Raw genomic sequence first — 99,147 nt, forward strand, 5'->3', positions numbered from 1 at the left:
GCGGAGATGGGATGCGCTGGATGGCCCGCTCGGTCATAGCGGCTCGACGCCCCATGTGAACTGGCTGGCGGAGAAAGAGCGGATCAAACAGTTGTGCTGGTGGGATGAGGCCGCCGAGAGAGTGGGACTGCCGGCACATGGGCAGGTGTTTCATATGCATCCGATTGGGTTGGTTGGGTGTTTTTCGGAAAAACCACCACTAATTGATGTCGATGCATTTATCGCAATTTACTCTCGGGAGCACGTAGCATTTGCGCCAAACACTCCACCACTTTCAACTCTTTCAAAAGATAATCTCCGGAATATTATTTTAGAGATAAATAGGTGCTATAAAGAAAACTACGATAAGGCTAACCTCCTCGAGATTGCCTACATGCTTGCGACAGTTAGGCATGAGGCGAATCAGTTTAATGATGGAGAGTATTTCAGTTCAAGGCCGGAGTTTGGGTCTTTGTCGTATTTTAATAAATATGATCCAGTTTTGGCGGATTCTTCAGATGCTAGGGAGAACGCAAGATTTAATGGGAATACTCAAGAGGGGGATGGGTATAAATATAGAGGTCGGGGATGTGTTCACTTAACTTGGAAGAATAATTATTTGAAGGCTTCAAGGCGGTTCTCTATTGATTTTATTTCGAATCCTGATCTTGCTTCTGAGTATAGGTATTCTGTTCCAATCATGATATGGGGGATGACAGAGGGGGTTTTTACAGGGAGGAAATTATCTGATTATATAAATTCTGGAGGGGTGGATTATCTTCATGCAAGAAAGATCATTAACGGTATGGATAAAAGTTCATTGATCGCGGGCTATGCACTTAGGTTTGAAAGTATTCTGAAGGTATCTTCTGTTTTGGTGATGGATTTTTAGTTTATGAGGCTCTTCATATTGATGGTCGCTGTGTTTATGGCTGTACTTGGGGGGAGGGTGGCTGCTGAAGAAGTAAGACGAGGAAGTGAGCCTGGTAGTATTGTCTATTCGGGAAAAGCCTATTTAGATGTTGTTGGGAGTAAAGATGGTTTTTATCGGCGACTAACAAGTATTAACGGAACGCCCGCATTATTCTCGGGTGGAAGAGATTTGCTTTACTTTTCATTGAAACTTTCAGGTGGGATGCTGTTAGTTGATTGTGCTTATATTGAATCACGCAATGAGTATAACGGTGTGAGAGTTTCTGCTGGTGTCTGCGGGCTTGAGCGTCCTTTGGATTCAGAATATAACGATATAATTTATGAGTACTCTGATCGATGGATGGGGGGTGTGTTTTCATTTGGTACGGATCGAGTGATTAAAGATAAAAAGCCAACTAGCTTTTTGCTGGGTGAGATAGGAGGTGTGAGTGTCTATAACAGATACTCTACGGTGGGGGATTTAGAAAGCGCCACTCCTGAAACTTATGTGAAGAGTGATGGCGGTTGTTATAGCTTTGGAAAGGCTGAAGTGTTCTTGATTTTTATGAAGGGGGATGAGTTAAGCCCTCATTATCTCGATGTTCGTCTGTCTGCCGATCCTATTGAGCTTAAAAGGCTAAAGGAGAATGACTTGATGAAATTGGCGGTAGGGAAGTGCATGTAATAAAGGTTATCCGAAGAAGGTGATGACTTATACCTATGCAGGTATTGAATGGGGGCAGTCTTGATCTAAATTTAATGGTTGATTATGTAGATGTCATTGGCTGGTTGGTTAGTGGTGGAGGAAATGGTCTGTCCGAGAGGCGTAGCTACGTTAGTGAGCCGAAGAGGATCATGGATTATGAGTCAGGCAGTCCGGATAAAAGAAGCTAGGGGTTCGCAAGTTATTTCTTTATTAGTTTTGATTGTGCTTGCTTTGTATTGGCAGGGAGGTATGGCTGGGAGTGCTCCTGCGGCAGAAAAATCTTCAGCCGACTCAGGAGTACGAGGGGCGTCTAATGGTTCAGTCGATGAGTTGGATCTAGAGAAGTATTTGAGCGACGACGGCTATGTAGCCTTTGATGTAGATATTGATGGTGACGGAGTTCTCGATAAGGTAATTAGCAGTGCACCAAACTCAGGAAATGAGTTGATTTTTTTTAAGCAAGGGCCGAAGGGGCCAAAAAAGGTTCTGACTACGATAAATCTAACAGAGGATGGTGGCCGAGTTCTCGATAGAGTGAGTCAAGAGTTTCCTGTTCCTCCGTCAAAGGATTTAATGTCCATTAGAACTTATTTTTCGAAGGAGGATAATTCAGCGATTTACTATATTTCATTTTTGAGCGGCAGGTGGATGTTGACTCGCGCTATATATGAGGTTTCCGATTGGAGAGAGAGTTCGGCTAAAGCTTATTTGTGTGAGGTTGCGCAGAATATTTCAATGCGGTCGCTGCTCATGGATGGGGTAAGAGTTAAGCAAGCACCTGAACATCCTGCCAAAAGTCGTGCATGTAAAGAGAAATCTGCCGCGCAAGATAGTGGGGTGCAATAACCCTCAATGAGCAGATGTGTGTATGTCAATTTCCATTCGTGAATAAAATTATATTGGGCAGGGTTGTGGATGTAGAAGGGGAAAAGACTGGATGTGCTCTTGAAAGATGAATTTTTAGGGGTGATAAAAGACAGTGACATGGTGCTGGCTCAAAGTGGAGGCTATGAGAAGGAATGAGTCGGACAATTCTAATGCTGTAACTCCCGGTTATGCGGATTGCAATCGGCTAGTGAGGTCGTGTTTGACTGAGCGGCCTTTAAGGAAATTCCGAAAATTATCCGAAATATTCTGCGCTATGGCAGAAAGGTTAGGAAAATAGGCGCCTCTATTTTGCGCTTTCTGATCGCTTTTTACGTCACGCCATAAATGGCCAGGGACAATTTTCAGTGAAGAAATAAGTCTCTCTTGTTCTGGGCGGTTGCCAGTTCTTATCAGGATGAAAAGATGAAAGGCATTATCCGAATCGGCGATAAAACCACCGGCGGCGGCACTGTGCTGTCCGGCTCGGAAACGATGAAATTTCACGGTATCGGTGCGGCCCGGCTGGGTGATCCGGTGAGTTGTGCGAAGCCGGGACACGGTCGCACGGTGATCGCCGAAGGTCATCCGACGTTCAAGGACCACGGCATTCCGGTGGCGTTTCATGGTCACCGTTGCGCTTGCGGTTGTGTGCTGCTGACCTCGCTGCCGGAGGCGGGCGCGAGCTAGCCATGGTGGTCAGACTGGACAACATTCCCCTACCCGCGCAGGAGCTGGACCCGCCGAGGGTCTGGCTGTGGATTCTGCTGCTGCCGGTGTCGTTGCTGCTGGGCCTGGGCTTGACCTTGTGGCTGGGTCGCGACGCATTGGCCCAGTCGTCGGTGCGCTTCTGGCTGCTGGCACTTGGGGCGCCATTCCTACTCTGGTGCGTGCTGGGCTTTGTGCGGGCACTGCTGTACCTCACTGAGCAGAGTGTGGCCGATGGCTGGAATGCCGCGCGCGAGGCGGAGCTGGTGCAGAAGATGCGCCAGGGGCGGCGTTCGCAGCAGGTGTTGGCGGTCAGTCTGCATACCGCGTTGCGTGACCCGGAAGCGCAGGACGGCTGGGCGCAGTTGCTTGCCTTGCAGGGCGATAGGGCAGCGCTGCGCTCGCAGACGTCGGGGGAGCGCTCGGCGCGGCAAAGCCGTTTGCCGCGCCAGAGCAATGAAGAGCAGCCCGAACAGTTGTTGCTGCGGGTGCTGTCGGCGCTGCTGGCGGACCTGGCGACGCCATTGGCGGCGCTACCGGCGGACAGGCCACTGGCGCTGTTGCTGGAGATGCACAGTTCTCTGTGCGAACCCACGCTGCAGCGGGTTTGGCAGCAAGCCTGGCAGGCCTCGGGTATTCGTCAGACGGCAACGCTCGTCGAGGGGCGCGGGCTATCCGTCATGGATCGGTGGCTGGATCAGCGCATCGATGAGCAGGCGCTGTTGCTGGTGGTGGCGCTGCAACTCGCCCCCGCTGACGCGCGCGGGACCGCTGAAGCGGCGGTGGGCCTGCTGTTCGGCAACCGCCTGACGCAAAGCACACTGGCACCGCTGGCTTATCTGCACCGACCCGAGCCGGCAGCGGGCGCTGAGGATGTGCTCTATGCCACACGCCAGGCCCTGGATTGGGTGCCGCTGGAGGCGGTGTCGATCGGCCGTGCGTGGATGGTGGGTGGTGACGCCGAGCGTGCCAAGGCGATCACGACGGCCGTGAATGAAATACCGCTGCTGGTGACGCACCAGCAAAACCTGCATGACCTGGACAGCTGCCTGGGCCGGCCGGGCGGGGCGGCGCCGTGGGTGGGCATTGCCGCCGCGGTGGAGTCGATCCGCGACAAGGCGGAGCCGCAGTTGATCTTCAGTGGGGATAGCGCCGCCGCGTGGCTGTGGTGCTCGGTGGCCATGCCGGTGGCGCCTTCTTCGAATAGGGATATCTGATGCACAGTCGTCGTTCGATGTGGTTGTGGGTTCTGCTCGGCCTGGTGCTGCTGCTCGGGGCGGGTATCTGCCTGTGGGTCTGGTGGCGACCGACCTCGTTGGGCATTCGGCCGGGTAGCGCGGAGCAAGACGCCTGGTGGCTGGTGACGGCGGGTCTGATGTTCGCGGCGCTGGCTCTGCTGGGTGGCTATCAATTGTTGGGCAGCCGGTCGGGGCTCTCGTCCTATCGGCGGCAGCGCGGCGACGATCAGGCCAAGCCTGTGCCTTCCTCCAGTGCGCAAGACAAGGAGGGCTCTTCTATAACTGCCAAGCTGCACCATCACCTGCGCGAGCACTACGGCTACTTCTGGCGCCGCAAGGTGCGCGTGTTGCTGCTGGTGGGCGAGAGCGAGCAGATCGAGGCGCTGGCGCCGGGCCTGGTCGAGGCGCAATGGCTGGAGGGGCAGGGTGCACTGTTGCTGTGCGGCGGCAGTGTGCGGGGCGAGTTGAGTCAGCCGCTGATCGCGCAGTGGCGCGGGCTGAGCCGCCGGCCGCTGGATGGCATCGTCTGGGCGCTGAGCCGGGAGCAGAGCGCCGACGTCGCGTCGATGCGTGCGGGCGTGCGTCACTTGCAGCGCCTGGCCCGGGCGCTGGGGTGGCTGGCGCCGCTACACCTGTGGCAGGTCTGCGCCAGCGAATGGCCGCAGACCAGGCGACCCACGCAAGCGGTGGGCTGCCTATTGCCGTCGCCCGTCACGGCGGCGCAGTTGGAGGGCTCCCTGGGCCGCTTGCTGGAGCCCTTGCGCCGGCAAGGCCTGGCGCAGATAGAAGCCGAGCGCGGCCATGACTTCCTGCTGCGCCTGTCCCGCGACCTGCAGGCCGAGGGCATCGCGCGCTGGCGCCAGGCGCTCACGCCGTTGCTGGGCGAGTTCGTCCGTGGCCTGCCGTTGCGCGGTCTCTGGTTCAGCCTGCCGTTGCCCGCCGGGCAGGGCGGCGCGGCGCACGATTGGCAGGCGGACCCGGCCTGGCATGGCGTACTGGATGCCCCGTCGGCCGATGGCCGCCGCCTGGGCTGGAGTTTCTCCCGCGTTGGCTATGCGCTGCTGCTGGGGCTGGCGGCCTTGTGGGGAGCGGGGTTGCTGCTGTCGTTCGTCAGCAACCGTGCGCAGATCGCCCAGGTGCAGAGCGCGCTGACGGTCCTGCAGCAGCCGGGCGAGGGGGATAGCCAACTGCGCGCGCTGCACGAACTGGTGCGCGAACTGGGGCGCCTGGATTACCGCGCCGAACACGGCGTGCCCTGGTACCAGCGCTTTGCCTTGAACACCAACGACGCCCTGCTGGGCGCGCTCTGGCCGCGCTATATCCAGGCCAACCAGCGGCTGCTGCGCGACCCGGCGGCGGCCAAGTTGCGCGAACGACTGCGTGCCCTGGTGAACCTGCCCGCGGACAGCCCCGAGCGCGCCGAGCAGGCCCGCAGCGGTTACGACCAGCTCAAGGCCTACCTGATGATGGCGCGTCCGGAGAAAACCGACGCCGCCTTCCTGGCCAATACCCTGGGCCGCGCCGAGCCGCTGCGCGAGGGATTCTCGCCGGGCCTCTGGCAAGGCCTGTCGCCGAGTCTCTGGCAGTTCTACGCGGAGCACCTGGCGACGCATCCGGAGTGGCGCATCGAGTTCGACCCGACGCTGGTCGCCCAGGCGCGGCAGGTGCTGCTCGGCGAGCTTGGCCAGCGCAATGCCGAGTCCAGCCTGTACCAGAAGGTGCTGGAGGCGGCGGCCAACAACTACCCGGCGTTGGGCCTGCAACAGATGGTCGGCGACACCGATGCCCTGGCGCTGTTCTCCAGCGGCGAGACGGTCGCCGGCGTGTTCACCCGCCAGGCCTGGGAAGGCCAGGTGCGCCAGGCCATCGACGAGATCGCCGAGGCGCGGCGCGAGGAGATCGACTGGGTGCTCAGCGACAACCATAGCGACATCGCCGACGAGCTGACCCCGGAGGTCCTCAGGCAACGCCTGGTCGAGCGCTACTTTCAGGACTACGGCAGCGCCTGGCTGGGTTTCCTCAACAGCCTGCGCTGGCGCCAGGCTGCCAGCCTGGCCGAGGTGATCGACCAGTTGACCCTGATGAGCGACATCCGCCAGTCGCCGTTGATTGCCCTGATGAACACCCTGGCCTACCAGGGCCAGGCCGGCGCCCGTAGCCAGGCGCTGAGCGACTCGCTGATGAAATCCGCACAGAAGCTGGTGGCCCAGGACAAGGCCCCGGCGATCGACCAGCGGGCGAGTGGCCCGAGCAGCCCCCTGGATGCCACCTTCGGCCCGTTGCTGGCCTTGCTCGGCAAGGGCGCCGAGGCGACGGCGGGCAATGATGGCCTGAGCCTGCAAGCCTTCCTCACTCGCGTGACGCGCGTGCGCCTGAAGCTGCAACAGGTGAGCAACGCCGCGGACCCGCAGGAAATGACCCAGGCCCTGGCGCAAACGGTGTTCCAGGGCAAGAGCGTCGATCTCACCGACACCCAGTCATACGGCAGTCTGATCGCCGCCAGCCTGGGCGCGGAATGGGGCGGGGTGGGCCAGACCCTGTTCGTGCAGCCGCTGGACCAGGCCTGGCAAAAGGTCCTGCAACCCTCGGCGGCGAGCCTCAACAGCCAGTGGCAGCGGGCGATCGTCAGCAACTGGGACAGCGCCTTCGCCGGCCGCTACCCCTTCGCCACTACCGCCAGCGATGCCTCGTTGCCGATGCTGGGGCAGATGATCCGTGCCGACTCCGGGCGCATCGAGCAATTCCTGCAACGCCAGTTGGGAGGCGTGCTGCGCAAGGAAGGCAACCGCTGGGTGGCGGACGCCAGCCACAGCCAGGGCCTGCGCTTCAACCCGGAATTCCTGGCTGCGATCAACCAGCTCAGCCAATTGGCCGATGTGCTCTACACCGATGGCGGCATGGGCCTGAGCTTCGAGTTGCAGGCCAAGCCGGTGCGCGACGTGGTGCAAACCACCTTCGTGCTCAACGGCGAGAAACAGCAGTACTTCAATCAGGTGGAAAGCTGGCAACGCTTCGCTTGGCCGGGGCGCAGCGACCATCCGGGCGCCAGCCTGAGCTGGACCAGCATCAAGGCCGGCGAGCGGCTGTTCGGCGACTACGAAGGCACCTGGGGTCTGATCCGCCTGCTTGAGCAGGCGCAAATCACCCCGCTGGACGACGGCGATACCCGCTACCGCATGGTACTGAAGGCGCCCGACGGCTTGAACCTGACCTGGCACCTGCGCACCGAACTGGGTGCCGGGCCGCTGGCGCTGCTCAAGCTGCGTGGCTTCAGGCTGCCCGCGCAGATATTCCTCGACGAGGGCAGACAAGCGATGCCATTTGCACAGAGCGAGGGCATGCAATGAGCTTGCCCGCGTTGATCGCCAATTGCCTGGGCAACCGCGATGCCCTGTCCCTCGCCCGCGAGCAGGCGCTGCGCTGGCAGGCCTGGCTGAAGCCCATCAGCGCCGACTCGCCGGCAGGCGCGGACCCCGGTTACGACGACGACTTCCAGCGCCTGCGCGAGGAGGTCAACAAGCTGTCCGGCGCGGACGCCGAGCGGGTCGTGCAACTGGCGGAAAAGCTCCTCACCCAGACCTGCAAGGACTTGCGCGTGGGCACCTACTACCTGTGGGCGCGTTTGCAGAAGGACGGTGAAGCCGGCTTGGCCGACGGGCTGAACCTGCTGGCCGCGCTGGTCGAGCGTTTCGCCGGACAGGTGCTGCCGGCGCGTGCCAATAGCCGGCGAATGGCGCTGGAATGGCTGGCCAGCGGCAAGGTGCTGGACAGCCTGTCGCTGTACCCGGAGGTGGTGAAGGGCGAGGCCGAACGCACGGTGGCGGCGCTGGCCTGGCTGGAGCATGGCTTGAGCGCCTGGCCGGCGGATCAGCGTCCGGCGCTGGGGGCGCTGTATGCCGCGCTGTCCAGCCGGCTGGCGCAGTCCGGCGGAGTGGATGCGCTGGTGCCGCAGCACAGCGCCAGTCACGAGCCGCATGCCCAGTCGGCCGTGCCCGCGGCCGCGGCGATCAAGTCCGGGCGCGATCTACTGGACAGCGGCAGGGCCCTGGCCGCTTATCTGCGCGAGCAGCCCCAGGGCTGGCTGGCGGCTCACCGGCTGATGAAGAGCCTGCGCTGGGACACCGTGCATCAGGCACCGCCCCAGGAGGCCAGCGGCAACACCCGCCTGGCGCCGCCGCGCGGCGACTATCGGGTGCAGCTCAAGCGGCTGTACCTGCAACAGAGCTGGAGCGAGTTGCTCGACCAGGTCGAGCGGGTGTACGCCGAGGGCGTGAATCATTTCTGGCTGGATCTGCAGTGGTACCTGTACCAGGCGCTGAGCAAGCGCCCCGCGCCACAGGATGCCTGGGCCGATATCGTCAAGCGCGACCTGGGCATGTTCCTCGATCGCCTGCCCGGCCTGGAGGCGCTGTGCTGGAGCGACGGCAGCGCGTTCGCCGACGAGACCACGCGCGAGTGGATCGCCCAGCACGTCAGCGGCAACCGCCCCATGCAATGGCTGCCCGCGCAGACGCCCGCGCCGGCGGTGGAGGACGCCGACATCCTCGCGCTGGAGAGCGAAGCCCTGGCGCAGGCCGACAGCGACGGCGTGGAAGCGGCGCTGGGCTGGTTGGCGATGCGTCCCGACGTGCGCAGCGGGCGGCAGCGCTGGCTGCTGCGCCTGCTGATGGCGCGCGTGGCCGAGCAATACGGCAAGAGCGATCTGGCCATGCACCTGCTGGGCGAGCTGGACGCCCTGGCGCAGCGCCAGGTCCTGGCCGAGTGGGAGCCCGAGTTGAGCTTCGAGGTCAAGGCCCGCCTGCTCAAACTGCTGCGCCTGAAAGCCCAGCGCAACGATGCGGACAAAACGACCCTGGCCCGGCGCATGGAAGCGCTGCTGGCCAGCCTGGTGGCCATCGACCCGGTACGCGCCGCAGTGCTCTGCGGCTGAGCCTCATTCATCAGGATGCTTTCTGTGACCATGGACAATCTGACCCTGCGTTATTTCGATGCCGAGATGCGTTACCTGCGCGAGGCCGGCAAGGAGTTCGCCGAAGCCTTTCCCGACCGTGCGGCGCAGCTCAACCTGGACAAACCGGGGGCGCGCGACCCCTATGTGGAAAGGCTGTTCGAGGGCTTCGCTTTCCTCATGGGGCGCTTGCGCGAAAAGCTCGACGATGACCTGCCGGAGCTGACCGAGGGGCTGGTGAGCCTGCTCTGGCCGCACTACTTGCGGACCATTCCATCGCTGTCGGTCATCGAGCTGGTGCCCGACCTCGCGCAGATGAAACGCAGCGAACCGATCGGCGCGGGCTTCGAGGTGCTGTCGCAGCCCATCGGCCCCTCGCGCACCCGCTGCCGCTACACCACCACGCAGGACCTGATGCTGCGGCCGCTCGCCCTGGACTCGTTGCGCCGCGTCCATGAGCCGGACGGTCGCTCGGTGTTGCGTTTGCGCTTCGCCTGCGGCCCGTTGACCGACTGGAGCGAGATCGACCTCAGTCGCATACCGCTGTACCTGAATGCCGACGCGGCGTTGGCCAGTGCGCTCCATCAGGCGCTGACCCTGCAGGCGCAGGCGCTCTACGTGCGCCTGCCGGGGCAGCCGGAGCGGCAGCCGCTGGACGGCTATTTCGCGCCCAAGGGCTTCGCCGACGAGGATCGCCTGTGGCCAAAGGGCGACAGCGCCTTCAGCGGCTATCAGTTGCTGCTGGAGTACTTCAGCTTCCGCGAGAAGTTCATGTTCGTGACCCTGTGCGGGCTGGAGCAACTGAGCATGGCCCCGGGCACGCCCTGGTTCGAACTGGACGTGGTGCTTCGCGAGCAGTGGCCCCCCGAGTTCGAACCGAGCAGCGAGCACCTGCGCCTGCATGCAGTGCCGGTGATCAACCTGTTCCCGCTGGAGGCCGACCCGCTGACCCTGGCGCCCCTGCAAACCGACTACCTGCTGCGCCCCATGCGCCTGCAGGACGGTCATACCGAAATCTATTCGGTGGACCGGGTCACCGCCTCGAAGAATGCCGAGCGGCAGGAGTATGTGCCGTTCACCAGCTTCCGTCACAAGGGCGGCATGCTGCGCGACGAGGCGCCCGAGCGCTATTTCCACACGCGCCTGAAGCGCGGCGCCAACGGCCTGCACGATACCTGGCTGATCCTCGGCGGCGAGGGCTTCGACAAGGATCGGCTGCAGGCCAGCGAAAGCCTGTCGCTGCGCCTGACCGGCACCAACGGACAGCTACCGCGCAAGGCGCTGCAAAGCACCCTGCTGGATACCCTGGTGCAATCCACCCAGGCAGGGTTGCGGGTACGCAACCTGTGCGCGCCGACCTTGCCCTGCTATCCGCCGAACCGTGACCGTTTCCACTGGCGGGTGCTCAGCCACCTGGGGTCGAACTTCCTGCCGATGCTGGATAACGCCGAGGTGCTGCGCGGCACTTTGGCGCTGTACGACTGGACCGGCAGCGAGCTGAACCGCCGTCGCCAGGCGGCGATCGTCGACGTCAGCCATCACCTGATCCAGCGCTTCGAGAAAGGCTTCCTGCTGCGCGGGGTGGATATCGAAGTCACCCTGGACGCCAACGGTTTCTCCGGCGAGGGCGACATCAGCCTGTTCGGCGAGATGCTCAACCGCTTCTTCGCCCTGTACGCCGACATCCACCTGTTCAACCAGCTCACGCTGATCCTGCAACCCTCTGGTAAGTGCCTGCGATGGAACGAGAACCACAGTCAGCGTATTCCCGGCTGAAGGCCAGCGGGTTGCTGGAGGCGCTGCGCGAGCGGGTCTCCGAAGCCAATCTGTACCGCTTCTGCCAGTTGCTGGAGCAGGCCCTGCCGAATCATCCGCCGTTGGGCAGCACCTCGCGCCCGGCGGACGATCCGGTGCGTTTCCGGCCCGATCCGGGCATGGGCTTTCCCGCCGGCGAGTTGAAGTCCATCGAAACCGACGAGGAGCAGCCGCACCGTCCGGCCTCGGTACGCACCCGCCTGCTCGGCTTGTATGGGGTCGACTCGCCGTTGCCGACCGCGTATCTGGACGATATCGCCCAGCGCCGCGAAGGCCACGAAGCGCTGGAAGCCTTCCTCGACATCTTCAACCACCGGATCTTCACCCAGTTCTATCGCATCTGGCGCAAGTACTCGTACCCCGCCTCCTTCGAGGCGGGTGGCGCCGATGCGACCTCGCAATGCCTGCTGGGGCTGATCGGCCTGGGCATTCCCGGCACCGCCGAGCAGGTCGCCACGCCGGTGTCGCGCTTTCTCGCGCTGCTCGGCGTGATGCGCCTGCCGACCCGCAATGCCGAAGGCATCGTCGCCCTGGTCAAGCTGCTGGCACCCAATACCCAGGCCCGGGTGACTCCCCACTGGCCGCAGACGATTCCACTGGCGCAGCCGGCCAGGCTGTCGACGCGCCAGCCGGTGAGTCTGTCCCAGGGCACGCCGCTGGGCGGCGTCGGCCGTGACGCCAACAGCCAACTGCGGCTGGCGCTGTTCAGCGAAGACGCCGAGGAGGCGCGTGGCTGGTTGCCGGGCGGCCAACTGCACACGGACCTGCTGGTGCTGCTGCGGGTGTACCTGGGCTGGCGTTGCACCGCCAAGCTGCAATTGTCGTTGCCGATACGCAGCCTGCCGCCGCCGATTCTGGGGCAGGCGCCGGTGCTACTGGGCATGACCGGCCTGCTCGGGCTGGGGGGGGCGACCTGGCAGGCCGCGGAGCAGGCCACCGTCACGATCAACCTGGGCCGCTACCAAGGCCTGAAGAACAACCCAAGGGACAGGGAGATACACGATGTCGCGTACCGTTTTTAAGTCACTGGCGCTGGCAGCGCTCGGCGCCTGGCTCGGCGGCTGCGGGCTGACCCAGACGGTGACGGACGCCAGCACCTCCACCGCCAAGGCGATTTTCTACAAGCAGGTGAAGACCCTGCACCTGGACTTCAGCGGCCGCGCGGCGATGAACACCGATGCGACGGACATGAGCGCGCTATCCGTGCCGACGCTGGTGCGCGTCTATCAGTTGCGCGATGGCAAGGCGCTGGAAAAGGCCACCTACGAAGCGTTGCTGGGCGATGGCAATGCTGTGCTGGGCGCCGACCTGCTCGACGAGCGAGCCGTGGTGGTCAAGCCGGGCGAGGGCGCGCAACTGAATGTGCCGATGGACAAGGCCGCGCAGTTCGTCGCGGTGGTCGCCTTGTTCCGCCAGCCGGATACCCAGAAGAACAACTGGCGCCTGCTGCTCGGCCGCGATGACCTGGACCCGGACCGGGCGCGGGTGATCGAGCTGGGCGACAACCAACTGACCCTGCGGCCCCTGGCGAAGGAGTGAGCGATGGCCGAGCCGAATGCCTCGCTCTACGAAATGCTCTTGCAGAATTTCGCCGGCGAACTGGACCTGTATCGAGTCCGCGATGAAGACCAGCTCATCCTCTCGGTGCTGGATAACCTGCAGCGCATCCTCAACAGCCGGGCCGGCACCCTCGGCCATCTGCCGGACTACGGCTTGCCGGACATGGGCCAGATTCTCCAGGGCTTGCCCGCCACCGCGCATGGGTTGATGAGCACCCTGAGCGAGACGCTCCTGAAGTACGAACCGCGCTTGGCCACGGTGAGCATCGACCTGTTGCCGCAGCGTCAGCCGGGCCATCTGGAGTACGCCCTCGATGTGCAGTTGCACGGCGGTGAACGGGCGACTTTCGGTACCACCCTGGCGCCTGAGGGGAAGGTGCTGGTGCGTCATTTGAAACGGCAGAACTACCTGTCGATGTCGTGAAATCCGTGGCTGGTGGGCTTCTGAATGACAGTGCTGTCTGAAATGGAATTTCGCCTGGGAGGCGATCCGCGCGGTCTGGACGCCTTTGCCGCGCTACGCGATGAAATGACCAAACTGAGCCACCCGGCGCGTCCCGACGTGGATTGGCTCAAGGTCGAGCAGCTGTGTATGGCATTGCTGCAGAACAACGGGGTGGAGCTACAGACAGCGGCCTGCTTCGCTCTGCTGCGTACTCAGCGCTGCGGCTTGCCTGGCATGGTCGAAGGGGTGGCGCTGATCGAGGCCCTGGTCGATGAGTGGGCACGCCTGTGGCCGCCCATGACGTCCGTGCGAGTGGACATCCTGGCCTGGCTGTTCGGCCAATTGCAGCCGCGGCTGCGCGGCCTGGAGTTGACCGCGAAGGATCTGCCGACGGCTATCCAGTTGGACGCTGGACTGGCCCGCTTGAGCGAACGGCTGGAGCACCAGCTTCAAGCCCCTGTGCTGTCGCTGCACGCCCTGCGGCAGCAGGTCGACGCTTTGCTCAAGCGCCTGGAGCGAAGTGCCCCTCCCGGCGAGGCATCGCCGCGCAGTGCCTCGTGCAAGGTGAAGGTGACGCCTGGGATATCCGCGGTGGCGGAAGAGGATAGCCTCGCAGCCGTGACGTCGGTGGCGAACCGCAACGCACAGCAGCGCCGTATCGCCTGGTGGCTATTGGCGCTGGCCGGCGCCATTGCCTTGAGCGGCCTGATCGGAGGGCGTCGCTGGATCCAGGGCAACGCGGCCAGCGACCCGGGGCAACCGGCGCCGGCCGCCTCGCCAGCGGCGAAAATCCCCGCTCCGGTGCGCCTGGATAGCCTGCTGCTGTTCAACCTGGGCAGCGCCGAACTCAAGCCGGGCTCGACCAAGGTGCTGGTCAACGCGCTGGTCGGCATCAAGGCCCAGCCCGGCTGGCTGATCGTCATCGCCGGCCATACCGATGCCACGGGAAACGCCGAGCAGAACCTTCAGTTATCCCTCGCCCGAGCCGCCGCGGTGCGCGACTGGATGCAACGCATGGGCGATATTCCCGACAGTTGTTTCGCCGTCCAGGGCTTCGGCGCCAGCCAGCCGATCGCCAGCAACGACACCGAGGCCGGGCGCGCGGCCAACCGCCGCGTCGATATCCGCCTGGTGCCGGAACTGGGGGCCTGTACGCCGCACGCTTACTGAGCGAAGCCTGCGGCGACGCGGTTGTGTTTCTCAACGCTCGGGGGCTTCTGGGGCCGCTCTGCCCCCGCATGAACGAGCCAACCGGGGCTCGGATCGCTTGCGCGTCTTGCCAGGGCCGGCAGGGCGAGCATCGAGCCGGCGACACCTGGCTGAAACACAACATCAATCTGGCTGACATCTCGGCGTGGCAATGTGTCGAGCGTGCGCCTGCCTGGTCGGAAATCACGGCGTCGATGGTGGATTTCCGGCTTTTCCAGAGGCGGCGACGCACCGGATTCGGACGCTGCGCGCATTGGAAAATGCTTGATGCGGCGTTGTGTCGCAGGGTGCGCGGGGCGATTTCCCAAGTATCCAGTGCAACCTTGATTGAGGTCATTTCCAGGTTGGCACGGAGGTGTTTCGGGCTGCTCTCGAAGGCCCTGAGCGCAGCGCTGAAGGCCTTGCCGATCCTGGCTCCAGAGGCTGTCCGCAAGGTCAGATGGATGACCCCCGACGGGGCGGCGGATTGCGTGTCCGAGACGCGCAGGCTGGTCGTTTTTTGAGCGGGCCGGGCGGGGACTCTTAACTCTACAGAGATAATGTCTTGTTAAAAATGAGACCGCAGGGCCTTGCCAGCCTTTTCTGAAATGTCTTGTAATATCGCCCGCCTACTCATGGCCCCATACCGCCGCGGTTCCAGCGTTGCAGAACCACGGCAGAGTGCCGACCGCAAGCCGGCGCCTGATAACAACGAGGGGACTGACTGTGGTGGGTTTCTGCTCCATCAACGAGTAGGGCAATCCGCTCGTGAACACGGTGTCGTGCACGGTCTGGTTCCTGGGAACCGGCAGGGCAGGTCGCCAACACGCTGAATAACACGGAACGAATCAGCACACGGATCGGTTTCGCTACGCGAAAGCCGGGCTGGGTTCCTTTTGCCTTGTTTTCTTGCAGCGCCGATTCGCTACCCCATGGATCCACTAAGACGTCGCACTCTGGAAGTCGCGGCGGGCTGTTCGTCGAGCATGAACCCTGCGTGGGGAAATCTCATGGGCGGTGTAGCTATGTTCATCCATTAAGGCCGCAAGATGAAAATAGACCAGTACTCTGGATACCTGAAGAGATTGTCATTGCTGCCGCTGCTCACTCTGGGTGGCTGCAACATGACCCTGTTCGACCCGAAAGGGCAGATCGGTGCCGACGAGAAGTCGCTGATCATCACCGCGACGCTGCTGATGCTGCTCGTTGTGATCCCAGTGATCATCATGACCCTGGCGTTCGCCTGGAAGTACCGCGCTTCGAACACCAAAGCCACTTACATGCCCAACTGGGCACACTCCACGCGCATCGAGCTGGTGGTGTGGCTGATCCCTTGCCTGATCATCGCCGTCCTCGGCTGGATCACCTGGGAAAGCACGCACAAGCTGGACCCCTATCGCCCGCTGGATTCCGACGTCAAGCCGGTGACCATCCAGGCCGTCTCGCTGGATTGGAAATGGCTGTTCATCTACCCGGAGCAGGGCATCGCTACCGTCAACGAGATCGCCTTCCCGAAAGGCACTCCGGTGAACTTCCAGATCACCTCCGACTCGGTGATGAACTCGTTCTTCATCCCGCAGCTGGGTAGCCAGGTTTACGCCATGGCCGGGATGCAGACCAAGCTGCACCTGATCGCCAACGAAGAAGGCGTGTTCGACGGCATCTCCGCCAACTACAGCGGCGGCGGCTTCTCCGGCATGAAGTTCAAGGCCATCGCCACCACCGAGCAGGGCTTCCAGGACTGGGTCGCCAAGGTCAAGGCCGCGCCCGGCACGCTGCAGCTGGACAGCTATCCCGAGCTGGTCAAGCCGAGCGAAGACGTTCCGGCGAGCTACTTCTCCTCGGTTAGCCCGGACCTGTTCATGCACATCCTCACCAAGTACGAGCGCGCTGGCCACGAAATGGCCGCAGCCGAAGGCGAGCAGGCCAAGGCCGGGCACGTCGAGGGTGAGCATGAAGCGACCGCCATGGCCGGTCACGACATGCAGGACATGAAAGACATGCACACGAAGCCGAGTATCCAGGAGTAATCGCAGATGTTCGGGAAACTGACTCTCGAGGCCGTGCCATTCCACGTGCCTATCGTCATGATCACACTGTCGGTCGTCGCCCTGCTGGGCCTCGGCGTCGTCGGTGCGATCACCTACTACCGCAAGTGGACCTACCTGTGGACCGAGTGGTTGACCTCCATCGACCACAAGAAAATCGGCGTGATGTACATCATCGTCGCCCTGATCATGCTCATGCGCGGCTTCGCCGACGCCATCATGATGCGCGGCCAGCTGGCCCTGGCCGAAGGGGCCAACCACGGCTACCTGCCGCCTGAGCACTACGACCAGATCTTCACCGCTCACGGCGTGATCATGATCATCTTCATGGCCATGCCCTTCATGACCGGTCTGATGAACCTGGCCGTACCGCTGCAGATCGGTGCCCGTGACGTGGCCTTCCCGTTCCTGAACTCCCTCAGCTTCTGGCTGCTGGTGGTCAGTGCGATGCTGGTCAACGTGTCCCTGGGCCTGGGCGAGTTCGCCCGTACCGGTTGGGTCGCCTATCCGCCGCTGTCCGAGCTGGCCTACAGCCCAGGCGTCGGGGTGGACTACTACATCTGGGCGCTACAGATATCCGGCATGGGCACATTGCTCACGGGTATCAACTTCCTGGTCACCGTGTTCAAGATGCGTACTCCGGGCATGAAGCTGATGCACATGCCGATCTTCACCTGGACTTGCACCTTCGCCAACATCCTGATCGTCGCGTCCTTCCCGATCCTGACCGCGGCCCTGGGCCTGCTGTCGCTGGACCGCTACCTGGACATGCACTTCTTCACCAACGAGCTCGGCGGCAACGCCATGATGTACATCAACCTCTTCTGGGCCTGGGGCCATCCTGAGGTGTACATCCTGATCCTGCCGGCCTTCGGTATCTTCTCCGAAGTCACCGCGACCTTCGCCGGCAAGCGCATGTTCGGCTACACCTCGATGGTCTGGGCCAGCGCAGCGATCACCTTCCTCGGCTTCACCGTTTGGCTGCACCACTTCTTCACCATGGGTTCGGGCGGCGACGTCAACGGCTTCTTCGGCGTTGCGACCATGCTGATCTCCATCCCCACCGGTGTGAAGCTGTTCAACTGGATGTTCACCATCTTCCGTGGTCGCCTGCGCTTCAGCACGCCGATCCTCTGGACCCTGGGCTTCATGGTGACCTTCAGCATCGGCGGTATGACCGGCGTTCTGCTGGCTATCCCGGGCGCTGACTTCCTGCTGCACAACAGCCTGTTCCTGATCGCCCACTTCCACAACACCATCATCGGTGGCGCGGTGTTCGGCTATCTGGCTGGCTTCGCCTTCTGGTTCCCGAAAGCCTTCGGCTTCAAGCTCGACGAGAAGTGGGGCAAGCGTTCCTTCTGGTTCTGGCTGGTCGGCTTCTACGTCGCCTTCATGCCGCTGTACATCCTCGGCTTCATGGGCATGACCCGTCGCCTGAACCACTACGACAACCCGCTGTGGACGCCGTACCTGGTGGTGGCGTTCTTCGGCGCCGTGCTGATCTTCCTCGGCATCGCCTGCACCGTCATCCAGCTGCTGGTTTCCATCAAGAACCGCAAGCAACTGGCCGACGTCACCGGCGACCCGTGGGGCGGCCGTACCCTGGAGTGGTCCACTTCCTCGCCGCCGCCGTACTACAACTTCGCCGAACTGCCTGTGGTGCGTGATATCGACGCCTTCCACGACATGAAGGAAAGCGGCAAGGCCTACCAGGCTCCGGCGAAGTACAAGCCGATCCACATGCCGAAGAACACCGCGGCCGGCTTCTCCATCGCGCTGTTCGCCTTCATCTTCGGTTTCGCTGCCATCTGGCACATCTGGTGGATGGTGGGCGTCGGCTTCGTCGGCATGATCGCTTCCTTCATCGTGCGCAGCTATGTCACCGACGTGGACTACTACGTCCAGCCGGACGAGATCGAGCGCATCGAGAACCGTCATTTCCAGCAACTCGCCAAACAGGTCTAAGCCATGTCTTCGGCAGTATTGAGCAAACACTCGGTCCATGCCCACGAGGTGGGTCACGACCACGATCATGATCACGACCACGATGCGGGCGGGAACACGGTATTCGGCTTCTGGCTGTACCTGATGACCGACTGCATCCTGTTCTCCTGCGTCTTCGCCACCTACGCGATGCTGGTTCACCACACCGCGGGCGGCCCGAGCGGGAAGGACATTTTCGAGCTGCCCTATGTGGCCGTCGAAACCGCGATCCTGCTGATCTCCAGCTGCACCTACGGCCTGGCGATGCTCGCCGCGCACAAGGGCGCCAAGGGCAAGGCGATCGCCTGGCTCGGGATTACCTTCCTCTGCGGCGCCGCGTTCATCGGTATGGAAGTCAATGAATTCCATCACCTGATCGCCGAGGGCTCCGGCCCGAGCCGTAGCGCCTTCCTGTCGTCCTTCTTCACCCTGGTCGGCATGCACGGTCTGCACGTCAGTGCCGGCCTGCTGTGGATGCTGGTGCTGATGGCGCAGATCGCCACCCGTGGCCTGACCGCGCAGAACAACACCCGGATGATGTGCCTGAGCCTGTTCTGGCACTTCCTCGACATCGTCTGGATCTGCGTATTCACCGTCGTCTACCTGATGGGGGCCCTGTAATGAGCGCTGCACACGACAATGCCGGGGCCGGACACGGCAGCCTCGGTTCCTACGCGATCGGTTTCGTGCTGTCGGTGATCCTGACCGCGATTCCCTTCTTCATGGTCATGAACGGCAGCTTCTCGCGGTCGGCGACCATCCTCACCATGGTCGTCCTCGGCCTGGTGCAGGTGGTGGTCCACCTCGTGTGCTTCCTGCACATGAACATGTCGTCGGAAGGTCGCTGGAACGTGATGGCATTCATCTTCACCGCCATCATCATCCTGCTGGTGGTGGGTCTGTCGCTGTGGATCATCTTCAGCGCCGACGCTCTGATGATGCCGATGCACTGAGGCCGTTGACGTGAAGCTGAAGCGTTACCTTCTGATCGCCAAACCGGGGATCATCTTCGGCAACCTGATCGCCGTGGCGGGGGGGTTCTTCCTCGCCGCCCGCGGCAGCGTCGATCCGATGCTGCTGCTGGCGACGGTGATCGGCCTGTCTCTGGTAGTGGCCAGCGGGTGCGTGCTGAACAACTGCATCGACCGTGACATCGACCGCCACATGGAGCGCACCCGCGGGCGCGTTCTGGTCACCGGGCAAATCTCGCTGAAGGCCGCGCTGGCCCACGGCGTGGTCCTCGGCGTCGCCGGCTTCGGCCTGCTGTGGTGGAAGACCAACGTCCAGGCGACGCTGCTGGCCGCCTTCGGCTTCATCGTCTACGTCGGCTTCTACAGCCTCTGGCTGAAGCGCAGTTCGGTGTACGGCACCCTGGTCGGCAGCCTCTCCGGGGCCATGCCGCCGGTGGTGGGGTATTGCGCGGCGAGTGGCCATTTCGACATGGGCGCGGCCGTGCTGCTGCTGATCTTCTGCCTGTGGCAGATGCCGCACTCCTATGCGATCGCCATCTTCCGCCTGGCCGACTACCAGGCCGCGGGCATCCCGGTCTGGCCGGTGGCCCGTGGCATCGAAGCGACCAAGCGGCAGATCCTCTACTACGTGCTGGCCTTCGGTGCCGCCACCCTGCTGCTGACCCTGACCGGCTTCGCCGGTTACGGTTACCTGGTGGTGGCCCTGGCGGTCAGCGCCTGGTGGGCGTTCATCGCGGTCTCCGGCTTCCGCGCCGAGGATGATCGTCTCTGGGCCCGCAAGCTGTTCGCCTTCTCCATCGTGGCGATCAGCATGCTCAGCCTGATGATGTCGATCGACTTCCGCACGCTGCCTGGCCATGCGCTGATGGGCCTGCTGTAACGGCTCGACGGCAACGAAAAAGCCGCCCCTCGGGGCGGCTTTTTCATGCCTGCGATTCCAGGCGATCGCGCCGGGTGAACGAGCGCTGGCGGTCATCCAGCGTTCGCCGGGGACGCCACGGCGCGCATGACGCCTCCGGCGTCATGCGCCCTGCAGGGCCTCAGTGCAGCTTCAGGCGCGGTTCGGTGCTGCGTCCGATGCGGTCGCCGAGCATCATCAGGGCCGTGCGGGTCACGCCGTAGAGCGCCATCTGGTGCATGCGGTACAGCGAGATGTAGAACATCCGCGCCAGCCAGCCCTCCAGTTTGACGCTGCCCATCAGGTTGCCCATGAGGTTGCCCACCGCGCTGAAGCGCGACAGCGAAATCAGCGAGCCGTAGTCGGTGTAGCGGTACGCCGGCAGTGCCTTGCCTTCCAGGCGTGCGACCAGCCCCTTGGCCAGCAGCGAGGCCTGCTGGTGCGCAGCCTGGGCGCGCGGCGGCACGCTGCGCTCGCTGCCGTCGCCGAGCGGGCAGGCCGCGCAATCGCCGAAGGCGAAGATGCTGTCGTCGCGGGTGGTCTGCAGGGTCGGGCGCACCACCAGTTGGTTGATGCGGTTGCTCTCCAGGCCATCGAGGTCCTTGAGCAGGCTGGGCGCGCGGATGCCGGCGGCCCAGACCTTGAGGCTGGCGGGGATGAACTCGCCATTGGCGGTCTTCAGCCCCTCGGCGCTGACCTCGCTGACCGGCGCGCCGATGAGCACGCGCACGCCGAGTTTCTCCAGGGTGCGATGCACCGGCTGGCTGATGCGTTCCGGCAGCGCCGGCAGCACGCGCGGCCCGGCTTCGATCAGGGTGATGCGCATGTTCTGCGGCTGGATGCTGTTCAGGCCATAGGCGGCCAGTTCGTGAGCGGCATGGTGCAGTTCGGCCGACAGTTCGACGCCCGTGGCGCCGGCACCGACGATGGCCACGCTGATCTGGTCGTCGTCCTGGCGGTTGGCATGGGCGCGCAGGTAGTGATTGAGCAGTTGGCGGTGGAAGCGTTCGGCCTGCTCGCGGGTGTCGAGGAAGATGCAGTGCTGCGCCGCCCCGGCGGTGCCGAAGTCATTGGTGGTGCTGCCCACGGCCAGGACCAGCGTGTCGTAGTCGAGGGTGCGCGCCGGCAGCAGCTCGCGGCCTTCCTCGTCATGGGTCGCGGCAAGCTGGATACGCTTGCCCGCGCGGTCCAGTCCGCTCAGGCGGCCGAGCTGGAACTCGAAGTGGTTCCATTTCGCCTGGGCGACGTAGTTCAGCTCATCCTCGTGGGAGTTGAGCGAGCCGGCGGCCACTTCATGCAGCAGGGGTTTCCAGATGTGGGTGAGGTTGGCGTCGACCAGGGTGATCTGCGCCTTGCCTTTCTTACCCAGGGTGCGGCCGAGACGGGTCGCGAGCTCCAGCCCGCCGGCGCCGCCGCCGACGATCACGATACGATGGGACATGGGACGTTCTCATAGCTTAGGGAATCCTGTGCGGGCCGGGCGGCGATTCAGTTCGCCAGGTGGGCCAGGAGGCGGCTGAGCAGTCCCAGGGCGATGACCACGAAAGTGAGCGCGGCCATCATCAGCCACGGCTTGAAGGGTGCACGCTCGACTTGGTGCAGCGGCGAGCTGAGGTACTGCTCGACTTTCTGCTGGTCTTCGGGGCTCAGGCGACTGGGCATGGTTGGCCTCCGTTTCTAATGTCGAGCATTCTAGTCGGCCAATGGCGGGCTCTCAATCGAACGAAATGCCCTACAAGCCAATACCATTGTCCAGTAGTACCACCCGGCCGAGGTTGGAGCGCAGGAATTCCGGGGCGTCGTTGTGCGCGAAGATCACCCGGGCGAAGTTCGGCCCGACCAGCGACAGCGAACGCCAGCCCTGGCGCAGGAACTCGGTGGGGGGTGGAAAAGGGGTGTTGAAGTCCGGCGTTTCGCGCTTGAGGCTGACGAAGGCGAGCAGGTCCAGTTCGCCATGGTCGATACCGCGCTCGCTGTAGTTGTGCGCCTTCTTGCTCAGGGTCGGCGCCAGGCGTCGCTGCAGTTCGCTGCAGTTGATGCGCCGCGGCTTCTGCTCGCGGCGCATCAACTGGCGCAGGCTCTGCGCCAGGCGCCGACGCTGCAGCTCCTCGCGCCATTCCTCGTTGAGCCGGCGGCCTTCGTCGAGGACGAAGAACACCTCGAAGCAGGCGTCGCGGAACAGCACATCCGGCGGCTGCTGTTCGGGAGCGATGAACTCGTCCTGGCGGAAGGGCACTTTCAGCGTCTGCAGCAGGCGCTGGCAGGCCCAACGCTCGCGATCCCACTTGCGCGCGTTGGAGAGGAATTCATTGGCCATTTCGGCTTGGCGCCTGAGCAGGTGCAGGTATTCGCTTTCGTCCATGCCAACAGCTTAGCGCGACTCGACGCCGGGGGAGCCCTGCGACGAAGCGACTCGCTTGCCCAGCGAGCAAATTGCATGGCCTTCACACTGCCCTGTGTAAACTGTGGCGATCCTTGGAGAGGCCGACAGTCATGCAGTTGCGCAGCGTTACCGCCGCTGATCACCCACAGCTACTCGCACTCTGGTCACGCACCCCGGGCATCCAGTTACGCCGCGACGATGAATACGCGCCTTTCGTGGCCTACCTGGCGCGTAATCCGGAGCTGAGCCTGCTGCTGGAGCATGAGGGGCAGGTCGTCGGCTGCCTGCTGGTCGGCCATGACGGCCGGCGGGGTTATCTGCAGCATTTGCTGGTGGATGAGGCCTTCCGCGGGCGCGGGCTGGCGCGCGCACTGCTCGATGAGGCCCTGGCGCGCCTGGCGCGGCTGGGGATCGGCAAGTCTCATGTCTTCGTCTTGCGCGACGCGCCCGAGGCGCTGTCCTTCTGGGAGGCCCAGCCTGGCTGGGCGCGACGCGACGATATCCTGGTCTATTCGGTGGGAGGTTGAGTGATGAAAAGACTCTGCGCGATGCTGCTGCTGGCGTTGCTTCCGGTGCTGGGCTGGGCGGCGAACGGGGAGGGCGCGCCGGCGGGTTGGACGTTGCTCGACCAGTACGACAAGCCCTATACCCAGGACGACAATCTGAAGGTCTTGCTGGTCGCGCGCGACATGGCCGGCGGCAAGCTGGTGAAGGCGGCCCTGGAGGGGCTTCCGCAGGATTATCTGCCGCAGCGCCATGCGGTGTTCGTCGCCGATATCAGCAAGATGCCGGGCATGATCGCCAAGCTGTTCGCCGTGCCGGCCATGCGCGATTACAACTACCGCGTCCTGCTCGACCGCGAATCGCGGGTGGCCAGCCACTATGAGGTGGCTGCGGACAGCGTGCTCTGGGTCACCCTGGAGCATGGCAAGCCAGTCTCCAGCCAGTCCTATTCGGCGGCACCGGCGCTGCGCCAGGCCCTGGAGCGGGCCGGCCAGTGATCGCTGCGCAGCTGCTCTCGGCGGAAAGCCTGGGACTCGGCTGGGCGCTCTATCTGCCGCTGGTCGGCCTGGCCGCCTGGCGTGCGCCCTGGCTGGAGTTGATCAGCGACTTCCGCCGCCAGCACCTGATGTTCGGCACCATGCTCGCGCTCTTCCTGCTCTGGCTGGTGCGCCGGGACTTCGCCTCCGGGCTGTCCTTCCACTTCATCGGCATGACCGCCGTGACCCTGTTGCTGGATTGGCCGCTGGCGATTCTGGTGGGCTTGGTGGCGCAGGTCGGGCTCTGCGTCATCGGCCGCCAGGACTGGCTGGCCATCGGCGTCAACGGCGTGCTGCTGGTATTGGTGCCGGTGGCTGTCACCGAGTTGGCGGCGATCTATGTCGAGCGCCGGCAGCCGCGCAACCTGTTCGTCTACATCTTCTGCTCGGGCTTCTTCCCGGCGGCGCTGGCAGCTCTGTGCAGCATTCTGTTGGGGCTCGGCTTGCTGTGGCTGGACGGCATCTTCCCCATGCCGCCCTGGCTGGACGATTTCATCGGCTACCTGTGGCTGGTGATGTTCCCCGAGGCCTTCATCAACGGCATGATCGTGACCGGCCTGGTGGTCTTCTACCCGGATTGGCTGGAGACTTTCAACCGCACCCGCTACCTGCAGGCGCCCTGGAAGGACGACGACCGGCACGGCGATGGCCCGCCGTGATGGTGGCCGATTCGGCCGGGCCATCGCCTTGTCGGCATTGATCCAGGTCAGTTCTCTTCCGTCGCCGCGTCGGGAAACTCGTCTTCCCCACAGTCAAGGAGAGCGGGTATGAGCATTCACAGTTGGGCCGAGCAACGCATTCACGAACTGCTGGTGGAAGCCGAAGCGGCGGGCATGGACGGGCAACTCGTGCTGCGCGGACTGCTCAGCGTGGTGGTGCGGGCCAATGCCCAGGTGCGCAGCCAGGACGACCTGGCGCACGAACTGCAATTCCTCGCCGACAACCTCGACGAAGACCGCGATTACGCCTTCATGCGCCCGTAGCCCAAGCCAGCGCGGCCATGCGGACATGCGGCCGCGCGTTCCGCTGCTCCGGCTCGGGTCTCAATGCCCGCGCAGCGGCGGGGCATCCAGTTCGGTGGAAAACACATCGTCTTCCAGGTCGTTGCCGGGAATCGCGTGCTCCTCGGCGGCCCAGGCGCCGAGATCGATCAGCTTGCAGCGTTCCGAACAGAAGGGTCGGCTCGGGCTCTTCTCGCTCCATTCCACGGGGGCGCCGCAGGTCGGGCATTCCACTGTCAGGGGCTGGCTCATGGTTGTCCTCCTCGCAGGCTGAGATAGAAATCGTGCAGGCGCTCGACCTCACGATGCAGATGGGCCAGGTCGCTGTCGTTGACCAGCACATCGTCGGCATGCCGCAGGCGCTCATCGCGCTGGGCCTGGACCTGAAGGATGGCGCGGACCTGCTCCTCCGGCACATTGTCACGGCGCATGGTGCGCTCCAGCTGCAGGTGCTCCGGGGTGTCCACCACCAGGATGCGTTGGGCCAGGCGGCGCTGCCCGGACTCGACCAGCAGCGGCGAAACCAGGATGGCGTAGGGCGATTCGGCCTGACCCAGGTGGTTGGCGATCTCCTGGCCGATCAACGGGTGCAGCAGTTGCTCCAGCCAGCGCCGCTCCTCGGCGGACTGGAAGATGCGCTCACGCAGGGCGGCCCGGTTCAAGGTGCCATCGGGCAGCAGCATGGCCTCGCCGAAACGCTCGACGATGCTGGTCAGCGCCGGGCGGCCGGGCTCCACCACCCAGCGCGCGGCATGATCGGCATCGACCATGTGCGCGCCGAGCGCGGAAAAATGCGCCGCGGCGGCGCTCTTGCCGCTGCCGATGCCGCCGGTGAGGCCAAGAATCCAGGGTTTCATCGTTCTCCTCGCGCCGATCGTGGCTGGCATCCCCGCGAACGCGGGGACCCGGAGAGAGTCGGCGTTCGCGAGAGGGCTACCTGAAACCGGCGAAATGCAGATAGGTAGCGGTTATTTGATCACCCCAGAGCAATGCAATCCAGCCGGCGATGGCCAGATAGGGGCCGAAAGGGATGGGCGTGCCATGCTCGGCGTTGCGCAGGCGCAGCAGGATCACCCCGAGCACCGCGCCGACCAGGGAGGAAAACAGGATGGTCAGCGGCAGCACCTGCCAGCCGCCCCAGGCGCCGATCATCGCCAGCAGCTTGAAGTCGCCGTAGCCCATGCCTTCCTTGCCAGTGACCAGCTTGAACAGCCAATACACCGACCACAGGCTGAGGTAGCCGAACACCGCTCCCCAGAGCGCATCGGCGAGAGGGCTGAACAGCCCGAAGATGTTGGCGATCAGGCCCAGCCAGAGCAGCGGCAGCACCAGCGTATCGGGGAGCAACTGATGGTCGACATCGATCAGGCTCATGGCCAGCAAGCCCCAGCTCAGCAGCAGCATGGCCCCGGCCTGCCAGGTGAAGCCGAAATGCCAGGCGACGAACGCGGAAAGCAGGGCGGCGGCGAGTTCCACCAACGGATAGCGCACACCGATGGACGCCTTGCAGGCCGAACACTTGCCGCGCAACGCCAGGTAGCTGACCAGCGGAATGTTCTCCCAGGGACGGATCTCATGGCCGCAATGCGGGCACTGCGAGTTGGGCAGGACCAGGTTATAGGTCGCCTGCTTCTCCGGCTCCGGCAACCCGAGCGCTTCACGCGCCTGCTGCTGCCAGTCCAGCTCCATCATCTTGGGCAAACGGTGAATGAGCACATTGAGGAAACTACCGACCAGAAGGCCGAGCAGGGTCGCGCATAAAACAAAGGCCAGCGCGTGGCTGGCCAGAAAGTCGATGACAGACATGTTTAAACGACGGAACCCAGTTGGAAAATAGGGAGGTACATGGCAATGATCAGGCCGCCGACCAGTACACCGAGCACGGCCATGATCATCGGTTCCATCAGGGTGGTCAGGTTATCGACGGCGTTGTCGACTTCTTCTTCGTAATAGCTGGCAACCTTATCCAGCATGGCATCGAGCGAGCCTGACTCTTCACCAATGGCAGCCATCTGAATGGCCATGCTGGGGAACACGCCTGTGGTGCGCATCGAGAAGTTCAATTGAGTGCCGGACGAGACATCTTGTTTAATCTTGTTGACCGCGTTGCGGAATACAACGTTGCCGGTGGCGCCGGATACTGAGTCGAGTGCTTCGACCAATGGGACACCCGCAGCGAAAGTAGTGGATAGTGTGCGGGCATATCGGGCCACCGCAGATTTGTAAATAATTGCACCGATGATGGGTAGCTTAAGTATTCCTCGGTCAACAGAGTCGCGGAATTTTTCTGAGCGCCTATGTGCTTCTCTGAGAGTGAAGGCGCAGGCAAACATGGCGATCAATACGATGATCCACCATTTTTGCAGTGCTTCAGATAGATTGATAACCATCTGAGTAAAAGCGGGAAGTTCGGCGCCGAAATTGGCGAAGACGGACTTGAACTGTGGCACAACTTTAATCAGCAAGATTGCAGACACAATAATGGCAACGACGACTACCGCAATAGGGTAGGTCATCGCCTTCTTGATCTTGGCTTTCAATGACTCGGTTTTTTCCTTGTAAGTGGCGACCCTATCCAGCAGTGTCTCCAAGGCGCCTGACTGTTCTCCGGCATCAACAAGGTTGCAGTAGAGATCATCAAAATACTGCGGTTTCTTACGTAGGGAGTTGGCCAAGCTGTTACCCGCTGCAACCTCCTGCTTGACCTCATCGACCAGTTTGCGCATGTTCGGGTTTTCAAATCCTTCGCCAATGATGTCGAAGGACTGCAGCAAGGGCACACCGGAGCCCATCATGGTCGCCATCTGCCGAGTGAAGAGGGCGATATCCATGGGCTTTATTTTCTTGCCCTTGCCCAGCAGCGAAATGCCTTTTTTGCGAACCTTGATCGGATTGATGCCCTGCTTGCGTAGTTGAGCCTTGACCAGGGCAGTATTGACACCGGTCAGCTCCCCTTTGATTTTGCCACCCTTGCGGTCCGTACCTTCCCAGGTGAAGACGCTGGTCTTTAGTGCTTTGTCCGCCATGGATTAATCCTTGGTCACGCGGTTGACTTCCTCGAGGCTGGTGATGCCTTGCATGGCCTTCAGCAGGCCTGAGGTGCGCAGGTCATTAAAGCCTTCCTTGCGGGCTTGCTCCGCGATCTGAATGGAGTTGCCTTCTTCCATGATAATCCGCTGCAGCGCTGGCGTGATTTTAACCACTTCATAAATACCGACGCGGCCTTTATAGCCATTCTTGCAGTTTTCGCAGCCAACGGGGGAGTAGAGCGTGAAGGTTCCGATGCGTTCTTCCGGGAACCCCTCATGCAGCAGGGCCTCTCTGGGCACGTCGTGCTCTTTCTTGCAATGCGGGCAAAGCTTGCGCGCCAAGCGCTGTGCGATGATCAGGTTGACTGACGTAGCGAGGTTAAAGGACGCCACGCCCATGTTTAGCAGACGGGTCAGGGTCTCTGCCGCACTGTTGGTGTGCAGGGTAGACATCACCATGTGTCCGGTTTGCGCCGCCTTGATTGCAATCTCGGCGGTTTCCAGGTCGCGAATCTCGCCGACCATGATCACATCCGGGTCCTGGCGCAGGAACGCGCGCAAAGCTGTCGAGAAGTCCATGCCTTGTTTGGGATTGACGTTGACCTGGTTGATGCCTTCCAGGTTGATCTCCACCGGATCTTCTGCCGTGGAGATATTGATATCCGGGGTATTGAGGATATTCAGACCGGTGTACAGCGACACCGTCTTGCCGGAGCCGGTCGGGCCAGTAACCAGGATCATGCCTTGTGGCTGCTTCAGTGCTTCAAGATAAAGTTGCTTTTGGGCATCTTCATATCCCAGAGCATCAATTCCCATCTGTGCGCTGGCGGAGTCGAGAATCCGCATCACAATTTTCTCGCCCCAGAGGGTCGGCATGGTGTTGACGCGGAAGTCGATGGACTTGCTCTTCGAAACGCGCATCTTGATCCTGCCGTCTTGGGGTTTACGGCGTTCGGAGATATCCAGCCCGGCCATGACCTTGAGCCGCGCGGAAATGCGGTTGGCCAACTGGATCGGTGGCTTGGCTACTTCATGTAGCATGCCGTCGGTACGAAAACGCACCCGATAGATCTTTTCATAAGGCTCGAAATGCAGGTCGGAAGAGCCGCCCCTGATTGCATCTAGCAGCATTTTGTTGACAAAGCGCACCACTGGCGCGTCGTCGGCGTCGCCACCAATTGCCTCTTCCTTGCGATCGCCCTCGCCACTTTCGATATCCAGCCCTTCGAGGTCGACATCTCCAAGGTCGTCAAGCCCGCCAGTAGCACTCTCGAACAACTTCTCGATGGCATCGCCGAGCTTGTCGTCCTCGACGAGAATGCCTTCGGTGGTCAGTCCGGTGCTGAACTGCACATCGGTGATGGCCTGGTGGTTGGTGGGGTCGGAGAAGCCCACGAAAAGCTTGTTGCCTCGGCGCCACAGCGGGATGACCCGGTGCTGGCGCACCAGCTTCTCGCTGATCAGTTCCTTGGGCATGCTCTCGCGGTCCATGCTGCTCAGGTCGCAAAAGGCGATGCCGAATTGTTCCGCAGCTAGTTCGGTAAGCGGGCGACTCTTAACCAGCTTGTTCTGCACCAAGTAGGTAACAAGCGACAACTTGTTGCGCTGAGCCTGTTGCTGCGCCTGCTGCGCGCTTTTCTCGTCGAGGAGTTCAGCAATCACCAGTTGGCGGGCGAGGCCGGATAGGACGACGTGATCGTTCATGGAGGATGGGCCGGCAGAAAATGTGCACTTCTTATAACTCACCGGCCATTTGGTGCCAAATGGCTGCACGGTAGGTGTCATTTTTTGTCATCTTTTGCCAGTTCCGGCAAGGGTGCTGCCTTGTGATGGCTTGTTGGTACCGGATTTCCTGTCAAATCAGGGTTGGCATAGCTTGTGCTTAAGTCCAGTCAGGTCAATAGACCGTCCCCCATTTCAAGGAGAGTTATATGAACGCTCAGAAGGGTTTTACCCTGATTGAACTCATGATCGTGGTAGCGATCATCGGTATCCTGGCCGCCATCGCGCTGCCTGCATATCAAGATTACACCGTGCGCTCTCGTGTTTCGGAGCTTGCAGTTATGGCCTCGGGGATGAAAGCTACCGTTGGCGAGAATATTGCGAACTTGGGCTCGATCAAGGCCGGTTCTTGCAGTGGCGTCAGTACTGTGACTGTTGCAACTACTAACACTGCTTCGAGCACTTGTACTGATGCTACTGGGGTAATCATTGTTACTGGTAGTACGGCAGCCAAGGGTGTTGTTCTGACCTACACTCCGACTCTGACCACTGATGGTGTTATTTCGTGGCAGTGCACCGCGGCTTCGACCGACTACAAATATGTTCCGGCTGAGTGCCGTAATGCTGCAGCTGCACCTGCAGGTGGTGGTGGCGCCTAAGTTCTTTAGAACGTAGAAAATGCGCCGCGAATGCGGCGCATTTTTTTTTGAGATTTATTTAATTTTGTCTCTCGGAGAGTGTATGAAAGCGCTGGCTTCTTGGTTTGAGTCGAAGATGCAGTGTCTGTGGTCATACAAAGTGGCGCGTGTTGGGTCGCGAATAATTGTTTTTGCAGTATTCTTGCAATTTGCTGTTCTGCTTATGCAGACTTATTTAGAGGTTCGAACGATTAATTACTTGTTGCTGTTTTTAGGTGAGGTTTTAACCATCTCCTTGATTGTGTTTGCGCGTGATACGGAGAGTGTTAGACTTGCTCCGGTCGCTTTTTTGTGCGCTATGGCGGCTACCTTTTACTATCTTTATTTTAGTTTTGATGTTGGGTTGAGCCTGTTTTCGGATAGAAGGGTTGCTGAATTTGTTCAGATTTTTGGTATTGCCTTTCAAATTTTTGCAAAACTAAGCCTGGGTCGGAGTTTTGGTTTGGTTCCGGCGAATCGAGGTGTTGTTACCACGGGTGCCTATCGTCTAGTTAGGCATCCAATTTATCTTGGCTATCTTCTCGGTCATGTTGGTTTTATTTTAGGGGCGTTTTCCATTAGAAATGCTGTGCTTTTGGTGGTTTTGTATTTTTTCCAAGGGATTAGGATTCTTGAGGAAGAAAAATTTCTGCGGAGGGAGCCAGAATATTTGAAGTATGTAAAACGGGTGCGCTGGAGGGCTATACCGGGGCTCTTTTAGTTTCAATTGTTGTTGTCTTGTTGCATAAATTGATTGTTGGTGTTAGATTCCGCGCCGCCGCCGGTGTAGCTCAGTCGGTAGAGCAGCTCATTCGTAATGAGAAGGTCGGGGGTTCGATTCCTCTCACCGGCACCAGCTTCAATGCAAAGCCCCGCTTCGGCGGGGCTTTTTGCTTTCCGGGATTTCGTTTCGCTGCCCGGTGGGGCATGGAAAATCTCCGGCTTGGCTATCGAATCGCCATTAGTGGCACCGCTATACTCCGACGGCCGCTAGGGGCTTTCCGTGAGATGGATCGGCTTGTGAAGCATTCGAGCGATAACGCCAGGTTCAGTCGTTTCTATGCCAGGCGTGTGCTGCTGCCACGTGCCGTGGGGTTGGCGGTGGGGTTCTTCTGTGTCGCCGGCGTGCTCTGGGGGCACGGATGGTCGCCGTGGGTGTGGGGGCTGCTGGTGTGGTTCTGCTACCTCTGGCCGCTGATGGCTTACCGGGTGTCTTCGGTATCGCCTGCGCCGCGGGAGCTTGAGCGGCGCTTCGTGCTCTTCGATTCGCTGATGGGTGGTTTCTGGATCGCCACCATCCAGTTCAATGTGTTGCCCTCGGTAATGATGCTGTCCATGTTGGCGATGAACAACACGGCCGCCGGCGGCGCGCGCTTCGTCGCTCAGGGATTCGTCTTCCAGGGCTTGGGCATGCTGTTGTCCGGGTTGTTGTTCGGCTTTGGCTTTTCGCCTGATACCTCCCAGCCCGAGCTTTACGCCTGTATCCCGATGCTGGTGGTGCATCCGATGACCATTGGCCTGGTGCTCTACCGCCTGGCGATCCAGTTGTCCCAGCACAAGAAGGCGCTGCGTGAGCTGAGCCGGACCGACAGCCTGACGCAGCTGTTCAATCGCGGCTACTGGAAGGAGTGCCTGCAGCGTGAGTTCGAACTCTGCCGGCAGACGCGCCAGGAGGCCTCGCTGGCGCTGATCGATGTCGATCATTTCAAGACCACCAACGACCAGCACGGGCATATGGTCGGTGATCTGGTACTGCGTCGGCTGAGCGAGTTCATGCGGGAGCATCTGCGTGCGGACGATCTCGCCGGGCGCTACGGCGGCGATGAGTTCTGCGTGCTGCTGCCGCGCCTCAAGCCTGACGCGGCGCGCGAGGTGCTGGCACGCTTGAGTCGGGAGCTGGCCCTGCAGCACTGGGATGGCGTGCCGGAGTTGCGCATCAGTCTGAGCATCGGCGTCGCCGGCTTCGATCCGGGCATGCCGGATGTCACCGAATGGCTGCGTCGCGCCGACCAGGCGCTCTACGAAGCCAAGGGGCAGGGGCGCGACCGCATCGTCCTGGACGCCGAAGTGCCGCTGGCGGCGCGCCGCGCCTGAGCGGCCGGCGAGCGCGTGACGTGACCCACTCGCTCGCCACTCCCGGAAGGCGTGGCGAGTCCCGTCAGTTCGTCGATCTCACAGGCTCAGGCGCATGGACAGGTCGAGCGCCTTGACGTCCTTGGTCAGGGTGCCGATGGAGATGTAGTCGACGCCGGTTTCGGCAATGCGCCGCAGCGTGCTCTCGTTGATGCCGCCGGAGGCTTCCAGCTTGGCGCGTCCGGCGGTGATGCGCACGGCGCTGCGCATGTCGTCCAGGCTCAGTTCGTCGAGCATGATGATGTCGGCTCCGGCCTCCAGGGCCTGCGTCAGCTCGTCCAGGTCTTCCACTTCCACTTCCACCGGCTTGCCCGGGGCGATGCGCCGGGCCTCATTGACGGCGGCGGCGATGCCACCGCAGGCGGCGATATGGTTTTCCTTGATCAGGAAGGCGTCGTACAGGCCGATGCGGTGGTTATGGCAGCCGCCACAGGTGACCGCGTATTTCTGTGCCAGGCGCAGGCCGGGCAGTGTCTTGCGGGTGTCGAGCAGCTTGACCCCGGTGCCCTCCACCAGGTTGGCGTAGTGGCGGGCGCGGCTGGCGGTGCCGGAGAGCAACTGGAGGAAGTTCAGCGCGCTGCGCTCGCCGCTGAGCAGGGCGCGTGCCGGGCCTTGCAGGGTGAACAGGGTCTGGTCGGCGACGACCTGTTCGCCGTCACGCACTTTCCATTCGACCTGTACGCGCGGGTCGAGCTGGCGGAAGACTTCATCGACCCAGGCGCAGCCGGCGATGGTGGCGTCCTCTCGGGTGATGACGCGAGCGCTGGCGAGGCGTTCGGCTGGAATCAACTGCGCGGTGATGTCGCCGCTGCCGATGTCTTCGGCCAGGGCGGCGCGGACGTTGTCCTGGATTTCCCCGGTGAGGTCGACAAGGGTGAGGTTCGGCATGGCGGGCTCCTGGTTCGCGGTGGAGCGATTATACGAGGCGGCGCGTCACTCGTGTGCCTCGGTGTGCACTGGCGGTGGCGGGCTGGGCCAGACGAGCGGTCGCTGTTCTTCTGTGAATTTCATCAAGATTGGCCGTGATACCTCTTGGTTGTCATGCGGGCTTCTCTATAATGAGCGTGAAAATCCCCATTTTTTGACGCCACTCATTTGACGTTACGGACAACGCTCCACTGACTGTTGTTGCCGCCCCTCGGTCCTGACAAGGTCGACGGCAGGAGACTTGTGATGCAGAACGAAGCGAACGTAGTGCCGCTGAACAAGCTGGCCCAGGGGCAGTCGCCGACTTCTACTTCCGGGCGTCTGCCCGTGGCGTTGGTCACTGTGCGCGATAAGGTCGCTACGCAGTTGCGGCAGGCCATGCAGGCCCTGTTCGATAACGCCGACGACACGCTGTTCGAGATGGCCGACCGCGCCACCACCAACACCGAGCAGAGTGCGTTCTTCGAGGCCATGCGTGACTTGCGCCTGAAGCGCAAGGGTATCGAGCGTGGCTTCCTGCAGAAGCTCTTCGACAACTTCGCCAGCCTCAACCAGTACGAAATCGGCAAGCCCCATCTGGACGCGGTGTCCTTCGACAACCTGTCGCTGGTGCAGAACGATGAACTGGAAGAGGCCGTGGCGCTGGACGCCATGGTCGGCAAGGTGCTCAACCGCGATGGTGTCGCGCTGGCGCATCTCACCACCCGGCTGAATACCCTGGTCAGCAAGAAGGTCGAGGACAAGAACAACCCGCTCGGGCCGCGCCCGCTGTGCGAGGCGTTCCTGGAGGCCTGTTGCAGCCTGGGGGTGGAGATCAAGGTCAAGCTGATCATCCTCAAGCTGTTCGACAAGTACGTCCTGGCCGATGCCGACCAGCTATACGCCGAGGCCAACCAGTCGCTGGTGGCGCAAGGGGTGCTGCCGGAGTTGAAGTCTGCCCCGGCGCGCCGTCCGGCAGAGCGTGGCGGGCCAGCCCGCGCGCCGGAAGGCAACGCTGCCGGCGAGGTGCTGCAGGGTGCCCCCGCCGCCCACCTGGACGCCGACAGCCAGGCGGCCTTCGGTGCCTTGCAGGAGCTGCTCGTCCAGGTTCGCAGCCTGGCGCCGCGCCGTTCGATGCCGGCCGATGCGCTGCCGATCTCCAGCAATGACCTGATGCGTCTGCTCTCGCACCTGCAGTCGCACCTGCCGGTGCAAAGCATCGAAGAGGTCGACGTGCGCCAGCATCTCGACCAGTTGCTGACGCGCGTCAGCAACAAGAGCGGACGTTCCCGCGTGGTCGGCCAGGTCGATGAAGATGTCATCAACCTGGTGTCCATGCTCTTCGAGTTCATCCTCGACGACCGCACCCTGCCGGACTCGCTCAAGGCCCTGATCGGCCGCATGCAGATTCCCATGCTCAAGGTCGCGGTGCTGGACAAGACCTTCTTCAGCCGCGGCAGCCACCCGGCCCGACGCCTGCTCAACGAGATCGCCTCGGCGGCGCTGGGCTGGGCGGAGCAGAACGATCTGCAGCGCGACAGCCTTTACCAGAAGATCGAGCAGGTGGTGATGCGCCTGCTGAACGATTTCGTCGATGACACGGCGATCTTTGCCGAGTTGCTGGAAGACTTCATTGCCTTCACTGGCGACGAGCGTCGCCGCAGCGAGCTGCTGGAGCAGCGCACGCGCGATGCCGAAGAGGGGCGCGCGCGGGCCGAAATGGCGCGCCAGGACGTCGAGCGGGTGCTCAACCAGCGCCTGTTCGGTCGCACCCTGCCGGAGGTGGTGGTGCGTCTGCTGCAGGAGGCCTGGAGCAAGGTCCTGCTGCTGACCTGCCTGAAGCACGGCACCGAGTCGGCGCAGTGGCAGGAAGCTCTGGCGACCATGGATGACCTTATCTGGAGCGTCGAGCCGCACGAGGACGCCGAGTCGCGCATGCGCTTGCTGGAGATGGTCCCGCAATTGCTCAAGTCGTTGCGCGAAGGCTTGAGCAGCGCGGCCTTCGATCCGTTCTCCACGGGTGAATTCTTCGGTCGCCTGGAGGACCTGCATGTGCAGGCCTTCCAGCGCTTCAAGCAGGCCGAGGAGGCGCTGCCGCTCGACGATGTGCCCTTGCTCGACGACCCGGTCGAGGCTCCCCAGCCCGCGCAACCGGCAATGGTGGCGGTGGTGGAGGAAATCCTCCTGGTCGCGCCGGGCGAGGCGCGTGCGCCCGAACCCGAGGCATCGCTGCCGGATGACGACGATTCGCTGCGTCAGGTCGATGAGTTGCGCGTGGGCAGTTGGGTGGAAATCCAGGAAGACGCCGAGCACAAGCTGCGCTGCAAGCTGGCGGCGGTGATCAAGCCCAGCGGCCGCTACATCTTCGTCAATCGCACCGGGATGAAAGTCCTGGAAAAGACCCGCATGGGACTGGCCATGGAGTTCCGCCGCAACGCCGTGCGCCTGCTCAACGATGCCCTGTTGTTCGACCGGGCGCTGGAGTCGGTGATCGGCAACCTGCGGCGCTTGAAGAACGCCTGAGGTCACGCCTGGCCGGACTCCCGCAGAGGCGGGAATCCGCGCTGCCTTCTTATTACCCGCATTCTCTTCTCCGGGCCGCTGCTTTAGAGTGGACTCACGTCAAGGAGTCTCTATGCAGTTCGATCCCCAGAGCGGCTGGTGCCAAGGTGTCAGCCTCTGTCCGTCGCCGAACTTCAACGCCCGCCCGCCAGGGGAGAGGATTTCTCTGCTGGTGATCCACAACATCAGCCTGCCGCCCGGCCAGTTCGGCACCGGCAAGGTGCAATGCTTCTTCCAGAACCGCCTGGACGCCGACGAGCATCCCTACTTCGCCGGCATCGCCGCGATGACGGTGTCCGCGCATTTCCTCATCGAGCGTGACGGCAGCGTCTTCCAGTTCGTTTCCTGCAACGAGCGCGCCTGGCACGCCGGCGTTTCCCGCTTCGACGGGCGGGAAAACTGCAACGACTTTTCCATCGGCATCGAGCTGGAGGGCACCGACGAGCAGCCCTACAGTGATGCGCAGTACGCCGCGCTGTCGGCGCTTGCCCGGCAACTGCTGCGGGCCTATCCGGGCATCACCCGCGAGCGGATCCGCGGGCACAGCGATATCGCTCCCGGACGCAAGACCGATCCCGGCCCGGCCTTCGACTGGGCACGCTTTCTCGCCGCGCTCGACGAGGACAAGGAGTCGCTATGAGTTTCCTGGTGTTGTTGCTGGCCCTGCTGGTGGAGAAGTTCTCCGGTTGGCGCATGCGCCTGCAGAAGGATGGCCCCTGGCTGGCCTGGTTGGCGTTGATCGAGGGCTTGCCGGCCGTGGCGCGCCGGCCCTGGCTGGGGCTCCTCGTGGTGCTGCTGCCCGTCTTGTTGTTGCTGGCGTTGCTGCTGACCCTGCTGCAACCGCTGGCCTACGGTCTGCTGGCCTTGCCGGTGCACCTGCTGGTGCTGATCTGGAGCCTCGGCCGTGGCGATATCCAGCAGTCGCTCGGCCCCTTCCGCGACGCCTGGCGCCGCGAGGATGCGCAGGGCGCCTATCACGTCGCCGAGCGCGACCTGGGCGTGTTGGCCGAGAGTGATTCGGAACTGTTCGAGCAGGTCCAGGGAGTCTTGCTCTGGCAGGCCTATCAGAGCTTCTTCGCAGTGATCTTCTGGTATGCGCTGCTCGGCCCGGTCGCCGCGCTGGCCTACCGGCTGATCGCCTTGACGCTGCTGCACTGCCAGCAGGACGGGCTGCGCGAGCGGGCCGCGCAACTGCGCCATGCCTTTGACTGGCTGCCGGCGCGCGGCCTGGTGCTGAGCTTCGCCCTGGTCGGCAATTTCGTCTCCGTGACACGCATCCTCATGCAGGATTTGCTGGCCTGGGAAACCCCGCCGGCGCGCCTGTTGGCCCAGGCCGGCTACGTCGCCGAGGACGTCAACGACAGTTCCTTGGGCGCCTCGGGCGTGGCCAGTCTCGATGCGCTCTGGCAGTTGCTGGTGCGCGCCGCGCTGCTCTGGTACGCGGTGTTCGCGCTCTGCGCGCTGCTGATCTGAGCCGCGCCGGGGGCGTTGCTGGTCGCCCCCGGTGATGGCCCTTTAACCTTAAGTTACAGAAGCTTTCGCCGATATCGGGTACACAGGAGCCTGCGCTGCGCGGGCCCTGCACCCGCAGTCAATTCCTGACAATAACAATAACGGGAACAGGAGACGTCTCTGTGAGGACTGTGCTCTATCCAGCCATTGCGCTGATGAACCGCCTGAGTTTCGGCATGAAATTCAGCTTGATCAGCGTGCTGTTCTTCCTCCCCATGCTGGTCACCAATTTCTATCTGGTCCGCGATTCCTACCGCCAGTTCGTCAGCACGCGCGCCGAACTGCAAAGCCTGCAACTGATTGGCGCGGGCATGCAGATTCGCCGTGACATCGAAGCCTACAACGACCTCCTGCAGATCAATATCAGCCTCGGCCAGGCCAAGCGCACGGGCGAGCTGGACAGTCGCGTCAACGCCTTGCAGCAAAGCCTGCAGGCCGCCATCTCGGCGCTGCAGCCGGTGGTCCGGGACGCCGAGCAGGTCGCCGAATTCAGCGCCAAGCGCGACGAGCTGCTCGCCGGGCTGAAGGCGGTGATCGCCGAGGGCGCGCTGCAGAGCAAGGCCGGCCTCGCCGGGCGTCTGCTCAACAACGTGCAGGTGTTCAACAAGCTGCTGGCGTCCCAGGCCGGACTGAGCCAGGACGACAGCGGCGAAGTGCGGCGGATGGCCGAGCTGATCAGTTCGGTGACGCCGCACATCAGCGAAACCATCAGCCGTGGCCGCGTCATCGGCACCTCGGCGCTGGGCCAGGGTTTCCTCAATTCCGCCTCCAGCAGCAAGTTCGATGACCTCCTGCAGGAGATGGAAAAGGTCCACGCCGAATACGCGCTCAAGTTGCAGGATGCGCTGGCCGGCAGCCCGGCCGCGCAGGCGGCGCTGGGCGCCGACGCGGAGGCCAGCCAGGGCACCCTGAAGAGCTTGAGCAAGCTGTTCGAAGACAAGGTGGTGATGGCCGACTCCCTGGACATGCCCTGGACGCAGTTCTACGACCAGGTCAGCCAGGCGATGGACAAGACCTACCGGCTCAACGACAAGGTCCTCAACTTCGTCGGCAGCCAGTTGCAGGAGCGCCTGGCCAGCAAGCGCGGGCAGATGATCCTGCTGGTGACCGCGTTGCTGGTGGTGTTCGTCGCCATCGTCTACCTCTACAGCGGTTTCTATGTGTCCACCCGCACCACCCTGAAGAGCCTGGGCGCGATGATGGAGCGCGTCGCCGCCGGCGACATGACCGTCACCTACCGTGCCCAGAGCCGCGACGAGTTGGGCGAGCTGGGGCAGGCCTTCAACCAGACGGTGCTGAAGATCCACGATCTGATCGAGCAGGTCGGCCGCACCGTCAGTGAGGTCGAACGGCAGACGGTGCGCGTCGAGTCGGTGTCGGCGCAGAGCAACCAGGCGGTGGCCGGGCAGCGCGACCAGATCGAGCAAGTCGCCACGGCGATGAACCAGATGGCCGCGACCGCCCAGGAGGTGGCGCGCAGCGCGGTGGCGGCGGTGGGCAGCGCACAGAGCGTCAACGAGGAAACCGTCAGCGGCCGCGCCCTGGTGGCGAACCAGGTGGGCAGCATCCAGCGCCTGGCCGCGGAAATCGATGAGTCGGTGGCGGTGATCAACCAATTGGCCGCCGACAGCGCGTCCATCAGCCGCGTGCTGGACGTGATCAAGGGCATCGCCGAGCAGACCAACCTGCTGGCGCTCAACGCGGCGATCGAGGCGGCGCGCGCCGGCGAGCAGGGCAGGGGCTTCGCGGTGGTCGCCGACGAAGTGCGCACCCTGGCCAAGCGCACCCAGCAGTCCACCGAAGAAATCGAGCAGATGATCGTCAGGCTGCAGGGTGGCGTGGGCGCGGCGGTGAAGGCCATGGGCAGCAGCCACCAGACCGCCGATGGCACCGTCAGCCAATCGGCCCAGGTGCAGCAGGCCCTGGAGAACATCCTCGGCGCGGTGGGCATGATCGTCGACCAGAACCAGCAGATCGCCGCCGCCGCCGAGCAGCAGACCACCGTGGCCCACGACATCGACCAGAACATCGTGCAGATCAACCAGGCCGGCGAACGGACCGCCGAGGGCGCCGACGAAACCGAACGCGCCAGCCGCGAACTGTCCGAGCAGGTGGTCGAGCTGAAGCGGCTGATCGGCGCCTTCAGGGTCTAGCTGGCGTAGAGCGGATAACGCCTCAGGGGTTGTCCGCCGTTGGCCGGGCCGACAGGGTTTTCGCCCGTCGGCTGGCACCCGGCTAGGCCCAGCCGAACACTTCCATGGCGTTGCGCGTGCTGGCTTCGGCCAGTTCCTCCGGCGTGACGCCGCGTACCTCCGCCAGGGCCGCGCAGATGGCCGGTAGGTGCTCCGGGCTGTTGCGCTGGCCGGGATACATGGCCGGGGCCATGTCCGGTGCGTCGGTTTCCAGCACGATCGCTTCCAGCGGCAGTTCCGCCAGCACCTTGCGCAGGCGGTTGGCTTGTGGCCAGGTGGGCGCGCCGCCCAGGCCCAGGCGGAAGCCCAGCTTGAGGTATTCGCGGGCTTCCTCGCGGCTCCCGGCGAAGGCATGCACGATGCCGCGACGTGGCACCCTGAAACGCTTGAGGGTGGCGATCACCGCGGCGTGGGAGCGGCGCACGTGCAGCAGCACCGGCAGCTCGCAGTCGATGGCGAGGCGCAGTTGCGCCTCGAACAGCGCCTGCTGCGCCGCGCGATCCAGTGCTTCGACGTAGTAGTCCAGGCCGATCTCGCCCACCGCGCACAGCTTCGGCTGCCCGGCCAGGCGTTGCAGGTACTCGCGCAGCTCGACCAGGTGTTGCGGGCGATGGCGCGCCAGGTAGAGCGGGTGCAGGCCGAGGGCGGCGTACAGCTCGTCGTGCGCGTCGGCCAGGCGCAGCACCTCGTCCCAGTTCTCGCGGAACACCCCGAGCAGCACCTGGCGTTCCACCCCCAGGGCCCGGCAGCGTTGCAGCATGGCCGCGCGGTCGGCGGCGAAGTCCGGGAAGTCGATGTGGTTGTGGGTGTCGATCAGGCGCATGCCGCTCACTCGCTGCGCAGCTTCAGGGTCCGCGCGATGGGATGGACGCCGGGACGGTAGGTGCCATGCTCCACGGCGTCCAGCGCCAGCGCCAGGACGCGCTCGGCGATCAGCGCGTGCTGCTGGGAGATGGCGTTGACCTTGATCGGCACGAAGTCGAGCAACTGGGTGTCGCCGAAGGTGCCCAGGCGCAGCTCGCGGGGCCAGCCGCCGGGCAGGGCCTGGAACACGTCGAAGACGCCTTCGAGCAACACGTAGGAGGTGGTGATCAGCGCATCCGGCAGATAGCCCAGGCGTTGCAGCAGGTCCTCCATCAACTGGCGCCCGCAGGCGCGGCTGAAGGTGGCGCCGTGCTCGACGAAGCGCGCGCCGCCGAAACCGCGCAGGGCGTTGTCGAAACCGGCGGCGCGCTCCTGGCTGATGATCAGTTCGGGACGGGCGCCAAGCAGGGCGATGTGCCTGGGTGTGGGTCGCAGCAGGGTTTCGCTGAGGCGCTGGCTGGCATCGCGGTCGTCGCTGACCACCGAGCAGAAGCGTTGCGGATCGAGCTGGCGGTCGACGGCGATGACCGGCATGCCCTTGTCCAGCAGGCGCTGGTGGGCGTCGTCGTCGGCCGCCAGGCAACTGGCGACGATCAGCGCGTCGCAGCGGCGCGCGCGGAACAGGTTGAGGGCCTGGCGTTCGCTTTCCGGCTCATCGTCGGAGCAGGCGATGAGCAACTGGTAGCCCCGCGCCCGGGCGCCTTGTTCGAGCAGCTTGGCTAGTCTTGCATAGCTGGGGTTTTCCAGATCGGGGAGGACGAATCCGAGGGTCCGCGTCTGCCCGCGGCGCAGACTGGCGGCCTGCTGGTCGGGGTGATAGCCGTGCTCCTCGATCACCGCGCGCACGCGCTCCACCGTGGCGGCGCTGATGCGGCGCTGCACGGCCTTGCCATTGATCACGTAACTGGCGGTGGTCACCGAGACCCCGGCCAGGCGGGCGATATCACTGAGTTTCAACGGGTACCCCGGCAATGCTTACCGACAACTGGAGGCTTCCAAGGATCACGCATTATCGAGTAACGTGCCAGTCTCAATAGGTGAATCGATTCAGCTATTCATCCGTCCCGCGCCTGGGCCACCCAAGGGACGGACCCGGCTGTTCACCCCAACAAGCGGATAACCGCCCCGTTCAGGCAGACCCGGCCGCCAGTGCCCGGGCGCGCCGGTGAGGAGAACGATGTGCTCGAACTGACCGCGCAACAGGTCCGCATGCAACAGCGGGCCGCGGACAAAACGGCCGCCCTCGAACTGCTCTGCGAGGCCCTGGAGGCCGATGGCCTGGTCGGCCCCGGCTATCTGGTCGGTCTCCAGGCCCGCGAGGCGCAGGGCTCCACCTACCTCGGCCAAGGCATCGCCATTCCCCATGGCACCCCACAGACCCGCGACCTGGTGCAGCGCACCGGCGTGCGCCTGCTGCACTTCCCCGACGGCGTCGACTGGGGCGATGGCCAGCGCGTGCACCTGGCCATCGGCATTGCCGCGCGCTCCGACGAACACCTGAACCTGCTGCAACTGCTGACCCGCGCCCTCGGCGAAGGCGAGACCGGTTCCAGCCTGCGCGCGGCGCAATCGCCGGAGCAGTTGCTGCAAGCCTTGCGCGGTGGCCAGCAGAGCCTGGCGCTGGACGCGCAACTGGTCGGCCTGGAGCTGCCCGCCGAAGACTTCGATGAACTGCTGCTGCTCGCCGCCCGCCGCCTGAAGAAGGCCGGTTGCGCCGAGCCCGGCTTTGCCGCCGGCCTGCAGGCTGGCGAGCCGCTGCCCTTGGGCCATGGCCTGTGGTGGCTGAGCGGCGGAGAACAGGTCAGCCGTCCCGGCCTGGCCTTCGTCACCCCGCAGCAGGCGTTGCAGTACGCCGGCCAACCGTTGCGCGGGCTGTTCTGCCTGGCCGATCGCGGCGCCGCCGCGCGCGCGACCCTGGAACGCCTCTGCGACCTGCTGGTGAATGGCCGCGCCGACGAACTGGCGCGGGCCGCTTCGGTGCGCGCGGTGCTTGAGGCGCTCGGTGGCGAGCTGCCGGTGGACTGGCCCAGCTTGCGTGTGCCCCTGGCCAACCCCCACGGCCTGCATGCCCGGCCGTCGCAGGTGCTGATGCAGATGGCGCGCGATTTCGACGGTGAGATTCGCCTGCGCATCGCCGACAGCGAGGGCGCTCCGGTGTCCATCCGCAGCCTGAGCAAGCTGCTCAGCCTCGGCGCGCGGCGTGGCCAGGTCCTGGAGTTCTTTGCCGAACCGAGCATCGCCGAGGTGGCCCTGCCAGCGTTGCGCGCGGCGGTGGAAGAGGGGCTCGGCGAGGAAGTCCTGCCGCTGCCGGTCGATGCCGTCGTGCCGCCGCCGCGCGCCGCTGCGCCGTCCGCCGAGGCCCGCGTGGTGCAGGCGCCGCCGAGCGGGGTGCCGTTGAAGGCGGTACCTGCCGCGCCCGGTATTGCCTGCGGACCGCTGCACCTGCAGATCGCGCAGCGCTTCGATTTCCCCCTGCGCGGCGAATCGCCTGCCGTCGAGGCGCAGCGCCTGGCCCAGGCCAAGGCGGCGATCGCCGACGAGATCGATGCCCTGGTGCAGCGCAGCGACGCCAAGGCCGTGCGGGAAATCTTCGTCACCCATCAGGCGCTGCTCGACGACCCCGAACTGGGCAGCGAGGTGGAGGCGCGGCTGAACCGTGGCGACAGCGCCGAAGCGGCCTGGCAGCAGGTCATCGAAGCCGCCGCGAGCCAGCAGGAAAGCCTCGGTGACAGCCTGCTCGCCGAACGCGCGGCGGACCTGCGCGACCTCGGCCGGCGCGTGCTGGCGCGCCTGTGCGGCGTGCAGACGGCGGCGGAGCCGGACGAGCCCTATATCCTGGTCATGGAGGAGGTCGGTCCGTCCGACGTGGCGCGCCTGGATACCCGGCGCGTGGCCGGCATCCTCACGGTGCGCGGCGGCGCCACCTCGCACAGTGCGATCATCGCCCGCGCCCTGGGCATACCCGCCCTGGTCGGCGCCGGCGAGTCGCTGCTGGCGCTGCGCCCAGGCACCCCGGTGCTGATGGACGGCGAGCACGGTCACTTCATCGTGGCGCCGGATGCCCAGGCGCTCGAACAGGCCTTGCAGCAGCGCGACGCGCGTCGCCAGCGCCAGGCCCTGGCCGAGGCGCGCCGCCATGAGCCGGCGGTGACCCGCGATGGGCAGGCGCTGGAAGTCTGCGCGAACATTGGCGACAGCGCCGGCGTGGCACCGGCGGTCGCGCTGGGCGCGGAAGGCATCGGTCTGCTGCGCACCGAGTTCGTCTTCCTCGACAGCCCGCAGGCGCCGGACCTGGCGGCCCAGGAGGCGGAATACCGGCGCGTGCTCGATGGCCTCGACGGGCGTCCGCTGGTGGCGCGGACCCTGGATGTCGGCGGCGACAAGCCGCTGCCGTACTGGCCGATTCCGCACGAGAGCAATCCGTACCTCGGCGTGCGCGGCATCCGCCTGACGCTGCAACGTCCGCAGATGCTGGAAACCCAGTTGCGCGCGCTGTTGCAGGCGGCCGCCGGGCGTCCGCTGCGCATCATGTTCCCGATGGTCGGCCTGGTCGAGGAATGGCGCCAAGCGCGCGACATGGCCCTGGCCCTGCACGCGGAGTACGGCGGCCACGGCGATCTGCAACTGGGCATCATGATCGAGGTGCCGTCGGCCGCCTTGCTGGCGCCGCTGCTGGCCGCCGAAGTGGACTTCTTCAGCGTCGGCACCAACGACCTGACCCAATACACCCTGGCCATCGACCGTGGCCACCCGAGCCTGTCGGCCCAGGCCGACGGCCTGCACCCGGCGGTGCTGCGGCTGATCGAGATGACCGTGCGCGCCGCCCATGCCCACGGCAAGTGGGTCGGCGTCTGCGGTGAGCTGGCCGCCGATGCCCTGGCCTTGCCGGTGCTACTCGGCCTTGGCGTCGATGAGTTGAGTGTGTCGCCGCGCAGTGTGCCGCTGGTCAAGCAGGGCGTGCGGGAGCTGAGCATGGCCCAGGCCCGCGACCTGGCCGGCGACGTGCTCGGCCTGGCCTCGGCCGCCGAGGTGCGTGCCCGCGTGGCCCAGGTGCTGGGGGAGAACCGCTGATGGCGCGCATTCTGACCCTGACGCTGAACCCGGCGCTGGACCTTACGGTGCGCCTGGCGCACCTGGAGCTGGGCGCGGTGAACCGCAGCGAGGCGGTACTCACCCAGGCGGCCGGCAAGGGCCTGAACGTCGCCCAGGTGCTCGCCGATCTCGGCCACCGACTGACCGTCGCCGGCTTCCTCGGCGCGGACAACCCGGCGCCGTTCGAGGCGCTGTTCCAGCGCCGTGGTTTCACCGATGCCTTCATCCGCGTGCCCGGCGAGACCCGCAGCAACATCAAGCTGGCCGAGCGCAGCGGACGGATTTCCGATCTCAACGGCCCCGGCCCCGAGGTCGATGCGGCGGCGCAGGATCGCCTGCTCGATGGCCTCGCGTCGCTCGCCGCCGGCCAGGACCTGGCGGTGGTCGCCGGCAGCCTGCCGCGCGGCGTCGATCCGCTCTGGCTGGGCGAGCTGTTGCAGCGTCTCAAGCGCCTTGGCCTGCGGGTGGCGTTCGACAGCAGTGGCGCGGCATTGCGCCAGGGGCTGGCGGCGGCGCCCTGGCTGGTCAAGCCGAACGCCGAGGAGTTGGCCGAGGCCTGCGGCCTGTCGGCGACCGACGAGCAGGCGCTGGACGACCAGGCCCGACGCCTGCAGGCGCAGGGTATCGAACAACTGGTGCTGTCGCAGGGCGCCGCCGGCGTGCGCTGGTTCGCCCCCAGCCAGTGCTGGCAGTCGACGCCGCCACGGGTCGAGGTCGCCAGTACCGTGGGCGCCGGCGATTCGCTGCTGGCGGCCATGGTCCACGGCCTGCTCAGCGACTGGCCGGCGGCGCGCGTGCTGCGCCATGCCACGGCGGTGGCGGCGCTGGCGGTGAGCCAGTTCGACGTCGGCATCGGCGATCCGCAGCGCCTGGCCCAATTGGAATCCCAGGTGGCGGTGCGCCCGCTGGATTGATCCGTTCGCCGCCCGAGCATCGGCGGGCGGGACAGCATAACAAGAGGTACGACGATGAACCTTGCCCTCATCACTGCCTGCCCCAACGGCCAGGTCACCAGCCTGCTCAGCGCACGCCTGTTGCGCGCCGCCGCCGAGCGCCTGGGCTGGTCGGTGTGCATTGAAATGAACGAGCCGCAGCGCCCCGAGCTACGCCTGAGCGCGGCGCAGATCGCCGCCGCCGACCTGGTGCTGGTGATCGCCAGCCAGCCGCAGGACCTCTCGCGCTTCGTCGGCAAGCGCCTGCTGCAGGCGCGTCCGGCCGAGGCGCTGGCCGATTGCGCGGCCTTCCTCCGGCGCGCCGCCGAACAGGCGCAGCCCTGGCAGGGCGACGCCAGCGCGACCCCAGCCGACCCGGCCAGTGCCCAGCCGGTGCGGCTGGTGGCGATCACCGCCTGCCCGACCGGGGTGGCGCACACCTTCATGGCTGCCGAGGCGCTGCAACAGGCCGCGCAGCGCCTGGGCTACCTGCTGCGGGTGGAAACCCAGGGCTCGGTGGGCGCACGCAATCCACTGTCGGCCGAGGATATCGCCGCCGCCGAGGTGGTGCTGCTGGCCGCGGATATCGAGGTGAACACCGCGCGCTTCGCCGGCAAACGGATCTTCCGGTGCGGCACCGGAGTGGCGCTGAAACAGCCCGAGGCGATTCTCCAGCGCGCCTTGCAGGAAGCCCGCGAAGAGGGCGCCAGCCCGGCCGCGGGCGCCGCCGCGGCGCCGGCCAAGAGCGAGGCGCGCGGTCTCTACAAGCACCTGCTCACCGGGGTGTCCTTCATGTTGCCGATGGTGGTCGCCGGCGGCCTGCTGATCGCGCTGTCCTTCGTCTTCGGCATCCAGGCCTTCAAGGAGCCGGGCACTCTGGCCGCGGCCTTGATGCAGATCGGCGGCGACACCGCCTTCAAGCTGATGGTGCCGATGCTCGCCGGCTATATCGCCTGGTCGATCGCCGACCGGCCGGGGCTGGCGCCGGGGATGATCGGCGGCCTGCTGGCCAGTAGCCTGGGCGCCGGTTTCCTTGGTGGCATAGTCGCGGGGTTGTTGGCCGGCTACTCGGCGCGCGCCGTCAGCCAGTGGCTGAAGTTGCCGCAGAGCCTGGAGGCGTTGAAGCCGATCCTGATCATCCCGCTGCTGTGCAGCCTGTTCACCGGGCTGGTGATGATCTATGTGGTGGGCAAGCCGGTGGCCGGCATGATGAGCGCCCTGACCGACTTCCTCGCCGGGATGGGGACGGCCAACGCGGTGCTGCTCGGCCTGTTGCTGGGCGGCATGATGTGCGTCGATCTGGGCGGGCCGATCAACAAGGCCGCTTACGCGTTTTCCGTGGGATTGCTGGCGTCGCAGAGCTACGCGCCGATGGCGGCGACCATGGCGGCCGGGATGGTGCCGCCGATCGGTATGGGTATCGCTACCTTCCTCGCCCGGCGCAAGTTCGCTCAGAGCGAGCGCGAGGCCGGCAAGGCCGCCCTGGTGCTGGGGCTGTGTTTCATTTCCGAGGGGGCGATTCCGTTCGCCGCCAAGGACCCGCTGCGGGTACTGCCGGCCAGCGTGGTCGGCGGCGCGCTGACCGGCGCGCTGTCGATGCTGTTCGGCTGCAAGTTGCTGGCGCCCCACGGCGGCCTGTTCGTGCTGCTGATTCCTAACGCGATCAATCACGCCCTGGCTTACCTGGCGGCGATCGCCGCCGGCAGCCTGGTCACTGGCGTGCTCTACGCGATGCTCAAGCGCGGCAGTGCCGCGCCTGTGCCGATGGCGCTCACGACGCCAGGTTGACCGACTCGCCGCGGCCGATGGCGAAGTAGTGGAAGCCGCGGCGGGCCATACGCTCCGGGTCGTACAGGTTGCGCCCGTCGAAGATCACCGGGGCCAGCAGTTTTTCCTTGATCAGGTCGAAGTCGGGCGCCTTGAACGCCTGCCATTCGGTGCACACGACCAGGGCGTCGGCGCCGGGCAGAACGGCCTCCGGGGTGCCCATCAGCGCCAGGCGCTCGTCGTGGCCGTAGATGCGCTGGGTTTCGGTCATGGCTTCCGGGTCGTAGGCGCGCACGCGGGCACCGGCGGCCCACAGGGCTTCCATCAGGTCGCGGCTGGGGGCATCGCGCATGTCGTCGGTGTTGGGCTTGAAGGCCAGGCCCCAGAGGGCGATGGTGCGGCCCTTCAGGTCGCCCTTGAAGAACTCGTTGATGCGCTTGAACAGCTTGTTCTTCTGCCGGTCGTTGACCGCTTCCACCGCTTGCAGCAGGTCGCTGGAGCAACCGGCTTCACCGGCGGTGTGGATCAGCGCCTTGATGTCTTTCGGGAAGCAGGAGCCGCCGTAGCCGCAGCCGGGGTAGATGAAGTGGTAGCCGATGCGCGGGTCGGCGCCGATGCCCAGGCGGATCGACTCGATGTCCGCGCCGAGGTTTTCGGCCAGCTCGGCGATCTGGTTGATGAAGCTGATCTTGGTCGCCAGCATGCAGTTGGCCGCGTACTTGGTCAGCTCGGCGCTGCGCAGGTTCATGGTCAATACGCGGTCGTGGTTGCGGTTGAAGGGTTCGTAGATCTCGCGCATCACGTCCATCACCTCGGCGCGTTCGCAGCCGACGACGATGCGGTCCGGACGGCGGCAGTCATTCAGCGCCGAGCCTTCCTTGAGGAATTCCGGGTTGGAGACGATATCGAACTGCAGCGTGCGGCCGGTGCTGGCGAGCAGGGCTTCGATGTGGGCTTTCAGGCGGTCGCCGGTGCCCACCGGAACGGTGGATTTCTCGACGATCACCACCGGCTGCTCGCGGTGACGGGCGATGCCTTCGGCCACGGCGAACACGGCGCTGAGGTCGGCGCCGCCATCCTCGCCCGGCGGGGTGCCGACGGCGATGAACTGCACGGCGCCGTGGGTGACCGCTTCCTGCACGTCACTGGTGAAGCGCAGGCGGCCGGCTTCCACGGTTTCCCGCACCAGCTCGGTCAGGCCGGGTTCGTAGATGCTCACGTGGCCTTGCTGCAGGCGCTCGATCTTCTTGGTGTCGATGTCCATGCACAGGACATCGTGGCCGACTTCCGCCATCACCGCGGCCTGGACGAGGCCGACATAGCCGGTACCGAAAACGCTGATCTTCATGGTGTGTATTCCTCTATTACTGTTCTGCCGGCTGTGGCGTGGTGGAACGTCGCGAATTGATCGTCAGGACGCCTCCCATCACCAATCCCACGCCGAGTGTTCGTAAGGGACTGAGTGGCTCGCCGAAGCCGGGTAACCAGGCTGCGCCGAGATAGACCAGTGCATAACTGATGCTGAGCAACGAATAGGCGCGGCTCAGCGGAAGATGATTGAGTGCGCCCATCCAGCACAGCATGGATAAGGCATAGGCGCAGATCGCGGCGGCGACCACTGCCAGCGCCAGCAGGTCGATGCCGCCATTGCCCAGTGCCTGCAGCCAGGCCGCCGGTTGCGGCAGCCGGGTCATGCTCCAGCGCATGCCCAGTTGCGCGGCGCTGACCAGCAGCACGCTGGCCATGGCCAGCATCATACCGCGGGGCGTGCTCATGACTGCGTCCCCAGCAGGGCGACGCCAGCGACGATCAGGGCGACGCCGAACCAGTGGCGGCGATCGACGGCTTCGCGGAACAGGTAATGCGCCACCAGGGTGACCAGCACGAAGTTCAGGCTGAGCATCGGGTAGGCCAGCCCCACCTGCAGGCGTTGCAGCACCAGCAACCACAGCAGCAGGCCGCCGCCGAGGCAGGCCAGCGCGGTGATCAGCCAGGGCGAAAACAGCTTGGCGAGCAGCGAGAAATCGCCGTGGCGCCAGCTTTCCACGGCGAATTTCTGTGCCACCTGGCCCATGCAGGTCAGCAGGCAGACGCAGGCCAGAAGAACGAAGGTCATGGCGTCGCCTGGGGAATCAACAGCACCACCAGGTGGTTTTCCCGGTAGCTGACGACGTCCTTGGGCATCAGTGCCAGCTCCTCTTCGTCGCCGGCGCTGTTGACGCGCATCACCACGCCGACCGAGCCCTGACTGCGCGCCTGGGCCAGCCAGGCGGGGAAGTCTTCCAGGCTGATGGTGCGCGCCTTGCCGTCCTCGTAGGACAAACCGTATTTCAGCTCGCCCACGGTGTTGAGCAGGAACACCTCGCTGCGCTGGGCGCGCCAGGCCAGCGCCGAGGCGGCGCCGAGGTCATTGCTCAGCAAGGTGTGCGCGCCGCGCAGCTCGTCCAGGTGCTGGGCGATGAACTGGTCGGGCATCTTGCTATCGACCATGCTGCGCGGTATCGCCGCGGGCAGCAGGGCGACCAGCACCCAGGCGGCCAGCGCCGGTGCGGCCCACAGGCGGCCGGGGCGGGCCATTTGCAGCGCGCCGCACAGCGCCCAGGTGGCGAACACCAGGCAGAGCAGGGCAACGCTGACCGACTCGTCGTGGTAGAGCGGCTTGCGCAGCTGGACGAACACCAGGCCGATCAGGGCCACGGCGCCGAGCAGCAGGTTCAGCGCGCCGTTCAGGCGCAGGATGCGCAGGCGCCCCTGCTCGATGGCAGTGAGCAGGGCGTCGGCCATCAGCAAGGCCAGCGGCGCGAAGCAGGGCATGATGTAGGTCGGCAGCTTGCCCTTGGCCAGGCTGAAGAACAGGAAGGGCATGACGAACCACAGCAGCAGGAAGGCCACGTGGGGCGTGCGCCGGCCCTGCCAGCCCTGGCGGAACGCCGAGACGATCGGCAGGGTCCAGGGCAGCGCGCTGGCGAACAGCAGCGGCACGAAGAACCAGAACGGCCGCGCATGCTGGGCGTCCTCGCCGGCGAAGCGGCGGATGTGTTCATGCCAGAAGAAGAAGTTCCAGAAGTCCGGCTCGTGCTGATGCACCGCCAGCGACCAGGGCAGGCTGACCAGCACCGCCACCAGCACGGCCAGCGGACCATGGCTGAACAGCTCGCGCAGACGCCCGCGCCAGACGGCGTAGGGCAGGGCGACCAGCACCGGCAGCAGGCCGGCGAGGAAGCCCTTGGTCATGAAGCCCATGGCGCAGCCGAATCCGAGCAGCGCCCAGTAACCCAGGCGCGCCTGGCGGCTGTCGGCCTCGAAGGCGAACCACAAGGCGGCGATGCTCAGGTTGGTCCACAGGGTGAACTGCGGGTCGAGGTTGCTGTAGCCGGCCTGGCCGGCGATCAGCGCGAAGCTGGCATAGAGCAGCGCGGCGACCGCGCCCTTGTTGCTCTGCGGCCAGTAGCGGCGCCCGACCCAATACACCAGCAGGGTGCTCAGGGCGGTGACCACCACCGAGGCGAAGCGCACGCCGAACAGGTTCTGGCCGAACAGCGCCTGGCTGATCGCCACCAGCCAGTAGCCGGCGATGGGTTTCTCGAAGTAGCGCAGGCCGAGGAAATGCGGCGACACCCAGTCGCCGGTCTGCAGCATGGCCTGGGACACCTGGGCGTAGCGGGTTTCGTCGGGAATCCACAGGCCGTGCAGGCCCAGCGGCAGGAGGAAGAACAGCAGCAGAACGCTGACGACCAGCAGCCAGCCACGTTGGCTCATCGTTGAACTCCCAGCCAGCCTTCGCGGCCTTCCAGGGCGCCGCGTACCAGTTGCCCTGCCGGCAGGGTCGCCGGGTCTTGCGGCAGCAGCCGGCCCAGCGGTTGGAAATGAATGTCGTCCTGCCGGGCGCGACCCAGCAACTGACGGAAGTCTTCAGCCATGAGGATTCCTTCCACTTCGGCATGGATGGTGTAGACGTTCAGGGCTTCGGCCCGGAAACGCCGGAGGATGTAGTCGTTGAAGTCGCTGGCGGCCAGGTTCGGGCCGACGACTTCGTCGAAGGTCGGCAGGTCCACCGGGATCTGCGGGGTGCCCAGGCGGCCATCGGCGAGGCGCGGGCGGAACATCGAGGTGCCGCGGCAATCGCTGTTGTAGCGGAAGGCGAAGGCTTCCTTGGCCTGCACGGTGCGCTCATCGGCGCGCCAGCCGGCGACCGCCGAGCAATCGACGCGCTGGCCGATGATGTCGCTGAGGGTATCCACGCCGAGGGCGATCTGGCGGTTCAACTGCTCGGCGCTCCAGCGCCCGGCGTTGGCCTGCCAGCCGTGATGGTCCCAGGCGTGCAGGCCGACCTCGTGGCCGGCCTCCAGGGTCCGTCGCATCAGATGGCCGAGATCGCGGCCGATGGGCCTTCCGGGCCAGGCGGTGCCGGCCAGGAGGATGTCCCAGCCGTACAGGCTGGCGGCCTTGGAACGCAACATCTTCCAGAAGAACTGCGGACGCACCAGGCGCCACAGGTGCCGGCCCATGTTGTCCGGGCCGACGCTGAAGAAGAACGTTGCCTTGATCCCGGCTTCGTCGAGCAGTTCCAGAAGCCGTGGCACCCCTTCACGGGTGCCACGGTAGGTGTCGACATCGATGCGTAGACCTGCCTGCATCAGCCCTGGGTCCCGGCCTTGCGTGCCTGCTGCTCGGCCATCGCCTCCTGCAGGAAGAAGTCCAGGGTCTTCTGGATGGTTTCACGCATCTCGACGGTGGGTTCCCAGTTGAGCAGGCGACGGGCGTTCTCGATGCTCGGCTTGCGGTGGGCCACGTCCTGGTAACCGTCACCGTAGAAGGTGCGGCTTTCCACTTCACGGAAACCGGCGAAGGGCGGGAAGTTGTGGCGCAGCGGGTGCGCTTCGAACTGACGCAGCAGCTCTTCGCCGAGTTCGCGGATGCTGGCTTCGTTGTCCGGGTTGCCGATGTTGACGATCTGTCCGTCGCAGCGGCCGCCTTCGTTATCGACGATGCGCGCCAGGGCCTCGATGCCATCCACCACGTCGGTGAAGCAGCGCTTCTGCGCGCCACCGTCGAACAGACGGATCGGGGTGCCTTCGACCAGGTGCAGGATCAGCTGGGTGATGGCGCGCGAGCTGCCGATGCGCGCGGAGTCCAGGCGGTCCAGACGCGGGCCCATCCAGTTGAACGGACGGAACAGGGTGAAGCGCAGGCCTTTCTGGCCGTAGGCCCAGATGACCCGGTCGAGCAGTTGCTTGGAGACCGAGTAGATCCAGCGCTGCTTGCTGATCGGGCCGACGATCAGGTTCGACTTGTCTTCGTCGAAGTTGGCGTCGGTGCACATGCCGTACACCTCGGAGGTGGACGGGAAGATCACGCGCTTGTTGTATTTCACGCAGTAGCGGACGAGCTTGAGGTTTTCCTCGAAGTCCAGCTCGAACACGCGCAGCGGGTTGCGGGTGTATTCGATCGGGGTGGCGATGGCCACCAGCGGCAGGACCACGTCGCACTTCTTGATGTGGTACTCGATCCACTCGGTGTGGATGCTGATGTCGCCTTCGACGAAGTGGAAGTCCGGGTTGCTCTTCAGGCGCTCGATGGCGTCGGAGCCGATGTCCAGGCCGTAGACTTCGTAGTTGCCGTCGCGCAGCAGGCGCTCGGACAGGTGGTTGCCGATGAAGCCGTTGACGCCGAGGATCAGCACGCGGGTCTTGCGCTTGGGCTTGGACACGGCATGCAGGCGCGAGCCATCCACCAGGCCCATTTCACGGGCCAGTTGCGGGCCGGCCAGGTACAGGCCGGCATCGCCTTGCTGACCGGCGAGGATTTCCAGGGAGTCCTGGCCGCAGGCGATGCGCAGCGGCTCGACGCTGAGCACGCTGCCAGCCGGACGGCCTTCGTTGCCGGCGACGACGCGCGAACTCCAGACGATCAGCTTGCGCTCGCCCACCGGGGCGAAGGCGCCCGGATACGGCTGGGCCACCGCGCGCACCAGGTTGTGCAGTTCGCGGGCCGGGCGTTGCCAGTCGAGCAGGCCGTCGGCCGGAGTACGGCGGCCGTAGTAGCTGGCCTTGCTCTCGTCCTGGGCGGTTTCCTTCAGCTCACCCTTGAGCAGCGCCGGCAGGGCGCCGTTCAGCAGTTCGCGGGCGGCTTCGCGCAGCTTGCCGTGCAGGCTCAGGGCGGTGTCGTCTTCGCCGATGGCGACGCGCTGCTGGGCGAGGATGGCGCCGGCATCCGGGCGCTTGACCATGCGGTGCAGGGTGACGCCGGTTTCGCTTTCACCGTTGACCAGCACCCAGTTGGCCGGGGCGCGACCGCGATAGCGCGGCAGCAGCGAGCCATGCAGGTTGAAGGCGCCGCCGCTGGCGCAGGCGAGCAGCTCTTCGCTGAGCAGGTTGCGGTAATAGAAGGAGAAGATGAAGCGCGGTTCGAGTTCGCGGATGCGCGCGATCCACAGCGGGTGGTTGACGTCTTCCGGGGCGTGCACCGGGATGCCGCGCTGGGCGCAGAGCTGCGCGACCGAGCCGAAGAAGCGGTTTTCGCGCGGATCGTCGGCGTGGGTGAATACCGCGTCGATCTGGTAGCCGGCGCTCAGCAGGGCCTCGATACCGGCGCAGCCGATGTCGTGGTAGGCGAAAACGATGGTTTTGGCGGTCATTTAACGATGGACTCGACGACAGGAGAGGAGGAAATGGTTTGAGTGCTGGGCAGGGCCTGGCCACGGATCACGCGCTCGATGAAGAAACGCGGGCGGGCGCGGACGTCGTTGTACATACGTCCCAGGTACTCACCGAGCAGGCCCATGCCGACCAGCTGCACGCCGGTGAACATGAACAGGATGGCGAACAGCACGAACACACCGTCGCCGGCCCAGGCAGCGCCGAACAGCAGGCGCAGCACCAACAAGAGCAGGCCGAACATGAAGCCGGCCACCGCCATGCCGCCGCCGACCAGGCTGAGCAGACGCAGCGGGCTGGTGGTCATGCAGGTCACCAGGTCGAACATCAGGTTGATCAGGCGCATGAAGTCGTACTTCGACTCGCCGTGCTCGCGCTCGGCATGGCCGACCAGGATTTCGGTGGTGTGGCGGGCGAAGCTGTTGGCCAGGATCGGGATGAAGGTGCTGCGTTCGCGGCAGGCCAGCATCGCGTTGATGATGCTGCGGCGATAGGCGCGCAGCATGCAGCCGTAGTCGCTCATGGCCACGCCGGTGGAGCGCTGCACGGCCATGTTGATCACCCGCGACGGCCAGCGGCGCAGGGCCGAGTCCTGGCGGTTCTGGCGCACGGTGCCGACGACGTCGTAGCCCAGCGCGGCCTGTTCCACCAGGCGCGGAATCTCTTCCGGCGGATTCTGCAGGTCGGCGTCCAGGGTGATGACCACGTCGCCACGGCATTGCTCGAAGCCGGCCATGATCGCTGAGTGCTGGCCGTAGTTGCGGTTGAGGATCACCGCCAGTACATGGCTGCCCGGGGCGTCGGCGGCTTCCTGGAGGATTTCCGCGGAACGGTCGCGGCTGCCGTCGTCGATCAGTACGATCTCGAAGTCGCGGCCGAGCTGGCGGCAGGCGTTTTCCGTGCGGCGCAGCAGTTCCGGGAGACTGGCTTCTTCGTTATAGACCGGGATGACCACGGAAACGCAGTCGATGGGATAGGGTTTCACGCAATATCACCGAATGATGGATTCGAAAGCCCCGACCACGCGATCCTGATCGGCTGCAGTCATATCGGGGAACAGCGGGATGGAGCACAGGCGTGCCGAATTCCATTCGGTATTCGGCAGGCTCAGGTCGGGGAAACGCTTGCGGTAGTAGGTATGCAGGTGGGTCCCGATGAAGTGGATGCCGCTGCCGATGTTGCGCTGCTGCAGCTCCTGCATGAAGGCATCGCGGTTGATGCCGCAGGCTTCCTCGTCGATACGCACGATGAACAGGTGCCAGGCGTGGTGCTGCGGGTAGTCCGGCAGCGCCAGCGGTTTCACCGGCAGGTGCGCCAGGCGTTCGAGGTAGGCGTTGGCCAGTTCCGCGCGGCGGGCGTTGATCGCTTCCAGGCGCTCGAGCTGGACCAGGGCGATGGCCGCGTTGATATCGGTCAGGTTGTACTTGAAGCCCGGCTCCACCACCTGCGCCTGCGGCTTGCGGCCGTGGGTCAGGCGGTCATAGGCGTCGACGCCCAGGCCGTGGAACTTCAGGGTGCGCACGCGATTGGCCAGGGCCTCGTCGTCGGTGACGAACATGCCGCCTTCGGCGCAGGTCATGTTCTTGATCGCGTGGAAGGAGAAGATCGCGGTGCCCTGGGCGCCGATCTGGCGGCCACGGTAACGGGTGCCGGCGGAGTGGGCGGCATCCTCGATCACGGCGATGCCGTGCTTCTGTGCCAGGGCGTAGAGCGGGTCGAGGTCGAAGGCGGCGCCGGCATAGTGCACCGGGATGATGGCCTTGGTGCGCGGGGTGATGGCCGCTTCGATGCGTGCGGCGTCGGTCATCAGGGTGTCGCGGTCGACATCGACGAACACCGGCGTGGCGCCCAGCAGGCAGATCATGTTGGCGGTGGAGACCCAGGTCTGCGACGGGGTGATCACTTCGTCGCCCGGGCCGATGTTCAGGGCCAGCAGTGCCAGGTGCATGCCGCCGGTGGCCGAGGCGATCGCCACTGCATGCTTGCAACCGACGTATTCAGCGAAGCGCTGCTCCAGGGCCTGGTTCTTCGGGCCGGTGGTGATCCAGCCGGAACCGAGTACCTCGGTGACCGCCTGGATTTCCTCGGCGCCGATGCTGGGCCGGGAGAAGGGGAGAAACGCATTTTCCATGGAGGAGCCTCGACTTTGGACGAGCATGCTAACAATCGGGTGCTGAACGCTAGCTTATCGATCGTTAAGAACCCGTTATGGCGTTGTTTGTATTTTGTCGCTGCAAGGATGCGGGGGAGTTTAGCTGGCAATGGCATTTCGGCATATGGTCACTCGATAAGTCTGACAGACGTACCGGCAAGCCCCGCGTTCGTTGGCTTTGCGCGATGCCCCGGCATTCTTCGGTGTCTCGTTGCCCGACGAATTGAACGGACGCTCAAAATGGCCGGATAACACTGTTGAACAGTCGTTCACTTCTGGCTATGTTGGAGCGCAATTGCCGCAGACGCTGTCGTCGGGTCGGCGGCTTCCGTCATTCGGACGAGGCCCCCAGCATGCGTTTTTCCTCGCTTGTGGACAGGATGGTCGGGCCAGGCGCTGCCGCCTGGGATATTCACTACGCCGCGGTGGCCGCCCAGCGGGCCGGCGAGGACGTGATCGTCCTCAGCGTCGGCGATCCGGACTTCGCCACCCCGGCGTTCATCACCGAGGCCGCGGTGAACTCGCTGCAAGCCGGGGATACCCATTACAGCGATGTGGCCGGCCGGCCGGAGCTGCGCCAGGCCATCGCCGACCTCTACCGGCGCCGCTTCGCGCGGGCCGTGGCGGCGGAAAACGTGGTGGTGGTCGCCGGCGCGCAGAACGGCCTGTTCGCCGCCGCCCTGTGCCTGCTCGAAGGCGGCGACGAAGTGATCGTCTTCGATCCGGTCTACGTCACCTACGAGGCCACGCTGAAGGCCACCGGGGCGACCCTGGTGCCGGTGGCCACCCGCGCCGAGGACGGCTTCCGCCTGGACGCCGGCGCGCTCGCCGCAGCCATCACCCCGCGCACCAAGGCGATTTTCTTCGCCAATCCGAACAATCCCACCGGCGTGGTGCTCAACCGCGATGAATTGCTCGCCATCGCCGAGCTGGCGCAGCGCCATGACCTCTGGGTGGTGGTCGACGAGGTCTACGAGAGCCTGACCTTCGAGCAGCCGCACCAGAGCTTCGCCAGCCTGCCGGGCATGGCCGCGCGCACGCTGAGCCTGGGCAGTCTGTCCAAGTCCCATGCCATGACCGGTTGGCGCGCCGGCTGGATCGTCGCCGAGCCGGCCGTGGTGGCGCATATCGAGAACCTGGCGCTGAACATGCTCTATGGCCTGCCCGGGTTCGTCCAGGAAGCCGCGCGGGTCGCCGTCGAAGCCCACGACGAGGTGGCTGCGTCGATGCGCGAGGTGTATCGCCGGCGCCGCGACCTGGTGGTCGAACGCCTCGGCCGCAGCCCGCGGCTCCGGGTGCTTACGCCGGAGGCCGGGATGTTCGTACTGGTGGACGTGCGCGGCAGCGGGCTGGGCTCGCTGGACTTCGCCTGGCAATTGTTCCGCGCCCGGGGTATTTCGGTACTCGACGCCGCCGCTTTCGGCGCCCAGGCCGACGGCTTCGTCAGGCTGTCCTTCACTCTCGGCGACGAGCGCCTGGCCGCGGCCTGCGAACGCATCCTGGCGTTCGTCGCGGCGCTGCCCGTGGCGCCGGCGAAAGCGCCCACCTTGGCCCCGGCGAGCGTCGCGGCGCCCGCGGCCATCTCGGCGCCGGTCATCGAGGTGCGCGACCTGCACAAGCGCTTCGGCCAGTTCGAGGTGCTCAAGGGCGTTTCGCTGCAGGCCCGCGAGGGCGGGGTGATCTCGCTGATCGGCGCCAGCGGCTCGGGCAAGAGCACCCTGCTGCGCTGCATCAACATGCTCGAAGTGCCCAACAGCGGCAGCGTCAGCGTGGATGGCGAGCGCATCGAACTGATCCAGGATCGCCACGGCGAACCGACGGTGGCCGACCAGCGCCAGCTCACGCGCATTCGCTCGCGGCTGGGCATGGTGTTCCAGAACTTCAACCTGTGGCCGCACCGCACCGTGCTGGAAAACCTCATGGAAGCGCCGACCTACGTCCTGCGCGAGAGCAAGGCCGAAGCGCGCGAGCGCGCCGAGGCGCTGCTCGAACGGGTCGGTCTGGCGGAGAAGCGCAACGAGTATCCGGCTTTCCTCTCCGGCGGCCAGCAGCAACGCGTGGCCATCGCCCGCGCCCTGGCGGTGCGGCCGAAAGTCATGCTGTTCGACGAACCGACCTCGGCCCTCGATCCCGAGCTGGTCGGCGAGGTGCTGCGGGTGATCCGCTCCCTCGCCGAGGAGGGCCGCACCATGATCCTGGTGACCCACGAAATGGCCTTCGCCCGTGACGTCTCCAGCCATGTGGCCTTCCTGCACAAGGGCCTGATCGAGGAGGAGGGCACGCCCGAGGACGTCTTCGCGCGGCCACGCAGCGAACGCTGCCGGCAGTTCGTCAACGCGCACCAGAATCGATGAGCGGGGCCGCCCGGTGGCCGCGTCGATGAGCTCGAACCACAACGGATAAAAAGCAGAGGATCAACATGAACAATAAAGGTCTTTGCGGTTGGTTGGCGGGTGCGACATTGCTGATGGCGGGGGTGGCCAGTGCGCAGGCGGAAACGCTGCACTTCGCCCTGGCGGCGGAACCCTATCCGCCGTTCTCGGTGAAACAGCCGGACGGCAAGTGGACCGGCTTCGAGCCGGACCTTATCCACAAGCTCTGCGCGCAGATGCAGGCGCAGTGCGAAATCGACGAGGTGGCCTGGGACGGCATCATCCCGGCGCTGCTGGCGAAGAAGGTCGATGTGATCTTCAACTCGCTGTCGATCACCGATGAGCGCGAGAAGCAGATCGCCTTCAGCATTCCTTATTACGACACCCCGGTGGCGGTGGCCGCGCCGGCGGCGACCGATGTGGTCATCAGCCCCGAAGGCCTCAAGGGCAAGACCATCGGCGTGCAGATTTCCACGGTCAGCTCGGAATACCTGAAGAAGTACTACGAGAAGATCGCCAACGTGCGCTACTACGACACCCAGGACTCGGTGAACGCCGACCTGGTGGCCGGACGCATCGACCTGATGCTGGCCGACGGCATTGCCGTGGGCGCCTTCCTCAAGTCGCCGGACGCCCAGGCCGCGGGCATCGTCAGCAAGGGCGAGGTGCCCTACGACCCGGTGTTCGGCCGTGGCGTCGGCGCCGGCCTGCGCAAGGACGACGCCGCGCTCAAGGCGAAACTGGACAGCGCCATCGGCCAGTTGCTCGCCAGCGATGACTACAAGGCGCTGTCGAACCAGTACTTCGGCATCAGCGTCGCGCCCAAGCAGCAGTGATGGATCGCCGCCGCCCTGCGCGGCGGCGCCGTCGTTTCGGGCTGTTCGCGGCCTCGCCAGCGGGAGCAGCCGCCGGCGAGGATCGCTCGGCACGCGCCGCTCGCCGGTCGTGGACGCACCGTCCGGCGCTGTTTTCAACGAGCGGATGCCGACGCGCAGGTCGCGGATGGGTCCCTGGAGGACATAGCCATGCAATCTTATCTGGACCTGGTCGGCTTCGGTGCCCAGGGCTGGGGCCTGGCCCTGCTGCGCGGGCTCGGGGTCACCTTGCAGATTTCTGTCGGCGCCTTCCTGGTCGGCCTGCTGGTCGGTCTCGGCGCCGCCAGCGCCAAGCTCAGCGGCCCCCGACCGCTGGCCTTGATCGCGCGCGGCTATACCACCCTGTGCCGGGCGGTGCCGGAGTTGCTGCTGATCCTGCTGCTCTACTACGTCGGCTCCATGGGCCTGAACCAGTTGTTCGCCTGGCTCGGCTACGGCGAGCTGAAGCTCAACGGGGTGATGGTCGCCATCGCCGTGCTCGGCCTGGTGCAGGGCGCCTATGCCTCGGAAATCTTCCGCGGCGCCATCCAGGCCATCCCCTACGGGCAGATCGAGGCGGCGCGGGCCTACGGCATGCACGGCGTCGGTCTGTTCCGCCGGGTGACCCTGCCGATCATGGCGCCGAACGCCCTGGCCGGTATGGCCAACCTCTGGGTCAACCTGATCAAGGACAGCGCGCTGATCAGCGTGGTCGGCACCAACGAACTGCTCTACACCGCCAAGCAGGCGGCCGGCTCGACCCGTCATTACCTGACCTTCTACCTCACCGCGGCGGCGCTGTACTACCTGCTGACGGTGCTCTCCAACCTGTTTTCCGGCTGGCTCGAGCGGCGTTTCCGTCGCTGGATTCCGGCGGTCTGAGCGCCCCGCCCATGAACGATCACTGGATAGTCAATTACGGCAGCCTGCTGCTGCGCGGCGTCGGCACCACCCTGTCGATACTGCTGATCTCCGCGCTCCTCGGCTTCGCCCTGGCCTTGCTGGTGGCGCTGGCGCGGATGTCGCGCAACCTGCTGCTGGCCAAGCTCAGCCTGGCCTTCACCAGCGTGTTTCGCGGCACGCCGCTGCTGGTGCAGATCTACGTCTTCTATTACGGCCTCGGCAGCCTGTTCGCCCAGTACCCGCTGATTCGCGGCAGCGCCCTCTGGCCGTACCTGCGCGACGGTTACTGGTACATCGTGCTGGCGCTGATCTGCTCGGTCGGCGCCTATGTCGGCGAGGTGCTGCGCGGCGGGTTGCGGGCGGTGCCGCGCGGCGAGCTGGAGGCGGCTTCGGCGTTCGGCATGAACCGGCGCCTGGTGCTCTACCGCGTCTGGCTGCCACGGGCAATCCGCCTGCTGCTGCCGACCCTGGCCGGGGAAAGCGTGATGCTGCTCAAGTCCACCGCGCTGGCGTCGACCATCGCCGTGGTCGATCTGCTCGGCGCGGCCAACGTGGTGCGCGCGCAGACCTTCCAGGTCTACCAGCCGTTGCTGCTGGTGGCGGCCATCTATGTGTGCCTGACCTTCATCATCGAGGGGCTGTTCGGCCTGCTCGAACGCAGCACGCCGCTGCGCCGCGAGTCGGCCGCGCCGGGAAGCCGCGCGGCCTGGCTGTTCTGGCGGCGCAAGGCACGGGCCAGTGGCTAGCCGGGATCAGGCGTAGGCGCCGCGGCGCAGGCCTTCGACCCAGCGCCGACTGAGTTCCAGGCCATCCTCGGCGCTGAAGGTGGTGGGGTTCAGGCACCACTCCAGCCAGAGGCCGTCGAGCATCGCCGAGAGGCCGATGGCGGCCAGGCGTGGCTTGGCGATGGCGAAGCCTTCGTGGCGGGCGAGGTCGCTGATCAGGGTTTCCAGCAGGGCCAGGTAGGCGCGGTAGCCGCGTTCGTGGGCGTCGTTGACCGGCGCCGAGTGGCGGATGAGGCTCCAGAACACCACCCAGGGGCTGAGCAGGTCGGGGTCGAGTACCCCGGGGGAAAAGGAGCCGACGAGGAAGGCGTCGAGGCGCGCGGCGGGATCGCTGCCGGCCGCCGCGACCTGTTCGCGCAGCGATTGGGTGACGCCGGCGGCGAGCGTCTCGTAGGCCTGGGCGACCAGTGCTTCGATGCTGCCGAAGTGGTGATTGACCAGTCCCACGGCGACCCCGGCTTCCTTGGCGATGCGGCGCACCGAGATTCCGGCGTGGCCCTCGGCGACCAGGCACTTGAGGGTGGCGCGGACCAACTGCTCGCGACGCTCCTCGGGCATGGCGCGGCGGGATTTGTGCTGGGGACTGTCCACGCGGATGGCTTCCTTGTGTGGGGGCATGGGCTGGGTGGTGTCGAGACGGGGGTTTGCCAGGCAGACGCGCTGCGCGCGCCGAGGCGTCGTACTGACCCTAGGAGCCCGCCGACAATATTTCCATGGAAACGCCAGAGGGAAGAGAGGATAGGGCAATGATCGAGGATGTATCGCTGCATGTCAGTGGGGATTCGGGCGCGTCATTGCGCATTCCGGCCTGGCGCATCGACGCCGGACGGCCCGGCCCGCGGGTGCACCTGCAGGCCGGTGTGCATGCCGATGAGATCGCCGGCATGCTGGTGCTCCACGAACTCCTGCCGCGCCTGCGCCGGGCCGCCGAGCGGGGCCTGCTCAGCGGCAGCGTGACCCTGGTGCCGCAGGCCAATCCATTCGGCCTCGGCCAGTTTCGCCAGGGGCGTATCCTCGGCCGCCATCACGAGGCCAGCGCACGCAATTTCAACCGTGGCTTCCCGGCGGCGGTCAGCGCCAGGGGCGTGCCGGATAGCCTGACACACTGGCAGCGGCAGCTCGTCGCCCTGGCCGCGTCGGCCGATATCGTTCTCGATCTGCACACCGATGACGAGGCGCTGCCATACCTCTACCTGCACCAAGGCTTCTGGCCGGCCGGCCGCGACCTGGTCGCCGCCCTGGGCGCCGAGCTGGCGATCATCTGGGAAGGCGATGGCGACGGCGCCTTCGAGGAGGCCGTGATCGCCCCCTGGCAGGCCGAGCAGCGCTTCGCCGGGCGCCTGGCGGCCACCGTCGAATTGCGTGGCCAGGGTGACGTCAGCGACGCCCTGGCGCGGCAGGATGCCGATGGCCTGTACGCTTTTCTCTGCGCCCGAGGGGTGATCGCCGAGGCGCCGCCGATCGCCGAATGGCAGGGCCTGGCCGTGCCCATGGGCTGCATGGAAACCCTGTTCGCCCCGGTCAGCGGCGTGCTGGTGTTCGAGCGCGAACTGGGCGCTTGGCTGCAGGCGGGCGAGCGCTTCGCACGGATCATCGCCCGTCCCGGCGAGGCGGATTCCGAGGTGATCCTGCGCGCGCCGCAGGCCGGGTTGATGCTGAGCCGCTACCGCGACCGACTGATTCCCCAGGGCGCGATCGCCGCCAAGTTCACCGGCTCGGCGCCCTCCAGCACCTGGACCGGCGGGGCGCTCGATCCTTGAGCGCTGAGCCTTGGCCGTCCCTACAGCCAGGCGGCGTACCAGAACGGATAGTCGACGATCCGCCGCACCAGGCCGGCGCGCAGGGGCTGGGCGATCATCCGCCGGGCGAGGCCCCGGCAATCCTCGTCGTCACGCAGGCGCCGGTGGTGGTAGCCCTGTTGCCAGGCCGGCCCGTGATCCGCGCGCAGGCTCATCAGGGCTCGCGCGGAGCGTGCCTGGAAGTGACGCACGCTGCGCTCCAGGCGTGCCGCCGGCAGCCGCAGCAGCCAGTGCAGATGGTCCGGCATCAGCACCCAGGCCAGCGATTCGAGCGCCAGTTCCTGGCCCATGCGATGGATTTCCCGGGCGATCAGGCAGGCGGTCGTCCAGTTGCGGAAGCGCGGGACGAGATCGGCGCTGACGGTCGTCAGCAGGTAGACCTGACGCTGCTCCGCGAGTGGCTGCGGTTGTAGGTTTTGTCCGGACATCGTCATGGGCGTGCGCTCTTGTTGAGGGGATGTGAGGAATCCTGGCGCAGCCTTCGGGGAGGTGTTTGTAGGAGAAATGGATAGTTATCGAGTGAGTTTTCCCGTTATGGATATCGGCCTTTTCTTGACCCGTTGCCCAGTCACGAAAACGCCCTCACGAGGAGGGCGTTGGCGAGCCGTCAGGACTCAGTGGTGTTCGCGGGTGGCGCGGAACTGGATGTCCGGCCAGCGCTCTTCCATCAGGCTCAGGTTGACGCGGGTCGGCGCCAGGTAGGTGAGGTGGCCGCCGCCGTCCACGGACAGGTTCTCGAAAGCCTTGTCCTTGAACTCCTTGAGCTTCTTCTCGTCCTTGCACTCGATCCAGCGCGCCGACCAGACGTTGATCGCCTCGTAGGCGCACTCGACCTTGTATTCCTCTTTCAGGCGGCTGGCGACCACGTCGAACTGCAGGACACCGACCGCGCCGAGGATGATGTCGTTGTTGCGCTCGGGGAAGAACACCTGGGTGGCGCCTTCCTCGGCCAGTTCCTGCAGGCCCTGGCGCAGTTGCTTGGACTTCAGCGGGTCCTTCAGGCGCACGCGGCGGAACAGTTCCGGGGCGAAGTGCGGAATGCCGGTGAAGCCCAGCGCTTCGCCTTCGCTGAAGGTGTCGCCGATCTGGATGGTGCCGTGGTTGTGCAGGCCGATGATGTCGCCGGCGAAGGCTTCTTCGAGCTGCTCGCGCTCGGAGGAGAAGAAGGTCAGCGCGTCGGCGATCTTCACGTCCTTGCCCAGGCGCACGTGGCGCATCTTCATGCCCTTCTCGTACTTGCCCGAGCAGATGCGCATGAAGGCGATGCGGTCGCGGTGTTTCGGGTCCATGTTCGCCTGGATCTTGAACACGAAGCCGGAGAACTTCTCCTCGGTCGGCTCCACGGTGCGCTCGTGGGTCGCGCGGGCCAGCGGCTGCGGAGCCCAGTCGACGATGCAGTCGAGGACCTGGTCGACACCGAAGTTGCCCAGCGCGGTACCGAAGAACACCGGGGTCATTTCGCCCTTGAGGAAGGCCGCCTTGTCGAACGTGTGGCAGGCGCCCTGGACCAGTTCCAGCTCTTCGAGGAAGTTCTCGTAGAGGTCGCCGAGGTGGGCGCGGGCTTCATCGCTGTCGAGCTTGTCGATGACCTTGGTCTCGATGCGCTCGTGGCCGTGGCCGGGGATGTAGACGATGATCTTGTCTTCGGCCAGGTGGTAGACGCCCTTGAAGTCCTTGTAGCAGCCGATCGGCCAGGTGATCGGTGCGGCCTTGATCTTCAGCACCGCCTCGATCTCGTCGAGCAGCTCGATGGGGTCGCGGATGTCGCGGTCGAGTTTGTTGATGAAGCTGACGATGGGCGTGTCGCGCAGGCGGCAGACTTCCATCAGGGCGATGGTCCGCGGTTCGACGCCCTTGCCGCCGTCGAGCACCATCAGCGCCGAGTCCACCGCGGTCAGGGTGCGGTAGGTGTCTTCGGAGAAGTCTTCGTGGCCGGGGGTGTCGAGCAGGTTGATCATGTGCTCGCGGTAGGGGAACTGCATCACCGAGGTGGTGATGGAGATGCCGCGCTGCTTCTCCATTTCCATCCAGTCGGAGGTCGCGTGGCGGTCGGACTTGCGCGACTTCACGGTACCGGCGACGGCGATCGCCTTGCCCATCAGCAAGAGCTTCTCGGTGATGGTGGTCTTACCGGCGTCGGGGTGGGAGATGATCGCGAAGGTACGGCGCTTGGCGACTTCGGCGGCCTGGTTGGTCATGGGTGCGTGCCTGCTGGATTCGGTGACGTCGGGCGGCGGACGGCCCGGAAAAGCGCGGGATTATAGCGCGAAACGGCAGCGCGATCAGGCCAGCAGTCCGAACGCCCGGCAGGCCGCGCGTCGCACCCCGGGGCTCGGTGGAACCCTCGGCGCTGTCCTCTGTCTGTCAGAAAGGTTTGAAAGAATGACGCCGCTCACCCGGCACAGCGAAACGCCCTGGAAACCGCGACTGTGTGCTATTCCATGCAGTTTGTTGAGTATCTGAAACAGTCAATCGTTCAAGTGACAAAGGGTTGTGCGAAAGCGGCAATTTTTTATTGAACTCACTGGCCTCAGGTCCTAAAGTTCGCGCCCGAACGTCCATGCTGGAAACGATCCATCCGGCTCAAGTACTGACGACGAGAGATCGCCTGCGACAGGCGACCCGTGGGTGACGCGCCCGCGGCAACTGCCATGACAAGAAGGCGGGTGATACTCGGCGACATGCCTTGGGAAGTAGGCGAACCAAAGTGGGGAAACGGATTAGACGTTCAGCTTCACCCCTACGTATCCATTTGTTTTGCCATTGGGAGTCCCAACCATGTCCATCAAGGTCGAGGATTATTTCGCCCCTGAAACCTTCCAGCGCATGAAGGCGTTCGCCGACAAGCAGGAAACCCCCTTCGTCGTCATCGACAAGCAGACCATCGCCGGTGCCTACGACCAGCTGACCCACTGCTTCCCCTTCGCCAAGGTGTACTACGCAGTGAAGGCCAACCCGGCCACCGAGATCACTGAACTGCTGCGTGACAAGGGCTCGAACTTCGACATCGCCTCCATCTATGAGCTGGACAAGGTGATGAAGACCGGCGTCGGCCCGGAGCGCATCAGCTACGGCAACACCATCAAGAAAGCCAAGGACATCCGCTACTTCTACGAGAAGGGTGTGCGCCTGTTCGCCACCGACTCCGAGGCCGACCTGCGCAACATCGCCAAGGCCGCGCCGGGCGCCAAGGTCTACGTGCGTATCCTCACCGAGGGTTCCACCACGGCCGACTGGCCGCTGTCGCGCAAGTTCGGTTGCCAGACCGACATGGCCATGGACCTGCTGATCCTCGCCCGCCAACTGGGCCTGGTGCCCTACGGCATCTCCTTCCACGTCGGCTCGCAGCAACGCGACATCTCCGTGTGGGACGCCGCCATCGCCAAGGTCAAGGTGATCTTCGAGCGCCTCAAGGAAGAAGACGGCATCGAGCTGAAGATGATCAACATGGGTGGTGGCTTCCCGGCCAACTACATCACCAAGACCAACGACCTGGAAACCTATGCCGAGGAAATCATCCGTTTCCTCAAGGAAGACTTCGGCGACGACCTGCCGGAAATCATCCTCGAGCCGGGCCGTTCGCTGATCGCCAACGCCGGCATCCTGGTCAGTGAAGTGGTGCTGGTCGCGCGCAAGTCGCGTACCGCCGTGGAGCGCTGGGTCTACGCCGACGTCGGCAAGTTCTCCGGCCTGATCGAAACCATGGACGAGTCCATCAAGTTCCCGATCTGGACCGAGAAGAAAGGCGAGGTCGAGGAAGTGGTCATCGCCGGTCCGACCTGCGACAGCGCCGACATCATGTACGAACACTACAAGTACGGCCTGCCGCTGAACCTGGCGGCCGGCGACCGCCTCTACTGGCTGTCCACCGGCGCCTACACCACCAGCTACAGCGCGGTGGAGTTCAACGGCTTCCCGCCGCTGAAGTCCTACTACGTATAAGCGCCCGTCGCTGACGAAAAAGCCCCGCCTCGCGGGGCTTTTTCATTTCGCGCGTTGCCAACCTGGCGGACTAGCTGCGGCTCAGGGCGGCGCTCAGTTGCTGGCGATCGGCGTCCTCGCCGAGTTCGGCGGCACGCCTGTAGTAGTCCAGGGCGAGGCGGCGCAGCGGCGGATGCGCCGAGCGCTCCAGTTGCTCGCGGGCGACCCGCAGGAAGTTCAGGTTACCGCCCTCCAGGGCGCGTTGCAGCCAATGGCGGGCGTCCTCGACCCGGCCCTGCTCGGCCAGCACGGCGGCATGGCTGAACTGACCGCGGAAGTCCCCGGCTTCGGCCGAGCGCCGATACCAGGCGTGGGCCTGGGCGAGATCGCGGGGAACGACCAGGCCTTCCTCGTAGTGGCGGCCGACCAGGTTCATCGACTTTGCATGGCCGAGTTCGGCGGCGCGCCGGTACAGCGCCAGGGCGCGCGCCGGGTCGCGCGGCACGCCGCGTCCAGTGGCCAGCAGGTTGGCCAGGTTGTACATGCCCCAGTCGAGACCGGCATCGGCGGCGCGGGCATATTCCATGGCCGCCGCAGCGGCATCGCTGGCGCAGCCCCAGCCGTGCTCCAGGCAACGCCCGAGCATGTTGCGCGCCATGTTGTGGCCGCGCGCGGCGGCGATGCGGAACCAGGTCTGCGCCAGCGCGGGATCGCGGCTGATGCCCTGGCCGTCGAGGAGGATCTGCCCGAGCAGGGCCTGGGCCTCCACCTCGCCCTGGCGGGCCGCTTCGAGGATCAGGCGCGCGGCCTAGCGCGGATCGTCGTTCAGGCGGGCGCGCAGTTGCTCCACCGACAGCTCTTCGCGGCGGCGCAGAACGAAGGCCATGTTCAGACCTCGACCCAGCGCCGCAGCAGATTGTGGTAGCTGCCGGTCAGTTCGACCAGGGCCGGGTGCTCGGGGACATCGCGGGTGAGTGACTGGATCGCCTGGTCCATCTGGAACAGCAGCGCGCGCTGGCTGTCCTCGCGCACCAGGCTCTGGGTCCAGAAGAAGGCGGCGTAGCGTGCGCCGCGGCTGACCGGTTCGACCTTGTGCAGGCTGGTGGCGGGGTAGAGCACCAGGTCGCCGGCCGGCAGCTTGACCCGTTGCTCGCCGTAGGTGTCCTGGATCACCAGTTCGCCGCCGTCGTAGTCCTGCGGATCGCTGAAGAACAGCGTGGAGGAGACATCGGTGCGCACCCGCTCGCGGCCGCCTCGCACGTCGCGCACCGCATTGTCGATGTGAAAGTCGAAGGAACCGCCGCCGGTGTAGCAGTTGAACAGCGGCGGAAACACCTTGTGCGGCAGCGCCGCGGACATGAACAACGGGTTCTGCCACAGGCGTTGCAGCATGGCCTCGGCGATTTCCCGGGCCAGCGGGTGGTCCTGGGCCAGCTGCAGGTTGTGCTTGGCCTTGGCCGACTGGTAGCCGGCGGTGGCCTTGCCGTCGCCCCACTCGGCCTGTTCCAGGGCGGCGCGGATGCGCGTGACTTCTTCGCGGGTGAAGAGGGCAGGGATGTGCAGCAGCATGGCAGGGTCTCGATGAAAACCAGATGCCGATGATATTGATTTGCATTGGCAAGGTACAGCCCGGCTGTCCCGGCGTTCCCGAAGGAGAATGTAAATCTTGTAAATCGAGTGCGTTTAGGAATTAGTGCTAATTGATATTGCTTCTTGTTTGAACTAGATTGCGCCGCCTTCAGCTCATCCCTGGGGAGGGATTCTTCGATGTCGCGTCAATCTTCCGAAATCACCGGTAGCACCCCGCGTCTGCTGGCTTCCGCCGTGGGCGTAGCCATCACTGCCATTTCCAGCGGCCATCTCGCCCAGGCGGCGGACAGCGGCGAGAAGAAGCCGGCGCAGGATGTGCTGTCCCTGGACGCCGATACCGTCGTCGGCGCGCAGAGCGACGAAACCACCTACAACGTCGAGAAGTCGGCGTCGGACAAATACACCGCGCCCCTGCTAGACACACCGAAGACCGTCACCGTGATCCCGCAGCAGGTGATCAAGGACACCGGCGCCACCAGCCTGGTCGATGCCTTGCGCACCACTCCGGGCATCACCTTCGGTGCCGGCGAGGGCGGCAACCCGGCGGGCGACCGCCCGTTCATCCGCGGTTTCAACGCCGAGAGCGACACCTTCATCGACGGCATGCGCGATGTCGCCTCGCAGACCCGCGAGGTCTTCAACATCGAGCAGGTCGAAGTCAGCAAGGGGCCGGGCTCGGCCTACACCGGCGCCGGCTCCACCGGCGGCAGCCTGAACCTGATCAGCAAGACCGCCAAGTTCGCCGACTTCAACGACGCCAGCTTCACCTACGGCTCCGACCAGACCCGCCGCACCACCCTGGACGTCAACCACACCCTGGGCGACAACGCCGCCTTCCGCCTCAACCTGCTCAAGCATGAGGCCAACGTCGCCGGTCGCGATGGCGTGGATGTCAGCCGCTGGGGCGTGGCGCCGACCGTCACCTTCGGTTTCGATACCCCGACCCGCGCGACCTTCTCCTACTACCACCTCAGCACCGACGACATGCCGGACTACGGCCTGCCGCTGACCAACGTCAACCGCAGCAAGCAGAACCCGAGCCGGCCGGCGGCGGTGGACCGCGACAACTTCTACGGCCTGAGCGACCGCGACTACCGCCAGAGCACCACCGACAGCGGCACCTTCCACATAGAACATGACCTCAATGACGCGCTGACGCTGTCCAACAGCTTCCGCATGGTCCGCACCACCCTCGACTACATCGTCAGCAACCCCGATGACAGCAAGGGCAACGTCGCCAACGGCTACGTCTACCGCTCGGCGAAGAGCCGCAATTCGACGTCCAAGGGCTGGGTCAACCAGACCGACCTGAAGGCCTCCTTCGATACCGGCTTCATCCAGCACAGCCTGGTCACCGGCCTGGAGTTCAGCTACGAGGACGTGCACAACCGTCCCTACGTGATCACCCCCGGCGCCAGCGGCAACACCTGCAACGCCGCGCTGCTGGCCAGCGGCGATTGCACCAGCCTCTACAAGCCGACGCCGAGCGCGAACTGGACCGGCAGCATCAGCGACAGCGCCGCCTACACCGATACCGATACCAAGACCCGCGCCGCCTACGTCTTCGATACCCTGAAGCTGAGCGAGCAGTGGGACCTCAACCTCGGGCTGCGCTACGACGACTTCAACACCGAGTCGAGCGGCTACGCCACCGCCGGCCGCACCACCCCGGCCGGCTATTTCGACCGCGAGAACGACAGCCACTTCTGGAACTACCAGGTCGGCCTGGTCTACAAGCCGCTGCCCAACGGCAGCATCTACGCGGCCTGGTCCACGTCCAGCAACCCGAGCGGGGAGACCGGCGGGGAAGGCGCGGCGGACGTCAGCCTGGCCAACGGCAACCTGGACCCGGAACGCAACCGCAACTACGAAGTCGGCACCAAGTGGGACTTCTTCGACGAGGCGCTGTCGCTGAATGCCGCGCTGTTCCGTACCGACAAGACCAATGCCCGCGTCACCGACCCGGACAACAGCAGCTACCAGGTGCTCGACGGCGAGCAGCGCGTGCAGGGCGTGGAACTGGGCTTCAGCGGCCAGTTGACGCCGAAGTGGAAGGTCTTCGGCGGCTACACCTACCTGGACAGCGAGATCCTCAAGTCCACCACCCAGAGCGACGAAGGCAACCGCATGCCGCAGACCGCCGAGAACAACTTCACCCTCTGGTCGACCTATCAACTGGTCAATGACCTGACCGTGGGCGGCGGCACCACCTTCGTCGACAAGCAATACGGCAACACCGCCAACAGCGTGATGATCCCGTCCTATTGGCGCTACGACGCGATGGCCAACTACAAGCTGAGCAAGAACGTCGATCTGCAGTTGAACGTGCAGAACCTCACCGACAAGCGCTACTTCGACCAGATCTACAGCACCCACATGGCGCATGTGGCGCCCGGTCGCACCGCGCTGCTGGGGCTCAACCTGCACTTCTGATCGCGCGGATTCCCGCGCGCCCCGCCCGTTGCTCCTGCGGGCGGGGTTTTTCTCTGTCGGCGCAGCGCGCCTGAGGTACGTCGAAGGTGTTGAAGAAAGTCTGGTTCCAGTTGCATTGGCTGTTCGGCATCAGCGCCGGCCTGGTCCTCGCGCTGATGGGCGTGACCGGCGCCACCCTGTCGTTCCAGGACGAATTGCTCCGGGCGTTCAATCCGTCCAGCCTGACCGTGGCCAGGCAAGCGACAGGCGTGCTCCCGCTGGACGAACTGGTGCGCCGGGTCGAAGCGGCGGAACCGGGACGGCGGATCGCCTTCATCGAAGCGCGGCTGGACGACGACAGCGCCGCGCACCTCTTCTACACGCCGCCGCCTGGGCAGCGCCGCGGTGAGTCGCGCTACGTCGACCCCTACACCGGGAGCCTGCTGCCGGCGCCGCGCGGCGAAGGCTTCTTGCTGTTCGTCATGCAATTGCACCGCTTCCTCGCCATGGGCGATGCGGGGCGGCAGGTGACTGGCGCCTGCACGCTGATCCTGCTCTACCTGTGCCTTTCCGGCCTCTATCTGCGCTGGCCGCGCAAGGCCCTGAACTGGCGCGCCTGGCTGACCGTCGACTGGCGCAAGAAAGGCCGTGCCTTCAACTGGGACCTGCACGCGGTGGCCGGCACCTGGTGCCTGGCCTTCTACCTGCTGGCGACGCTCACCGGGCTGTTCTGGTCCTACGACTGGTATCGCGGGGCGCTGTTCCACCTGCTCGGCGATGCCGCCGCCGGCGAGCAACGCCATGGCCCGCCCGGCGGCAAGCCCGGCAAGCCGGGGCGTCCCGGCGAAACGCCGGACGCTCCGCCGCCGCCGGTCGACTATGCCGCCATCTGGAACAGCCTGCGCAACGCCGGTGGCGCCCACCTGGTCGGCTACAACCTGCGTCTGCCGCCGGTGGCCGGGCAACCGGCGAACCTCGCCTACCTGCTCGATGACGCCGCCCACGAGCGCGCCTTCAACACGCTGAGCCTGGACCCGGCGAGCGGCAAGGTGCTGGCCGAGAAGCACTTCCGCCATCAGCCGCTGGGGCAGCGATTGCTCGACAGCGTCTATGCCCTCCACGTGGGCAGCTACTTCGGCTTGCCGGGGCGCATCCTGATGTGCCTGGCCAGCCTGTCGATGCCGCTGTTCTTCGTCACCGGCTGGTTGCTCTACCTCGACCGCCGGCGCAAGCAGCGTGGCGTCGCGGCGGCGCGCAGCGGGCTGCTTAGCGACGGCGGGAACGATGCCTGGCTGATCGGCTATGCCAGCCAGAGCGGTTTCGCCGAGCAACTCGCCTGGCAGAGCGCCGGGCAGTTGCAGGCGGCGGGCCACGCGGTTCGCGTGGAGCCGCTGGCGCGCCTGGACCGGGCCAGTCTGGAGCAGACCCGCAAGGCACTTTTCGTGGTCAGTACCTTTGGCGATGGCGAGGCGCCGGACAGCGCCCGTGGCTTCGAGCGCCGGCTGCTCGGCCAGGCTCTTGGCCTGGCGCACCTGCGCTTCGCCCTGCTGGCCCTGGGCGATCGCCAGTATTCGGCCTTCTGCGGATTCGGCCGGCGCCTGCGCGATTGGCTGCAAGGGCAGGGCGCCGAGCCGCTGTTCGATGGCGTGGACGTCGACAACGGCGATGCCGCCGCCCTGCATGACTGGCGGCAGCGCCTGGCGCACCTGAGCGGTGGCGGCGTGCCGCAGGCCCCCGCCGCAGCGGCGTATGAAGGCTGGCGACTGGCCGCGCGCACGCACCTCAATCCGGGCAGCCAGGGCCTGCCCACCTATCTGTTGCGCCTGCAGGCGCCGGCCGGTAGCCAGGCGGACTGGCGTGCCGGCGACCTGGTTGAGATCCTCGCGTGCCACCCGCGCGAGCGTGTCGAGCGCTTCCTCGCCCGGCTGGGCCAGGATGGCACGGCGCCGGTCAGCCTCGACGGCAGCCGCATGACCCTGGGCGAAGCGCTGGGCGGACGCGAGCTGCCAGGCAGCCTGGAGCACCTGGTCGGTCTGCACCCGCAAGCGCTGCTGGACGCCCTGGCGCCGCTCGCAGCGCGCCAGTACTCCATCGCCTCGCTGCCCAGCGATGGCACCCTGGAGCTGATCGTGCGCCAGGAGCGCCGGGCCGATGGCCAACTGGGCGTGGCCTCCGGCTGGCTGACCGCGTACCTGGCGCTGGACGGCAGCCTGGCCCTGCGCGTGCGGCGCAACGCCGGGTTCCACCTGCCGGCGCTGCCGCAGCCGTTGATCCTGATCGGCAATGGCACCGGGCTGGCCGCCTTGCGCGCGCTGCTGCGCGCCAGCATTGGCGCAGGTTGTCAGCGCAACTGGCTGCTGTTCGGCGAGCGCAATCGCGCCCACGACTTCTATTGCGCGGAGGAGCTGCAAGCGGCGCTGGCCGCGGGCGATCTGCAATGCCTGGACCTGGCGTTCTCCCGTGACCAGGCGGAGAGGCGTTACGTGCAGGACCTGTTGCGCGAGCGCGCGGCGCAACTGCGCGAGTGGCTGGCGCAGGGCGCGGTCCTCTATGTCTGCGGCAGCCTGCAGGGCATGGCCGAGGGCGTCGACCGGGTGTTGCGCGAGGTCTTGGGTGAGGCAGCGGTGGAGGCCTTGCTGGACAGCGGGCGCTATCGCCGCGACCTCTACTGATGGCGCTTGCCGGGCGGCGTACTGGCGGGAAACGTTGAAAGGCGGGGGCCGTGGCCGTCGCGGGGAGGCCGCGACGGCCACAAGAGCGGGCCTGGGCGGCTCAGATCCAGATGATCAACGCCAGGAGGGCGCCGAAGAACGCCCATTTCTCCAGGTAATAGAGGGTGCGGTTGCGCTTCTTCAGCGCCTTGCTGCGCAGGCGGATCTTGTACACGCTGCCGAACAGGCGGTTGAGCGCGCCGGTCTTGTCGCCTTCCTCGTTGGGCGAGGAGGCGGCGGCCACCACGTTGCGGCTGAACCAGCGGTTGAACGCCTGCGCCCAGCGGTACTTCAGCGGCCGCTCGATGTCGCAGAAGAAGATCAGGCGGTTCTTCTCGGTGGTGTTTTCCGCGTAGTGGATGAAGGTCTCGTCGAACACCACGGCCTCGCCGTCGCGCCAGGAATAGCGCTGGCCGTCGACGTCGATGAAGCAGCGCTCATCGTTGGGCGTGACCAATCCCAGGTGGTAGCGCAGCGAACCGGCGTAGGGGTCGCGGTGGCGCACCAGGCGCGCGCCGGGCGGCAGTTCGGTGAACATCGCCGCTTTCACCGACGGGATGTCGCGGACCAGCGCGGTGGTCTTCGGGCACAGCTGGTTGGCCGAGGGATGCGCCTCGTCGTACCACTTCAGGTAGAAACGCTTCCAGCCGGTCTTGAAGAAGGAGTTGAAGCCGACGTCGTTGTATTGCTCGGAGCGCTTGATGGCGCCGGCATCGAGCAGACGCTCGCCCTCGGCGCGGATCATTTCCCAGTTGTCGGTGATGACCTTCAGCTCGGGGAAGGTCTCGGGCGGCAGGAAGGGCCGGTTCGGCACCTTGGAGAACAGGTACATGAAGCAGTTGACCGGCGCCAGGAAGGTCGAGTGGTCGGTCAATTGGCGGGTCAGCTTGTGGCGGACCTTACCGCGCAGGTGAACGTAGACGATGGAGGCCACGTAGGCCAGCAGAATCAGGGCTTTCATCTTCGATTGGGCGGCTATCGGCGAACGGAAGCGAGGGATATTACTCCCGGCGCGCCTGGCTGGATATGCTCCCAGGGTTCAATTGGCCAGCGCCTGGTTTAACCTGTCAGGAATTTCCCAATCACGACGGGACCTGCGATGACCGAGTTCTCCGTGCGCCGCATACTGCTCAACTGCGACATGGGCGAAAGCTATGGCGCCTGGCGCATGGGCGACGATGCCCACGCCATGCCGCTGATCGACCAGGCCAACCTGGCCTGCGGTTTCCATGCCGGCGACCCGCTGACCATCCAGCGCAGCGTGCGCCTGGCGCTGGAGCATGGCGTCAGCATCGGTGCCCATCCCGCCTACCCGGACCTGGCCGGCTTCGGCCGCCGGCACCTGAGCTGCTCGGCGGAGGAAGTGCGGGCCCTGGTGCTTTACCAGTTGGGCGCCCTGGATGCCTTTTGCCGCGCCGCCGGCAGCCGTATCGACTACGTCAAGCCGCATGGCGCGCTGTACAACGATCTGGTGCGCGACGACGCCCTGCTGCGCGCCGTGCTCGATGCCTGCGCGGCCTTCCGCAAGGGCCTGCCGCTGATGGTCCTGGCGCTGGCCGACAACAGCCGCGAGCTGGAGCTGGCCGATGGCGCCGACGTGCCGCTGATGTTCGAGGCCTTCGCCGACCGCGCCTACCTGCCTGATGGCCAGTTGGCGCCGCGGCGCCTGGCCGGCGCGGTGCACCACGAGCCGCAGCGCATCCTCGAACAGGCGCTGGCCATCGCCCGTGGCGAGCCGTTCCCGGACATCGACGGCCAGCCGCTGCGCTTGCGCGCCGACAGCCTCTGCGTGCACGGCGACAATCCCGAATCCCTGGCGGTGCTGCGCCGCCTGCGTGGCCTGCTGGACGCCGCATGATCGGCGTCGAGCCGTTCGGCGCCCAGGCCCTGCTGCTGACCCTCGCCGAGCAGCCCGACGCGCACTTGCCGCTGCGCATCGCCGCGCTGGCCGAGCGCCTGCGCGTGCAACTCGGCGATTGCTTGACCGACCTGGTGCCGGGCTGGACCAGCTTGCTGCTGCACTACGACCTGTTGCGCATCGACCTGCCGACGCTGCGCCAGCGCCTGCAGCCATTGCTCGATGAGTGGCCGACGCTGGCGCCAGCGCCGGGCGCCGGGCGCCTGCATGAAATCCCGGTGTGGTATGCCGGCGCGGACCTCGATGAGGTGGCGCGGCATTGCCGGCTGAGCGTGGCGCAGGTCATCGCGTTGCACAGCGGCCGCGAATATCGCGTCGGCGCCATCGGTTTCGCCCCCGGCTTCGCCTACCTCGGCGAACTCGACGAACGCCTCGCCCTGCCGCGTCGCGCCACGCCGCGCACCCGCGTGCCGGCCGGCAGCCTGGCCATCGCCGAACGGCAGACGGCAATTTATCCACAGGCGTCGCCGGGCGGCTGGCACCTGCTCGGGCACACGCCGCTGCGACTCTTCGATGCGCAGCGCGAACCGCCCTGTCCGCTGGCGCTGGGCGACCGGGTGCGTTTCCTGCCCATCGATGCCGCCGCCTTCCGGCGTGCGGGAGGCCGCGCATGAGCGGCCTGCGCGTGCTCCGGCCGGGCGCCTTGAGCCTGTTGCAGGACGGCGGCCGGCGCGGCTGGCAGCACCTCGGGGTATCGCCGTCCGGCGCCGTGGACCAGCACGCCGCCGCCTGGGCCAACCGACTGCTCGGCAACCCTTGGGGCACGCCCTTGCTGGAGATCGCCCTCGGCGGCGTGCAGCTACGCGCCGAGCAGGACTGCTGGCTGGCGTTGTGCGGCGCGGCGCTGCCGATCCGCGTGGAAGGGGAGGCGCGGCCCGGCTGGTCGCGCTTTCGCCTGCGTGCCGGCGAGCGCCTGGAACTGGGCTTCGCCGCCAGTGGCCAGCGCGCCTATCTCGCCGTGGTCGGTGGCTTCCGGGCCACGCTGGTGCTGGCTAGCGTCGCTTGCCAGACGCGCGAAGGGCTGGGCGGGCTGCATGGCGACGGTCGGCCGCTGGCCGAAGGCGAACTGTTGCCCTGCGCCGCCAGTGGCGCGGCCTTCGGGCATGGCGCCAGCGTGCCCTGGCGCTACCAGCCGGACTACCGCGCCGAGCCGCTGCTGCGCGTGCTGCCCGGCGGCGACGCAGCGGCTTTCGACCCGGCGCAGCGCGCGGCCTTTTTCCAGCAGACCTGGAGCCTCAGCGCGCAATCCGACCGCATGGGCGCGCGCCTGCGCGGTACGCCGATCGCCGCGCCGCGCCGGCAATGGTCCCTGGGCGTGACGGCGGGCGCCATTCAGGTGCCGCCGGACGGCCAGCCGATCGTCCTGCTGGCCGACCACCAGAGCATGGGCGGCTACCCGCTGCTCGGCGTCGTCCACCCGCTGGACCTGGCGCGCCTGGCACAGTGCCCGGCGCATGGCCGGGTGCGCTTCGTCGAGGGATCGCTGGCCCAGGCCCAGGCCGATCTGCGGCGCTTCCTGCGCTTCTTTCGCCCCTAGCCCTCGGGCATCCAGCGCGCGGCGGTGGATAACGCGTGCCGTTGTTTCCGCCCTACGGTTGTAGCCTGCATGGCTTCGTAGGATGGCGTTGAGCGCAGCGATACCCATCGCCTTGGCAGCCGGGCAAGCGCACGGGTTTCGCGGGCTCGATCCATCCGCCGGGGGCGACAGGGTAGGGCGGCGGATGGGGCCGCCGTTCTCCCTCAGCCGAGGAATTGCTCGGCGTGGTGGCAGGCCACCTGGCGCGCATCCAGCAGGCGCAATGCCGGCACCTCGGTCTTGCAACGCTCGGTGGCGTACGGGCAGCGCTTGTGGAAGGCGCAGCCGGACGGCGGGTTGAGCGGGTTGGGCAGTTCGCCCTGGATACGGATTTTCGGCTTGCTCGGGTCCGGGTGGATCGCCGGCGTGGCCGACAGCAGGGCCTGGGTGTAGGGATGCAGCGGGCGTTCGTAGAGCTTGTCCGCCGGGCCCATCTCCGCCGGGCGGCCGAGGTACATCACCAGCACGTCGTCGGCGACGTGGCGCACCACCGCGAGGTTGTGCGAGATGAACACGTAGGCGGTGCCGTATTCCTGCTGCAGGTCCATGAACAGGTTGAGCACCTGGGCCTGGATCGACACATCGAGCGCCGAGGTCGGCTCGTCCGCCACCAGCACCTTGGGCCGCAGCATCATGGCGCGGGCCAGGGCGATGCGCTGGCGCTGGCCGCCGGAGAACATGTGCGGGTAGCGCTGGTAGTGCTCCGGGCGCAGCCCGACCTGCTGCATCATCGCCTGCACCCGTTCGCGGCGTTCGGCGCGCGACAGCGAGGTGTTGATCAGCAGCGGTTCGCCGAGCTGGTCGCCGATTTTCTGCCGCGGGTTGAGCGAGGCGTAGGGGTTCTGGAAGACCATCTGCACGTCGCGGCGCAGTTGCTTGCGCTGCTCGGCGTTGGCGCCTTTGACTTCCTGGCCGGCGATGCGCAGCGAGCCGGCGGTCGGCTCCTCGATCAGCGTCAGGGCGCGGGCCAGGGTCGACTTGCCGCAGCCGGACTCGCCGACCACCGCCAGGGTCTTGCCGGCCTGCAGTTCGAAGGACACGCCGTTCAGCGCGCGGACCAGGGCGTGCGGCTTGAACAGGCCCTGGGCGATTTCGTAGTGACGGGTCAGGTCACGGGCGGTCAGGACGGCATCCATCAGACCACCTCCTTGAGGTTCAGCGGGTAATAGCAGCGCACCGCGCCGCGTTCATGGGCTTCGAGGGCCGGGCGCGTGGCGCGGCAGTTGTCCTTCACGTAGGGACAGCGCGGCGACAGCAGGCAGCCCTCTGGCCGGTCGTAGCGGCCGGGGACGATGCCGGGCAGGGTGGCCAGGCGTTCTTCGCCGACGCTGTGCTCGGGAATCGCCTTGAGCAGCGCCTCGGTGTAGGGATGGCTGGGCAGGTCGAACAGTGCCGGCACCTGGCCGATCTCCACCGCCTGGCCGGCGTACATGACGCAGACGCGCTGGGCGGTCTCGGCGACCACGGCGAGGTCGTGGGTGATCAGGATCAGCGCCATGTCCTGGTCGCGCTGCAGGTTCAGCAGCAGCTCCATGATCTGCGCCTGGATGGTCACGTCGAGCGCGGTGGTCGGCTCGTCGGCGATCAGCAGCTTGGGCTCGCCGGCGATGGCCATGGCGATCGCCACGCGCTGGCTCATGCCGCCGGAAAGCTGGTGCGGGTAGGCGTCCAGGCGCTGCGCCGCGCCGGGGATCTCGACCCGTTCGAGCAGTTCCAGGGCGCGCTGGCGGGCGGCCTTGCCGCGCAGGCCGAGGTGCAGCTTGAGGACTTCTTCGATCTGGTAGCCGACGGTGTAGCTGGGGTTCAGCGCGGTCATCGGGTCCTGGAAGATCATCGCGATGTCCTTGCCGACGATGCGCCGCCGCTCGCGGCCCTTGAGGCGCAGCATGTCGGTGCCGGCGAAGCGCATGGCGTCGGCGCGGATGATGCCGGGGGCGTCGATCAGGCCCATCAGCGCCATCATGGTCACCGACTTGCCGGAGCCGGATTCGCCGACGATGGCCAGCACTTCGCCTTTGTCGACCGCCAGATCGAGGCCATCGACCACCGGCACGGCATCGGCGCCGCCGAAGCGCACCGAGAGGTTGTTGATTTCGAGGAGGCTCATACGGCGGTCTCCGTCAGGGGGCATGTTCTGTAGGCACGCGCTGGCTCGCGAAGGCCGGGTACGGGGCGCATGGAGGTGGGGCGCAGGAAGGTCTTCATCGGCATCGTCCTCACGCCGCGCTCTTGAGTTTCGGGTCCAGCGCGTCGCGCAGGCCGTCGCCCATCAGGTTGATCGCCAGCACGCTGAAGAGGATCGCCAGGCCGGGCAGGCTGACCACCCACCAGGCGCGCTCGATGTAGTCGCGCGCGGCGGCCAGCATGGTGCCCCACTCCGGGGTCGGCGGCTGTACGCCGAGGCCGAGGAAGCCGAGGGCGGCGGCGTCGAGGATGGCCGAGGAGAAGCTCAGGGTGGCCTGCACGATCAGCGGCGCCATGCAGTTCGGCAGCACGGTGACGAACATCAGCCGCAGGCGGCCGGCGCCGGCCAGGCGCGCGGCGGTGACGTAGTCGCGGTTCAGCTCGCCGAGCACCGCGGCGCGGGTCAGGCGCACGTAGGACGGCAGCGAGACCACGGCGATGGCGATCACCGTGTTCATCAGCCCCGGGCCGAGCACCGCGACGATGGCCACCGCCAGCAGCAGCGAGGGCAGCGCCAGCATGATGTCCATCAGGCGCATGATCACCGGGCCCAGGCGGTTCGGCGAGAAGCCGGCGAGCAGGCCGAGGACCACGCCCGGCAGCAGCGAGATGACCACCGAGCTGAGGGCGATCAGCAGCGACAGGCGCGCGCCGTAGATCAGCCGCGAGAGCATGTCGCGGCCGACCTCGTCGGTGCCGAGGAGGAATTGCCATTGGCCGCCGCTCGTCCACACCGGCGGGTTGAGCAGGAAGTCGCGGAACTGTTCGCTGGGGTCGTGCGGCGCGACCCACGGGGCGAAGAGCGCGCAGAACAGGATCAGCAGCATGAACAGCAGGCCGCCGACGGCGCCCTTGTTGTGCGCGAAGGCTTGCCAGAACTCCTTGAGGGGAGACGGATAGACCAGGCTCGGGTCGCTGGCGGGAGCGGTTTGGATAGTGCTCATTCGGGGCTCCTCGAACCTTATTTCTGGTGACGGATGCGCGGGTTGACCAGGCCGTAGAGGATGTCCACGACGAAGTTCACCAGGATCACCAGGGTGGCGACCAGCAGGATGCCGTTCTGCACCACCGGGTAGTCTCGGCGGCTGATGGCGTCGATCAGCCATTTGCCGATGCCCGGCCAGGAGAAGATGGTCTCGGTCAGCACCGCGCCGGCGAGCAGCGCGCCGACCTGCAGGCCGAACACCGTGAGCACCGGGATCATGGCGTTGCGCAGGGCGTGGACGAACACCACCCGCGCCGGCGACAGGCCCTTGGCGCGGGCGGTGCGCACATAGTCCTCGCGCAGCACTTCGAGCATCGCCGAGCGGGTCATGCGGGCGATCACCGCCAGCGGGATGGTGCCCAGGACGATGGCCGGCAGGATCAGGTGGCGCAGCGCGTCGAGGAAGGCGCCGGGTTCGTCGGCGAGCAGGGTGTCGATGAGCATGAAGCCGGTCTTCGGCTCGATGTCGTAGAGCAGGTCGAGGCGGCCGGACACCGGCGTCCAGCCCAGCGTCACCGAGAACAGCATGATCAGGATCAGGCCCCACCAGAAGATCGGCATCGAGTAGCCGGCCAGGGAGATGGTCATCACCCCGTGGTCGAACAGCGAGCCGCGCTTGAGCGCCGCGATCACCCCGGCGAGCAGGCCGAGGATGCCGGCGAAGAGCATCGCTGCGGTGGCCAGTTCGAGGGTCGCCGGGAACAGCGTGAGGAACTCGTGCCAGACGCTTTCGCGGGTCACCAGGGATTCGCCGAGGTTACCCTGGGCGAGATGGCCGATGTAGTCGAAGTATTGCTGATACAGCGGCTTGTCCAGCCCCAGCCGGTGCAGGGCTTCGGCGTGCATCTGCGGATCGACGCGGCGCTCGCCCATCATGACTTCCACCGGGTCGCCGGGGATCATGCGGATCAGCGCGAAGGTCAGCAGGGTGACGCCGAAGAAGGTCGGGATCAGCAACCCGAAGCGTCGGGCGATGAAACTGAGCATGGTGTCGGGTAACTCCTCATCACGCGGCTGCCCGCCGGGGTGGTGGCGGGCGCCGGTTTTCTTGTGACCTCACCGGGATCTCGGTGAGGAAGTGCTTGCCTGGCGGGCGGGGTGTCGCCCTGGCGGCTACCGTGGCGCCCATTGAACAGCTTAGGCGGCCCTGGGGGAATGCCGGGCGCCCATCGCTGGATCATCCTTGTCGCCTTTGCATAACCTTTTGCCCGTTCGCCGCCACCCGCCAGGATCGCCGCGGGCCTGGCCGCTGCGCAGGGTGGCTTTTCGCCGATGAGCGTGCGATTTGCCTGGCATGCCCCGGCGATGGATCGCGGCCGGGCCCGCCCGCTCCGGGCAACGTCGTTCGGCCGGGTTCACGGGGCCAGCTCGACGTGGGCGAAATTGTTCGAGCCCAGCGGGCTCAGGGTGAAGCCCCGGACTCGCGGACTGAGCACGGCGAACTGCTTGGGGTAGGCCAGGGCGATCCACGGCGCCTCGCGCTGGAAGATCGCCAGGGCCTGGCGGTACAGCCCGGCGCGGGTGGCCTGGTCGGTGCTGGCGCGCGCTTGCCGCAACAGGTCGTCGAAGGCTGCGTTGCACCAGCCGGACATGTTCTCGCCGCTGCTCGCGGCGGCACAGGACAGGTTCGGAGTGAGGAAGTTGTCCGGGTCGCCGTTGTCGCCGACCCAGCCCATGAACAGCAGGTCGTGCTCGCCGTGCTTGGCGCGGCGGATCAGCTCGCCCCATTCGTAGACGCGGATATCGGCGTGGATGCCGAGCTTGCCCAGGTCGTCCTGAAGCATCTGCGCGCCGATGCCGGGATTGGGGTTGGTCGGGCCACCGCCGGGACGGGTCCAGATCGACAGCTTCAGGCCCGGCTGGATGCCTGCCTCGGCGAGTAGCTGGCGGGCGCGTTCGAGGTCGTGCGGCCAGCCCTTGAGATCCGGGTCGGAGCCCCACAGGGTCGAGGGGTAGGGGGCCACGGCCGGGCTGGCGCCGCCCTCGCCGAACTGCGCCTTGAGGTAGCTGTCGCGATCGAAGGCGAGGTTGATCGCCTGGCGCACGCGCACGTCGTCCAGTGGCTTGTGCCGGGTATTCAGCGCGACGTAGGCGACCAGCAGGGAGTCCAGTTCGGCGACCTTCAGTTGCGGCTCGTGGCGTAGCGTCGGGACATCGGTGGGACGCGGGTAGAGCGCCACCTGGCAGTCACCGGCGCGCAGCTTCTGGATGCGCACGCTGGGGTCGGGGGTGATCGACAGCAGCAGCCGGTCGACCTTGGGCGCGCCGCCCCAGTAGTCCGGGTTGGCGGCGAAGCGCACCAGGGCGTCTTTCTGGTAGCGCTGGAAGACGAAGGGGCCGGTGCCCAGCGGCAGGTTGTTGAGTTGCTCGGCCTTGCCGGCCTTGAGCAGCAGGTCGGCGTATTCGGCCGAGTAGATCGAGGCGAAGCCCATGGCCAGGTCGGCGAGGAACGGCGCCTCGGGGCGGCGCAGGGTGAAGCGCACGCGCGCGTCGTCGAGCTTGTCGATGCGTTCGATCAGCGCCGGCAGGCCCATGGATTGGGCGTAGGGATAGCCGCGCGGGGATAGCGCGTGCCACGGGTGCGCCGGGTCGAGCTGGCGCTGGAAGCTCCAGAGCACGTCGTCGGCGTTGAACTCGCGGCTCGGGGTGAAGAAGTCGGTGCGCTGGAACTTGACGCCCTTGCGCAAGTGGAAGGTGTAGCTGAGGCCGTCGGCGCTGATCTCCCAGCGCTCGGCCAGGGCCGGCGCCACCTGGGTGCTGCCGGGGACGAACTGGACCAGGCGCTCGTAGACCGTTTCCGCGACGGCGTCGGCGGTGGTGGCGGCGCTGTATTGGGCGATGTCGAAACCTTCCGGGCTGGCCTCGGTGCAGACCGCCAGGGTCTGGGCGAAGGCCGGCGTGCCGGCGAGCAGGCCGGCCAGGACGAGGGTGCGGGCGAGGCGGCGGTGAAGCCGCCTCGTCCACTGCTGTATGCGGTTTGCGCGCATGGGATGCGAAACGAGGAGGGGCCGCCGGGTGGCGGCCCCCGGCCTCATTTGCCGATGTCGACGCCGTAGAAGGAGTTCAGCGCGAAGGGGCTGATCCGGAAGTCCTCGACGTTCTTGCGCATCGGTTGGTACACGGTGGAGTGGGCGATCGGGGTGATCGGCACCTGCTCCTTGAGGATGTGCTGGGCCTGCTTGTACAGCTCGCTACGCTTGGCCTGATCGGGATTGCGCTTGGCCTCCTTGATCAGCTTGTCGTAGGACTGGTCGCACCACTTGGAGAAGTTGTTGCCATTGACCGCGTCGCAGCTGTAGAGGGTGCCCAGCCAGTTGTCCGGGTCACCGTTGTCGCCGCTCCAGCCGATCAGCATGGCGTCGTGCTCGCCGGCCTTGCCGCGCTTCATGTACTCGCCCCACTCGTAGCTGACGATTTTCGCCTTGATACCGACCTTGGCCCAGTCGGCCTGGAGCATCTCGGCCATCAGCTTGGCGTTGGGGTTGTACGGGCGCTGCACCGGCATGGCCCAGAGGGTGATCTCGGTGCCTTCGGGCACGCCGGCCTTCTTCAGCAGCTCCTTGGCCTTTTCCGGGTTGTAGCCCGGGTCCTTGATGCTCTCGTCGTAGGACCACTGGGTCGGCGGCATGCCGTTCACGGCGAGCTGGCCGGCGCCCTGGTAGACGGCGTCGATGATGGCTTTCTTGTTCACCGCCATGTCCAGCGCCTCGCGCACTTCCAGCTTGTCCAGCGGCTTGTGCTGTACGTTGTAGGCGATGTAGCCGAGGTTGAAGCCCGGCTGCGACGGCATGTTCAGGTTCGGGTCCTTCTTCAGCGACTCCAGGTCGGCCGGGCGCGGGAAGAGGGTAATCTGGCACTCGTTGGCCTTGAGCTTCTGCATGCGTACCGAGGCGTCGGTGTTGATGGCGAAGATCAGGTTGTCGATCTTCACCTCGCCCTGGTTCCAGTAGTCCTTGTTGGCCTTGAAGCGGATCGTCGCGTCCTTCTGGTAGCGGCTGAACACGAAGGGCCCGGTGCCGATCGGCTTCTGGTTGATGTCGCTGGCCTTGCCCTGCTTGAGCAACTGGTCGGCGTACTCGGCGGACTGGATGGAGGCGAAGCTCATCGCCAGGTTCTGGATGAAGGCGGCGTCGATTTCGTTGAGATCGAACTTGACCGTGTAGTCGTCGACCTTCTCCACCTTGGCGATGTTGGTGTCCATGCCCATGTCGGTGAAGTAGGGGAATTCGGTCTGGTAGGCCTTACGGAACGGGTGGTTCTTGTCGAGCATGCGTTCGAAGGTGAAGACCACGTCGTCGGCGTTGAACTCGCGGCTCGGCTTGAAGTAGTCGGTGGTGTGGAACTTCACGCCGTGGCGCAGGTGGAAGGTCCAGGTCTTGCCGTCGTCGGAGACTTCCCACTTCTCCGCCAGGCCGGGAACGACCTGGGTGCCGCCGCGCTCGAACTGGGTCAGGCGGTTGAACACGGTTTCCGCCGAGGCATCGAAGTCGGTGCCGGTGGTGTACTGCGCGGGGTCGAAGCCCGCCGGGCTGCCCTCGGAGCAGAACACTAGGTTACCGGCGGCGTGGGCGAAGGGAGCGCTGGCGATCAACCCAGCAGCGATCATGGAGTGGATGACGGCATTCTTGCGCATGCTTGACCTCAGTTTGTTCTGGTTGTCATCGAGGCACGTCCTTGTGGGGCGTGTCGGCAGAAACTATGCAGGGGACATGCCGCGCGCAAGCGCCTCATCGGCAACAGTGTAGAAGCTGTGGCGAAGTCGTAAGGGAATGTCGCAAATCTGCAAGTTGACTCGTCGGTCAGTTTGTGGCGCCCGGCTGGCGAGCGCCACGCGGCGACGGACTCAGGGCATCAGCACCTCGATGGTGCCGTCGGCGCTGACCGTCACCTCGCTGCTGCCAGCCTCGATGGTCGGCGCCGGCGCGGCGTCGGCCTTCATCGCCGCCATGCGCATCACCGGCATCGGCCGGGGATTGCCGGCGCTGCTCAGGTTCAGGTTGACCAGCCGGTAGTCCTTGCCGCCCAGGGCGCCGGTGAGCAACTGGGCGCGGGCCTTGAAGGCGGCCACTGCGCTCTTCATCAGGCTGTCCTCGTTCTGCTGGCGGGTCGCGTCGGCGATGCTGAAGCTCATGTTGCCCATCTTCAGCTTACCCAGCAGGTCGGCGGTCAATTGCGAGAGGGCGGCGAAGTCGGCGCTCTCCAGGCGCAGCTCGGCGCGTTCGCGCCAGGCGCTGATCTTCTGGCCTTTTTCCTCGTAGATCGGGTAGCTGTTGCGGCTGCCCAGGCTGACGGTGACGCCCTTGACCTTGCGCGCCTCGGCCACGGCGGCGTTGAGGGCGTTGGTGGTGTCGGCGGCGAGCTTCGCCGGATCGGCGTCCTGCTCCTCGCTGTAGAGGGTCACGTGCATCCGGTCGTGGGCCACTTCCTGGCTGGCCTCGGCATGCAGGCTGACCTGGTTGTAGCGCGGCGAGTCCTCGGCCTGGGCGGCGAGGCTGGTGCCACTCAGGGCAATGGCGGCGGCGAGGGTGGCGAGGGATTTCTGCAGTGCGGACATGAATGAACTCCTGGGTCCGGGGGATTCCTGGGGTACTGACGCTGCATGCAGGGTAGACAACCCGGCGTGCAAGTGGTCAGACCCATTGACCTAGGTCGGGGTTCATCCGGGTTATTTCGCGTTAGGGTAACGGCTATGCTGTGTCGCTTTGACGCATCGTTGGGGAGAGGGGCTTGGCTATACTCGCGCAAATTCCGGAATTCAGTATGCGCACACCGGTTTTCCAGTTATCCGCCAGCCGGCAGAACCTGCTGCACCTGACACTGATCCGCGTGCTCGTGCTCGCCGCCCAGGCCGGGTCGGTGGGCATCGTCTTCAAGGCGCAGCTGATCCAGCTGCCGTGGATGGCCCTGGGCGTGACCCTGGGCATCTCCCTCTGCCTGTGCCTGGCCACCGCCCTGCGCTTGCGCGGGCCATGGCCGGTCACCGAGCTGGAATACGCCGTGCAGCTGGGCTGCGACCTGATCATCCACAGCGCCTTGCTGTATTTCTCCGGTGGCTCCAGCAACCCCTTCGTCTCCTACTACCTGGTGCCGCTGACCATCGCCGCGGCGACCTTGCCCTGGCTCTACACCATCACCCTGGCCGGGCTGGCGCTGGCCGCCTACACGGTGCTGCTGGTCTGGTTCCATCCCTTGGAAATCCCTTCCGGGCAGCGCGACTACCTGCTGATCTACGGCATGTGGCTGAGTTTCGCCCTGGCCGCCGGGCTGATTACCTTCTTCGTCGCACGCATGTCCCAGGCCCTGCGCCGGCAGGAACAGATAGTCGCGCAGCGGCGCGAGGAAGGCATGCGCGACCAGCAACTGCTGGCCGTCGCCACCCAGGCCGCCGGCGCCGCCCATGAACTGGGCACGCCGCTGGCGACCATGAGCGTGCTGCTCAAGGAGCTGCGCCAGTCCAACCCCGGCGATCCGCTGCTGCAGGAAGACCTGGCGCTGCTGCAGGAACAGGTCAAGTTGTGCAAGGACACCCTGCAGCAACTGGTGCGTGCGGCCGAGGCCGACCGCCGCCAGGCCATCGAGGAGCAGGGCGCCAACGAGTGGCTCGAAGCGGTGCTGCGCCGCTGGCACCTGATGCGCCCCGAGGCCACCTACCGCTTCCAGAACCTGGGCCGGGGCAGCGCGCCGCGGCTGACCCCGCCGACCGACCTGACCCAGGCCCTGCTGAACCTGCTGAACAACGCCGCCGACGCCTGTCCGGAGAACCTCGACATCCGCCTCGACTGGGATGCCGCGGAAATCCGCCTGAGCATCCGCGACCACGGCGCCGGCGTTCCGCTGGCGATCGCCGAACAACTCGGCAAACCTTTCTTCACCACCAAGGGCAAGGGCTTCGGCCTCGGCCTGTTCCTCAGCCAGGCCAGCGTCACCCGCGCCGGCGGCACGGTGAAGTTGTATAACCATGAAGACGGCGGCACGCTCACCGAGTTGCGCCTGCCACGTAGTTACGGTGTGGTGTGAACCCACGCGAGGAAGTCCCCATGAGCGAAGAGAACCTGTTCGAAGGCGAAGAGCAACCCCACCTGCTGCTGGTGGACGACGACGCCACCTTCACCCGCGTGATGGCGCGCGCCATGAGCCGTCGCGGCCTGCGTGTGTCGGTCGCCGGCTCCGCCGAAGAGGGCCTGGTGCTGGCCAAGGAGGATCTGCCCGACTATGCCGTGCTCGACCTGAAGATGGACGGTGACTCCGGCCTGGTGCTGCTGCCCAAGCTGCTGGAACTGGACCCGGAGATGCGCGTGGTGATCCTCACCGGCTACTCCAGCATCGCCACCGCGGTGGAAGCCATCAAGCGCGGCGCCACCAACTACCTGTGCAAACCGGCCGATGCCGACGACGTGCTCACCGCGCTGCTCTCCAAGCACGCCGACCTGGACACCCTGGTGCCGGAAAACCCCATGTCGGTGGACCGTCTGCAGTGGGAGCACATCCAGCGCGTGCTGGCCGAGCACGATGGCAACATTTCCGCCACCGCCCGTGCCCTGGGTATGCACAGACGGACGTTGCAGCGTAAGCTGCAGAAGCGCCCGGTGAGGCGTTAAGGATTCGATAAGACAGGGAGCGCCAACTGGGCGCTCCTTTTTTTTGTGCCCGTGCAGAGCGATCGCCGATGACTGAAAGCGCCGAATACCGCGCCGCGAACGATGCCGTTCGTGGGCATTTCTTCTCCCGCGTGTGGGGGCTGACTGCGCCGTACTGGCGCAGCGAAGAGAAAGGCAGCGCCTGGCTGCTGCTGATCGTGGTGATCGCCCTGTCGCTGGTCGGGGTGGGGATTTCCGTCTGGTTCAACAGCTGGAACCGGGACTTCTACGACGCCCTGCAGAACAAGAACTTCGATGCATTCGTGCATCTGATGCTGCAGTTCTGCGTGATTGCCGCGGTGTCCATCCTGATCGCCGTCTATCGCCTCTACCTCAAGCAGATGCTGACCATCCGCTGGCGCCGCTGGCTGACCGAGAAACACTTCCAGGCCTGGCTTGGCGAAAAGAGCTACTACCGCCTGGAACAGCGCGGCAACACCGACAACCCTGACCAGCGCCTGACCGAAGACCTCAACAGCTTCACCGAGACCACCCTGAGCCTGGGGCTGGGGCTGATCAGCAACGTGGTCAGCCTGGTGTCCTTCTCGGTGATTCTCTGGGGTGTCTCCGGCAGCCTGGAGGTGTTCGGTATCAGCATCCCCGGCTACATGTTCTGGGCCGCCTTGCTCTACGCCGTGGTCGGCAGTTGGCTGACCCACCTGATCGCCCGCCGCCTGATCACCCTGAACAACAACCAGCAGCGCTACGAAGCCGACCTGCGCTTCGGCCTGGTGCGGGTGCGCGAGAACGCCGAGAGCATCGCCCTGTACAACGGCGAGGCCAACGAGAACGAGCGGCTGATGACGCGCTTCCGCAACGTCTGGGGCAACTTCTGGGAGTTGATGAAAGTACAGAAGCGCCTGAGCTTCTTCAGCAATGGCTATGGCCAGGCGGCGATCGTCTTCCCGTTCATCGTCGCCGCGCCGCGCTACTTCTCCGGCAAGATCCAACTGGGCGGCCTCATGCAGATCGCCCAGGCGTTCGGCAATGTGCAGGAAAGCATGAGCTGGTTCGTCGATGCCTACTCCAGTCTCGCCGCCTGGCGCGCCACCTGCGACCGTCTGCTGAGCTTCCGCGAGGTGATCGGCGAGGCTGGCCAGGAGGCCGAAGGCATCACGCTGCACAGTGGCGCCGAGGCGCTGCAGCTCAAGCACCTGAGCCTGACCCTGGGCGATGGCCAGGTGTTGCTGGAACCGACCAACTTTAACCTGCATGCCGGTGAGCACCTGCTGATCAGCGGTCCCTCCGGCGCCGGCAAGAGCACCCTGTTGCGCGCCATGAGCGGGCTCTGGCGCTTCGGCGCCGGGCAAGTGAGCATGCCCGGCGCGCGCAGCCTGTTCCTGCCGCAGAAGCCGTACCTGCCGATCGGCAGCCTGGCGGCCGCCCTGTGCTACCCGGAGGAGCCGGCGAAACACAGCCCCGAACGTCTGCGCGAGGTGCTGCACCTGTGCCGTCTCGACCACCTCGGCGCGCGCCTGGACGAAGCCCAGCACTGGCAGCGCCTGCTCTCGCCGGGCGAGCAGCAGCGCCTGGCCATCGCCCGCGCGCTGCTCTATGCGCCGCGCTGGCTGTTCCTCGACGAGGCCACCTCGGCCCTCGATGAGAGTGACGAGGCGGCGTTGTACCAGGTGCTGCTGGAGCAACTGCCCGGCGTGACCCTGATCAGCATCGGCCACCGCGCCGACCTCAAGCGCTTCCATCGTCGCCAGTTGCGCCTGGATGGCCGCCAATTGCGCGAGGTCGAGGCCGCGCTGCCAGCCTGAGGCATCGTCGATCGTAACGGCGGCCCGCTATCCCTGTGGTATCGGGCCGCTCGTGCATGGGGCCGGCCGACGGCCTGCGGCGTCGCGACGTTTTCCTGGAGCGTTACGGATGTTTGTCTGTGAATTCCTTCAGGATTGGTAGGAATTTTCAGTTTCCATTACGCACTTTCAGAATTCGCGCATTGTTGCTGTGCGCACAGACAGTACCCTTGGCGGCTTTCCTGTAAACCGGCCTGATCGCTCGACTCGATGGGTACCGCCATGACTGCACTCTCGCCTTCCCGGCAGGCGCTGACGCGCGACACCATTCAGGTGGTCAATCTGCGCCGCCTGCTCGGTGCCTGCGCCGTGGCTGCCTGTGGCCTGGCGCTGCTGACCTTCGCCGCCGGGCTGTGGCTGGGCCGTGGCCTGGCGCCGCTGGCAGCGCCCGCGCCGGCACCGGCGACGGCCGAGCAGGGCGACGCGGCGGCGGAGCGCTTCGCCATGTCCCGCCTGGGCGAACTGGCCGGTCGCTTGCAGGTGCTGGAGAAGGACGCCGACTACCTGCTGAAGACGGTCGGCAACCACGAGGAAATCGCGCGCAAGCTGTCCGCCATCGACCCCGCCCTGGCGCCCGCCGAGCGCCCGGCGCCGAAGCCCGCGCGGGGCGCCGAGGGCGGCGTGCTCTTGCCGCCGCGCGGTTGCCAGGCCTTGCCGGTGCCGCTGGTCGATATCGAGCAGGGCGCCCGGGCTGCGGGTTGTCTGCGGCGCCAGTTCGATCTGTTGATGGATGCCGTGGCCCGGCGCAACGCCGACTTCATGGCCATACCGGTGCTGCGGCCGGTGGAGCTGGCGCGCCTCGGCTCGCCGTTCGGTAATCGCGTCGATCCCTTCAACCACCGCCTGGCCTTTCATTCCGGGCAGGATTTCGCCGCGCCGAGCGGTACCGACATCCATGCCGCGGCCGGCGGCCGGGTCGTCGCCGCCGGTCCCTTCAGTTCCTATGGCAACCGTGTCGAGATCGATCACGGCAACGGCCTGGTCACCCGCTATGCCCACGTCTCGCGTTTCTATGTGCAGGTCGGCGACGTGGTGATGCCCGGCCAGCGCATCGCCGCGGTCGGCTCCAGCGGGCGTTCCACCGGCGCGCACCTGCATTTCGAGGTGCTCTACCACGGCGACTTCGTCAACCCGCAGAACTTCCTTTCCCTGGGCGACATGGAACCGGCCGACGATGTTCTGGGCGCGGACTAAACCCACCTCGACGCGCGATCTGCTGCGCGCCGAGCACCGCCTGCAGCGGCCCCAGGGGCGCCGGCTGCTGCCCTGGGCGGCGTTGCTGCTGGCGGCGCTCCTGGGCGGCTGGTACCTGTCCCGCGAGACCGCGGCCGGGCAATTGCAGCGACAGCTCGCCGAACTGCAGGCGCGCAACGCCGGCCTCAGCGCCGAGCTGGAACAGTACCGTCTGCGCCAGAGCGAGGATCAGGCCGCGCGCCAGCAACTGCTGCGGCGAATCGACGAGCTGTCCGGCGAAATCAAGAAACTGAAAACCGACCTGGCCTTCTACCGCCAACAGAAGCCCGGCAAGTCACCCATCCCAGGAGGATGAGATGTTCAGCAACAAGAAAAAGGCCCCGCAGGTGGCGGTCGACAAGTTTTCCAGCCTGCTCTCCGGCAACCTGGCCCTGGTCGGTGATCTGGAGTTCGAAGAGGGCCTCAAGGTGCAGGGTTGCATCAAGGGCAACGTGACCCACAAGCCCGGCACCAGCAGCCTGCTGGCCCTCGGCGCGGAAGGCCGCATCGAGGGCAATGTGAGCAGCTACGACGCGCTGATCGATGGCACCATCGTCGGCGACCTGTATGTCGAACACCTGCTCGAACTGCACTCCAATGCACGCATCGTCGGCAATATCAGCTACCGCCAACTGAGCATGGAAAACGGCGCCAGCGTCGACGGCAAGCTGACCCGCCTGGGCGAAGGCGAGAGCCGCAAGACCCTGGAGCTGCCGGCCCCGCCCGTGCGCGCCGTCGAGCAGTCCGCGGACAGCGCCTGAGGCGTCTACGCCGGCGCAGCGCGGCCGGGCCGCGCTTGTTATGATCGCGCCTTCCCCCGTCTCCGTGTTTCCGTCCCATGCTCGCACTGCTGCTCCAGACGCTCGCCATCACCGCGCCGGTCTTCTCCATGCTGTTCCTCGGTGTGCTGTTGCGGCGGGTGGGCTGGATCGACCCGACGTTCATCAGTACCGCGTCGGCGTTGGTGTTCAACGCCACCATGCCGGTGATGCTGTTCCTCGGTATCTACCACTCGGACCTGCACAGCTCCGCGCGGCCGGCCGTACTGGTGTACTTCTGTCTGGCGACCCTGGCCGGTTTCCTCTGTGCCTGGGGCTGGGCGCTCTGGCGGGTGCCGCGCGGCGAACGCGGCGTCTATGTGCAGGGCGCCTTCCGCGGCAACAACGGCATCGTCGGCCTGGCCCTGGCCACCAGCCTCTACGGCGCCCATGGGTTGGCCCTGGGCTCGGTGCTCGCGGCCCTGGTGATCCTTTGCTACAACACCCTGGCCACCGTGGTGCTGGCGGTCTACAGCCCGGTGCTCAAGTCCGATCCGCTGAGCATCGCCCGCCAGGTACTGGTCAATCCGCTGATCATCGGCGTGTTGCTGGCGCTGCCGTTCGCCTGGTGGGGCATCCCTCTGCCGGACTGGCTGCTGACGTCGGGCGAATACTTCGCCCGCATGACCTTGCCGCTGGCGCTGATCTGCATCGGCGGCACCTTGTCGCTGGCGGCGCTGCGCGACAGCGGTGCGCTGGCCCTGAGCGCAAGCCTGATGAAGATGGTCTGGCTGCCGCTGCTGTGCACCCTCGGCGCCTGGCTGTGGGGCTTCCGCGGCGCCGAACTGGGCGTGCTCTTCCTGTATTTCGCCAGCCCCACGGCGGCGGCCAGCTACGTCATGGCCCGCGCCGCGCAAGGCAACGAAGTGCTGGCCGCGGCCATCGTCGTCATCACTACCCTGGTGGCGGCGCTGAGCACCAATATCGGCCTGTTCATCCTGCAATGGGGTGGCTGGATCTGAGGTCCGCGCTGTTCAGCGCGCCGCCGATTTCGCCGTGTCGCATCGACTGGCCGTTTCCAGGGACTCGGCGTCGGCCTTGCGTTGGCTGAAATGCGCATCCGGCTCGGTCACGCAGCGTCGGCATAATTTGCAGCGGAACATCCGTTTGCCCTGATGGTTGCCATCGACGAAACCATGCCGGAAGAAGTGTTCGCGGTTGCCGCAGTTAGGGCACTGCAGATGGGGCAGGTCGGGAACCATGCCCAGTTTGACCCTGGCCTCCCACTCGCCGCTGGGGTCGAGCTTGAGCAGCCATTTGCGAAAGACCCTGACCCAGCGTTTCAGCATCGACGCTGAAACGCCGAGCCTCTCGCCGGCGCTGGCGATCGAGCGCTGTTGCGACAGCATCGGCAGGAAGGCGTCGAGTTTGTCGCTGCGCAGAAAACTCTGCAGCGCCGTGCCGGTGCGGCGGTTGAAACCTTTGCCGCAGCGCTTGCAGGTGAAGTAGGGAATGCCGTTGGGAGGCAGCCCGCGATAACGCAAGGCCACCTGCTGGCTGCTGCAGTAGTAGCAGGGCGGCGGCGTAGTGTCCCGGCTGAACACCGCGCGGATATGTCGGTGCAGGTAGGCAGTCAGTTCGGGATCTTCATGCCTGGGTAGGCTTTGGCCGTGCTCATGGACGGGCAAGGCGTGGTCGAGGATACGGGGCATTGGCGCTGATGTTCGAGTCACGGGCGGCCATTGAGCCGCAAAGGCGGACGCCTGTGCAGTCCGCTGCCGTGCTGCTGGGGTGGTTTCGGAAATCCCGTACATGGCTATTGGCCATTTCCTGGGAACTCCCGCGTTAGGGTGCTGCACATCATTTTTCCGTTGCGACCCCTTCGATATGGATATCCGCCGCCCGCTGTACCAAGCCATCGCCAGCGCCCTGGCCGGCATTCTGTTCCTCAACCCGATCGTCGCCACGGCGGCGCAATTGGCGGTGGATGCGGCAGCGGGGGGCAGTACCCAGATTGGCGCGGCGGGCAATGGCGTACCCATCGTCAATATCGCCACGCCCAACGGCGCCGGGCTTTCCCACAATAAATTTTCGGACTTCAATGTCGGCCCGCAGGGCCTGATCCTCAACAATGCCACCGGCAAGACCCAGGCCACGCAACTGGGCGGGATCATCGTCGGCAACCCCAACCTCAAGGGCCAGGCCGCGCAGAAGATCCTCAACGAAGTCACCGGCGGCAGCCCTTCGCACCTACAGGGCTACACCGAAGTGGCCGGGCAGGGCGCGCATGTCATCGTCGCCAATCCGAATGGCGTCACCTGTTCCGGCTGCGGCTTCATCAACACCCCGCGCGCGACCCTGGCCACCGGCAAGCCGATCCTCAACGGCGAGCGCTTGCAGGGCTATGACGTCGATGGCGGCGAGATCAGCATCGATGGCGCCGGGCTGAACGCCAGCAACATCGACCGCTTCGAGCTGATCACCCGCAGCGCCAAGCTGAATGCCGACCTCTATGCCCGGCAACTGACGGTGGTCGCCGGGCGCAACCAGGTGGATGCCGAAACCCTGGCTGCCACGCCCAAGCCGGACAACGGCAGCGCCAAGCCGCAACTGGCGATCGACAGCGCGGCGCTGGGCGGCATGTACGCCAACACCATCCGCCTGGTCGGCACCGAGGCCGGCGTCGGCGTGCGCCTGGCGGGGAACATGGCCGCCAGCGCCGGCGACATCCGCATCGACGCCAACGGCAAGCTGGAACTGGCGCAAACGGCGGCCAGCGGCAACCTGGCGCTCAAGGCGCAGGAAGTGGCACTGAACGGCCCGACCTACGCCGCCGGCAGCGTGCAGATCGACGCCAGTGGCCGGCTGAGCAACGCGCAAAGCCTGGCCGCGTCCTCGACCATCGCCCTGCAGGCGAACCAGCTCAACAACAGCGGGGTGATCGAGGCCGGGGTCAACCCGGACAACAGCCGCAACGGCCAGGGCGACGTGACCCTCACTGCCCAAGGCGTGCGTAACGCTGGCACCGTGCTTGCCAGCCGCACCCTGCAGGCGAACGTAGGCGGCACCCTCGACAACCAGGGTGGCACCCTCAAGGGCAGCAGCACCGCGCTCAGCACGGGTAGCCTGGACAACCGCCAGGGGCGGCTGCTGGCCAGCGGGCAACTGACCCTCGCCGGGGCGCGCCTGGACAACCGCAACGGCAAGGCCATCGGCGCGAGCATCCAGCTCAACGGTGGCGCCCTGGATAACCGCCTCGGCCTGTTCTCCGCCGACCAGGCGCTGACGCTCAGCCTCGACAGCCTGGACAACAGCGGTCAGGGCAGCCTGGTCAGCGAGGGCATGCTGCAGGCCAGTGTCAGCCAGCGCCTGGACAACCGTAACGGCGGCCTGCTTGCGGCCAACCAGGGCGTCAGCGTGCAGGGTGGCCAACTGCTCAACCAGAGCGGCGAGATTTCCAGTAAGGCCGGTGTCGCCGTGCGTGCGGCCAGCCTCAACAACAGCGGCGGCCAGTTGATCGGCCAGGGCGGCATCGACCTCGACCTGCAGGGCGGCGCCCTGAACAATGCCGGCGGCCTGCTCGGCAGCCCGGGGCAACTGCGCCTGCGCAACGTCGCCAGCCTGGACAATCAGGGCGGCGAAATCTCCAGTGACCGCGCCTTCACCCTCACCACCGGCACGCTGCTCAACCAGGGCGGCAAGCTGCTCTCCGGCGAGCGCCTGACGCTGACCAGCGGCGCGCTCGACAACCGCAATGCCGGCGTGCTCTCCGGCAGCCAGGGGCTGAGCGTCAACGCCGCCAGCCTGGATAATAGCCAGGGCGGCACCCTCGCCAGCCGTGGCGACCTGCTCGTGCGCAGCCAGGGCGCGCTGGACAACAGTGGCAATGGCGCACTGGTCGCCGGCGGCCAGCTCGACGTCGGCAGCGCCAGCCTGAACAACCAGGGCGGCCTGCTGTCCGCCAGCGGCAACCTGCTGCTGGCCACCGGCAACGCCGACAACCGCAATGGCAAGGTCATCGCCCAGGGCCGCCTCGACGCGACCACCGCCAACCTCGACAACCGCGACGGCGTGCTCAGCGGCCAGCAGGGCCTCGACCTCGGTGCCGGCAACGTCCTCAACGGCGCCAGCCGCGCCGGCCAACCCGGTGGCCTGATCACCAGCCAGGGCGTGCTGAGCCTGCGCGGCGGTCGGCTCGAATCCACGGGCGGCGGGGAAATTTCCGCCAAGGGCGAGCTGCATCTGAGCATCGCTCGGCTGATCCAGCAGCAGGCGGCGCTGATCGGCGAAGGCAAGGTCCGTATCGACCTGGGCAGCGGTGCCCAGCGCGGCGACTTCGACAACCGGGGCGGCCTGCTCAGCGCGGGCGGTGCGCTGCAGGTCAACGGCCTCGGCAACCTCGACAACCGTGGTGGGGAAATCTCCGGCAGCCAGGGATTCAGCATCGAGGCCAGCGGTAGCCTGGACAACCGCGACCAGGGACGGATCATCAGCGCCGCCACGCTCAGCCTACAGGCCGAGCAGGTGCTCAATGCCGGCCTGGGCCTGCTTTCCGGCTGGCAGGGCCTGACGCTCAACGGCGGCCGCCTGGACAACAGCGCCGGCGGCACCCTCTCCAGCCGCAGCGGCACCCTCGGCATCACCCTCTCCGGGGCGCTGGACAACCACGACCAAGGCGCGCTGGTCAGCCAGGGCAAGCTGACCCTCGCCGCCGCCAGTCTGAACAACGCCAACGGCATTCTCTCCACCCAGGGCGATCTCGACCTGACCCTGGCCGGCGACCTCGACAATAGCAACGGCGGCCTGCTCAGCACCCAGGGTGCGCTGACCGGCAACGGCAAGGTGCTGGACAACCGTGGCGGGCAGATCAGCGCGGGCAGCGTCGGTTATGACACCACCCGCTTCGACAACAGCGGCGGCCGCCTGGTCAGCCGGGGCGCGTTGCGCCTGGGGCTGCTCGGCGCGCTGCTCAACAACGGTGCTGGCTCGACGATCGCCAGCGGCGGCCCGCTGACCCTGGGCGCCGGCAGCGTCGAGAACCGTGGCGGGCAGCTCGCCAGCCAGGGCCTGCTGAAGGTCCTCGCCGGAGGCTTCGACAACAGTGGCGGCAGCGTGGCGGCGCAGGACAACCTGAGCTTCGGCCTTGGCGGCGAGCTGCTCAACGGCCAGGCCGGCCTGCTCTTCAGCCAGGCCGGCGCGCTCGACATCAGTGCCAGCCGCATCGCTAACGCTGGCGGCAGCGCCCAGGGCCAGGCCGGCGCGACCCTCACGACCAGCGGCGCCATCGACAACCAGGGCGGACGCATCGGCAGCCAGGCCGGCAACCTCGACCTACAGGCGGCCAGCCTCGACAACGGCAACGGCGGCATCATCGACGCCGCCAAGGGCGTCCTCACGCTGGTCACCGGCTGGTTCGGTAACCACGCCGGCACCACCCAGGCGCAGGCGCTGGACGTGCAAGCCAGCGACGGTATCGACAACCGCGACGGCCACCTCTCGGCGGTCAGCGGCGACAACCGCATCGTCACCGGCGATCTCAATAACCAGGGCGGCGGCCTCTATGCCGGCGGCCTGCTCTCCCTGCGCGGCAAGCAACTGCTCAACGACGGCGCGGCCCTCGGCCAGGGCGGCAAGATCGGCGCCGGCGCCATCGACTTCAGCCTCACCGGCGCGCTGAACAACCGCTTCGGCCTGATCGAAAGCAGCAACACCCTGAACCTCGGCGCGGCCAGCATTGACAACGTGGTCGGGGCCATTCGCGCGCTGGGCCAGGTGGGCAGCACCCAGGTCTCGACGTCCGGCCTGCTGAACAACAACCTCGGCCGCCTGGAAAGTGCGGCAGAGAACCTGAGCCTGCAAACCGGCTCGCTGCAGAACGGCGGCGGCAGCGTGCTGCATGTCGGCAGCGGCACCTTCGGCCTCGACCTGGCCCAAGCCGGCCTTGCCGGCGGCAGCTTCACCTCCAACGGCAGCCTCAGCTACCAGACGGCCAGTTGGACCAACAACGCAGTGATCCAGGCGCGCAACCTGACCCTGGACATCGGCCAATTGAGCCAGGGCAGCGGCGGCCAACTGCTCGCCTCGCAGACCTTCAGCGGCAGCGGCGGCGACTGGAGCAACGACGGCCTGATCGCCAGCGACGGCCGCCTCGACCTGCACCTCCGCGGCGGCTACAGCGGCGACGGCCGCGTCAGCAGCCTGAAATCGCTGGCGCTGACGGCCGCCAGCGTTGACCTGGGCACAACCGCGAGCCTGGCGGGCGGCGCCGATACCCGCGTCACGGCCAGCGGCAGCCTGAACAACAGCGGTCGCCTGACCTCGGCGGCAGACCTCAAGCTCAGCGCCGCCAGCCTGAACAACGACGGCACCCTCGGCAGCGCCGGCGCCCTGCGCATCGAAGCCGCCAACCTGCTCAACCAGAACGGCCTGATCGTCAGCGGCGGCGACATGGCGCTGCGCGTGGGCAGCTTCGTCAACCGTTACGCCGATGTTTACAGCCTGGGCGCCTTGGATATCGCCGCCGACGACGCCGGCAACCGCGCCGCGCGTCTGGACAACCTCTCCGCCAGCCTGGAAAGCCAGGGCGATATGCGCCTAAACGTCAGTGCCTTGAACAACGCCCGCGTGGTGCTGCAGGTCGACGCCGCCGGCAAATACACCGCCAAGATCGTCGAAGTGAACTGCTACAAATACTTCAACGACGAGAACGCCGACTGCTCGGGCGGCAAGGAAAACCAGGTCTGGGAAATCACCGAGCGCGACAAGCTCTCGGTATCCAACGCCAGCGCCGCTGCCTCGATCAGCGCGGGCGGTAACCTCAGCATCAATGCCGAGCAACTGAACAACGCCAGCAGCCAGATCGCCGCCGGGCAGAACCTCTACGCCAGGGTCGATAGCCTGAGTAACCAAGGCGTGGTCACCGGCGAGAGCGAGACCTTGCGTGTGTACCGCTCCGAGCGCACCCGCGACCCCGAGACGCGGCGCGACGAGGCCGACGCCTTCACCGAGCGCTACTGGCTCGACAGCCAGAGCTACGTCAACGACCCGTCCGGCCTGGCGGCGGCGCTCAGCCACTTTATCGCGCGGACAGAAAGGGAATACCCGCAGTACGGCTCGGCCAGCCAACTGGTCCAGGACAGCCAGACCTACGCCGGCATCATCCAGGCCGCCGGCAACGTGGCGATCGACGCCACCAGCCAGATCAACAACAGCGTCATCCGCAACCACACCACCTACGTCAATCCGGGTCAGCAGACCGCCAATACCGCCGTTGGCGCCAGCCCGGTCAGCACTGTGGTGCCGATCAACGCGCAACTGCCGCCGAGCCTCGCCCAACAGCAGATCAACCCCCTCACCCTGCCGGGCTTCAGCCTGCCCACGGGCAGCAACGGCCTGTTCCGCCTCAGCGGCCAGGGCGTCAGCGCGCCAGGCGCCGGCCAGCGCCAACAGGCCCTCGACGTCGGCAACCGGCAGACGGATGGGGTTTCCGCACCCGTCGCATCGGCCGCCGTCAGCGGCCCGTCCAGCGGCGCCCTGAACGTCGCTCGCGTGCAGGGCCTGCCCAGCAGCGCCGTGCCGGACAACAGCCACAAATACCTGATCGAGACCAACCCGGCGCTGACCAGCCTGAAAAGCTTCCTCAGCTCCGACTACCTGCTCGGCCAACTCGGCTACGACCCGGATCGGGCACAGAAGCGCCTCGGCGACGGCCTCTACGAACAACGTCTGCTCCAGCAGGCCGTGGTGGCGCGCACCGGGCAGCGCTTCATCGACGGCATGGCCAGCGACGAAGCGCTGTTCAAGTACCTGATGGACAACGCCATCG

General features: G+C 65.7%; 82 protein-coding genes, 1 tRNA gene and 2 pseudogenes. 52 read left to right on the forward strand and 33 right to left on the reverse strand.

Going from position 1 to position 99,147, the window contains the following annotated elements:
* The 18 genes and pseudogenes from BLQ74_RS24170 to cyoE all read left to right on the forward strand — a co-directional run.
* Positions 1–871: pseudogene (locus BLQ74_RS24170) on the forward strand (hypothetical protein); the annotation flags it as partial.
* Between the two features lie 3 nt (positions 872–874).
* Positions 875–1,576 (forward strand): hypothetical protein, encoded by a 702-nt coding sequence (locus BLQ74_RS27230; RefSeq protein WP_139199120.1) that lies wholly within the window; start codon positions 875–877, stop codon positions 1,574–1,576.
* A gap of 177 nt (positions 1,577–1,753) precedes the next feature.
* Positions 1,754–2,443 (forward strand): hypothetical protein, encoded by a 690-nt coding sequence (locus tag BLQ74_RS27235; protein ID WP_139199121.1) that lies wholly within the window; start codon positions 1,754–1,756, stop codon positions 2,441–2,443.
* Positions 2,444–2,887: 444 nt separating this feature from the next.
* On the forward strand, positions 2,888–3,151 hold the full coding sequence (locus tag BLQ74_RS24175; RefSeq protein ID WP_090267685.1) for a PAAR domain-containing protein: 264 nt from the start codon (positions 2,888–2,890) through the stop codon (positions 3,149–3,151).
* 2 nt (positions 3,152–3,153) lie between these two features.
* A complete protein-coding gene (locus BLQ74_RS24180; protein WP_090267687.1) occupies positions 3,154–4,386 on the forward strand; it encodes a hypothetical protein in 1,233 nt (410 codons plus the stop codon).
* Positions 4,386–7,754, forward strand: coding sequence for an ImcF-related family protein (locus tag BLQ74_RS24185; protein ID WP_090267689.1), 3,369 nt, complete (start codon positions 4,386–4,388; stop codon positions 7,752–7,754). The genes BLQ74_RS24180 and BLQ74_RS24185 overlap by 1 nt, the downstream gene beginning before the upstream one ends.
* Positions 7,751–9,337: a type VI secretion system protein TssA gene (tssA, locus tag BLQ74_RS24190; protein WP_090267691.1), complete on the forward strand. Its 1,587-nt coding sequence runs from the start codon at positions 7,751–7,753 to the stop codon at positions 9,335–9,337. The genes BLQ74_RS24185 and tssA overlap by 4 nt, the downstream gene beginning before the upstream one ends.
* Before the next feature lie 24 nt (positions 9,338–9,361).
* Positions 9,362–11,131 (forward strand): type VI secretion system baseplate subunit TssF, encoded by a 1,770-nt coding sequence (tssF, locus tag BLQ74_RS24195; protein ID WP_090267693.1) that lies wholly within the window; start codon positions 9,362–9,364, stop codon positions 11,129–11,131.
* On the forward strand, positions 11,095–12,192 hold the full coding sequence (gene tssG / locus BLQ74_RS24200; protein WP_090267695.1) for a type VI secretion system baseplate subunit TssG: 1,098 nt from the start codon (positions 11,095–11,097) through the stop codon (positions 12,190–12,192). The genes tssF and tssG overlap by 37 nt, the downstream gene beginning before the upstream one ends.
* Positions 12,173–12,709, forward strand: a complete 537-nt coding sequence (tssJ, locus tag BLQ74_RS24205) for a type VI secretion system lipoprotein TssJ (RefSeq protein ID WP_090267697.1) — start codon at positions 12,173–12,175, stop codon at positions 12,707–12,709. Before tssG ends, tssJ begins: the two co-directional genes overlap by 20 nt.
* Before the next feature lie 3 nt (positions 12,710–12,712).
* Positions 12,713–13,153 (forward strand): type VI secretion system baseplate subunit TssE, encoded by a 441-nt coding sequence (gene tssE, locus BLQ74_RS24210; RefSeq protein ID WP_090267699.1) that lies wholly within the window; start codon positions 12,713–12,715, stop codon positions 13,151–13,153.
* A gap of 24 nt (positions 13,154–13,177) precedes the next feature.
* Positions 13,178–14,344 carry an OmpA family protein gene (locus BLQ74_RS24215; RefSeq protein ID WP_090267700.1) on the forward strand — a complete coding sequence of 389 codons (1,167 nt, stop codon included), beginning with the start codon at positions 13,178–13,180 and terminating at the stop codon, positions 14,342–14,344.
* Positions 14,345–14,412: 68 nt separating this feature from the next.
* The gene (locus BLQ74_RS24220; RefSeq protein WP_139199122.1) at positions 14,413–14,886 is read left to right on the forward strand and encodes a hypothetical protein; all 474 of its coding nucleotides are present in this window, start codon (positions 14,413–14,415) and stop codon (positions 14,884–14,886) included.
* Positions 14,887–15,411: 525 nt separating this feature from the next.
* On the forward strand, positions 15,412–16,392 hold the full coding sequence (cyoA, locus tag BLQ74_RS24225; RefSeq protein ID WP_090267703.1) for a ubiquinol oxidase subunit II: 981 nt from the start codon (positions 15,412–15,414) through the stop codon (positions 16,390–16,392).
* Positions 16,393–16,398: 6 nt separating this feature from the next.
* The gene (cyoB, locus tag BLQ74_RS24230; protein ID WP_090267705.1) at positions 16,399–18,375 is read left to right on the forward strand and encodes a cytochrome o ubiquinol oxidase subunit I; all 1,977 of its coding nucleotides are present in this window, start codon (positions 16,399–16,401) and stop codon (positions 18,373–18,375) included.
* Positions 18,376–18,378: 3 nt separating this feature from the next.
* Positions 18,379–19,014, forward strand: coding sequence for a cytochrome o ubiquinol oxidase subunit III (cyoC, locus tag BLQ74_RS24235; protein WP_090267706.1), 636 nt, complete (start codon positions 18,379–18,381; stop codon positions 19,012–19,014).
* Complete coding sequence (gene cyoD, locus BLQ74_RS24240; RefSeq protein ID WP_090267708.1) at positions 19,014–19,346, forward strand: cytochrome o ubiquinol oxidase subunit IV; 333 nt, start codon at positions 19,014–19,016, stop codon at positions 19,344–19,346. Before cyoC ends, cyoD begins: the two co-directional genes overlap by 1 nt.
* Positions 19,347–19,356: 10 nt before the next feature.
* Positions 19,357–20,244 (forward strand): heme o synthase, encoded by an 888-nt coding sequence (gene cyoE / locus BLQ74_RS24245; RefSeq protein ID WP_090267709.1) that lies wholly within the window; start codon positions 19,357–19,359, stop codon positions 20,242–20,244.
* Between the two features lie 160 nt (positions 20,245–20,404).
* On the opposite strand, the gene BLQ74_RS24250 is transcribed toward cyoE, so the two are convergent.
* The 3 genes from BLQ74_RS24250 to BLQ74_RS24260 form a co-directional block, all read right to left on the reverse strand.
* Positions 20,405–21,703, reverse strand: coding sequence for an NAD(P)/FAD-dependent oxidoreductase (locus BLQ74_RS24250; RefSeq protein ID WP_090267711.1), 1,299 nt, complete (start codon positions 21,701–21,703; stop codon positions 20,405–20,407).
* Positions 21,704–21,750: 47 nt separating this feature from the next.
* Positions 21,751–21,924, reverse strand: a complete 174-nt coding sequence (locus tag BLQ74_RS24255; protein ID WP_090267712.1) for a DUF3094 family protein — start codon at positions 21,922–21,924, stop codon at positions 21,751–21,753.
* A gap of 70 nt (positions 21,925–21,994) precedes the next feature.
* Positions 21,995–22,624: a DUF1780 domain-containing protein gene (locus BLQ74_RS24260; protein ID WP_090267713.1), complete on the reverse strand. Its 630-nt coding sequence runs from the start codon at positions 22,622–22,624 to the stop codon at positions 21,995–21,997.
* A 131-nt stretch (positions 22,625–22,755) separates the two neighbouring features.
* On the opposite strand from BLQ74_RS24260, the gene BLQ74_RS24265 reads away from it, so the two are divergent.
* The 4 genes from BLQ74_RS24265 to BLQ74_RS24280 all read left to right on the forward strand — a co-directional run bounded on the left by BLQ74_RS24265 (position 22,756) and on the right by BLQ74_RS24280 (position 24,668).
* Complete coding sequence (locus tag BLQ74_RS24265) at positions 22,756–23,172, forward strand: GNAT family N-acetyltransferase (protein WP_090267715.1); 417 nt, start codon at positions 22,756–22,758, stop codon at positions 23,170–23,172.
* Between the two features lie 3 nt (positions 23,173–23,175).
* A complete protein-coding gene (locus BLQ74_RS24270; protein ID WP_374439890.1) occupies positions 23,176–23,646 on the forward strand; it encodes an FAD/FMN-containing dehydrogenase in 471 nt (156 codons plus the stop codon).
* Complete coding sequence (locus tag BLQ74_RS24275) at positions 23,643–24,344, forward strand: energy-coupling factor ABC transporter permease (RefSeq protein ID WP_090267719.1); 702 nt, start codon at positions 23,643–23,645, stop codon at positions 24,342–24,344. Before BLQ74_RS24270 ends, BLQ74_RS24275 begins: the two co-directional genes overlap by 4 nt.
* A 108-nt stretch (positions 24,345–24,452) precedes the next feature.
* Entirely contained in the window at positions 24,453–24,668 is a 216-nt protein-coding gene (locus BLQ74_RS24280; protein ID WP_090267721.1) for a hypothetical protein, read from the forward strand.
* Between the two features lie 60 nt (positions 24,669–24,728).
* Here BLQ74_RS24280 and yacG read toward each other — a convergent pair whose 3' ends face one another.
* The 5 genes from yacG to pilB form a co-directional block, all read right to left on the reverse strand.
* Complete coding sequence (gene yacG, locus BLQ74_RS24285; protein WP_090267723.1) at positions 24,729–24,938, reverse strand: DNA gyrase inhibitor YacG; 210 nt, start codon at positions 24,936–24,938, stop codon at positions 24,729–24,731.
* Positions 24,935–25,543: a dephospho-CoA kinase gene (gene coaE, locus BLQ74_RS24290; protein WP_090267725.1), complete on the reverse strand. Its 609-nt coding sequence runs from the start codon at positions 25,541–25,543 to the stop codon at positions 24,935–24,937. The genes yacG and coaE overlap by 4 nt, the downstream gene beginning before the upstream one ends.
* A 76-nt stretch (positions 25,544–25,619) precedes the next feature.
* The gene (locus tag BLQ74_RS24295) at positions 25,620–26,492 is read right to left on the reverse strand and encodes a prepilin peptidase (RefSeq protein ID WP_090267727.1); all 873 of its coding nucleotides are present in this window, start codon (positions 26,490–26,492) and stop codon (positions 25,620–25,622) included.
* A 2-nt stretch (positions 26,493–26,494) separates the two neighbouring features.
* The gene (locus BLQ74_RS24300; RefSeq protein ID WP_090267728.1) at positions 26,495–27,712 is read right to left on the reverse strand and encodes a type II secretion system F family protein; all 1,218 of its coding nucleotides are present in this window, start codon (positions 27,710–27,712) and stop codon (positions 26,495–26,497) included.
* Positions 27,713–27,715: 3 nt separating this feature from the next.
* Complete coding sequence (gene pilB / locus BLQ74_RS24305) at positions 27,716–29,419, reverse strand: type IV-A pilus assembly ATPase PilB (RefSeq protein ID WP_090267730.1); 1,704 nt, start codon at positions 29,417–29,419, stop codon at positions 27,716–27,718.
* A gap of 227 nt (positions 29,420–29,646) precedes the next feature.
* Here pilB and BLQ74_RS24310 point away from each other — a divergent pair, with 227 nt between their 5' ends.
* The 4 genes from BLQ74_RS24310 to BLQ74_RS24325 all read left to right on the forward strand — a co-directional run bounded on the left by BLQ74_RS24310 (position 29,647) and on the right by BLQ74_RS24325 (position 32,208).
* Positions 29,647–30,096: a pilin gene (locus tag BLQ74_RS24310; protein WP_090267732.1), complete on the forward strand. Its 450-nt coding sequence runs from the start codon at positions 29,647–29,649 to the stop codon at positions 30,094–30,096.
* A gap of 82 nt (positions 30,097–30,178) precedes the next feature.
* Entirely contained in the window at positions 30,179–30,835 is a 657-nt protein-coding gene (locus tag BLQ74_RS24315) for a methyltransferase family protein (protein ID WP_170842867.1), read from the forward strand.
* A 59-nt stretch (positions 30,836–30,894) separates the two neighbouring features.
* Positions 30,895–30,970 (forward strand) — tRNA-Thr (locus tag BLQ74_RS24320).
* A gap of 164 nt (positions 30,971–31,134) precedes the next feature.
* A complete protein-coding gene (locus BLQ74_RS24325; RefSeq protein ID WP_170842868.1) occupies positions 31,135–32,208 on the forward strand; it encodes a diguanylate cyclase in 1,074 nt (357 codons plus the stop codon).
* Between the two features lie 78 nt (positions 32,209–32,286).
* On the opposite strand, the gene nadC is transcribed toward BLQ74_RS24325, so the two are convergent.
* Positions 32,287–33,135 (reverse strand): carboxylating nicotinate-nucleotide diphosphorylase, encoded by an 849-nt coding sequence (nadC, locus tag BLQ74_RS24330; RefSeq protein WP_090267737.1) that lies wholly within the window; start codon positions 33,133–33,135, stop codon positions 32,287–32,289.
* A gap of 285 nt (positions 33,136–33,420) precedes the next feature.
* Here nadC and BLQ74_RS24335 point away from each other — a divergent pair, with 285 nt between their 5' ends.
* The 4 genes from BLQ74_RS24335 (at position 33,421) to BLQ74_RS28235 (ending at position 39,380) form a co-directional block, all read left to right on the forward strand.
* The gene (locus BLQ74_RS24335; protein WP_090267739.1) at positions 33,421–35,676 is read left to right on the forward strand and encodes a DUF1631 domain-containing protein; all 2,256 of its coding nucleotides are present in this window, start codon (positions 33,421–33,423) and stop codon (positions 35,674–35,676) included.
* A gap of 112 nt (positions 35,677–35,788) precedes the next feature.
* Complete coding sequence (ampD, locus tag BLQ74_RS24340; protein ID WP_090267741.1) at positions 35,789–36,355, forward strand: 1,6-anhydro-N-acetylmuramyl-L-alanine amidase AmpD; 567 nt, start codon at positions 35,789–35,791, stop codon at positions 36,353–36,355.
* On the forward strand, positions 36,352–37,188 hold the full coding sequence (gene ampE, locus BLQ74_RS24345) for a regulatory signaling modulator protein AmpE (protein ID WP_090267742.1): 837 nt from the start codon (positions 36,352–36,354) through the stop codon (positions 37,186–37,188). The genes ampD and ampE overlap by 4 nt, the downstream gene beginning before the upstream one ends.
* Before the next feature lie 1,487 nt (positions 37,189–38,675).
* Complete coding sequence (locus BLQ74_RS28235; protein WP_374440189.1) at positions 38,676–39,380, forward strand: methyl-accepting chemotaxis protein; 705 nt, start codon at positions 38,676–38,678, stop codon at positions 39,378–39,380.
* An 82-nt stretch (positions 39,381–39,462) separates the two neighbouring features.
* On the opposite strand, the gene BLQ74_RS24355 is transcribed toward BLQ74_RS28235, so the two are convergent.
* Together BLQ74_RS24355 and cra are read right to left on the reverse strand one after the other, a co-directional pair.
* Positions 39,463–40,242: a TatD family hydrolase gene (locus tag BLQ74_RS24355; protein WP_090267746.1), complete on the reverse strand. Its 780-nt coding sequence runs from the start codon at positions 40,240–40,242 to the stop codon at positions 39,463–39,465.
* A gap of 5 nt (positions 40,243–40,247) precedes the next feature.
* Entirely contained in the window at positions 40,248–41,240 is a 993-nt protein-coding gene (gene cra, locus BLQ74_RS24360; RefSeq protein ID WP_090267747.1) for a catabolite repressor/activator, read from the reverse strand.
* A gap of 222 nt (positions 41,241–41,462) precedes the next feature.
* On the opposite strand from cra, the gene ptsP reads away from it, so the two are divergent.
* From ptsP to BLQ74_RS24375, 3 genes are read left to right on the forward strand one after another with little or no spacing between them, the layout of a single operon-like run.
* Positions 41,463–44,354 carry a phosphoenolpyruvate--protein phosphotransferase gene (ptsP, locus tag BLQ74_RS24365; RefSeq protein ID WP_090267749.1) on the forward strand — a complete coding sequence of 964 codons (2,892 nt, stop codon included), beginning with the start codon at positions 41,463–41,465 and terminating at the stop codon, positions 44,352–44,354.
* Positions 44,354–45,289 (forward strand): 1-phosphofructokinase, encoded by a 936-nt coding sequence (gene pfkB / locus BLQ74_RS24370; protein ID WP_090267751.1) that lies wholly within the window; start codon positions 44,354–44,356, stop codon positions 45,287–45,289. The genes ptsP and pfkB overlap by 1 nt, the downstream gene beginning before the upstream one ends.
* 54 nt (positions 45,290–45,343) lie before the next feature.
* Complete coding sequence (locus BLQ74_RS24375; RefSeq protein WP_090267753.1) at positions 45,344–47,095, forward strand: PTS fructose-like transporter subunit IIB; 1,752 nt, start codon at positions 45,344–45,346, stop codon at positions 47,093–47,095.
* Here the strand turns inward: BLQ74_RS24375 and BLQ74_RS24380 are convergent.
* The 8 genes from BLQ74_RS24380 to arnB are packed head-to-tail and all read right to left on the reverse strand — an operon-like array spanning position 47,079 to position 55,861.
* Positions 47,079–48,422, reverse strand: a complete 1,344-nt coding sequence (locus tag BLQ74_RS24380; RefSeq protein WP_090267755.1) for a UDP-glucose dehydrogenase family protein — start codon at positions 48,420–48,422, stop codon at positions 47,079–47,081. The genes BLQ74_RS24375 and BLQ74_RS24380 overlap by 17 nt on opposite strands.
* Before the next feature lie 16 nt (positions 48,423–48,438).
* A complete protein-coding gene (gene arnF / locus BLQ74_RS24385; RefSeq protein ID WP_090267757.1) occupies positions 48,439–48,849 on the reverse strand; it encodes a 4-amino-4-deoxy-L-arabinose-phosphoundecaprenol flippase subunit ArnF in 411 nt (136 codons plus the stop codon).
* Positions 48,846–49,190, reverse strand: coding sequence for a 4-amino-4-deoxy-L-arabinose-phosphoundecaprenol flippase subunit ArnE (gene arnE, locus BLQ74_RS24390; RefSeq protein ID WP_090267758.1), 345 nt, complete (start codon positions 49,188–49,190; stop codon positions 48,846–48,848). Before arnE ends, arnF begins: the two co-directional genes overlap by 4 nt.
* Positions 49,187–50,833 (reverse strand): lipid IV(A) 4-amino-4-deoxy-L-arabinosyltransferase, encoded by a 1,647-nt coding sequence (arnT, locus tag BLQ74_RS24395; RefSeq protein ID WP_090267759.1) that lies wholly within the window; start codon positions 50,831–50,833, stop codon positions 49,187–49,189. The genes arnE and arnT overlap by 4 nt, the downstream gene beginning before the upstream one ends.
* On the reverse strand, positions 50,830–51,711 hold the full coding sequence (gene arnD, locus BLQ74_RS24400; protein ID WP_090267761.1) for a 4-deoxy-4-formamido-L-arabinose-phosphoundecaprenol deformylase: 882 nt from the start codon (positions 51,709–51,711) through the stop codon (positions 50,830–50,832). Before arnD ends, arnT begins: the two co-directional genes overlap by 4 nt.
* On the reverse strand, positions 51,711–53,711 hold the full coding sequence (gene arnA, locus BLQ74_RS24405; RefSeq protein WP_090267763.1) for a bifunctional UDP-4-amino-4-deoxy-L-arabinose formyltransferase/UDP-glucuronic acid oxidase ArnA: 2,001 nt from the start codon (positions 53,709–53,711) through the stop codon (positions 51,711–51,713). The genes arnD and arnA overlap by 1 nt, the downstream gene beginning before the upstream one ends.
* Positions 53,708–54,715, reverse strand: a complete 1,008-nt coding sequence (gene arnC / locus BLQ74_RS24410; protein WP_090267765.1) for an undecaprenyl-phosphate 4-deoxy-4-formamido-L-arabinose transferase — start codon at positions 54,713–54,715, stop codon at positions 53,708–53,710. The genes arnA and arnC overlap by 4 nt, the downstream gene beginning before the upstream one ends.
* Before the next feature lie 6 nt (positions 54,716–54,721).
* The gene (gene arnB / locus BLQ74_RS24415; RefSeq protein ID WP_090267767.1) at positions 54,722–55,861 is read right to left on the reverse strand and encodes a UDP-4-amino-4-deoxy-L-arabinose aminotransferase; all 1,140 of its coding nucleotides are present in this window, start codon (positions 55,859–55,861) and stop codon (positions 54,722–54,724) included.
* 374 nt (positions 55,862–56,235) lie between these two features.
* Here arnB and BLQ74_RS28000 point away from each other — a divergent pair, with 374 nt between their 5' ends.
* The 4 genes from BLQ74_RS28000 (at position 56,236) to BLQ74_RS24435 (ending at position 60,757) form a co-directional block, all read left to right on the forward strand.
* A complete protein-coding gene (locus BLQ74_RS28000) occupies positions 56,236–58,236 on the forward strand; it encodes an aminotransferase class I/II-fold pyridoxal phosphate-dependent enzyme (protein WP_090267769.1) in 2,001 nt (666 codons plus the stop codon).
* A 65-nt stretch (positions 58,237–58,301) separates the two neighbouring features.
* Positions 58,302–59,090, forward strand: a complete 789-nt coding sequence (locus tag BLQ74_RS24425) for a transporter substrate-binding domain-containing protein (RefSeq protein WP_090267771.1) — start codon at positions 58,302–58,304, stop codon at positions 59,088–59,090.
* A gap of 189 nt (positions 59,091–59,279) precedes the next feature.
* A complete protein-coding gene (locus BLQ74_RS24430; RefSeq protein ID WP_090267772.1) occupies positions 59,280–59,990 on the forward strand; it encodes an ABC transporter permease in 711 nt (236 codons plus the stop codon).
* An 11-nt stretch (positions 59,991–60,001) separates the two neighbouring features.
* Positions 60,002–60,757: an ABC transporter permease gene (locus tag BLQ74_RS24435; protein WP_090267774.1), complete on the forward strand. Its 756-nt coding sequence runs from the start codon at positions 60,002–60,004 to the stop codon at positions 60,755–60,757.
* Between the two features lie 6 nt (positions 60,758–60,763).
* Here BLQ74_RS24435 and BLQ74_RS24440 read toward each other — a convergent pair whose 3' ends face one another.
* Positions 60,764–61,354, reverse strand: a complete 591-nt coding sequence (locus tag BLQ74_RS24440; RefSeq protein ID WP_374440192.1) for a TetR/AcrR family transcriptional regulator — start codon at positions 61,352–61,354, stop codon at positions 60,764–60,766.
* 188 nt (positions 61,355–61,542) lie between these two features.
* Between BLQ74_RS24440 and BLQ74_RS24445 the strand changes: the two genes are divergently transcribed.
* Positions 61,543–62,556: a M14 family metallopeptidase gene (locus tag BLQ74_RS24445; RefSeq protein ID WP_090267777.1), complete on the forward strand. Its 1,014-nt coding sequence runs from the start codon at positions 61,543–61,545 to the stop codon at positions 62,554–62,556.
* A 20-nt stretch (positions 62,557–62,576) separates the two neighbouring features.
* On the opposite strand, the gene BLQ74_RS24450 is transcribed toward BLQ74_RS24445, so the two are convergent.
* Positions 62,577–63,029 (reverse strand): REP-associated tyrosine transposase, encoded by a 453-nt coding sequence (locus BLQ74_RS24450; RefSeq protein ID WP_090267779.1) that lies wholly within the window; start codon positions 63,027–63,029, stop codon positions 62,577–62,579.
* 180 nt (positions 63,030–63,209) lie between these two features.
* Positions 63,210–64,793 (reverse strand): peptide chain release factor 3, encoded by a 1,584-nt coding sequence (locus tag BLQ74_RS24455; RefSeq protein WP_090267780.1) that lies wholly within the window; start codon positions 64,791–64,793, stop codon positions 63,210–63,212.
* Positions 64,794–65,373: 580 nt separating this feature from the next.
* Between BLQ74_RS24455 and BLQ74_RS24460 the strand changes: the two genes are divergently transcribed.
* Positions 65,374–66,537: a type III PLP-dependent enzyme gene (locus tag BLQ74_RS24460; protein ID WP_090267782.1), complete on the forward strand. Its 1,164-nt coding sequence runs from the start codon at positions 65,374–65,376 to the stop codon at positions 66,535–66,537.
* Positions 66,538–66,607: 70 nt separating this feature from the next.
* Here the strand turns inward: BLQ74_RS24460 and BLQ74_RS24465 are convergent.
* Together BLQ74_RS24465 and BLQ74_RS24470 are read right to left on the reverse strand one after the other, a co-directional pair.
* Positions 66,608–67,402: pseudogene (locus tag BLQ74_RS24465) on the reverse strand (tetratricopeptide repeat protein).
* A gap of 2 nt (positions 67,403–67,404) precedes the next feature.
* On the reverse strand, positions 67,405–68,085 hold the full coding sequence (locus BLQ74_RS24470; protein ID WP_090267785.1) for a Fe2+-dependent dioxygenase: 681 nt from the start codon (positions 68,083–68,085) through the stop codon (positions 67,405–67,407).
* A 198-nt stretch (positions 68,086–68,283) separates the two neighbouring features.
* Here BLQ74_RS24470 and BLQ74_RS24475 point away from each other — a divergent pair, with 198 nt between their 5' ends.
* Positions 68,284–70,539: a TonB-dependent receptor gene (locus BLQ74_RS24475; protein ID WP_090267787.1), complete on the forward strand. Its 2,256-nt coding sequence runs from the start codon at positions 68,284–68,286 to the stop codon at positions 70,537–70,539.
* Between the two features lie 89 nt (positions 70,540–70,628).
* The gene (locus BLQ74_RS24480; protein WP_170842871.1) at positions 70,629–73,190 is read left to right on the forward strand and encodes a PepSY domain-containing protein; all 2,562 of its coding nucleotides are present in this window, start codon (positions 70,629–70,631) and stop codon (positions 73,188–73,190) included.
* 100 nt (positions 73,191–73,290) lie between these two features.
* Here BLQ74_RS24480 and lpxO read toward each other — a convergent pair whose 3' ends face one another.
* The gene (gene lpxO / locus BLQ74_RS24485; RefSeq protein ID WP_090267790.1) at positions 73,291–74,190 is read right to left on the reverse strand and encodes a lipid A hydroxylase LpxO; all 900 of its coding nucleotides are present in this window, start codon (positions 74,188–74,190) and stop codon (positions 73,291–73,293) included.
* Positions 74,191–74,328: 138 nt separating this feature from the next.
* Between lpxO and BLQ74_RS24490 the strand changes: the two genes are divergently transcribed.
* From BLQ74_RS24490 to BLQ74_RS24500, 3 genes are read left to right on the forward strand one after another with little or no spacing between them, the layout of a single operon-like run.
* Positions 74,329–75,087, forward strand: coding sequence for a 5-oxoprolinase subunit PxpA (locus tag BLQ74_RS24490; protein ID WP_090267792.1), 759 nt, complete (start codon positions 74,329–74,331; stop codon positions 75,085–75,087).
* The gene (pxpB, locus tag BLQ74_RS24495; protein WP_090267793.1) at positions 75,084–75,761 is read left to right on the forward strand and encodes a 5-oxoprolinase subunit PxpB; all 678 of its coding nucleotides are present in this window, start codon (positions 75,084–75,086) and stop codon (positions 75,759–75,761) included. Before BLQ74_RS24490 ends, pxpB begins: the two co-directional genes overlap by 4 nt.
* On the forward strand, positions 75,758–76,684 hold the full coding sequence (locus BLQ74_RS24500; RefSeq protein WP_090267795.1) for a 5-oxoprolinase subunit C family protein: 927 nt from the start codon (positions 75,758–75,760) through the stop codon (positions 76,682–76,684). The genes pxpB and BLQ74_RS24500 overlap by 4 nt, the downstream gene beginning before the upstream one ends.
* A 203-nt stretch (positions 76,685–76,887) precedes the next feature.
* On the opposite strand, the gene BLQ74_RS24505 is transcribed toward BLQ74_RS24500, so the two are convergent.
* The 7 genes from BLQ74_RS24505 to BLQ74_RS24535 form a co-directional block, all read right to left on the reverse strand.
* On the reverse strand, positions 76,888–77,859 hold the full coding sequence (locus BLQ74_RS24505; protein ID WP_090267796.1) for a peptide ABC transporter ATP-binding protein: 972 nt from the start codon (positions 77,857–77,859) through the stop codon (positions 76,888–76,890).
* Positions 77,859–78,830, reverse strand: a complete 972-nt coding sequence (locus BLQ74_RS24510; RefSeq protein ID WP_090267798.1) for an ABC transporter ATP-binding protein — start codon at positions 78,828–78,830, stop codon at positions 77,859–77,861. Before BLQ74_RS24510 ends, BLQ74_RS24505 begins: the two co-directional genes overlap by 1 nt.
* Positions 78,831–78,939: 109 nt before the next feature.
* Positions 78,940–79,851 (reverse strand): ABC transporter permease subunit, encoded by a 912-nt coding sequence (locus BLQ74_RS24515; RefSeq protein ID WP_090267799.1) that lies wholly within the window; start codon positions 79,849–79,851, stop codon positions 78,940–78,942.
* A gap of 17 nt (positions 79,852–79,868) precedes the next feature.
* Positions 79,869–80,879 (reverse strand): ABC transporter permease subunit, encoded by a 1,011-nt coding sequence (locus BLQ74_RS24520; RefSeq protein WP_090267801.1) that lies wholly within the window; start codon positions 80,877–80,879, stop codon positions 79,869–79,871.
* 368 nt (positions 80,880–81,247) lie between these two features.
* Complete coding sequence (locus tag BLQ74_RS24525; RefSeq protein WP_090267803.1) at positions 81,248–82,879, reverse strand: ABC transporter substrate-binding protein; 1,632 nt, start codon at positions 82,877–82,879, stop codon at positions 81,248–81,250.
* A gap of 44 nt (positions 82,880–82,923) precedes the next feature.
* Positions 82,924–84,525: an ABC transporter substrate-binding protein gene (locus BLQ74_RS24530; protein WP_090267804.1), complete on the reverse strand. Its 1,602-nt coding sequence runs from the start codon at positions 84,523–84,525 to the stop codon at positions 82,924–82,926.
* A 210-nt stretch (positions 84,526–84,735) separates the two neighbouring features.
* Complete coding sequence (locus tag BLQ74_RS24535; protein ID WP_090267806.1) at positions 84,736–85,446, reverse strand: SIMPL domain-containing protein; 711 nt, start codon at positions 85,444–85,446, stop codon at positions 84,736–84,738.
* 206 nt (positions 85,447–85,652) lie between these two features.
* Between BLQ74_RS24535 and BLQ74_RS24540 the strand changes: the two genes are divergently transcribed.
* The 7 genes from BLQ74_RS24540 to BLQ74_RS24570 all read left to right on the forward strand — a co-directional run bounded on the left by BLQ74_RS24540 (position 85,653) and on the right by BLQ74_RS24570 (position 92,344).
* Positions 85,653–86,909, forward strand: a complete 1,257-nt coding sequence (locus BLQ74_RS24540; protein WP_090267808.1) for an ATP-binding protein — start codon at positions 85,653–85,655, stop codon at positions 86,907–86,909.
* Between the two features lie 20 nt (positions 86,910–86,929).
* Positions 86,930–87,490: a response regulator transcription factor gene (locus BLQ74_RS24545; protein ID WP_090267810.1), complete on the forward strand. Its 561-nt coding sequence runs from the start codon at positions 86,930–86,932 to the stop codon at positions 87,488–87,490.
* Positions 87,491–87,558: 68 nt separating this feature from the next.
* The gene (locus BLQ74_RS24550; protein ID WP_090267811.1) at positions 87,559–89,292 is read left to right on the forward strand and encodes an ABC transporter ATP-binding protein/permease; all 1,734 of its coding nucleotides are present in this window, start codon (positions 87,559–87,561) and stop codon (positions 89,290–89,292) included.
* Between the two features lie 261 nt (positions 89,293–89,553).
* Positions 89,554–90,525 (forward strand): M23 family metallopeptidase, encoded by a 972-nt coding sequence (locus BLQ74_RS24555; protein ID WP_090267812.1) that lies wholly within the window; start codon positions 89,554–89,556, stop codon positions 90,523–90,525.
* Entirely contained in the window at positions 90,506–90,880 is a 375-nt protein-coding gene (locus BLQ74_RS24560; protein WP_244507259.1) for a hypothetical protein, read from the forward strand. Before BLQ74_RS24555 ends, BLQ74_RS24560 begins: the two co-directional genes overlap by 20 nt.
* A gap of 1 nt (position 90,881) precedes the next feature.
* The gene (locus BLQ74_RS24565) at positions 90,882–91,325 is read left to right on the forward strand and encodes a bactofilin family protein (RefSeq protein WP_090267814.1); all 444 of its coding nucleotides are present in this window, start codon (positions 90,882–90,884) and stop codon (positions 91,323–91,325) included.
* Between the two features lie 77 nt (positions 91,326–91,402).
* Positions 91,403–92,344, forward strand: coding sequence for an AEC family transporter (locus tag BLQ74_RS24570; RefSeq protein ID WP_090267816.1), 942 nt, complete (start codon positions 91,403–91,405; stop codon positions 92,342–92,344).
* Positions 92,345–92,356: 12 nt separating this feature from the next.
* Here BLQ74_RS24570 and BLQ74_RS24575 read toward each other — a convergent pair whose 3' ends face one another.
* Positions 92,357–93,136 carry a DUF746 domain-containing protein gene (locus tag BLQ74_RS24575; RefSeq protein ID WP_170842869.1) on the reverse strand — a complete coding sequence of 260 codons (780 nt, stop codon included), beginning with the start codon at positions 93,134–93,136 and terminating at the stop codon, positions 92,357–92,359.
* Positions 93,137–93,209: 73 nt separating this feature from the next.
* On the opposite strand from BLQ74_RS24575, the gene BLQ74_RS24580 reads away from it, so the two are divergent.
* Positions 93,210–99,147 (forward strand): two-partner secretion domain-containing protein (locus tag BLQ74_RS24580; RefSeq protein ID WP_139199123.1); only part of this gene is annotated, 5,938 nt, incomplete at its 3' end.

The organism is Pseudomonas panipatensis, assembly GCF_900099785.1.
Taxonomy (GTDB): Bacteria; Pseudomonadota; Gammaproteobacteria; order Pseudomonadales; family Pseudomonadaceae; genus Pseudomonas; species Pseudomonas panipatensis.

What these genes read in the sequence shown, in the direction of transcription:
- BLQ74_RS27230 (WP_139199120.1), top strand. Translation starts at nt 875, where the DNA reads ATGAGGCTCTTCATATTGATGGTCGCTGTGTTTATGGCTGTACTTGGG.
- BLQ74_RS27235 (WP_139199121.1), top strand. Translation starts at nt 1,754, where the DNA reads ATGAGTCAGGCAGTCCGGATAAAAGAAGCTAGGGGTTCGCAAGTTATT.
- BLQ74_RS24175 (WP_090267685.1), top strand. Translation starts at nt 2,888, where the DNA reads ATGAAAGGCATTATCCGAATCGGCGATAAAACCACCGGCGGCGGCACT.
- BLQ74_RS24180 (WP_090267687.1), top strand. Translation starts at nt 3,154, where the DNA reads ATGGTGGTCAGACTGGACAACATTCCCCTACCCGCGCAGGAGCTGGAC.
- BLQ74_RS24185 (WP_090267689.1), top strand. Translation starts at nt 4,386, where the DNA reads ATGCACAGTCGTCGTTCGATGTGGTTGTGGGTTCTGCTCGGCCTGGTG.
- tssA (WP_090267691.1), top strand. Translation starts at nt 7,751, where the DNA reads ATGAGCTTGCCCGCGTTGATCGCCAATTGCCTGGGCAACCGCGATGCC.
- tssG (WP_090267695.1), top strand. Translation starts at nt 11,095, where the DNA reads ATGGAACGAGAACCACAGTCAGCGTATTCCCGGCTGAAGGCCAGCGGG.
- tssJ (WP_090267697.1), top strand. Translation starts at nt 12,173, where the DNA reads ATGTCGCGTACCGTTTTTAAGTCACTGGCGCTGGCAGCGCTCGGCGCC.
- tssE (WP_090267699.1), top strand. Translation starts at nt 12,713, where the DNA reads ATGGCCGAGCCGAATGCCTCGCTCTACGAAATGCTCTTGCAGAATTTC.
- BLQ74_RS24215 (WP_090267700.1), top strand. Translation starts at nt 13,178, where the DNA reads ATGACAGTGCTGTCTGAAATGGAATTTCGCCTGGGAGGCGATCCGCGC.
- BLQ74_RS24220 (WP_139199122.1), top strand. Translation starts at nt 14,413, where the DNA reads ATGAACGAGCCAACCGGGGCTCGGATCGCTTGCGCGTCTTGCCAGGGC.
- cyoA (WP_090267703.1), top strand. Translation starts at nt 15,412, where the DNA reads ATGAAAATAGACCAGTACTCTGGATACCTGAAGAGATTGTCATTGCTG.
- cyoB (WP_090267705.1), top strand. Translation starts at nt 16,399, where the DNA reads ATGTTCGGGAAACTGACTCTCGAGGCCGTGCCATTCCACGTGCCTATC.
- cyoC (WP_090267706.1), top strand. Translation starts at nt 18,379, where the DNA reads ATGTCTTCGGCAGTATTGAGCAAACACTCGGTCCATGCCCACGAGGTG.
- cyoD (WP_090267708.1), top strand. Translation starts at nt 19,014, where the DNA reads ATGAGCGCTGCACACGACAATGCCGGGGCCGGACACGGCAGCCTCGGT.
- BLQ74_RS24250 (WP_090267711.1), bottom strand. Translation starts at nt 21,703, where the DNA reads ATGTCCCATCGTATCGTGATCGTCGGCGGCGGCGCCGGCGGGCTGGAG.
- BLQ74_RS24255 (WP_090267712.1), bottom strand. Translation starts at nt 21,924, where the DNA reads ATGCCCAGTCGCCTGAGCCCCGAAGACCAGCAGAAAGTCGAGCAGTAC.
- BLQ74_RS24260 (WP_090267713.1), bottom strand. Translation starts at nt 22,624, where the DNA reads ATGGACGAAAGCGAATACCTGCACCTGCTCAGGCGCCAAGCCGAAATG.
- BLQ74_RS24265 (WP_090267715.1), top strand. Translation starts at nt 22,756, where the DNA reads ATGCAGTTGCGCAGCGTTACCGCCGCTGATCACCCACAGCTACTCGCA.
- BLQ74_RS24270 (WP_374439890.1), top strand. Translation starts at nt 23,176, where the DNA reads ATGAAAAGACTCTGCGCGATGCTGCTGCTGGCGTTGCTTCCGGTGCTG.
- BLQ74_RS24280 (WP_090267721.1), top strand. Translation starts at nt 24,453, where the DNA reads ATGAGCATTCACAGTTGGGCCGAGCAACGCATTCACGAACTGCTGGTG.
- yacG (WP_090267723.1), bottom strand. Translation starts at nt 24,938, where the DNA reads ATGAGCCAGCCCCTGACAGTGGAATGCCCGACCTGCGGCGCCCCCGTG.
- coaE (WP_090267725.1), bottom strand. Translation starts at nt 25,543, where the DNA reads ATGAAACCCTGGATTCTTGGCCTCACCGGCGGCATCGGCAGCGGCAAG.
- BLQ74_RS24295 (WP_090267727.1), bottom strand. Translation starts at nt 26,492, where the DNA reads ATGTCTGTCATCGACTTTCTGGCCAGCCACGCGCTGGCCTTTGTTTTA.
- BLQ74_RS24300 (WP_090267728.1), bottom strand. Translation starts at nt 27,712, where the DNA reads ATGGCGGACAAAGCACTAAAGACCAGCGTCTTCACCTGGGAAGGTACG.
- pilB (WP_090267730.1), bottom strand. Translation starts at nt 29,419, where the DNA reads ATGAACGATCACGTCGTCCTATCCGGCCTCGCCCGCCAACTGGTGATT.
- BLQ74_RS24310 (WP_090267732.1), top strand. Translation starts at nt 29,647, where the DNA reads ATGAACGCTCAGAAGGGTTTTACCCTGATTGAACTCATGATCGTGGTA.
- BLQ74_RS24315 (WP_170842867.1), top strand. Translation starts at nt 30,179, where the DNA reads ATGAAAGCGCTGGCTTCTTGGTTTGAGTCGAAGATGCAGTGTCTGTGG.
- nadC (WP_090267737.1), bottom strand. Translation starts at nt 33,135, where the DNA reads ATGCCGAACCTCACCCTTGTCGACCTCACCGGGGAAATCCAGGACAAC.
- BLQ74_RS24335 (WP_090267739.1), top strand. Translation starts at nt 33,421, where the DNA reads ATGCAGAACGAAGCGAACGTAGTGCCGCTGAACAAGCTGGCCCAGGGG.
- ampD (WP_090267741.1), top strand. Translation starts at nt 35,789, where the DNA reads ATGCAGTTCGATCCCCAGAGCGGCTGGTGCCAAGGTGTCAGCCTCTGT.
- ampE (WP_090267742.1), top strand. Translation starts at nt 36,352, where the DNA reads ATGAGTTTCCTGGTGTTGTTGCTGGCCCTGCTGGTGGAGAAGTTCTCC.
- BLQ74_RS28235 (WP_374440189.1), top strand. Translation starts at nt 38,676, where the DNA reads ATGGCCGCGACCGCCCAGGAGGTGGCGCGCAGCGCGGTGGCGGCGGTG.
- BLQ74_RS24355 (WP_090267746.1), bottom strand. Translation starts at nt 40,242, where the DNA reads ATGCGCCTGATCGACACCCACAACCACATCGACTTCCCGGACTTCGCC.
- pfkB (WP_090267751.1), top strand. Translation starts at nt 44,354, where the DNA reads ATGGCGCGCATTCTGACCCTGACGCTGAACCCGGCGCTGGACCTTACG.
- BLQ74_RS24375 (WP_090267753.1), top strand. Translation starts at nt 45,344, where the DNA reads ATGAACCTTGCCCTCATCACTGCCTGCCCCAACGGCCAGGTCACCAGC.
- BLQ74_RS24380 (WP_090267755.1), bottom strand. Translation starts at nt 48,422, where the DNA reads ATGAAGATCAGCGTTTTCGGTACCGGCTATGTCGGCCTCGTCCAGGCC.
- arnF (WP_090267757.1), bottom strand. Translation starts at nt 48,849, where the DNA reads ATGAGCACGCCCCGCGGTATGATGCTGGCCATGGCCAGCGTGCTGCTG.
- arnE (WP_090267758.1), bottom strand. Translation starts at nt 49,190, where the DNA reads ATGACCTTCGTTCTTCTGGCCTGCGTCTGCCTGCTGACCTGCATGGGC.
- arnT (WP_090267759.1), bottom strand. Translation starts at nt 50,833, where the DNA reads ATGAGCCAACGTGGCTGGCTGCTGGTCGTCAGCGTTCTGCTGCTGTTC.
- arnD (WP_090267761.1), bottom strand. Translation starts at nt 51,711, where the DNA reads ATGCAGGCAGGTCTACGCATCGATGTCGACACCTACCGTGGCACCCGT.
- arnA (WP_090267763.1), bottom strand. Translation starts at nt 53,711, where the DNA reads ATGACCGCCAAAACCATCGTTTTCGCCTACCACGACATCGGCTGCGCC.
- arnB (WP_090267767.1), bottom strand. Translation starts at nt 55,861, where the DNA reads ATGGAAAATGCGTTTCTCCCCTTCTCCCGGCCCAGCATCGGCGCCGAG.
- BLQ74_RS28000 (WP_090267769.1), top strand. Translation starts at nt 56,236, where the DNA reads ATGCGTTTTTCCTCGCTTGTGGACAGGATGGTCGGGCCAGGCGCTGCC.
- BLQ74_RS24425 (WP_090267771.1), top strand. Translation starts at nt 58,302, where the DNA reads ATGAACAATAAAGGTCTTTGCGGTTGGTTGGCGGGTGCGACATTGCTG.
- BLQ74_RS24430 (WP_090267772.1), top strand. Translation starts at nt 59,280, where the DNA reads ATGCAATCTTATCTGGACCTGGTCGGCTTCGGTGCCCAGGGCTGGGGC.
- BLQ74_RS24435 (WP_090267774.1), top strand. Translation starts at nt 60,002, where the DNA reads ATGAACGATCACTGGATAGTCAATTACGGCAGCCTGCTGCTGCGCGGC.
- BLQ74_RS24440 (WP_374440192.1), bottom strand. Translation starts at nt 61,354, where the DNA reads ATGCCCGAGGAGCGTCGCGAGCAGTTGGTCCGCGCCACCCTCAAGTGC.
- BLQ74_RS24445 (WP_090267777.1), top strand. Translation starts at nt 61,543, where the DNA reads ATGATCGAGGATGTATCGCTGCATGTCAGTGGGGATTCGGGCGCGTCA.
- BLQ74_RS24450 (WP_090267779.1), bottom strand. Translation starts at nt 63,029, where the DNA reads ATGACGATGTCCGGACAAAACCTACAACCGCAGCCACTCGCGGAGCAG.
- BLQ74_RS24455 (WP_090267780.1), bottom strand. Translation starts at nt 64,793, where the DNA reads ATGACCAACCAGGCCGCCGAAGTCGCCAAGCGCCGTACCTTCGCGATC.
- BLQ74_RS24460 (WP_090267782.1), top strand. Translation starts at nt 65,374, where the DNA reads ATGTCCATCAAGGTCGAGGATTATTTCGCCCCTGAAACCTTCCAGCGC.
- BLQ74_RS24470 (WP_090267785.1), bottom strand. Translation starts at nt 68,085, where the DNA reads ATGCTGCTGCACATCCCTGCCCTCTTCACCCGCGAAGAAGTCACGCGC.
- BLQ74_RS24475 (WP_090267787.1), top strand. Translation starts at nt 68,284, where the DNA reads ATGTCGCGTCAATCTTCCGAAATCACCGGTAGCACCCCGCGTCTGCTG.
- lpxO (WP_090267790.1), bottom strand. Translation starts at nt 74,190, where the DNA reads ATGAAAGCCCTGATTCTGCTGGCCTACGTGGCCTCCATCGTCTACGTT.
- BLQ74_RS24490 (WP_090267792.1), top strand. Translation starts at nt 74,329, where the DNA reads ATGACCGAGTTCTCCGTGCGCCGCATACTGCTCAACTGCGACATGGGC.
- pxpB (WP_090267793.1), top strand. Translation starts at nt 75,084, where the DNA reads ATGATCGGCGTCGAGCCGTTCGGCGCCCAGGCCCTGCTGCTGACCCTC.
- BLQ74_RS24500 (WP_090267795.1), top strand. Translation starts at nt 75,758, where the DNA reads ATGAGCGGCCTGCGCGTGCTCCGGCCGGGCGCCTTGAGCCTGTTGCAG.
- BLQ74_RS24505 (WP_090267796.1), bottom strand. Translation starts at nt 77,859, where the DNA reads ATGGATGCCGTCCTGACCGCCCGTGACCTGACCCGTCACTACGAAATC.
- BLQ74_RS24510 (WP_090267798.1), bottom strand. Translation starts at nt 78,830, where the DNA reads ATGAGCCTCCTCGAAATCAACAACCTCTCGGTGCGCTTCGGCGGCGCC.
- BLQ74_RS24515 (WP_090267799.1), bottom strand. Translation starts at nt 79,851, where the DNA reads ATGAGCACTATCCAAACCGCTCCCGCCAGCGACCCGAGCCTGGTCTAT.
- BLQ74_RS24520 (WP_090267801.1), bottom strand. Translation starts at nt 80,879, where the DNA reads ATGCTCAGTTTCATCGCCCGACGCTTCGGGTTGCTGATCCCGACCTTC.
- BLQ74_RS24525 (WP_090267803.1), bottom strand. Translation starts at nt 82,879, where the DNA reads ATGCGCGCAAACCGCATACAGCAGTGGACGAGGCGGCTTCACCGCCGC.
- BLQ74_RS24530 (WP_090267804.1), bottom strand. Translation starts at nt 84,525, where the DNA reads ATGCGCAAGAATGCCGTCATCCACTCCATGATCGCTGCTGGGTTGATC.
- BLQ74_RS24535 (WP_090267806.1), bottom strand. Translation starts at nt 85,446, where the DNA reads ATGTCCGCACTGCAGAAATCCCTCGCCACCCTCGCCGCCGCCATTGCC.
- BLQ74_RS24540 (WP_090267808.1), top strand. Translation starts at nt 85,653, where the DNA reads ATGCGCACACCGGTTTTCCAGTTATCCGCCAGCCGGCAGAACCTGCTG.
- BLQ74_RS24545 (WP_090267810.1), top strand. Translation starts at nt 86,930, where the DNA reads ATGAGCGAAGAGAACCTGTTCGAAGGCGAAGAGCAACCCCACCTGCTG.
- BLQ74_RS24550 (WP_090267811.1), top strand. Translation starts at nt 87,559, where the DNA reads ATGACTGAAAGCGCCGAATACCGCGCCGCGAACGATGCCGTTCGTGGG.
- BLQ74_RS24555 (WP_090267812.1), top strand. Translation starts at nt 89,554, where the DNA reads ATGACTGCACTCTCGCCTTCCCGGCAGGCGCTGACGCGCGACACCATT.
- BLQ74_RS24560 (WP_244507259.1), top strand. Translation starts at nt 90,506, where the DNA reads ATGTTCTGGGCGCGGACTAAACCCACCTCGACGCGCGATCTGCTGCGC.
- BLQ74_RS24565 (WP_090267814.1), top strand. Translation starts at nt 90,882, where the DNA reads ATGTTCAGCAACAAGAAAAAGGCCCCGCAGGTGGCGGTCGACAAGTTT.
- BLQ74_RS24570 (WP_090267816.1), top strand. Translation starts at nt 91,403, where the DNA reads ATGCTCGCACTGCTGCTCCAGACGCTCGCCATCACCGCGCCGGTCTTC.
- BLQ74_RS24575 (WP_170842869.1), bottom strand. Translation starts at nt 93,136, where the DNA reads ATGTACGGGATTTCCGAAACCACCCCAGCAGCACGGCAGCGGACTGCA.